At 66.9% G+C, this 82,915-nt stretch carries 77 protein-coding genes and 1 riboswitch (1 of these 78 only partly in view); of the genes, 38 read left to right on the forward strand and 39 right to left on the reverse strand.

Annotation, left to right across the window (positions count from 1 at the left end; translation table 11 throughout):
* Together ASG86_RS04480 and ASG86_RS04485 are read right to left on the reverse strand one after the other, a co-directional pair.
* Positions 1-250, reverse strand: the 5' portion of a protein-coding gene (locus ASG86_RS04480) for a YccF domain-containing protein (RefSeq protein ID WP_056330856.1). 167 nt of this gene lie to the left of the window's left edge; the window shows 250 of its 417 coding nt (coding positions 1-250); it begins with the start codon at positions 248-250; its stop codon lies off the left edge, out of view.
* Between the two features lie 93 nt (positions 251-343).
* Positions 344-955, reverse strand: coding sequence for a phosphoribosylanthranilate isomerase (locus tag ASG86_RS04485; protein WP_056330859.1), 612 nt, complete (start codon positions 953-955; stop codon positions 344-346).
* A gap of 105 nt (positions 956-1,060) precedes the next feature.
* Between ASG86_RS04485 and ASG86_RS04490 the strand changes: the two genes are divergently transcribed.
* Complete coding sequence (locus ASG86_RS04490) at positions 1,061-1,630, forward strand: HutD/Ves family protein (protein ID WP_056330862.1); 570 nt, start codon at positions 1,061-1,063, stop codon at positions 1,628-1,630.
* Here the strand turns inward: ASG86_RS04490 and ASG86_RS04495 are convergent.
* From ASG86_RS04495 to ASG86_RS04520, 6 genes are read right to left on the reverse strand one after another with little or no spacing between them, the layout of a single operon-like run.
* Positions 1,614-2,936: a Gfo/Idh/MocA family protein gene (locus ASG86_RS04495; RefSeq protein ID WP_235565095.1), complete on the reverse strand. Its 1,323-nt coding sequence runs from the start codon at positions 2,934-2,936 to the stop codon at positions 1,614-1,616. The genes ASG86_RS04490 and ASG86_RS04495 overlap by 17 nt on opposite strands.
* Positions 2,933-4,297, reverse strand: coding sequence for a glucosylglycerate hydrolase (gene ggh, locus ASG86_RS04500; RefSeq protein WP_156386122.1), 1,365 nt, complete (start codon positions 4,295-4,297; stop codon positions 2,933-2,935). Before ggh ends, ASG86_RS04495 begins: the two co-directional genes overlap by 4 nt.
* Entirely contained in the window at positions 4,294-5,382 is a 1,089-nt protein-coding gene (locus ASG86_RS04505) for an ABC transporter ATP-binding protein (protein ID WP_056330864.1), read from the reverse strand. Before ASG86_RS04505 ends, ggh begins: the two co-directional genes overlap by 4 nt.
* A 23-nt stretch (positions 5,383-5,405) precedes the next feature.
* Positions 5,406-6,290 (reverse strand): carbohydrate ABC transporter permease, encoded by an 885-nt coding sequence (locus ASG86_RS04510; RefSeq protein ID WP_056330866.1) that lies wholly within the window; start codon positions 6,288-6,290, stop codon positions 5,406-5,408.
* On the reverse strand, positions 6,287-7,201 hold the full coding sequence (locus ASG86_RS04515) for a carbohydrate ABC transporter permease (protein ID WP_082566669.1): 915 nt from the start codon (positions 7,199-7,201) through the stop codon (positions 6,287-6,289). Before ASG86_RS04515 ends, ASG86_RS04510 begins: the two co-directional genes overlap by 4 nt.
* Positions 7,201-8,529: an ABC transporter substrate-binding protein gene (locus tag ASG86_RS04520; protein WP_056330868.1), complete on the reverse strand. Its 1,329-nt coding sequence runs from the start codon at positions 8,527-8,529 to the stop codon at positions 7,201-7,203. The genes ASG86_RS04515 and ASG86_RS04520 overlap by 1 nt, the downstream gene beginning before the upstream one ends.
* Before the next feature lie 146 nt (positions 8,530-8,675).
* Here ASG86_RS04520 and ASG86_RS04525 point away from each other — a divergent pair, with 146 nt between their 5' ends.
* From ASG86_RS04525 to ASG86_RS04555, 7 genes are all read left to right on the forward strand, one after another.
* Positions 8,676-9,857 carry an ROK family transcriptional regulator gene (locus ASG86_RS04525; protein ID WP_056330880.1) on the forward strand — a complete coding sequence of 394 codons (1,182 nt, stop codon included), beginning with the start codon at positions 8,676-8,678 and terminating at the stop codon, positions 9,855-9,857.
* A gap of 97 nt (positions 9,858-9,954) precedes the next feature.
* A riboswitch (guanidine-III (ykkC-III) riboswitch) is annotated at positions 9,955-10,020 on the forward strand.
* A gap of 10 nt (positions 10,021-10,030) precedes the next feature.
* A complete protein-coding gene (locus ASG86_RS04530; RefSeq protein ID WP_056330883.1) occupies positions 10,031-10,354 on the forward strand; it encodes a DMT family transporter in 324 nt (107 codons plus the stop codon).
* Between the two features lie 2 nt (positions 10,355-10,356).
* Complete coding sequence (locus ASG86_RS04535) at positions 10,357-10,716, forward strand: DMT family transporter (protein WP_056330885.1); 360 nt, start codon at positions 10,357-10,359, stop codon at positions 10,714-10,716.
* Positions 10,717-10,725: 9 nt separating this feature from the next.
* Entirely contained in the window at positions 10,726-11,352 is a 627-nt protein-coding gene (locus ASG86_RS04540) for a nucleoside/nucleotide kinase family protein (protein WP_056330886.1), read from the forward strand.
* 40 nt (positions 11,353-11,392) lie between these two features.
* On the forward strand, positions 11,393-12,406 hold the full coding sequence (locus tag ASG86_RS04545) for an aldo/keto reductase (RefSeq protein ID WP_056330892.1): 1,014 nt from the start codon (positions 11,393-11,395) through the stop codon (positions 12,404-12,406).
* A gap of 55 nt (positions 12,407-12,461) precedes the next feature.
* On the forward strand, positions 12,462-12,764 hold the full coding sequence (locus ASG86_RS04550) for a putative quinol monooxygenase (RefSeq protein ID WP_056330895.1): 303 nt from the start codon (positions 12,462-12,464) through the stop codon (positions 12,762-12,764).
* Positions 12,765-12,766: 2 nt separating this feature from the next.
* Positions 12,767-13,417, forward strand: a complete 651-nt coding sequence (locus tag ASG86_RS04555; RefSeq protein WP_056330898.1) for an MBL fold metallo-hydrolase — start codon at positions 12,767-12,769, stop codon at positions 13,415-13,417.
* A 160-nt stretch (positions 13,418-13,577) separates the two neighbouring features.
* Here the strand turns inward: ASG86_RS04555 and ASG86_RS04560 are convergent, their stop codons facing one another.
* Positions 13,578-15,491: a DEAD/DEAH box helicase gene (locus ASG86_RS04560; RefSeq protein WP_056330900.1), complete on the reverse strand. Its 1,914-nt coding sequence runs from the start codon at positions 15,489-15,491 to the stop codon at positions 13,578-13,580.
* Between the two features lie 316 nt (positions 15,492-15,807).
* Here ASG86_RS04560 and ASG86_RS04565 point away from each other — a divergent pair, with 316 nt between their 5' ends.
* Complete coding sequence (locus ASG86_RS04565; RefSeq protein WP_056330902.1) at positions 15,808-16,575, forward strand: class I SAM-dependent methyltransferase; 768 nt, start codon at positions 15,808-15,810, stop codon at positions 16,573-16,575.
* On the opposite strand, the gene ASG86_RS04570 is transcribed toward ASG86_RS04565, so the two are convergent.
* A complete protein-coding gene (locus ASG86_RS04570) occupies positions 16,564-17,979 on the reverse strand; it encodes an MFS transporter (protein ID WP_056330905.1) in 1,416 nt (471 codons plus the stop codon). The genes ASG86_RS04565 and ASG86_RS04570 overlap by 12 nt on opposite strands.
* 8 nt (positions 17,980-17,987) lie before the next feature.
* Complete coding sequence (locus ASG86_RS04575) at positions 17,988-19,331, reverse strand: MFS transporter (RefSeq protein WP_200946148.1); 1,344 nt, start codon at positions 19,329-19,331, stop codon at positions 17,988-17,990.
* A gap of 160 nt (positions 19,332-19,491) precedes the next feature.
* Between ASG86_RS04575 and ASG86_RS04580 the strand changes: the two genes are divergently transcribed.
* Together ASG86_RS04580 and trmB are read left to right on the forward strand one after the other, a co-directional pair.
* Positions 19,492-19,989 (forward strand): hypothetical protein, encoded by a 498-nt coding sequence (locus tag ASG86_RS04580; RefSeq protein WP_156386123.1) that lies wholly within the window; start codon positions 19,492-19,494, stop codon positions 19,987-19,989.
* Between the two features lie 44 nt (positions 19,990-20,033).
* Complete coding sequence (trmB, locus tag ASG86_RS04585) at positions 20,034-20,957, forward strand: tRNA (guanosine(46)-N7)-methyltransferase TrmB (RefSeq protein WP_056330911.1); 924 nt, start codon at positions 20,034-20,036, stop codon at positions 20,955-20,957.
* A 58-nt stretch (positions 20,958-21,015) separates the two neighbouring features.
* Here the strand turns inward: trmB and ASG86_RS04590 are convergent, their stop codons facing one another.
* Positions 21,016-21,462 (reverse strand): hypothetical protein, encoded by a 447-nt coding sequence (locus ASG86_RS04590; protein WP_056330913.1) that lies wholly within the window; start codon positions 21,460-21,462, stop codon positions 21,016-21,018.
* Positions 21,463-21,467: 5 nt separating this feature from the next.
* The gene (locus ASG86_RS04595) at positions 21,468-23,048 is read right to left on the reverse strand and encodes a hypothetical protein (RefSeq protein ID WP_056330915.1); all 1,581 of its coding nucleotides are present in this window, start codon (positions 23,046-23,048) and stop codon (positions 21,468-21,470) included.
* Positions 23,049-23,300: 252 nt separating this feature from the next.
* Between ASG86_RS04595 and ASG86_RS04600 the strand changes: the two genes are divergently transcribed.
* Together ASG86_RS04600 and ASG86_RS04605 are read left to right on the forward strand one after the other, a co-directional pair.
* On the forward strand, positions 23,301-24,119 hold the full coding sequence (locus tag ASG86_RS04600) for a DUF1206 domain-containing protein (RefSeq protein WP_082566670.1): 819 nt from the start codon (positions 23,301-23,303) through the stop codon (positions 24,117-24,119).
* Positions 24,120-24,146: 27 nt separating this feature from the next.
* Entirely contained in the window at positions 24,147-24,626 is a 480-nt protein-coding gene (locus ASG86_RS04605; protein WP_056330921.1) for an SRPBCC family protein, read from the forward strand.
* Here the strand turns inward: ASG86_RS04605 and ASG86_RS04610 are convergent.
* Positions 24,623-25,279 carry an anti-sigma factor family protein gene (locus ASG86_RS04610; RefSeq protein ID WP_056330924.1) on the reverse strand — a complete coding sequence of 219 codons (657 nt, stop codon included), beginning with the start codon at positions 25,277-25,279 and terminating at the stop codon, positions 24,623-24,625. The genes ASG86_RS04605 and ASG86_RS04610 overlap by 4 nt on opposite strands.
* A complete protein-coding gene (locus ASG86_RS04615) occupies positions 25,276-25,776 on the reverse strand; it encodes a sigma-70 family RNA polymerase sigma factor (protein WP_056330928.1) in 501 nt (166 codons plus the stop codon). The genes ASG86_RS04610 and ASG86_RS04615 overlap by 4 nt, the downstream gene beginning before the upstream one ends.
* A gap of 236 nt (positions 25,777-26,012) precedes the next feature.
* On the opposite strand from ASG86_RS04615, the gene ASG86_RS04620 reads away from it, so the two are divergent.
* Positions 26,013-26,570 (forward strand): COG4315 family predicted lipoprotein, encoded by a 558-nt coding sequence (locus ASG86_RS04620; RefSeq protein WP_056330929.1) that lies wholly within the window; start codon positions 26,013-26,015, stop codon positions 26,568-26,570.
* Between the two features lie 16 nt (positions 26,571-26,586).
* Here ASG86_RS04620 and ASG86_RS04625 read toward each other — a convergent pair whose 3' ends face one another.
* From ASG86_RS04625 to ASG86_RS04640, 4 genes are all read right to left on the reverse strand, one after another.
* Entirely contained in the window at positions 26,587-27,330 is a 744-nt protein-coding gene (locus tag ASG86_RS04625) for a hypothetical protein (RefSeq protein WP_056330930.1), read from the reverse strand.
* Positions 27,323-27,901 carry an RNA polymerase sigma factor gene (locus ASG86_RS04630; RefSeq protein WP_082566671.1) on the reverse strand — a complete coding sequence of 193 codons (579 nt, stop codon included), beginning with the start codon at positions 27,899-27,901 and terminating at the stop codon, positions 27,323-27,325. Before ASG86_RS04630 ends, ASG86_RS04625 begins: the two co-directional genes overlap by 8 nt.
* 182 nt (positions 27,902-28,083) lie before the next feature.
* Positions 28,084-28,791, reverse strand: a complete 708-nt coding sequence (locus ASG86_RS04635; protein WP_056330931.1) for a hypothetical protein — start codon at positions 28,789-28,791, stop codon at positions 28,084-28,086.
* 160 nt (positions 28,792-28,951) lie between these two features.
* Positions 28,952-29,572, reverse strand: coding sequence for a DMP19 family protein (locus ASG86_RS04640; protein WP_235565096.1), 621 nt, complete (start codon positions 29,570-29,572; stop codon positions 28,952-28,954).
* A gap of 214 nt (positions 29,573-29,786) precedes the next feature.
* On the opposite strand from ASG86_RS04640, the gene ASG86_RS04645 reads away from it, so the two are divergent.
* Together ASG86_RS04645 and ASG86_RS04650 are read left to right on the forward strand one after the other, a co-directional pair.
* Entirely contained in the window at positions 29,787-33,281 is a 3,495-nt protein-coding gene (locus ASG86_RS04645; RefSeq protein ID WP_056330941.1) for a DEAD/DEAH box helicase, read from the forward strand.
* A gap of 59 nt (positions 33,282-33,340) precedes the next feature.
* Entirely contained in the window at positions 33,341-34,378 is a 1,038-nt protein-coding gene (locus tag ASG86_RS04650; RefSeq protein ID WP_056330944.1) for a glycoside hydrolase, read from the forward strand.
* An 89-nt stretch (positions 34,379-34,467) separates the two neighbouring features.
* On the opposite strand, the gene ASG86_RS04655 is transcribed toward ASG86_RS04650, so the two are convergent.
* Entirely contained in the window at positions 34,468-35,757 is a 1,290-nt protein-coding gene (locus tag ASG86_RS04655) for an ammonium transporter (RefSeq protein WP_056330946.1), read from the reverse strand.
* 428 nt (positions 35,758-36,185) lie between these two features.
* Between ASG86_RS04655 and ASG86_RS04660 the strand changes: the two genes are divergently transcribed.
* The 3 genes from ASG86_RS04660 to ASG86_RS04670 all read left to right on the forward strand — a co-directional run bounded on the left by ASG86_RS04660 (position 36,186) and on the right by ASG86_RS04670 (position 39,206).
* Entirely contained in the window at positions 36,186-37,187 is a 1,002-nt protein-coding gene (locus tag ASG86_RS04660) for a LacI family DNA-binding transcriptional regulator (protein WP_056330948.1), read from the forward strand.
* A 139-nt stretch (positions 37,188-37,326) separates the two neighbouring features.
* The gene (locus ASG86_RS04665) at positions 37,327-38,457 is read left to right on the forward strand and encodes a Gfo/Idh/MocA family protein (protein ID WP_200946150.1); all 1,131 of its coding nucleotides are present in this window, start codon (positions 37,327-37,329) and stop codon (positions 38,455-38,457) included.
* The gene (locus tag ASG86_RS04670; protein ID WP_056330949.1) at positions 38,457-39,206 is read left to right on the forward strand and encodes a ThuA domain-containing protein; all 750 of its coding nucleotides are present in this window, start codon (positions 38,457-38,459) and stop codon (positions 39,204-39,206) included. The genes ASG86_RS04665 and ASG86_RS04670 overlap by 1 nt, the downstream gene beginning before the upstream one ends.
* 2 nt (positions 39,207-39,208) lie before the next feature.
* Here ASG86_RS04670 and ASG86_RS04675 read toward each other — a convergent pair whose 3' ends face one another.
* From ASG86_RS04675 to ASG86_RS04690, 4 genes are read right to left on the reverse strand one after another with little or no spacing between them, the layout of a single operon-like run.
* Positions 39,209-41,143 carry a DUF2264 domain-containing protein gene (locus ASG86_RS04675; RefSeq protein WP_056330951.1) on the reverse strand — a complete coding sequence of 645 codons (1,935 nt, stop codon included), beginning with the start codon at positions 41,141-41,143 and terminating at the stop codon, positions 39,209-39,211.
* A 17-nt stretch (positions 41,144-41,160) separates the two neighbouring features.
* Positions 41,161-41,874 (reverse strand): ThuA domain-containing protein, encoded by a 714-nt coding sequence (locus ASG86_RS04680; protein WP_056330952.1) that lies wholly within the window; start codon positions 41,872-41,874, stop codon positions 41,161-41,163.
* Positions 41,871-43,016 carry a LacI family DNA-binding transcriptional regulator gene (locus ASG86_RS04685; RefSeq protein WP_056330954.1) on the reverse strand — a complete coding sequence of 382 codons (1,146 nt, stop codon included), beginning with the start codon at positions 43,014-43,016 and terminating at the stop codon, positions 41,871-41,873. Before ASG86_RS04685 ends, ASG86_RS04680 begins: the two co-directional genes overlap by 4 nt.
* On the reverse strand, positions 43,013-44,971 hold the full coding sequence (locus tag ASG86_RS04690; protein WP_235565097.1) for a heparinase II/III family protein: 1,959 nt from the start codon (positions 44,969-44,971) through the stop codon (positions 43,013-43,015). Before ASG86_RS04690 ends, ASG86_RS04685 begins: the two co-directional genes overlap by 4 nt.
* A 158-nt stretch (positions 44,972-45,129) precedes the next feature.
* Between ASG86_RS04690 and ASG86_RS04695 the strand changes: the two genes are divergently transcribed.
* From ASG86_RS04695 to ASG86_RS04730, 8 genes are all read left to right on the forward strand, one after another.
* The gene (locus ASG86_RS04695) at positions 45,130-46,143 is read left to right on the forward strand and encodes a hydroxyacid dehydrogenase (protein WP_056330956.1); all 1,014 of its coding nucleotides are present in this window, start codon (positions 45,130-45,132) and stop codon (positions 46,141-46,143) included.
* A 54-nt stretch (positions 46,144-46,197) separates the two neighbouring features.
* Complete coding sequence (locus ASG86_RS04700) at positions 46,198-47,478, forward strand: ABC transporter substrate-binding protein (protein WP_056330959.1); 1,281 nt, start codon at positions 46,198-46,200, stop codon at positions 47,476-47,478.
* 8 nt (positions 47,479-47,486) lie between these two features.
* Positions 47,487-48,413 (forward strand): carbohydrate ABC transporter permease, encoded by a 927-nt coding sequence (locus tag ASG86_RS04705; RefSeq protein ID WP_056330962.1) that lies wholly within the window; start codon positions 47,487-47,489, stop codon positions 48,411-48,413.
* Entirely contained in the window at positions 48,413-49,345 is a 933-nt protein-coding gene (locus ASG86_RS04710) for a carbohydrate ABC transporter permease (protein WP_056330965.1), read from the forward strand. Before ASG86_RS04705 ends, ASG86_RS04710 begins: the two co-directional genes overlap by 1 nt.
* 5 nt (positions 49,346-49,350) lie before the next feature.
* Positions 49,351-50,073 carry a hypothetical protein gene (locus ASG86_RS04715; protein WP_235565098.1) on the forward strand — a complete coding sequence of 241 codons (723 nt, stop codon included), beginning with the start codon at positions 49,351-49,353 and terminating at the stop codon, positions 50,071-50,073.
* Positions 50,070-51,821 carry a glycoside hydrolase family 35 protein gene (locus ASG86_RS04720; RefSeq protein ID WP_056330970.1) on the forward strand — a complete coding sequence of 584 codons (1,752 nt, stop codon included), beginning with the start codon at positions 50,070-50,072 and terminating at the stop codon, positions 51,819-51,821. Before ASG86_RS04715 ends, ASG86_RS04720 begins: the two co-directional genes overlap by 4 nt.
* 173 nt (positions 51,822-51,994) lie before the next feature.
* Positions 51,995-52,369 carry a cupin domain-containing protein gene (locus ASG86_RS04725; RefSeq protein WP_056330974.1) on the forward strand — a complete coding sequence of 125 codons (375 nt, stop codon included), beginning with the start codon at positions 51,995-51,997 and terminating at the stop codon, positions 52,367-52,369.
* Positions 52,370-52,475: 106 nt separating this feature from the next.
* On the forward strand, positions 52,476-53,462 hold the full coding sequence (locus ASG86_RS04730; RefSeq protein ID WP_056330975.1) for an NAD-dependent epimerase/dehydratase family protein: 987 nt from the start codon (positions 52,476-52,478) through the stop codon (positions 53,460-53,462).
* Between the two features lie 6 nt (positions 53,463-53,468).
* Here the strand turns inward: ASG86_RS04730 and ASG86_RS04735 are convergent, their stop codons facing one another.
* Together ASG86_RS04735 and ASG86_RS04740 are read right to left on the reverse strand one after the other, a co-directional pair.
* Positions 53,469-53,936, reverse strand: a complete 468-nt coding sequence (locus ASG86_RS04735; protein WP_056331071.1) for a hypothetical protein — start codon at positions 53,934-53,936, stop codon at positions 53,469-53,471.
* Positions 53,920-55,863 carry a primary-amine oxidase gene (locus ASG86_RS04740; protein WP_056330976.1) on the reverse strand — a complete coding sequence of 648 codons (1,944 nt, stop codon included), beginning with the start codon at positions 55,861-55,863 and terminating at the stop codon, positions 53,920-53,922. Before ASG86_RS04740 ends, ASG86_RS04735 begins: the two co-directional genes overlap by 17 nt.
* A 77-nt stretch (positions 55,864-55,940) precedes the next feature.
* Between ASG86_RS04740 and ASG86_RS04745 the strand changes: the two genes are divergently transcribed.
* Complete coding sequence (locus ASG86_RS04745) at positions 55,941-56,594, forward strand: TetR/AcrR family transcriptional regulator (protein ID WP_442854288.1); 654 nt, start codon at positions 55,941-55,943, stop codon at positions 56,592-56,594.
* An 85-nt stretch (positions 56,595-56,679) separates the two neighbouring features.
* Positions 56,680-56,856 (forward strand): CsbD family protein, encoded by a 177-nt coding sequence (locus ASG86_RS04750; protein ID WP_056330981.1) that lies wholly within the window; start codon positions 56,680-56,682, stop codon positions 56,854-56,856.
* A gap of 54 nt (positions 56,857-56,910) precedes the next feature.
* Here ASG86_RS04750 and ASG86_RS04755 read toward each other — a convergent pair whose 3' ends face one another.
* The gene (locus ASG86_RS04755; protein ID WP_056330982.1) at positions 56,911-57,348 is read right to left on the reverse strand and encodes a DUF1003 domain-containing protein; all 438 of its coding nucleotides are present in this window, start codon (positions 57,346-57,348) and stop codon (positions 56,911-56,913) included.
* Positions 57,349-57,532: 184 nt separating this feature from the next.
* Here ASG86_RS04755 and ASG86_RS04760 point away from each other — a divergent pair, with 184 nt between their 5' ends.
* Positions 57,533-58,504, forward strand: coding sequence for a helix-turn-helix domain-containing protein (locus tag ASG86_RS04760; RefSeq protein ID WP_056330985.1), 972 nt, complete (start codon positions 57,533-57,535; stop codon positions 58,502-58,504).
* A gap of 25 nt (positions 58,505-58,529) precedes the next feature.
* Here ASG86_RS04760 and gdhA read toward each other — a convergent pair whose 3' ends face one another.
* Positions 58,530-59,867: an NADP-specific glutamate dehydrogenase gene (gene gdhA / locus ASG86_RS04765; protein WP_056330987.1), complete on the reverse strand. Its 1,338-nt coding sequence runs from the start codon at positions 59,865-59,867 to the stop codon at positions 58,530-58,532.
* 201 nt (positions 59,868-60,068) lie between these two features.
* Here gdhA and ASG86_RS04770 point away from each other — a divergent pair, with 201 nt between their 5' ends.
* Positions 60,069-60,698, forward strand: coding sequence for an AmiS/UreI family transporter (locus tag ASG86_RS04770; protein WP_056330990.1), 630 nt, complete (start codon positions 60,069-60,071; stop codon positions 60,696-60,698).
* Here ASG86_RS04770 and ASG86_RS04775 read toward each other — a convergent pair.
* The 3 genes from ASG86_RS04775 to ASG86_RS04785 all read right to left on the reverse strand — a co-directional run bounded on the left by ASG86_RS04775 (position 60,691) and on the right by ASG86_RS04785 (position 63,960).
* Entirely contained in the window at positions 60,691-62,166 is a 1,476-nt protein-coding gene (locus tag ASG86_RS04775; protein ID WP_056330993.1) for an APC family permease, read from the reverse strand. The two genes, ASG86_RS04770 and ASG86_RS04775, sit on opposite strands and share 8 nt — an antisense overlap.
* Before the next feature lie 89 nt (positions 62,167-62,255).
* A complete protein-coding gene (locus tag ASG86_RS04780) occupies positions 62,256-63,605 on the reverse strand; it encodes a flavin monoamine oxidase family protein (RefSeq protein WP_056330996.1) in 1,350 nt (449 codons plus the stop codon).
* Positions 63,606-63,615: 10 nt separating this feature from the next.
* Positions 63,616-63,960, reverse strand: a complete 345-nt coding sequence (locus ASG86_RS04785; protein WP_056330999.1) for a cupin domain-containing protein — start codon at positions 63,958-63,960, stop codon at positions 63,616-63,618.
* Between the two features lie 156 nt (positions 63,961-64,116).
* On the opposite strand from ASG86_RS04785, the gene ASG86_RS04790 reads away from it, so the two are divergent.
* Complete coding sequence (locus tag ASG86_RS04790) at positions 64,117-64,701, forward strand: TetR/AcrR family transcriptional regulator (protein WP_056331001.1); 585 nt, start codon at positions 64,117-64,119, stop codon at positions 64,699-64,701.
* Positions 64,702-64,790: 89 nt separating this feature from the next.
* Here the strand turns inward: ASG86_RS04790 and purU are convergent, their stop codons facing one another.
* The 7 genes from purU to glyA are packed head-to-tail and all read right to left on the reverse strand — an operon-like array spanning position 64,791 to position 73,679.
* The gene (gene purU, locus ASG86_RS04795) at positions 64,791-65,687 is read right to left on the reverse strand and encodes a formyltetrahydrofolate deformylase (protein WP_056331004.1); all 897 of its coding nucleotides are present in this window, start codon (positions 65,685-65,687) and stop codon (positions 64,791-64,793) included.
* Between the two features lie 3 nt (positions 65,688-65,690).
* Entirely contained in the window at positions 65,691-67,106 is a 1,416-nt protein-coding gene (locus tag ASG86_RS04800; RefSeq protein WP_056331007.1) for an L-serine ammonia-lyase, read from the reverse strand.
* Complete coding sequence (locus ASG86_RS04805) at positions 67,106-67,756, reverse strand: sarcosine oxidase subunit gamma (protein ID WP_056331009.1); 651 nt, start codon at positions 67,754-67,756, stop codon at positions 67,106-67,108. Before ASG86_RS04805 ends, ASG86_RS04800 begins: the two co-directional genes overlap by 1 nt.
* Positions 67,749-70,691, reverse strand: coding sequence for a sarcosine oxidase subunit alpha family protein (locus tag ASG86_RS04810; protein ID WP_056331012.1), 2,943 nt, complete (start codon positions 70,689-70,691; stop codon positions 67,749-67,751). The genes ASG86_RS04805 and ASG86_RS04810 overlap by 8 nt, the downstream gene beginning before the upstream one ends.
* Positions 70,688-71,092 carry a sarcosine oxidase subunit delta gene (locus ASG86_RS04815; protein ID WP_056331015.1) on the reverse strand — a complete coding sequence of 135 codons (405 nt, stop codon included), beginning with the start codon at positions 71,090-71,092 and terminating at the stop codon, positions 70,688-70,690. The genes ASG86_RS04810 and ASG86_RS04815 overlap by 4 nt, the downstream gene beginning before the upstream one ends.
* Positions 71,093-71,121: 29 nt before the next feature.
* Entirely contained in the window at positions 71,122-72,342 is a 1,221-nt protein-coding gene (locus ASG86_RS04820; RefSeq protein ID WP_056331017.1) for a sarcosine oxidase subunit beta family protein, read from the reverse strand.
* Positions 72,339-73,679 carry a serine hydroxymethyltransferase gene (gene glyA, locus ASG86_RS04825; protein WP_056331020.1) on the reverse strand — a complete coding sequence of 447 codons (1,341 nt, stop codon included), beginning with the start codon at positions 73,677-73,679 and terminating at the stop codon, positions 72,339-72,341. The genes ASG86_RS04820 and glyA overlap by 4 nt, the downstream gene beginning before the upstream one ends.
* Before the next feature lie 134 nt (positions 73,680-73,813).
* On the opposite strand from glyA, the gene ASG86_RS04830 reads away from it, so the two are divergent.
* On the forward strand, positions 73,814-74,473 hold the full coding sequence (locus ASG86_RS04830; protein ID WP_082566672.1) for a GntR family transcriptional regulator: 660 nt from the start codon (positions 73,814-73,816) through the stop codon (positions 74,471-74,473).
* Between the two features lie 20 nt (positions 74,474-74,493).
* Here ASG86_RS04830 and ASG86_RS04835 read toward each other — a convergent pair whose 3' ends face one another.
* On the reverse strand, positions 74,494-75,594 hold the full coding sequence (locus tag ASG86_RS04835) for an ROK family protein (protein WP_235565099.1): 1,101 nt from the start codon (positions 75,592-75,594) through the stop codon (positions 74,494-74,496).
* 197 nt (positions 75,595-75,791) lie between these two features.
* On the opposite strand from ASG86_RS04835, the gene ASG86_RS04840 reads away from it, so the two are divergent.
* The 5 genes from ASG86_RS04840 (at position 75,792) to ASG86_RS04860 (ending at position 82,795) form a co-directional block, all read left to right on the forward strand.
* The gene (locus ASG86_RS04840) at positions 75,792-77,066 is read left to right on the forward strand and encodes an ABC transporter substrate-binding protein (protein ID WP_235565100.1); all 1,275 of its coding nucleotides are present in this window, start codon (positions 75,792-75,794) and stop codon (positions 77,064-77,066) included.
* A 39-nt stretch (positions 77,067-77,105) separates the two neighbouring features.
* Positions 77,106-78,044, forward strand: a complete 939-nt coding sequence (locus ASG86_RS04845; RefSeq protein ID WP_056331033.1) for a carbohydrate ABC transporter permease — start codon at positions 77,106-77,108, stop codon at positions 78,042-78,044.
* Positions 78,041-78,931, forward strand: a complete 891-nt coding sequence (locus ASG86_RS04850; RefSeq protein WP_056331035.1) for a carbohydrate ABC transporter permease — start codon at positions 78,041-78,043, stop codon at positions 78,929-78,931. The genes ASG86_RS04845 and ASG86_RS04850 overlap by 4 nt, the downstream gene beginning before the upstream one ends.
* A 47-nt stretch (positions 78,932-78,978) precedes the next feature.
* Positions 78,979-80,697 (forward strand): glycoside hydrolase family 13 protein, encoded by a 1,719-nt coding sequence (locus ASG86_RS04855; protein ID WP_056331077.1) that lies wholly within the window; start codon positions 78,979-78,981, stop codon positions 80,695-80,697.
* A 190-nt stretch (positions 80,698-80,887) separates the two neighbouring features.
* Positions 80,888-82,795, forward strand: coding sequence for an amylosucrase (locus ASG86_RS04860; protein ID WP_056331038.1), 1,908 nt, complete (start codon positions 80,888-80,890; stop codon positions 82,793-82,795).
* Positions 82,796-82,915 lie beyond the last annotated feature (120 nt).

Below are 82,915 nucleotides of genomic sequence, written 5' to 3' on the forward strand. Positions count from 1 at the left end.
TGGCGATCCAGATCCCCGCCACGAGCAGCCAGATCACATTGCCCAGCAGCGAGAAGACGCCGGTGCCGCCTGGCTTGTCCACCACCATCCGGCCGAACGGCCACAGGGTGTAGGCGGCAATCCGGAATGAGGCAATGCCCCAGGGAATGGTGACGATCAGCAGGCAGCAGACCACGCCCGCCAGGAAATAGCCCAGGGCCAGCCACAAGCCGCCGAAAACCAGCCAGATGATGTTCAGAAGTGTCTTCATGCACCTATTGTGCCCCCGCCCCTCTGACAAAAGGCTGGGGGACTCCCCTGATCCTGCCCTGATCCCGGCCTCGGCACGGGTCAGGCGCAGCGCCTAAACCGTGGCCGCTGCCTTTGCCGCGTGGACAAAGGCCCGGACCTTGGCCAGGTCCTTCACGCCCCGTGATGCCTCCACGCCGGAGGAAACATCCACTCCCCAGGCATGCGCGGCCGCCGATGCCTGGCCTACGTTGGCGGCATCGAGGCCGCCGGCGAGCAGCCAGTTCCGTCCCTGCAGCGCCGGCAGGGCCGCCACGGAGGCGTAGTCCCAGGATTCCCCTGAACCCGGCACGGCGGCATCGATCAGGAGCAGGTCCTCACCCCAGTCTTCGAACTCATCCTGGCCGGCACCCATGGTGATGGCCCTGATCAGCTTCATGCCGGCGTCGTGCACTGTTGCCACGTCCGTGCGTGACCGCGTGCCGTGCAGCTGGATCCATTCCAGGCCCGCGGCCCGGGCAATGGCGATGGCGTCCGCCACCGGCTCGTCCCGGAAGACCCCGATCGGGGAAACGCCACTTGGGACTGCTGCCAGCAGGGAGGCCGCCTGCGACGGCGAGACAACCCGGGGGCTTGCGGTGAGGACAAATCCCACGGCATCCGCGCCGGCGTCCACTGCTTCCCGCACCGATTCGGGCGTGCTGAGACCACACACTTTGACGAACATTCCCGGCTCCTTCAGGCTGTTTTCGCGATGACCCCCCGCAGGAGAGTAGCAGGCACAGGGCACGTGCTGCGACGCGTGACCACCGCGGGCAACTAGGCTGGGCTGATGCAGATCATCCGCTTCGCTGACCTCAAGGCCGAACCATGGCGCAACGGCGGCGGCGTGACCAGGGAAATCGCACGCAAGGGCACTGACGACGGCGGCTGGGACTGGCGGGTGAGTATCGCTGACGTCGCCAAGGCAGGGGACTTTTCCACCTTCCCCGGCATGGAGCGGGTCCTGACGGTCATTGAAGGGGAACTGCTGCTGCTTTCGGTGGACGGCGCGGAACAGCCGCTGGAAAAGTACCGGCCCTTCAGGTTCGACGGCGGCGCGGCCACCGCGGCCAAGCTGCCTACCGGCGATATCCGGGACCTCAACGTCATCACGCGCACGTCCGCCTGCAAGGGCTACACGTCCATCATCGAGCTGTCCAAAAAGCGCGCCCACCCCGTCTTTGAGGGGCAGCTTGGCGTGCTGCTGCAGGGACAGGCGAAGGTCAGCGAAGGCGGGTCCGAGCCGCTGGAACTGGGCCGGTACGACGCCGTGGTGGGTTCCGACGCCGACTCCCCCGAAGTCCTGGGCCGCGGCTTCCTGGCCGTGGTGTCGATCGACCCGGTCACCGCGCAGGGCTGAACTCCTCCACCGCGACCACGCTGCCACGCCGGCGCGCCTCCTCAGCCGCGAAAACCACCGCATGGCTGACCAGCGATTCCGCCAGGCCCGACACCACACCCGACCAGTCACCGGCGGCGAGCGCGTTGACCCAGGCCTGAACCAGTCCCCGGTCGCCGCCTTCATGCTTTTCACCTGCCACCGTGGAAACAGCAGCGGGGACCGCATAGGCGGTGCTGGTGCCGGTCAGGAAGTCGTGGACCGAGACAGTGCCTGCTTCGACCGAGATTTCGCCGTGGCTCCCGAAAATCCTGGTGCGCCGCGGGCCTGCTGCGGTGAAGGCGGTGGCGGTGAAGGCGGCCGTTGTGCCGTCGTCGTACTCAATGTTCACCACCTGGTGGTCCACCACGTCGTTGCCTCCCCCGTAAACGCAGCGCCCGTACGGCCCGGTTTCCAGTGCCTGCCACAGCGATTCCCGGGTACCGCCCGGGTCCACGACGTCGGCAAAGTAGGCCCGTGCCGGGTCCGCCGCGGCACCGTCCGGAGGGCGGCCCGGCCCGTAGATCCGCAGGGCGGAATAGGGGCAGCGGGGCTCGGCCGGACAGTCGGTGCACCGCCCTGATGCGCCTTCGGGTGCCTCCTCCGGCCGGAAATGCGAGAGCCGGCCAAAGGAGGACACCCGCACGGGCCGGCTTCCGATGATGAAGGAAAGCCAGTCCACGTCGTGGGTGCACTTGGCCAGCAGGAAGGGGCTGGATCCCGCCTCCCGCCGCCAGTTCCCGCGGACGTACGAGTGCGCGAAATGCCAGAAACCCACGGGCTCCAGGTGCTGGACGGAGATGATCCGGCCTACGGCACCTGCAGAGAGGAGCTGCCGCAGCAGCCCCGTCAGCGGGGTGTAGCGCAGGACATGGCAGACTGTGGCCCTGATTCCCGATTCCTGCTGGAGGCGCGCCAGCTCCGCGCAGCCGGCGGGGTCGGGGGCGATGGGCTTCTCCAGTAGTACGGGATAGCCGTGGGCCGCCGCGGCGGCGAACGGCCTTCCGTGTTCACGGTCGGGGGTGGCAATGATGATGCCGTCCGCCGGCAGCCGGGTGCGGAGCATGGCCTGCCAATCCTCGAAAACACCCGCGGCCGGCACGCCAAGCTCCGCCGCGAGGGTTTCGCGCAGCGGCCCGCGGGGCTCCGCGATGCCCACCACCACGGCGAGGCCGGTATCCGCGGCAAGCCGGGCGTAGGCGGAGCCCCGTGCACCGGCGCCGGCAATGAGGAGGCGCACGGGTGCTTTGGGCATGGGGGCGGACGACGGCGGCGCCTCCATGGTCATGCGGCGTCTGCGGCGTCTGGGTCGGCGAGCCATTCCAGCGCAACGGCCGCCGTCCAGGACTGGTCCATGCTGCCCAGCGGCTCGCCCGTGAACGGCTCGTAGTACTCGGCGAAATGGCCTTCCATCAGCTGGGCAAGGGAAGCTTCACGCAGCCGCCGGTACCGTTCCTCGTCACCGCGCCGGCGCAGGCAGCCCGCCAGGTACCAGTTCATCACCGGCCAGACCGGTCCCCGCCAGTATTGCCGCGGTTTGAGGCCCTCATAGGTGGTGGAGGTTGATGCCGGGAGCGGGAAGGCCAGTCGCGGGTCTCCCATCCAGTCCGGCCCCTCGAAAATCTCCAGCTGCCGCCGCAGCAGGGCGTTGTCAGCCGTGGAGATCAGCGGGGCGAAGCCGGCCATGGTGGGAAGCCCGATCCAAACATCTGCCAGCACATCCCGGTCCCGCGCCAGCCCTGTGTGTTCATCAACGGTGGCGTCCACGCCCTCCCGGAACTCCTGGGCCCACTCCCGCAAGCGGGGCGCGTCCCCGCGCAGGCCGATATGTTCCGCCAGCGCGGCCAGGTCCTCATTGGCCGCCGCGAAGATCGCCGACATGAAGACGTCCTTGACCTGGAAATCCATCACGCCTGGCAGCCGGGCGTCGTCGAACCGGACGTCGGCCATCTGCTGCACCAGCCAGAGGTAGCGGCTGTATTCCTCGTCGCTGGGCCGCTGGCTCAGGTCGGTGACCTTCAGCGTGTCAGTCCGGACAAAGGGCTCCATTTTCCCGGGCCGGACCCTGGAATAGGGTCCGTCGAACCGTGGCGAGTTGTCCATCCCGGACTCCCAGCCATGGTAGATCGTGAGCAGGCCCGAGCCGTCGCCGCCGCGGCTGGTGCGGAGCCAGGCGTGCCAGTGGATCCACTGCGGCAGCGTCCGCCGGGTGAACTCTTCGGCGAGCCTGGCATCCTCACCGCCGGCCGCCGTCGCGCGTTCCACGATGCGGCGCAGCAGCGTCGCATGCACGGGCGGCTGGCAAATACCGCTGGACTTCACTCCCTCGGGTGATGCTCCGCGGGTTCCCCACCGCTCCACGTCAGGGAAATAGCCGGGGACGTCGGAGAAGACAATGTGCGGAATCATCCCGCTCTCCCACTGCGCCGCGAGGAGGTGGTCCAGCTCCTGCAGGGCGCGGGCAACGCTCATGGTGGACAGGCCGGTGGCCACAAAGGCCGCGTCCCAGCTCCACATGTGCGGGTAGAGGTTCGGTGCGGCTGTGACCATGGTGCCCAGGTCATTCCCTGCCAGGACATCCCTGGCCCGCCGCCGCATCTCCTCAAGGTCCCGAAGCGGAAACCCGGGCGCGTCCGCTTCCGCGCTCACGCCGTCAGTCCCAACTGGGTTTCGGTGTCGAAGAAGCGGAGGGCGCTTTGCTCGAAGCGCAGCCCCACCGTCTCCCCTGCGGAAACCTTGGCCGTGGCGGGGACCTGGACCTTGACGGTCTGGCCACCCAGGTCCACCGTCAGCAAGGTGGCGTGCCCCAGCGGCTCCACCACTTCCACCGCCGCGTCCAAGGAACCCTCCGAGCCCCGCTGCTCCAGGGAAATATTCTCTGCCCGGATGCCCACCATGACCGGCGTGCCGCCGGTGCGCGCCGCTGCCCGGGCCAGGAATTCGGGCGCCGCGATGCTCTGGCCGCCCACTTCCAGGGCACCCTGCTGGGTGATCCGGCCGTCCAGGAAATTCATGGGCGGCGATCCGATGAAGCCGCCCACGAAACGGTCCGCCGGCTCCTCGTACACCGTGATCGGGTGCCCCAGCTGGGCGATCTGGCCCTTCTTCATCACCGCAACCCGGTCCGAGAGGCTCATCGCCTCCACCTGGTCGTGGGTGACGTACAGCGTGGTGGAACCAAGCTGCTGGACGATCTTCTTCAGCTCGGCGCGGAAGTCGAGGCGAAGGAGGGCGTCGAGGTTGGACAGCGGCTCATCCATCAGCAGCACATCGGCGTCCATGACGATGGCCCGGGCAACGGCCACCCGTTGCCGCTGGCCGCCGGAGAGGTTGGCCGGATAACGGTCCAGGTACGGGCTCAGTTGCAGCAGGTCCGCCGCCCATTTCACCTTCCGCTCCAGCTCTTCCCGCGAAACCTTCTTCATCATCAGCCCGAACGCAATGTTGGTGCGGACATTCCGGTGCGGGAAGACGGCATAGGACTGGAAGACCATGGAAAGGTTGCGGTCCTGCGGGGGAAGGTAGGTCACGTCCCTCCCGCCGATGGAGATGCTGCCCTTGTCCGGGAAGTCCAGGCCCGCCACCATGCGCAGCAGGGTGGTCTTCCCGCAGCCGGAAGGTCCCAGCAGCACCATGAACTCGCCCTCCGCCACCTCGAGGGAGACGTTGTTCGTGGCCAGCTCCGTGCTGCCGGGGTAGGTCTTGTGCAGACCCTTGATGGAGATGTCAGCCATGGGACGGCCTCTCTGGGACGCAATCAGCGGATGGTGGAGCCCCACATGTTGGTGAGGTAGCGGCGCATGAAGAAGATGAAGACCAGGGCCGGGACCACCAGCAGGAAGCCGCCGGCGAAGCGGTAGGCAAGTGGCGATTCGGCGAGGGAGCTGAGGACCTGGGCGGGGAGGGTGCGCTGGTTCAGCGTCAGGATCGACGCGCCCAGGACTTCGTTCCAGGACATGACGAACGTGAAGATGGAGGCCGCGGCGATGCCGGGTATGGCCATGGGCAGCACCACTTTGAGGAAGGCCTGCACCGGGCTGCAGCCGAAGATCCTGGCCGCTTCCTCCACGTCGCGCGGAACACCGAGGAACACCGAGGCGGTAATCAGGATGGTGGTGGGCAGGGCCAGTGCGCTGTGGAGCAGGACGACGGCGAGGACGCTGTCGTAGAGCCCCGTCTGCAGGAAGAGCTGGGCCAGCGGAACCGACAGCACGACGATGGGCAGGGCGCGGGTGAACAGCAGGAACAACTGGTAGGGCTCCCTGCCGCGGAAGGCGAAACGGGCCACGGCGTACCCTGCGGGAACACCGATAAGCAGCGACAGCACAAGGGTGAACACGCCCACCTGGACGGAGTTGATCAGGCCGCCCAAAATGCCGGTGGACTGCAGGAAGGTCTGCATGGTCTCGGTGGAGAAGTTGTCCGGTATGAAGCTGAGCGGAAACTTCTGCAGCGACTGCCGGCTGGACATTGCCGCCAGGGCAATCAGGTAGATGGGCAATGCCATGAAGAGGGTGATCAGGATGCAGGCCACCTGGAGGAGCACCCGGTTGCGGCGCCGCCGGGCCAGCGGCCTGCGGTCCACGCCGGGTTCAGGCCGGGTGGTCCCGGCATCGGTCCTGGATGTTGTCGCGTGGCTCATCGTGCCGCCTCCGTCTGGTCCCTCAGGAGTTTCAGGTAGCCCACGGCCGTGACCATGGACACGGCCATGACCACCAGGGCCAGCGCGGATGCCACGTTGGGATCCTGCAGACCCGTGTACCAGCGGTAGGTTTCGCCCACCACCAGCGGAAAGTTCTGGCCGGTGAGGGCGAGGGCCACGGCGAAGGTCTGGAAGGCCAGGATGGTCCTCAGGATCAGGGCTGTCTGGAGGCTGGGGCGCAGCAGCGGCAGGGTCACGTGCCACAGCCGGTTCCAGAAGCTGGCCCCGAAGACGCCGGCGGCTTCCTCGTAATCCTTGGGGATGGACTGCAGGCCGGCCACGACGATCACGAACACCAGCGACGTGGCCCGCCAGACCTCCGCGATCAGCACGGCACCGAACATGGACGGGTAGTTGTCATACGCGAGCCAGGAGACAGGCTGCATGCCCAGGGACGCCAGGAGGGAGTTGAGGTAGCCGCGGTCCGTGAAGACGGTCAGCCACACCAGGCCGGCAGCGAGGTCGCTGACTGCCAGCGGGATGGCCCAGATGTAGAAGTAGGCAGACGCCCCCCGCGGCTTGGCCCGGATCAGCAGGGCCATCGCCAGCGCCAGGACAAACTGGATGGGGATCATCACCACGATGAGCAGGAGGGTGTTGCCCACGGAGGACCAGAAGTACGGGTCCTGGGACATCCTGGTGAAGTTCGCCGTTGTCAGGCCTTCGGGGCCGCCGAATGCCTGCAGGACACCGCTGACCATCGGCCAGCCAAAGAGCAGGGTCATGAACACGATCGACGGCGCAATCAGCAGCAGCGCCGCGGAGCTTCCCTTCCTCCTGGGTGCACGGACTTTCGGGCCCGGAGGGGGAACATGCGGCCTGGCTGCCGCAGGCGCATCCGGGGCGGCCATCACGCGACCTTGCAGGGGGACGTCTTGGGATCCGGCGCCCAGCACGGGACGTTGAGGGTGTCCATGATCTTGGCCAGTTCCGCGCCCTGCTTGTCCAGCGTGGCCTTGACGTCCGCGTTGTTCAGGCAGATCTCCTGGAAGCAGTTCTTGAACAGCTGGGAGACCTGGGGGTCCTTGTCGCCCAGGCCCACCGGCGGCAGGGCGAGCAGGGCGTCGGAGGCCTCCTGCTGCGCCTTGACGGCCTTCGCTTCGAGGGCCACGCCGCCGGGGAGGTCGCCGCCGACGTCCGTCTTCACCACGGGGAAGAAGGAGTTGGATTTCAGTGTCTCGATCTGCGCCTCGGGCTTGGACAGCGCCTTGATGAGCTCGAAGGCTTTGTCCTTCTCGGGCGAGCCCTTCGGCACCGCCATGCCGCCCACGATCAGGAGGTAGCCCCTGCCCTTGGGCCCGGAGGGCGCCGGGACCATCTGCCAGTCGTCCGGCTTGTCCTTGACGGCCGTAATGAGCCGCGCCACGTGGTCCCAGGCCACCATGACCTCGCCGTTGGCAAGTGGCTCCTGCATGAAGTCGTAATTGGTGGAGGCCGGATTGGTGTTGGCCCACAGCTCCCGCATGTACGTCCAGGCGCTGACGGCATCCTGGTTGCGGAAGGTGGTGATTTGCCCGCCCGTGAAGCTGGGCAGCAGGAAGCCCTGGTAGAAGCGGTGGTGCAGCCCTTTGGGGCCGGCCGGAAGGCCGAAGACGGGCCGGCCGCTGGCATCCTTGGCCGCCTTGGCCCAGGCCAGGTACTGGTCGTACGTGAGCTTGTTGACGTCGGCTCCCGACGGCAGCCACTGCAGGGCCTTCTTGTTGACCGCCAGCACGTACGTGGCCTGGATCCAGGGGATGTAGCGGGGAACATCGGTGCCGAGCTTGGCCAGTTCAGCCACATCCTTGGAGTAGCCGGCCGAGGACAGGTCATTCATCAGCGAGCTGAGGTCCTCCAGCTGGGAGGCGAAGGGGGCGAGGTCGCCGTGGAGCCCCCCGGCGATGCCCACCTCGACCTTCCCCGCGGCGAGCTGGGACTTCAGCGTGGTGTTGAAAACGCCGGTATCAACGGGGTTGTAGGCAACGCTGATGTCCCCCGCGAATTTCTTGAGGGTGGCCTCGTACTTCTGGCGTTCCTCCACCGGAGAGAACTGCGTGGAGAGGAAGCTGACGGATCCCTTGCCGCCGCTTCCGCTGGTATTCACCCCGCAGGCTGCAAGCACCGGGCCGGCCGCCAAGACCGTAAGGCCCCCCTTCAACAATGCTCGCCGGCTGACGTCGTGGTGGGCGGTAACGGACATTAGAGCCTCCTGGGGGTGAAGGACTGCTAGGTTTTTTGTCTGATGATCGATCATAATTGTGTGATACAGATCACGTCAATGATGGGCGGGCAACCCGCGCGCCCACAACGGAGTGAAAGAACCCAGCAGGAAAGGAAGCCGGCCGCATGACGGACCAGAGGACGTTGGTGGGAGAGGTTGCCCAGCCGCCGGCGGGCCCAGCCACCAGCGCCGGGCACCTGCTCCAGCTCCTGCGCTCCAACGCCGCTGGGTACAGCCGGGCGGACCTGCTGGAGATCACCGGAATGGCGCGTTCCACCCTTTACGAGCGGCTCGATGCGCTTTTCGCGGCCGGACTTGTCTACGAGTCCACTCCCCTGCGCGCACAGCGTGGCAGGCCGCCCCGCTCGCTCCGTTTCGATGACCGCAACAAGTTGGTGCTGTGCCTGGAAATCGGCCATACGCATGCCGGCATCCATCTCCTGTCCCTGGGCAGGGAGGTGGTGGCTTCCGCCCGTATCCCCGTGGAGATCGGGAACGCCCAGGAGGTGGTGGTGGGACAGGTGGTGGCGGAGGCGCTGCGGCTGCTCGACGGCCGGCAGCCGGTAGGGGCAGGAGTAGGACTGCCGGCTCCCGTGGACCCGCTCCACCGCCTGGGGCTGGAGCGGACCGTCCTTGCCCACTGGGACCTGCAGCTGTTGCAGGAGGCAATGGAATCCATGCTTGACTGCCCGGTCCTGCTGGAAAATGACGCCCGGTCCATGGCGGTGGGTGAGGTCCGGGGCCCCCTCGACTCCCTGGTCGCGGTGAAGGTCAGCACCGGGATCGGGTCGGGGATCATTGTCCGGGGTTCGCTGGTGCGCGGTGCCCACGGCGCCGCCGGGGACATTGGGCACGTACGCATCCCGGAGGCCGCCGGCTGCCGGTGCCGCTGCGGCAGGGACGGCTGCCTGGCGGCGGTGGCTTCCGGGCGGGCACTGCTGGCCGCCCCGCAATTTGCGCATTACGGGACGCTGCGCCGGTTCGTTGACGCCGCCGACGACGATCCGGACGTCCGGGCCGCGATCACGGCGGCCGGAAGGGTGCTCGGACGCGCCCTCGCCGCCATGGTGGGCACGCTGAACCCCGGCCGGGTAGCGGTGGGCGGGCTGGTGGGAGTGCTCCCAGGCTTCCTGCAGGCCTGCCGGCAGCAAATTCTTGCCGACGCCTTCGAGCCTTCCCTGGTGGACCTGGAGATCGTCCCTGCGGACAGCCGCAAGGCCACGGCGGTGGGCCTTTGCCGGCTGGTGGAGGAAAGCCTTTACGCGCCGGAGCGGGTGGAACAGCTGCTGTCCCAGCATGGCGGCTGAGGGGTCAGCCCACCGGGCGGCCAGCTGAGCCGCCCACTGCAGCTGGTGAGGTTGGGCACCAAGGTGGCCCCCGCCGTCGCGCCTTGCTACCTTGGAATCCAAGGCTCCATCCCGAGCCTCCGGACGACGGTTCAGTACCCGGCACGCGACAAGACTGGCCAAAGGATCTGGTCATGTCCTGGTTAATCCTCATTCTTTCCGGCGCGCTGGAGGCCGTCTGGGCAGCCGCCCTGCACCGTGCTTCCAAGGCTTCCGGGCGCCGGCGCCTGGCTCCTGCAGCCCTGTTCCTTGTGGCCGTTGCCGCGAGCACAGGTGGCCTGGCGGTGGCCATGCAGTCCATTCCCACCGGCACGGCGTACGCGGTGTGGGTCGGGGTGGGCGTGGTCCTGACCTCCGCCTACGCGATGGCCACCAGGGTGGAGCGTCCGACGGCGGCGCGCCTGCTGCTGCTGTCCGGCATCGCCGCGTGCGTGGTTGGCCTCAAGGTGGTGGCGTGACGATGAAGCGTTCTGTTCCCTGGCTGGTGCTCCTGGCCTCCGCTGTCCTGGAGGCAGTCTGGGCCACGGCTCTGGGCCTGTCGGACGGTTTCAGCAGGCCGCTGCCTACGATTGTCTTCGCCGCCACCGCAACCCTGAGCATGCTCGGCCTGGGGATGTCCATCCGGAGCATTCCACTGGGCACCGCCTACGCCGTCTGGGTGGGCATTGGCGCCGCGTTAACGGTGGGCTGGGCCATGGCCACCGGCGTGGAACCGTTCAGCGTGGTGAAGCTGCTCTTCATTGCCGGCATCGTGGGCTGCGCCGCCGGCCTCAAGGCGCTGCCTGCGAAGGACGCGGCGCCTGCCCTCACCAGTGACTAGGCTTTTGCCATGGACTCCCCCGAGATCACCAGCGCCCTGGACGCGCTGCGGCGCAGGATAGCCCCCGGAACGCGCACCATCCTGGGCATCGCCGGGGCGCCAGGGTCCGGGAAGTCCACCTTTGCGGCGTGGTTGCAGGAGCAGTTCAGCCCAGGATCGTCGGTGGTTGTCCCCATGGACGGCTTCCACCTGGGCAACGCAATCATTGAGGGAACCCCGCTGCGGAAGCGGAAAGGGGCCATGGATACGTTCGACGCCGGCGGCTACCTTTCGCTGCTGCGGCGCCTGGTGCGCCGGGACGAGGCCGTGGTCTACGCACCGGAGTTCCGCCGCGTCATTGACGAGCCTGTGGCCGCCTCCATCGCCGTCCCGGCTGACGTCCCGCTGGTGATCACGGAAGGCAACTACCTGCTAGCGGACCAGGAACCGTGGAAAGAGATACGGGCGCAACTGGACGAGGTGTGGTTCCTGGAAACACCGCCCACGCTGCGGCTGCAGCGGTTAGTGGACCGCCACGTGTCCTTCGGGATGGACCGGGAGGCCGCGGTGGCATGGGCCAACGGACCCGATGAAGCAAATGCCCGCCTGATCCAGGCCACCCGCCCGGCCGCGGACCGCATCATCCCCTGGCTTTGATCACACTTTTTGGAAATAAGGAAAACGAACAGGAGCATCCATGGCAAACACGCCCACTAATCCCGGCAACAGCGTGCAGCTCGGCGACGGCCTGGCCGTCAGCCCCCTGGGTTTCGGGGGTATGGCCCTCACCCCGGTGTACGGCGAGGTTGACCCCGCCGAGGCACTGCGGACCCTGCACCATGCCGTCGATGCAGGCGTCAGTTTCATCGACACCGCGGACATCTACGGCGGTGGCAGCAACGAGGAACTGATTTCCCAGCTGCTCAGGGACCGGCGGGATGAGGTCCAGCTGGCCACCAAGTTCGCTCTTGTGGGCACGCCCACTGATGGCTACACGGACATCCGCGGGGACGCTGAGTATGTCCGGCAGGCCGTGGACCGGAGCCTCCAACGTCTGGGCACCGACGTCATCGACCTCTACTACATGCACCGGCGCGACGTCCGGGTCCCCATCGAGGAAACCGTGGGCGCCATGGCCGAGTTGGTGAAGCAGGGCAAGGTCAAGCACCTGGGCCTTTCCGAAGTGACGGCGCAGGAGCTGCAGGACGCGGCAGCGGTGCACCCGATCGCCGCGGTCCAGAGCGAATGGTCCATCTGGAGCCGCGATGTGGAACGCCACGTTGTTCCCGCCGCCGCAGCCCTGGGCGTGGGCTTTGTCCCCTACTCCCCGCTGGGCCGCGGCTTCCTCACCGGAACCGTTGACACCGCAAGCCTGGGCGAGAAGGACTTCCGGCGGAACATTCCCCGCTTTGCCCCTGATGCCGCAAGCGCCAACCAGGCAGTGGTGGACGCTGTCCGGTCCGTGGCGGACCAACTCGGCGCCACTCCCGCGCAGGTGGCACTGGCCTGGCTGCCCGCCCAGGGAAGGCGCCTGGGCCTGCCGGTCGTTCCCATCCCCGGCACCCGCAAAGCCGCACGGATCGACGAAAACCTTGGCGCACTTGCCCTGGACCTCACCCCGGTGCACCTGGAGGCCCTCGACGCAGCCTCGGACGCCGTCGTCGGCTCCCGTTCCGCGGACCCCGCCTGGGTGTCCGAAGGGCGGGAATAAGCGCATTCTTCCAGAGCCAACACCCCCTCACCTGACCACCACCCGAAGGAGCCTCATGCCTGCCATCGTCCACTTCGAAGTACAGATTGACCCCGCCCGGCGCGACGACGCCGCGAAGTACCTGTCCGAAACGCTTGCGGCCACCCGCGCCTGGCCCGGCAACCAGGGCATTGAGGCGCTGGTGGACGACGCAGACCCCTGCCACATCCTGGTGGTGGAAACCTGGGCCACCACCCAGGACCACGACGACTACGCGGCCTGGCGGAGCACGCCGGAAGGCAAGAGCGGGCTGCACGAGATCCTGGCCGCGCCGCCGTCCAAGCAGGTCTACTCAACCACCATGCCGCTGGACCTGTAGCCGTGGACTCTCTTCGCTATGACCTGCCGGCCCTGACCATCCGCAGCATTTCCGTCAGCGAGATGGACAACAACGTGTACCTGCTGACGGCCAAGGAGAGCGGTGCGCAGCTGCTGATCGATGCCGCTGACGACCTGCCCGCCATCCGGCAGCTGCTGGCGGACGGGGCAGCGGACACGTCGGCGGCTCCGCGCCTGGCGCTGATCGCCACGACCCACCAGCACTGGGACCACGTCCGCGCGCTTAAGGAGCTGGTGGAAGCCACGGGGGCGCGGACGGCAGCAGGCGCGGACGACGCGGATGCGCTGCCGGTCCCTGTGGACCGTCGGCTTGGGCATGGGGACAAGGTAGCCTTGCCCGGCTTTGAGCTGGCCGCGGTGCACCTGCGCGGACACACCCCCGGCTCAATCGCCTTCGTCTACGAGGACCCGGAAGGGCCTGCGCACATCTTTTCCGGTGACTCGCTGTTCCCGGGCGGGGTGGGCAACACGCAGAACGATCCAGCGCGCTTCGACCAGCTCCTGTCCGACGTCACGGAGCGGCTGTTCGATGCCTACCCGGACACCGCCGTCGTCCATCCCGGCCACGGCAAGCCCACCACCCTGGGTGCCGAGCGGCCGCACCTGGAGGAGTGGCGCGCCCGCGGCTGGTAGCCGTTTAAACGCATCGAGTGCTCCGTAGTTGTCGTTATGACGCGTCTAAACGACAACTACGGAGCACTCGATGTTGGGGTTGGGAGCCGGGTGGGCCCACGCCGGCAGGGTTCCCTGGCCGAGCTTGCGAGGCGAGGGAGCCGGGTGGGCCCCTTATTGACTAGCGGCTGCGGCGTTCGTTCGACGCCGGGGCGGACGCGCGGCGCGGGCCGCTGCGGGCGGGACGGCCGGAGCCGCCGTTGCCGGAGGCGCCGCTGCCCGAGCCGTAGGAGCCGCCGGAGGTTCCGCCGGTGTTGGAGGACCAGACGGCCTTGCTGCCGCCGGTTGCGCCTGCACCCGCAGAGCGCTGGCCCGAGACTCCTGCTGCTGCGCGCTGGCCCGTTGCGGGGCGTCCACTGCGCTGGCCGCCGCCGGAGGCCGGGCGTCCGCCCGAGGCGGGACGGCCGGTGCCGCCGCGGGGGGCGGCACTGCGGGTGATGCGGGAGTCACCGCGGCCCTCAGCTGCACGTCCGTCCGAACCGCGGCCGGCCGATGAGCGGCCACCTGCTGCGGGGACGTCGTTGCGGTGGGTGCCGGCAGCGGTGCCGCGGCCACGGGCGTTGCGGCGGGCAGCGGCTGCTGCCACGGCGCGGTCCTCGTTCTGCTCTGCATTGCGGTCGAAGGCTGCGCGGGCTTCCGTGCGTCCTTCGAAGGCGACAGCCCGGCGCTCGGCGCGGGGAACATCGGTGCGGACGGGCTCGGCCGAAACCTTGCCGCGTCCACCACGGCCGCCGCGGCCACCGGCCGACGGTGCAGCCTGGCGGCGTGCCCGCTTGCGCTCAGCGTTGGCACCCGTGGAGGTGCCGCCGCCCTGCCTGGGAGCCTTGGCGGCCATCAGTGCGGCGCGGGTGCGCGGGTCCACCTTGTCGGCGATTTCGCCCACCAGGTCGGCCACGATCGGGGAGTTGGCGGAGACGCGCTCAAAGTTCACGTCAACACCGGCAGCCTTCATGAGCTTCTTCACGTCGGCCTGCTGCTCGGGCAGCGTCAGGGTGACAACGGTGCCGTCCGAACCGGCACGGGCGGTGCGGCCGGAGCGGTGCAGGTACGCCTTGTGCTCGGTGGGCGGGTCAACGTGGATGACCAGTTCGACGTCGTCGACGTGCACACCGCGGGCGGCGACGTCGGTGGCCACCAGGACGCGGACGTCACCGTTGGAGAACTCGGCGAGGTTGCGGTCACGGGCGTTCTGCGACAGGTTGCCGTGGAGGTCCACGGCGGGGATCCCGGCGTCGGTCAGGGTCTTGGCCAGTTTGCGGGCGTGGTGTTTGGTCCGCATGAACAGGACGCGGCGGCCGGCGCCGGAGGCGAGCTCCACGATCAGCTGCTTCTTGACGGTCTGGTCGTTGACCACCAGCACGTGGTGCTCCATGGTGGTCACCGCGGCCTGCGGATCGTCCACGGAGTGGGTGAGCGGGTTGGACAGGTAGCGCTGGACGATCTTGTCCACGCCGTTGTCCAGGGTGGCGGAGAAGAGCAGGCGCTGGCCCTGGCTGGGGGTCATGTCCATGAGCTTCTTTACCACGGGGAGGAAGCCGAGGTCGGCCATGTGGTCGGCCTCGTCCAGGACGGTGATCTCCACGGCCTCGAGGGTGAGGATGCGCTGGCGGATCAGGTCCTCCAGGCGGCCGGGGCAGGCGATGACGATGTCTACGCCGGCGCGCAGCGCCTTCTCCTGGCGCGCCTGGGAGATGCCGCCGTAGATCACGGTGGTGTTCAGGCCGGCGGCCTTGGCCAGCGGCTCGATGGTGGCGTTGATCTGGGTTGCCAGTTCACGGGTGGGTGCCAGGACCAGGCCCATGGGGCGGCCGGGCTTGCGGAAGTACTTGGCTTCCCGCTCAGCGAGTCGTGCTACAAGCGGGATGGCGAAAGCAATGGTCTTACCGGATCCGGTCCGGCCGCGGCCCAGGACGTCACGGCCGGACAGCGTGTCCGGAAGGGTCTTGACCTGGATGGGGAACGGTTCAACGATTCCCTGGGCGGAAAGGGTGTCTGCAAGGGCCTTGGGAGTACCGAGGGCAGCAAAAGTAGTCATGTAGTTTTTTACGGTCTTTCTGGCGGTATCCGGGCGGATATCGGCCCCCGATGCCGGTTGGACCAGGGGTTTCGCCGAAGAAAAGTCAGGTGATCAAACCGGGCGCTGTAAATAGGACAGCCAGCCGGGACCAAATGGAACGCGTTCATCGACGCAGGATGTGCCTCTCACATGAAGAAAGCCCACTCCCTGGAAAGGATCTCCAGTCAGGAGCAGGCGGCATCACTGCACATCAAGTTCCTCCAGTCTAGCATCCCGCGGCCCAACTCCCGTCCCGGCCGTTGCCTTCGGGGCCATGGCGGGGCAGTGTTGAGGCATGAGCGAACAGCCGGGGCAGCGCCAGGACAGGCACCGAAGTGGGGCGCACCAACACCACGCGGACGACGGCGGCCATGGGCCGGCGGCGGCAGGCGGCGGCATCGACCCTGCCGCAGTTTGGGACGAACGGTACAGCAGCAGGGCCCGGCTTTGGAGCGGGAAGCCGAACCCCCAACTGGTCCGCGAGGCCGGCGGCCTGCGCCCGGGAAAGGCGCTGGAACTGGGATGCGGCGAAGGCGCCGACGCCATCTGGCTTGCCCAGCAAGGCTGGTCCGTGACCGCCGTCGACGTTTCCGCTGTTGCCCTGGAACGGGCGCACTCCCACGAGCTGGCGGAGCTGGCCCGGGAAAGCGTGCGCGCCTCCAGTGGGGACATCGGCAGCCGGATCGCATGGCAACAGGCGGACCTCACACAGTGGAAACCGGATACTTCCTATGATTTGGTGACCTCCCAGTTCCTGCACTCCCAGGAACTGGACTGGCGGGTCCCGCTGCGCACGGCCGCCGCAGCCGTCAAGCCCGGCGGAACCCTGCTGGTGGTGGGGCACCACCCGGACCGGCTGCCGCCCTGGGGCGACGACCACCACAACCACATGGAGATGTTCTACACCGGTGACGACCTGGTCCGTGAGCTGGGGCTTGACGAGCCCGGGTGGCAGATCGAGGTCCTCACCAGCCGGGAGCGGCCGGCCACCGGGCCGGACGGGCAGGAAGCGACCATCGCGGACGTCGTCCTGCGCGCCACCCGCCTGCCCCTAGTCCGCTGAGGCCTTCCTGGCGGTGACCCGCGGCGCCACCAGCGCCGCGGCAACGCCGATGGCCGCGGTGAAGGCGAAGACGCCCGCGAAGGACTGGACCGCCGTCGTAAAGGCAGCGAAGACAATCCCTGTGGCGGCCAGCGACAACGCCCCGCCGAGGGAGTCCGAGATGGACATGGCGGAGCTGTTGAACCCTTCGTTCTCCTTGCTGGACAGCGCCAGTGTCATCACGCTCAGGCGCGGGTAGAGCAGGCCCATGCCGCCGCCGGCAAGGACCCAGCCGGCGAGGGCAACGGCGGCCGGCCAGTGCAGCGCCGCGGTGGCCAGGGCCAGGAGAACAGCCGCGAGGACCATGAGCGACCCCACCTGGACGGCGCGCAGGTCCGGCAGCCTTGAGCCCAGCCGGCCCTGGACTGCGGCGGCACCGGCCCAGGCCAGGGCACCACCGGTGAGGGTCAGGCCTGCCAGGGTGGGCGGGAACCCGGACTGGTCGATCAGGAGGTACGGCAGGTAGACCTCCGCGCCGAAGAATGATGCCGACGCCAGCCCCCGCGCCAGGATCACGCTGGGCAGCCCGCGGCGGGCGGTGAGGGTTCCGGCGGGTACCAGTGGCCGGACAGCCACCAGGGCCAGGACGACGGCGGCGCACGCCACGAGTGCCATGGCCGCGGGAAAGGCGGGGATGCGGACGTCCGCGGAAAGGTTCAGGCCCAGCACGGCGAGCGCCGCCAGCGCCGCCCACCCCAGGCGGCCAAGGGCCCACGGCGGGACTTTTCCTTTCGGGCGGCCTGCCGCCTCCAGACCGTCCGGCTCACTAACTCCCCGCAGTACCGGCGCGATCATCGCCAGCGCCGGAATGACCAGGCCCACCACGCCCAGGAACACCCAGTGCCAGCTGAAGACCTGGGCCACGACGCCCGCTGCGAAGGGCCCCACCAGGGACGGGATCACCCAGGCGGCGGAGAACGCAGCGAAGATTTTCGGGTGCAGCGGCCCGGGGAAGAACCGCGCCACCAGCACGTACAGCGCCACGGTGAGGGCGCCGCCGCCAAGCCCCTGGACCAGCCGGCCGGCCACCAGCATGGGCATGGAAACCGAGGTGCCCGCGATCAGCAGGCCCGCCACGAACAGCGCCACGGAGGTGTACAGCGGCATGGCCGGGCCGCGGCGGTCAGACCAGTTCCCGGCCCCCACCATGCCGATCACGCCGGTGGCCAGCGGCCCCGCGAAGGCCAGGGCGTAGAGGCTTGCGCCGTTCAGCTCCCGGCTGACCAGGGGCATGATGGTGGTCACGGCAAGGGATTCGAACGCGGCCAGGAACACCAGGGCGCAGGTGCCCAGGGTTACCCAGAAATACGGGGGCCGGAAGATCCCGGTGGCGGGGTGCGCGGCCGGAAGGGTGGAGTCCCGCACAGCGGCGCCTAGCCCACGTACCGGTTCCGGCCGGACCGGTAGCCGAAGACCGCCGCGAGCAGGCCCACCACCATGAACAGGATTCCGGCGGGAATGAAGGACCCGGTGGCCTGGTGCAGCTGGCCCACCATGAGCGTCCCGGTGGAGCCCACCCCGTAGCCAACACCCTGCATCATCCCGGAAAGGTGGGCGGCGGTGTGCCCGTCGCGGGTACGCAGCATGATCAGGGTCAGCGCGCAGGCAGTGAGGCTTCCCTGCCCCAGTCCCAGCAGCCCGGCCCACACCCAGATCAGGTCCAGCGGGCCCAGGATGCTCAGCACGAATCCGCTGCCGGTCATCAGGGCCACCACCGTGTTGATGGCGCGCTGGTCACCGAACCGCGCCGCCAGGGCCGGGGCGAACAGGGAACCCAGCATCTGGAGCACGATGCAGACGGCAACGATCAGGCCCGCCGCCGCGCCGTCAACACCCCGCTCGCGAAGGATGGGCGCCAGCCAGGCGAAACCGCTGAAGGACATCATGGCCTGCAGCACCATGAAAATGGTTACCTGCCAGGCAACCGATGAACGCCACACATTGACCCCGTCCCGGACCGCCTGGTGCCGGACAGTCCCCTGCCGGACAGCCACGGGAAGGAACAGGAGAAGGACGACGGCGGCGGGCACCGCCCAGACCCACAGCGCCTTGGTCCACTCCCCCGTCGCCGTGTAGACCGGGTAGGTAAAGCCGGCACCGAGCGCGGCGGAGGCGCAGATGGCGGTGGTGTAGAGGCCGCCCATGAGTCCCAGCCGGTGCGGGAAATCGCGCTTCACCAGGCCCGGAAGAAGCACGTTGCACAGTGCGATGGCAGCGCCGCAGGCTGCGGTGCCAACCAGGAGGGCAGGCAGGTGGCCGGCACTCTGGCCGGAACCGGTGTCCACCGGGCGCAGCAGCAGCCCCGCGGTCAGCAGCGCCATGGCGCCCAGCAGCACCCGCTCCGCACCGAACCGGCGGGCCAGGACCGGGGCGAGCGGCGCGAACACACCCAGCAGCGTGACGGGGACGGTGGTCAGTACCACCACGGACCAGCCGGGCAGCGCTGCCTGGGAGGTGACCTCCGGGAGGACTGCGGAAAGGCTGGAAAAGACGCTGCGCAGGTTCAGCCCGATCAGGACAAGGCACACGCCCAGGTAGGCAAGGGCGCGGCGGCTGCCCACCCCGGTGGGTTCCGCCGGCGGCAGCTCATCGATTTCGGCATCCACCAGGGTGCCTGGTTCCACCAGGCTGCTGCCCGTCCGGGACCGTCCCTGCCCGTCCCCGGAGGCAGCTCCCCGCCGCCGCTTCTCTGCTTCGGCATTCGTTGCGTCCGTCATGCGCCCATTCTTGCAGGACAGCGCGGCCGGCCTTGTGGGAGGGCACGACGGGGAAGTTTTCCACATGCGGGACGAAGAACCTTCCGGGGCCCCGCTGCAGCCTCCTAGGTTGGAAGCAGCCGCGGCCCGGCAGAGGGCCTCACCAACCAACGGGAGCATCATGGAAACCACACCGCCGCCGGACTCACGCCCCGCGCCGCCGCAAACCGATTCCAGGAGCGCACCCCCGGCCGGGACCAGCCCGCCTTCGGCCCTGCAGGGGCACCGTGACCAACCGCCCCCGGGTGCGCCCGGCAACAACCTGCCCGGCAACAATCTGCCTGACAACGATGGGCCCGGGAACAAAGGAACAAACAGCCTGGTCCTGGCGATCCTTGCCCCGGCAAGCATGATCCTCACCGCACCTGCTTCCATGTTCGCCATGTTGATGACGTACTCAGATGACGGCTCCTCGAGCCGGCAATGGGTGACTCCCCTGGTGCTGTTCAGCCTGCCTCTTCTCTTCGCGTCGCTCTCCCTGCGGCAGGCAATCCCTGCACTGAAGCTCTCACCGCGGAGATCTGGCAACTGGACGGCGGCAGCGGTCGCCCTCTGTATCTGCGGCCTGGTCTTCGCCCTGGCGCTGGGTCCGGCGCTCGACAACGTGGGGGTGTTCTGACCCTTCCGGTCCCGGACCAGCGCCGCGGCGCTATTCTGGAATGGATGAGCGAATCCCCTGAAAACACCCAGCAGCCGCATGTTCCCAGGCCTGTCACGCCCGGCACCCAGGCGTCCTTCGGCACCTACGGCGGCCGTCCTGTCAGCTTCGTGCGCCGCGGCACCCGGCTGCAGGGCCGGCGGCAGGCCGCCTGGGCCGAGCACGCCGAACGGTGGGCGGTCAACGTGCCACGGCACGTGGCCAACACCTCGGTCCACCCCGACTACACCTTCGACGCCGCCGCGGAGTTCGGCCGTGAGGCCCCGCTCATCGTCGAGATCGGCTCGGGCCTTGGCGACGCCATCTGCCATGCGGCCGAACAAAATCCGGACACCAACTTCCTCGCAGTGGAGGTCTACACCCCGGGACTGGCCAACACCATCATCAAGATCAACAGCCGGGGCCTGAACAACGTCCGCGTGGTGGAGGCAAATGCCCCGGAAGTGCTGGCCACCATGCTGCCCGAAGGCTCGGTCAGCGAACTGTGGGTCTTTTTCCCCGATCCCTGGCACAAATCGCGGCACCATAAGCGGCGCCTCATCCAGCCGGAGTTCGCCGGCCTGGCGGCGCGCGCCCTGAAGCCGGGCGGCTTGTTCCGGATCGCCACCGACTGGTCCAACTATGCGGTCCACGTCCGGGACGTCATGGCGGGCTCACCCGACTTCGAAAACCTCCACACCGGCGAGCGCCGCGGGCCCGAAAGCCCGTTGACCCAGGTGTGGCAGTCCGGCGTCGAATCGGTGGTAGGCGGCGCCCCCGTCCGCGAGGGTCGTGCACCGGTGAGCACGGAGCATACCGGCCCCAACGAAGGCGTGGACGAAACGGGCGGCTGGGCTCCCCGCTTCGAGGGCAGGATCCGGACCAGCTTCGAGGCCAAGGCCCACGAGGCGGGCCGGTTCATCTTCGATCTCTGCTACCGCCGCCTCTGACCGCCGCCCCTGATGGGCCCCGCTGACCGGTGCCGCTCACCGGCGCCGGGCGGTGGGGTCAGGCCACGCTGATCGAGGCGACAATCTCCTTGAGCATCTCCAGCCGGGGTTCCGCTTCGGGGTCCAGGTAGGGCCAGATGACCACTACGCCAATGAACCGCCCGCTTTCCCACACGCCCACTGTGGCTGCCACCTTGGCTGCACCACCGTCGTCGCCATATCCCACCACCACCGCGTAGGCGGCCTTGCCGGGCAGGTTCAGCTCACCCTCCGCCAGGAGGGTGCCGCCGCGTTCCTCGAGGTAGAAGCCTGACATCAGGTGGGCCCAGCCATTGGCCTGCGGCGCATCCTGCACGGACGTGTCGTCCTTGATCACGGTCACCAGGACCCCGCCCAGCAGGCCGTACTGCTCGCTGTTGGGCCCGGCCGTGGAGTCATCCAGGACCTGGGTGTGCTCGGGGAAGTCTGCAGTGAAGCCCAGCGGGGATTCGATGTGCACTGACATGGGTTTCAGAGCCTCTCGAGCTTGGTGTCGTTGGGGACTTTATAGTACGTGGACACATTGGTGGTGGCCTGGTTCTCAGTCTTGACCTCCACCTCACCCACCTTGACGTCGAACCCTGCCTCGTTCGTTGCGGTCATCACGGAGTTGACCTGGATGGTGGCGGAGCCGGCCTCGTACAGCCGGGCCGCATCGCGGGCAGCGCCGGCCTCATTGCCCAGGGCAACATTGCGCAGGTAGCTGTCGATGACGGGCCGGTTTTCCGGTGAGTAGTCCACGTCGATTTTCACGGTGCCCTGGGTTCCGGCCGTTACGGTGGAATCGAACTTGGCGGCCTCAGATTTCACCCCCGAGGTCACGCCCTGGGCCACGGAGCCGTCCATGGATACGGAGACGGAATCGATGTTGTTGCCCTTGTCCAGGTTGACCTGCAGACCGCCCTTGCCGGAGGCTTCGAACACTCGGCCGTCCAGGTTGAGCTTGCCCTGCGCCGAGACCTCGCCGCTGGCTGTGGAGGTACCGTCCGTGAGGTTCCGCTCGTAGGCAAGGTCAAGCTTGGCCCCGCCGGATGCTGTCCCGGACTCGGCCGAGGCATCGAGCGAGAACGTTCCCTTGGCTTTGTCCGCCTGCCCGGTGGCGCCGTTGTCCTTCGCGGCATCGTTGATGGTGTCCAGGATGTACCCGGGCGGGTTGCCGGCCACGTCCTTGATCTCGCCGATGCTGTCCGGCGGAAGGTCGCGGTACATCTGTTTGCGCGCTGCCATGGCTTCCTCCACGCTGGCGAATGTGTACTCACGGGAGACCTCGCCCGTCAGCGTGGCCCCCGCCGTTCCGGTGGTGTCGTTGACGCCCAGGCCCATGTTTCCGTACACCTTCATGGTCGCGGAGCCGTCGGCGTTCTCCACCACTTCGGTCCCCACCTCGGCGCCGCCGTGGACCCAGGCCACCCGCGCCTCGATGGAGGCCTTGCCCGTCTCCGAATAAACCGGAATGTCAGCCCTGGCCAGTTCCTGCAGGTGCTGCTTGGCCAGTTGCTGCGCGGCCGCGGGAATGCCGCCATCCATGCGCATCAGGTCCTCGGCGAACGGGCCGTCGCTGCCTTCGCCTTCAATCAGGTATTCCCGGTCGGCATCGGACAGGCCGGCCCACCATTTTGCCTGCTCTTCCGGGGTAGCGCTAAGCATACGGTCCAACCCGGACTCCAGCTCCCGGCGGTGTTCGGCGGCTGCCCTGGCTGCTTCGGCTTTTTCCGCGAACCACTCCCTGGCCTGGCCGGCCAGCGAGGTCAGCCGGTCCCAGGTGCTGCTGCCGGAAGCGCCGGAACCGGCAGTGGACGCCTTTTCCTGTTCGTCGGCGTGCTTCAGCAGGATTTTTGAGTTCTCCCGCAGGCTGGCCACCACTTTGTCCAGGCTGGGCCGGTGGCTGGCGCTCCACTCCTGGCGGAAGCGTTCCCCGTCCCGGCCCTTCCACGGCGCCGACTGGATCTGGCTGTGCAGGGAGCCTGCCCGGCTGCTCAGCAGGGACGCTGCCTGGTCCGCCGCTTTGGCCAACGCCCGCAACTGGCTGACGTCTGCGCCGTAAAAAGTCATGATTTCCCCCGGGAAAGAGTGCGATGCCTGTCAATCGCTGGTGCTTATGGTTGCACAGCTGATGGAACCCGGCGATGGGGATCCCTCCCCATCGCCGGCGTCCGGTACCACCGCGGCTTTCGTGCCAGTTCCTCGAAGCACCGCCGGCCCCGCTGCGCGGGACCCGTCCGACGTGCGACGATTGCGCTGTAAGAAGGGCACGCACAGCAGCGCACAACGCGCCTGTCCGAAGGAACAACAATTAAAGAAGAACTGAAACAGGCCGTTGACAAGGCCGAGGACGTCACCAATTCACGCGTCCTTGAGGTCTTTGCCCGGTCCGGATTCGCCGCCAGCGGCATCCTGCACCTGCTGCTGGGTGCCATTTCCATCCGCCTTGCCATGGGCGGCACGGGCCATGCCGATTTCAGTGGCGCGGTGGCGGAACTGGCCACCATGCCAGTTGGGCCGTTCCTGCTTTGGGGAAGCTTCGCGGCCTGCGCCGCGCTGTCGCTCTGGCAGGCAGGCGATGCCATCTTCGACTTCAACCACCAGGCCACAAAGAAGAAGATCAAGAACAAGGCCAAGGCCGCGCTGCAGGCGATCGTCTACGCCGTCCTGGCCCTGACCCTGTGGCATTTCGCCATGGGCACCGGCTCGGGTGACGACAACCGGAAGGCCGCCAGCGACTTCACCATTTCCATGATGGAGGCCCCGGGCGGGGTGGCGCTGCTCGTCCTGATCGGAGTGGCAGTGGCAGTCACGGGCGTGGTGTACGGCATCCGGGGACCGAAGAAATCGTTCGAGAAGCAGTTGCGGATGCCTGCCCCCGGCCCGGCCCGGACAGCGGTAACGGCCCTGGGCGTAGCGGGCTATCTTGCCAAGGGAACAGTGCTGCTGCTGGCCGGGCTGCTCATCGCCATCGCCACACTCAAGGAACACCCGGAGGATTCCACCGGTCTGGACGGCGGTCTGCGGGCGCTTCGCGACCAGCCGCTGGGGCCCTGGCTCCTGGCTGCGGTGGGCGCAGGCCTCATCTGCTACGGCGCCTACATGATCATGCGCGCGCGGCTGGCCAAAATGACCAGGTAACCCGCGGCAGCGTGGTTAGGTTGAACCATGCCCCAGGTACGTGCCGAACGTGTGATCCGCATCGACCCGGAGACGGCCTTTGCCTTCTCCCAGACCACCGGGAACTTCCGGCTCAAGTGGGACCCCTTCATTTCCGCCCAGGGCTTCCTTGACGGGGCGCAGGCGCCGGGAAAAGGCGTCCGCACCCGCACCAGGTCGCGGCTTGGCCTGGGCATGGTGAGCCAGTACGTCTCCTACGCACCGCCCCGCAACGTGGGCATGACCATGGTGTCCGGGCCGTGGTTCTTCACCACCTTCGGCGGCGGCTGGCGTTTCAGCGCGGACGACGCCGGCACCCGGGCAGTCTGGAAATACACCTTTTCATGCCGCCCGGCCGTGCTGCGCCCACTCATGGAGCGGATCGGCAGCCGGCTGCTGGGCTACGAGATCGAACGGCGGATTGAGGCCTTCGCCCGCGCCTGTGAGGACGAGGCCCTGGTGGCGGAGTTCAGGGCACTCAAACCCTAGGGAACCGTAATGACCGCTACGGAGCGCTGGGCGCCGTCGCGCAGTTCCACGCTGGAGATGCTGCCCAGCTGGAGGGGCGTCGCCCCGGTCACCTTGACCTTTCCGCTGGGTGTGGCCGTCCAGGCGCAGGCCCGGTCCTCTCCGCCGGCACGGTCGCGCACCCACAGGGAGAGGGTCCCTTCCGCGGGCAGGCTGCTACCGCTCACCGCAAGCTCGGTTCCCCACGTCTTCCGGGCCATGTCGATGTTGACCTGCAGCCCTCCTCCGGACGCTACCGAGTAGGTGGCGTCCGGCTGGGGCGGCCTGGCGAGCAGGGGGCCGGCGGCCAGTCCCACGGCAAGGCACGCAGCGGCAAGGGCGCCTGCCAGCGCCGCCCACCGCCGTCGCAACGTCCTGCGCCGGCGGGCCAGTTGGTCAAAAAGACGGGCGGGGACGCTGGTGTCCGGGGCGTCGCTGCCGCCGGGAACGGCTGTGAGCGCCACGGCGTCAGGGACGGGAAGGGCGTCCAACAGCATGGGTATTTTCTCCAGCTCCGCCAGCTCCTTCCGGCAGGCGCCGCAGTCCTGGAGGTGCGCCTCGAACAGGGTGAGGTCGGCAGGATCCAGGCCGCCCAGGACGTATGCCCCCAGCAGGTGGTGCGGGTTGGTGTTCACCGTTCCACCCCCATTTCATCGAGGATGGTGCGCAGTGCCCTCAGCGCGTAGAAGGCGCGGGACTTGACCGTTCCGCTGGGGATGTTGAGCTGGACGGCTGCCTCGTTGACCGTGAACCGGCGGTAATGCAGGGCCACCAGGACGTCCCGGTGTTCCTTGCTCAGCCGCAGCAGCGCCTCCTCCATCAGGACCCGGTTGAGCATCCCGTCAACGCGGCCCATCACCTCTACGGGATCGGTCAGGCTGCTCTCCAGCGCCTCGGGCGGGCGGCGCTGGCTCCGGCGGTAGTTGTCGATCATGATGTTCCTGGCGGTGCGGTACAGATAACTGCGGAAGCTGCCGTTGATGTCAGGGGCATGCTGCCAGACGCGGAGCACGGTTTCCTGCACCACGTCCTCTGCCAGCTGCGGATCCCTGATGGCGCTGAGCACGAACCGCCGCAAGGCGCTCCCGTGGTCACGATAGATGGCCTCCACCACGTCGTCGTCGAGCGGCATGCCACTCCTCCCGTCCTGGCCCTGCGCACAGCGTGGAACGCCACGGCCTCCTGCGCTCCCGGCTGTTACGACGTCCGGAAGCAGGAAACGGTTCAACCGGCAGCTCCACAGCGCACCTTTGAACCATTCTTTCCCGGGAAGCGTCGTAGGGGTTAGCGTCCGGTGATTCGACGCCGGGTGCCCGCTCAAAGCATCAGCAATACACCAACCGGGAAAGTTCAGCCAAGGAGCACACCATGAAACACCATGTCGGGCCAGGCCTTGCCATCCTGGCCCTCGCGGCAGCCCTCTCCGCCTGCGGCACCAGCACCGGCACAACCCCGGCGGCCACCAGTCCGGCCCCGGGTACCACAAGCAGCGCGTCCACCGCGCCTGCCTCCTCCAGCACCGCTTCAGCCTCCGCGTCAGCAATGCAGCCAAGCGCCGCCGTCGACCTCAAAACAGCATCCTCATCAGCAGGCAACATTGTGGTGGACGCGAAGGGCATGAGCCTCTACTTCTTCACCAAGGACACCAAGGACTCCGGCACCAGCGCCTGCACCGGCTCCTGCCTGGTCCAATGGCCGCCGCTGACCACCACGTCGGGGTCACCTGCAGCAGAGGGCGTCACCGGGAAGCTGGGAACCATCACCACCCCTGACGGGAAGAAGCAGGTGACCTTGAACGGCATGCCCCTCTACTACTACGTCAAGGACACCAAGCCCGGAGACGTCCTGGGCCAGGGCGTCGGCGGCGTCTGGTACCTGTCGGATCCGTCCGGCGCGATGATCAAGCCGGCCGGCCAGGGCTATTAAGCCTGCCAGCCGCTGGCTACTTCAGGGGAACGTCCGGCACCTTGCCGGGAAGCGGGACTTCCGTGGGCACGGGAACGGGCAGCTTGGAGCCTTGTTCCAAGCCCTTCCTGACGTCCTCCGGAACATTGGCGGGCAGTGACTGTTCGGCATGTTCTTCCGCCGGTTTCCGGGCGGCGGCACCATGGCTGGGAGTGTTGCTCGGCAGGGCAGGAGTGTTCGACGGCGCCACCCCGGCGGGTGCCGAAGCCGGGGCAGGTACCGGCGGGACGGCGTCCGGGCCGCTCGTTGCCGGCGGCTGCGGCGCCGCGGGCCGGGGCGCGGGAACCTGCCCAGCGTCATGGCTGGTGGGTGCCATGGTGGATCCTGTCACGAACGAGGTGACGGCGTGGTTCAGCTGGCTGAAGGATTCGCGGAATCCCTGGTCGGAAGCGGCGGCAACAGCGCCGCCGGCCGCGAGCGACGCGGCTAGCGATAACGTGGTAAGCGTGACGCGGCGCTTGGCCTTGCGGCGTGCCGCAAGCTCATCGGCGGGCCGGCCGGCGGGAAGCACGGTGGTGGCAGCGGATTCTGCGGCAGGAAACACCGCGGTGGACGTCCCTGCCATCAACGCCGCGACTTCGGCGGAGGGCTCAGGGGTCTTTGCTGCCAGGGCACCCAGGTTGGCCAGGACGTGACGGAGCTGGCCGTCGTCGTCCATGCCTGCCTCCAGCAGGAGCTGGTCGATGGCCCCGTGGTTGCGGGATCCTGCGGTGTCACCCATGATTCGCCTGGTTTCTTTTGAGTGTTTGGACCTTGAGGTTCTGCAGGGCGCGGCGCTGGAGCTGCTTGATGGCTCCGGCGCTCTTGCCCATGATGGCGGCCACCTGGTCGATGGACAGGTCCGCCACGACGCGCAGGGCCAGGACCTCCTGGTGTTCCTCGCTGAGGCCTTCGAGCATCGCCGCGGCTCCGCCGGTCAGTTCCACGGCGTGATCCTCCGCGGACGGGGAGGTGCGGCCGTCCTGCTGGGGTTCGTACGGTGTCAGCTGCGGCCTGCGCTCCAGCCGGCGGTAGTGGTCCACCATCCGGGCGTGCGCGATGGAAAAGATCAGGGACTTCGCACCCGCCAGGCCTCCGGTGAGGGTGCCGATCCTGGGGTAGAAGGCCAGGAAGACATCCTGGGTGACGGCTTCGGGGTCATCCAGTCCCCGTGCCCGGAGGTAGCCCTGCACGGGGCCCGCGAAGGTTCGATAGGCAGCGGCGAACAACGCGGCCGGATCCGTTCCGGCTGCGTTGTCGAATATGTCGATCTCTTCTTGGGTCAAAGTGTCTAGCACCAGCGGCTCCTCCATCCCGGGATCCGGCCTGCGCCTTGTCCCGGTTTCCGGTGCGGACTGTCAGTCCCCGCGGTCTTCCAGCTGCCTCGTTGCATGCCTGGCAGGGGTGCACGTCCACTGGCGTGCGACCCCGGCCGGCTGCCTGGACTGCGGCCGCAGCCATAGCGGCGGCCGCAGTCCAGACTAGCCAATGTGCTTTAGCGGGTGGAAACCGACGGCGCGTGCACGGTGTTGCCGCCCGCGGCGGGAACGGCAGGAACGGCAGGAACGGTGGTTTCACCGTCGACGCCCGGGACCGCCGGGACGGCAGGAACGGCGGGAGCGGACGGAACCTCAGGCTTTTCAACCTCAACGGCAGCCGAACCCTTGGTTTCCGTGCTGGCCTTGGCAGCGGCGTCGGCCTTGGCCACGACGTCGGCGCAGTAGCTCTCGATGTTCGCGTCACCCTGGGCTGCGATCGACAGCGAGGAGAACGCCTTGGAGGACGCGTTCACGCCGCCGTGGGTGTAGGCGGTGCAGAGGCCCAGGGCTGCCGGACCGGCGGCGTCAACAGCGGTGTTGGCTGCCGCGGAGGCCGTTGCGTCGGCGGTGACCTTTTCGTCGGAGTCGTCAGCGGCGGCGGAAGCGGAGCCGGAGGCCTTGGCGGCGGCATCGGCGTCAGCGGTCTGCAGGGCGCCGGTCACGGCTTCGGTAGCGGTGGGAGCCGGGGTGGCCTGGGCGTCAGCGGCTGCTTCTGCTGCAAGCTTGGGGGCGGGAGCGCCGAAGAGTTCGTGGGCGGTCTGCTGGGCCTGGGTAGGAAGGACGCCCGACACGGCGGCGGCGCCGGTTCCTCCTACGGCCAGGGTTCCGGCGGCCAGGACTCCGGCGGCGACTTTGCTGGTGGCGAGAACGGTGAACATGGACATCTAACTTCTCCAAACCTAGACAACACATCAGAGTGGGTCCGCCGTGCGGACCCATCACGGACTACATCGCCTGCGGTTGCGGAAAGGTTACGGGCGCCTGGAATTTTCTTTTTCTGCGCCCAAATCGCCGGAAATGTTCCGGATCGCCGGTACGTTCCGGCTATTTCGCAGCGCTCCCGCGATCCGCGGAAGCAGCGGCGCCGGCGCGGGCCACCCGCCTGCCGGCCACGTCAGGAGCCAGTGCCGCCAGGCGCTGGATGTACGGCCCCACCTCCTCATCGTCCAGCACCAGCAGGTCCGGCTGGCCGCGCAGCCAGCGGGCGTTGAGGGCGGTGATGTTCTCGTGTTCCAGCAGCTCCTCGAACTCGCCGTCAAGCTCCTCCATCCGGAGGACGCCGTCGGGAACGGCTCCGCTGCCGACGGGCCCGTCCAGGTAGGCAGCAGCCGTTTCGGCGGTCAGTGCGTGGTAGGCGTCCACGGCGCGGTTGAACAGATCGAGGTGTGCGCTGGCGCCCATCCCTGCCATGCCCTCGCGGACCAGCGCGTCCGTGGCGGTCCGGGCTGCGGCCATGACGGCATACTGAGCGAACCCGCCCTCCAGCGCCTGGCAAAGGTAAAAATCCACGAAGTAGCTGCGGACGGCCACCGGCGACATGTACTCGGCTCCCACCAGGGCGTTGTGCATGGCGTCGATGATGGCCACATTGGCCTCCACCACCTCCTCATCCCTGCCGTCGATGCTGCTGCTGGTCAGGACAACGGGCTGCTGGCTGGTGGTCATGGCACTCCTTGCTGGGGGTGGCGGTACGCCGGACGGTTTCACGCTACGGCGGCCTGGTCACGGCAGCATGGGGCAGGAAATGAACGTCGCGCGAAGTTTTCGGGGCCAGCTGGGAGGGCACCCGGCATGGGCCTGCCGCCGAGCGAACTAAGATGGATCAGATAACCACCCACCGGACCCGGCCCCGCCGTGACCTGCCGAAAGTAGCGCGTACATGCCATCCCAACCGGACGAAAGTGCGGAACTGGCAATACAGACACCCGCCATCAATGACCGCTCGCTGGCGGCGGGCTTGGCGTATGCCATGGCCAGCAGGGTCTCAGGCATATCGTTCGACGGCGGCACCGGACTCATGCTGGGAAAGGTCCGGGGCGGCGCCGAGGCACCGTATTCCACCACGGCCAAGCTGGTCCGGAAGGGCGGCGGCTGGAGCTGCACGGTGGGTGTGTGCAGCTGCCCGGTCCGCAAGGACTGCAAGCACGTGGCGGCCCTGCTCTTCGCGGCCGAGGACAACCCGGCCATCCGGGTGCAGTTGCTGGCACCGTCCACCTCCACTCAGGTGTCCCGCGCCCCCTCGGCGGCACTCTCCGACTGGGAGCAGGCCCTCAGCCCGCTGATCTCCCAGCCAGGTTCCGCCCCGTCCACCAGCGGGGTTCCCCTGGCCCTGCAGTTCGAGGTGGAGGAACCGCCGCCGCATTTCTCCTACACCGGCCGCCGGGACCCGGTGCGCGGCGTGCGGCAGCTCAAGGTGCGGCCCGTGATCATGGGGGCTAAAGGCAAATGGATCCGCGGCGACGTTTCCTGGAACACCCTGAGCTACCTGAACTTCCGGCGCGAATCAAACCAGGCGCACGTGGAATGGCTGCAGGAGTTCCTGGCCGGCCACTCCTCCTCCGCCAGCCGGATGCACAACTCAGCGGGCCTGTGGCTGAGCCTGAACTCCTATGCAGGCAAGAACCTGTGGGGCCTGCTGTCCGACGCCCGGAAGATCGGGCTCGCCCTGGTCCACTCGCGCGGCACCGAACCGGTCCGGCTCGCCGAAGCCCCTGCCGCCGTCGGGCTTTCCCTGAGCCGGTACGGCACTCCGGTGGCCGGGGCTCCCGCTGCCGATGCCGGCACCCCCGCCAAGGAAGAGGCGTCCGACGGCGGCCTGGAGCTTTCGCCCACCATCACCGTGGAGGGGGCTGAGGTTGATCCGGCGTCCGTGGGCACCATCGGCAGGCCAGCGCACGGGCTGTTCTTTACCTCCGGCGAGGCCGCGCTGCCCGGTGTTCCCGACCCCAACGGCACCATCACCCTGGCACCGCTGGAAAACGGGCTGAGCGAGGAACTGCTGGCGTTCGTCACGGCAGCCAGCACCCTGCACATTCCGGCCAGGGACGAGTCCCGGTTCCTCACCGGCTTCTACCCGAAGCTGAAGCAGACGGCCCGGGTCACGGCGCGCGACGAATCCGTGGAACTGCCCGAACTGGCCGTCCCCACCCTGTCGCTGCTGGCCAACTACGGGGCGGACCACCGGGTGCGGCTGCACTGGGAGTGGCACTACAAGACCGGCAAGCTGGTCACCGCGCAGCCGTTGTGGCGGCACCCCGGCGATGCCGGCTACCGCGACGACACCGCGGAATCCCGCATCCTTGAGGGCATCGGCCGCCCGTGGGACGTGGTGCCGGCCCTGGGCGAGTCCGCCACCGGCGGCTGGGGAACCCCCCGGCTGACCGCCTCTGCCGAACTGACGGGCCTGGACACCCTGGCGTTCACGGAGGAAGTGCTCCCCCGGCTGCGCGAAGCCCCGGACGTGGACGTGGAGACGGTGGGCGACATTGCCGACTACCGCGAGGCCGAGGAGGCACCGGTGGTGTCCATCTCCACCAAGGCCACCGAACAGCGCGACTGGTTCGACCTGGGCATCCAGATTTCCCTGGAAGGCCAGCCCGTTTCCTTCGCCGCCGTGTTCTCGGCCCTCGCCGCCGGACAGACCAAGATGCTGCTGCCCAGCGGCGCCTACTTCTCCCTGGACCTGCCGGAGCTGCACCAGCTGCGGGCACTGATCGAGGAAGCCAGGTCGCTGCAGGACAACAAGGATGCACCGCTGCAGATCAGCCGGTTCCAGGCCGGGCTGTGGGATGAGCTGGCGCAGCTGGGGATTGTGGACGAACAGGCTGCGGCCTGGCGGTCCGCGGTGGGTGGCCTCCTAGAGGGCGGCACGGACGGGCTGCCGCTGCCCGCTTCGCTCAACGCAGAGCTGCGTCCCTACCAGCTGGAGGGCTACAACTGGCTCAGCTTCCTGTACAAGCACGGGCTGGGCGGGATCCTGGCCGATGACATGGGCCTGGGCAAGACCGTGCAGGCACTGGCGCTGATGTGTGCGGCGAAGGAGCTGGCTGTTGAGGCCGCTGCGGCACTGGACAGGTCCGACGACGGTGCTGCCGCCGCCAGTGTTGTGGACGGCGCAAACCAGCCCGCCGCCGTCGCGCCTTTCCTGGTGGTGGCGCCCACCAGCGTGGTGGGAAACTGGGCCGCCGAAGCCGCGCGCTTTGCTCCTGGCCTTACCGTCAGGACGGTCGGCGAAACCTTTGCCAAGAGCGGCCAGGCGGTGGCGGCGGCGCTCGGCGGGGCCGACATCGTCATCACCTCGTACGCCTTGTTCCGCATCGATTACGAGTCCTATGCCTCCCGCATCTGGTCCGGGCTGGTGCTGGATGAGGCGCAGTTCGTGAAGAACCACCAGTCCAAGGCGTACCAGTGCGCGCGGAAGCTGCCGGCAGCGTTCAAGCTGGCCATCACGGGTACTCCCCTGGAGAACAACCTCATGGAATTCTGGGCCCTGACGTCCATCGTGGCGCCGGGCCTGTTTTCCAGCCCCAAGCGCTTCGCCGAGTACTACCAGAAGCCGGTGGAGAAGAACGGCGACAAGGGGCAGCTGGAGAAGCTCCGCCGCCGGGTGCGGCCGCTGATGATGCGGCGCACCAAGGACCAGGTGATCAAGGACCTGCCGCCCAAGCAGGAGCAGGTCCTGGAAGTGGTGCTGAACCCGCGGCACCAGAAGGTGTACCAGACGCACCTTCAGCGCGAGCGGCAAAAGATCCTGGGGCTGATCGAGGACGTCAACAAGAACAGGTTCACCATCTTCCAGTCGCTGACGCTGCTGCGGCAGCTGAGCCTGGACGTGTCCCTGGTGGATCCGGCCCTGTCCGCGGTGCGGTCCAGCAAGCTGGACGTGCTGTTCGAACAGCTCGAGGACCTGGTGGCCGAGGGGCACCGTGCCCTGATCTTCAGCCAGTTCACCGGATTCCTGGGCAAGGTCCGGGAGCGGCTCGACGAGGAGGACATCGAGTACTGCTACCTCGACGGCAGCACCCGCAACCGGGCCGACGTGGTCAGCGAATTCAAGAACGGCAGCGCACCGGTGTTCCTGATCTCGCTGAAGGCCGGCGGCTTCGGGCTCAACCTCACGGAGGCCGACTACGTGTTCCTGCTTGATCCCTGGTGGAACCCGGCGTCCGAGGCGCAGGCCGTGGACCGCACGCACCGGATCGGCCAGGCCCGGAATGTCATGGTGTACCGGCTGGTGGCCAAGGACACCATCGAGGAGAAGGTCATGGCGCTGAAGACCCGGAAGTCGCAGCTCTTCGCGGACGTCATGGAAGGCGACGCCCTGGCCGGTGGTGCCATCACGGCCGAGGACCTGGCAGGGCTGTTCAAGGAGTAGGCTCACCCCGTTTGGACCTATGCTGGTCTCCAACACAAAACTACAACGTTGGAGAAGAGATGACGCGACAGGCCGCCGATGCGGTTTTTGCAACTTCAGCCCCGCCCGCACTGGCTCTCCTGCGCCCGGACGCCTTCACTGTTCCCTACCGGGATCCCGTGTGGGACGGCCCCACCGATCCCGTCCTCGTCGCCGACCACCTCAAGGGCGAGTGGGTCCTGTTCTACACCCAGCGCCGCGCCACCGCACCGGGACTGACGGGGGTCGAATGGGTGCACGGAACCGGCATCGGCGTCGCCAGGTCTTCCGACGGCGGCGCCACCTGGCGCTACCAAGGCACGGTGGATGGACTCATCCCGCCGGGAACGGAACTGCCCGCAACCCTCTGGGCGCCCGACGTCGTACGCATTGGAGACCGTTGGATCATGTACCTCACGGTCCTGGGTGGCCGGCGGACGGACTGGACCGGCACGGCGGAAATCGTCCAGTTCGCCAGCCGTGACCTTGAGGCGTGGGAGTACCTGGGCCGCATCAACCTGGACTCGCCGCGGGTGATCGATGCCGCCGTGGCCAGCTGCGGGGACGGCCGGTACCGGCTCTGGTACAAGGACGAAGCCCGCGGATCGAACACCTGCAGCGCGGTCAGCGACAGGCCGGACGATCCGTCGTCGTGGCTGCTGGAAGGCGTTGCCATCCCGGGCCGGCCGCACGAAGGACCCAAGGTCTTCCGGCTCGGCGGCAGCTTCTGGATGATCGTGGACGAGTGGCGCGGCCAGGCCGTCTACCGCTCCCCCGACGCAACGGGCAACTGGGTCCGGCAGGAGCAGCGTGGCGGGCTGATCCTCACGGCGCCGGAATCCGTGAACGGAAGGCCCGTCGTCGGGCGCCATGCTGACGTGGTGCCCCTTCCGGACACGGGGGCCGGTGAAATGTCCGACGGCGGCACGCAGCGTGCGCTGCTGGTCTACTTCACGCATCCGTACTGGGGCGGCGAGGACATCGACACGATGGCGCCGGACCCGCGCACCCGCCTCAGTCATGTGCGCGCCGCGGTACTGGAAGTGCGCGATGGGAATCTGGTCTGCACGGAACATTAGCCCGTCACAACGAAGGGCCAAACCCCGGAACTATAAGCCGGCTGATGCCGGCACCGGTCCGAGGTTTGGCCCTGATTCGTGCGCTGCAGCTAGACCCGCTGCGGCGAGCCCAGTTCCACCGGATCCTCGTCCGTCAGGTAGGCCAGCTCGGAGTGGGCGGCGAGGTCGATGCCGCGCAGTTCGTCCTCGGGCTTGATGCGCAGGCCGATGGTCTTGTCCAGGATCTTCGCCAGGACCCAGGTGATGCCGAAGGAGTAGACCAGTACCGTAATGGTGGCCAGCGCCTGGACGCCCAGCAGTTCGAAGCCGCCCCCGTAGAAGAGGCCGGTGACGGCGTTGGGTGCTGCGTCCGTGGCGAAGAGGCCGATGAGCAGGGTGCCCAGGATGCCGCCCACGAGGTGGACACCGACGACGTCGAGGGAATCGTCGAAGCCCAGCCGGAACTTCAGTTCAATGGCCAGAGAGCAGACGGCCCCAGCGATGGCGCCGATGGCCACGGCGCCCAGCGGGCTGACGGCACCGCAGGCGGGCGTGATGGCCACGAGTGCGGAGATCAGGCCGGATGCGGCGCCCATGCTGGTGGCAGCGCCGTGGCGGACCCGCTCCACCAGGGCCCAGGCGAGCAGGCCGGCGGATGCGGCTACGGCGGTGTTGAGGAACACCACCGACGCCGACTGGCCGGCGGAGAGTGCGGAACCGGCGTTGAAGCCGAACCAGCCGACCCACAGCAGGCCTGCGCCCACCAGGACCAGCGGCCGGCTGTGCGGCTTGGCATGTTCCACCTTGGGCCAGCCGGAGCTCTTGCCCAGGACCAAAGCCAGGGCCAGGGCGGCCGCGCCGGCATTCATGTGGACCGCGGTGCCGCCGGCGAAGTCGATGGCCTTGATCCCGTTGGCGATCCAGCCGCCAACCGCGCTGCCGTCAGCGGAGTCGAACGCGAACACCCAGTGCGCGATGGGGAAGTACACGACCGTGGCCCAAATGCCGGCGAACAGCATCCAGGCGCCGAACTTCATCCGCCCGGCCGCTGCACCGGCCACCAGTGCCGTGGTGACGCAGGCGAAGAACAGCTGGAACGCGGCGAACAGGATGACCGGGATGGACGCCGAATCGTCGGCGGCGAGCAGCTGGCCCATGCCGGGGAACTCGGTCACGTCACCAATCAGCCCCAGCCCCCCAACCGAGTTGCCGAACGCCATCGAGTACCCGAACAGTGCCCACAGGACAGCCACCAGGCTGGCGCCGCCGAAGCACATCATCATCATGTTCAGAATCCGCCGCGACCCCACCATGCCCCCGTAAAACAGGGCCAGGGCGGGGATCATCATGCAAACCAGCGCCGAGCTGGCCAAAATCCAAGCGACATTTCCCGAATCCATGGGAAACCCCTTTCAAGATGCGAAGAGAGAACGGTGGGTTGCCGTTAGAGCCGCTCCGTGGGAGGGACGTGGACGGAGGGGCCACGTTCAGCGGAGAGGCGGCCGGCGCCCTCTGGTTCCAACTGTATGGCCGCTGTTTTGGGGTGGGTTTCCGCTGTGTTAAATGATCGTTTCGGTCATCCGCCACCGAGTTTCAGGCGTCCCACTGCAACCAGATACAGGAGCGCGTCACGCCCAGCATGCTTTCAGGGAACGGCCGACGGCGGGAGGCCGGGTTTCCGCGGCACACGGACCAAAGGTGGGTCGAAAGCGTGCCCTGCGTGACGCCGTCGAGCGGTTGTTCCGCCTTGCAGCACCTATCTGGAGGCTAAGCTGAAAAGCCGGGTGGAGGGGAGCTTTGGCCAGTGGCAGCGGAAGGACAAACGAAAATGGCTCGAGCAACCGTGCAGGACGTCGCCAAAACGGCGGGAGTGTCCGTCGGCACGGTGTCGCGTGTCCTGAACGGCAGCCCGGCGGTGAGCGCGTCGAGCAGGGAAAAGGTGGCGGGCGCCATCCGGCAACTCAACTACCGGCCACTCGCGTCCGCCCGCGATCTTCGCCGTGACCGCACCATGCGCGTCCTGGCCCTCTCCAAGAACCTTGACTCCCCCGTCATCAGCGAGGCCTTCCGGGGCTTCGGGGATGCCGCCGCAGAAGCCGGCTATGTCAGCCTCATCGCCCCCACATCCGGAGACCTTGAGCGTGAACAGCAACTGGTGGACATGCTGCGCAACGGATCGGTGGACGGGCTGATCCTGTTTTCGCCCACCATGCCCGATGAAGATGTTGAAGCGCTGGCGGAGCAGCTGAGCGTTGTCCAGGTCTGCGAAATCGTCGATTCCGAAGCAGCATTCGGCGTATCCATCGACGACCGGCAGGCCGCGTACGACATCACGCGGCACCTCATCCGGACCGGCGCCCGGCGGCTGGCCATGATCGGCAACCAGGCCGCCCGCTCCGGCCGCCTGCGCGAACAGGGGTTCCGCGAGGCCCTGTCCCAGGCCGGCCTCACCGCGGAACAGACCCTGTTCGCCACCGGCACTTTCGACTTCCACGCAGGCCGGCGCCTCGCCCGGGAACTGCTCGCCATGGACCGGCTGCCCGATGCCGTGTTCTGCGGCAGCGACACGGTGGCGGCGGGGTGCGTCCGGGAAATCACCGACGCAGGCTTGCGCGTGCCGGACGATCTTGCCGTTGCCGGTTTTGACGATTCCATCCAGGCGGAGATGTGCGTCCCGGAACTCACCACCATCCGGCAGCCCGCCTACGACATGGGCCGGGTGGCCTTTCAGGCACTCCTGGAACGGATGACCGGACCGGGGGCGCACCGCCGCGGCCGGACCTTCCTCCCTCACGAGCTCGTCATCCGGGATTCCACAAAGATCCAATAAGGGGTTGACGTTCCGCAGGCATGCCTGAAATGATTTTGGAATCGATTCCAAAGCCCCGAGCACATTGTCTCCCGCCGTCAATGGAATCGATTCCAGCAGACCTCTACCCGGACCCGCACATGGAAAAGGAAGCACCCCTTTGAACAACGAGCAGCCCATCGCCCGGCAGGCACTCACGCCCGCAGACAAGCCCCAGGAACTGCGGGTGGGCGTGGTCGGCATCGGCTGGGCAGGCCAGCAGCACCTGAAAGCCTATTCCGAGCTGGATGGCGTCCGCATCGTGTCGGTGGCCGGAATGGAACAGGAACTCCGTGACTCCCTGCAGCTCGAGTACTCCATTCCGAACGCCTTCGCCGGCTGGAACGACATGCTGGACCACGGCGGCCTGGATGCCATCAGCGTGGCAGTGCCCACCTTCCTCCACGCCCCCATCGCCATCGCCGCTTTAGAGCGGGGAATCCACGTGCTGAGCGAGAAGCCCATCGCGCGCAACGCTGTCGAGGGCCTGGCCATGGTGGACGCAGCCCGGAAGGCCGGACGCGTCCTGGACGTCGCCTTCAACCACCGGCGCCGCGGCGACATCCAGGCCCTAAAGGAAGTGATCGACGACGGCGGGCTGGGCCGGCCCTACTATGCCAAGGCGTCCTGGCTGCGCCGCTCCGGCATCCCCACCCTGGGCAGCTGGTTCACCAACCCGGAACTCGCCGGCGGCGGACCGCTGGCGGACATTGGCGTGCACGCGCTGGACTACGCCCTGCACCTCCTCGGCGAACCCAAGGTGGTGGCGGTCTCCGCCGCGACGCACTCGGAGCTGGGCCCGCAGGGCAGGGGCGGCGGAAGCCGGTACTCGGCGCAGGCCACCAGCCACGCGTTCGAGGTGGAGGACTTTGCCTCAGCGTTCCTCCGGCTTGAAGGCGGCGGGACACTGCTCATCGAGGCAGGCTGGGCCACCTACCGGGAGACGGATGACCTGCTCGATTTCACCGTTTACGGCACCGACGGCGGCGCAGAACTCAAGGTGCACGGTGCACCCTTCCCGCCGGTAGGCCAGCTAAGGGTCTTCACCGACAAGGAGGGCGAATCCGCCGATTACGTGCCGACCGTGCTGCCGGGCCGCGCCCATGACGCAGTGGTGGAAGACTTCGTAACGGCGGTGCGCGGCGGCGAAACAGTGTGGGCCGGGCACGACGGTTCCCTGGCCCTGTACCGTGCACAGATCATTGACGCGTGCTACCAGTCCGCGCTGGAGCAGAGGGAGGTCCGACTCTAATGAACGGCAAACTGAGGATCCGGGTGTGGAACGAAGGCGTCCACGAGGCCAACAGCGAGCCCTCCCACATCGGGGAGATCTATCCTGACGGAATCCACGGCGCCATCGCCGCAGGCCTTCGTTCCTACTTGCCCGACGCAGACATTACGACGGCGGTCCTGGCCACCGACGACGAACACGGCCTTAATGAGGAGGTGCTCGCTGAGACGGACGTCCTGCTCTGGTGGGGCCACATGGCCCATGGCGAGGTAGGCGACGCCGTCGTCGAACGCGTCCACCGGCATGTGCTCGGCGGCATGGGGCTGATCGTGCTCCATTCCGGACACTTCGCGAAGATCTTCACCAAACTCCTGGGCACCAGCTGCTCCCTCGCCTGGCGCAATGACGGCGAGCGCGAGCTGGTGTGGACCGTCAAGCCATCGCACCCCATCGCCGAGGGCGTGGACAGCCCCATCGTCATCCCCGAGCAGGAGATGTATGGGGAACTGTTCGACATCCCGGATCCGGACGACCTGATCTTCATCAGCTCCTTTGCCGGCGGCGAGGTGTTCCGCTCCGGCGTCACCTTCACCCGCGGCAAGGGCCGCATTTTTTACTTCAGCCCGGGTGACCAGGAGTACCCCGTGTACCACCACCCGCAGATCCAGCGGGTGCTGGCCAACGGGGTGAAGTGGGCGGCACAGCCGGGTCTGGACCGTTCAGCCCCCGAAGTGACCAACCCTGCCCGGGGGTGGTTCGGCCAGGGCTAGGGTTACCTGGCCAGGAACTCCAATGCTGCGGCGAGGGTGAGCCCTTGGCCGTCGGGGAATTCGAAGCGGGCACGGCTGGCCTCATGGTCATCCGGGACGAATCGGACTGTGGCCGGGCTCGCGCCCGCCTCGCCGGAGAGGATCACGACGGCGGCGTAGTCGCCGTCGTTTGCCGTACCTGAGGTGCCAATCCAGGGAATCCTGAGCTGCTCCCCCATGGGGTGTGGTTCGTCCCGGCGCCAGGTGCCGGCGTCTTCCAGGGGTGAGCCGAAGCCGGCCACGGGGTGAATGCCGCTGACCATCCCGGAGCCGGCATCCACTGGCCAGCCGCCGATCCGCAGCCTGGCTTCCGGCGCCGAAGCTGTGCCGCGCACGCGGACCAGTCTCAGCTCCATGGCACCGCGCGTTACCGACACCACGGTCACCTGCGGCCCCTGGATGGCGGTGCCCCTGGCGCCGCTGCCGTGGTCCGGTCCGGCGTCGGGATCAATGGCAATCCAGTTGACCGTGCCGCGGGAAACGCCCACCTGCACGCCGCCCAGGTCCTGCTGCCCCAGGTACTCAAAGCCTGTCCGGTGGGTCAGCCGGCCGTCGGCATCTTCGAAAACTACGGCGTTGTCCAGGGACTCCGATTCCAGGTCCGGGAAGGTGGCGGTGGAGTAGCCGAGCCGTGCGTAGAGAGGCGAGTCGGCTACCTGGACGCCCGTGTTGGCGTGGTCGGTTCCGTGGTTCCGGACCCGGACGATGCCGTCTGCCACCGTGCCGTCCACCTGCCAGCCCGGAGCAACAATGAAGCGCTGCGTGTCTCCGACCTCCACCGGCAACGGCTCCTCCACCGCGGTCCACACGGGATGCTCTGCCGGCAGGGCCAGGCCCATCATCCCTTTGGCCGCCCAGTAGGGCGAGCCTGCCCCGGAGTACGCCTGCTTCATGCCGGGGAACTCGCCGTGGAACCCGATACTCAGCAAACCGTCACGGTTCACCGCCCCGCATTCCAGGAAATAGCCCAGGATCCCGGACGCGGCCCGCCGGGAGACGCCCGGGCTGAGCCGGGTATGGCCCAAAAGCTGGCCGGACCAGAACGGCGCCGCCGCCGCAAACCGGTAGATCAGGCTCCGGCCCTGGACCAGCGGAGCGCCGTTGGCCCCCACCAGGTGCACGGCGTCGTCGAGGAAATCGGCAAGGCGTCCGCCGTCAAGCGCACTTCTGGCCTGGACGCGGGGATCCTCCGGGGCCATGAGCTGCAGCAGTTGGGGATAGACCTGGAAGGCCCAGCCCACATAGTGGTCGTAGGCCCGCTCCGGGCCGTCGGCGAACCAGCCATGGCCCCGGTACAGCGAGTCGTGGATGGCCAGGCCCGCGTCGATGTCGACGTCGGAGAACCGGCCTCCCACGCTGGCCAGGAACATCTCCACAACGATCTGGAACCATACCCAGTTGATGGGCGGGTACTCCTCGCCGATCACGGTTTCGAACCAGGCAATCAGCTGCTCCTGGACCCGCTGCGGCAGCTTGTCCCACAGCAGCTCCCGGGTAAGCGCCAGGCCCACGGCGAGCGAGGCGGCTTCCACCTTCGCCTGGCCCAGCTCCCCCGGCGTGGGCCAGCGGTCGGGGTTGGCAGGGTTCGTTCCGGCGTCAAGCCCCTGGGCGTACCAATCCACGAGCCATCCGGTGTCCTCCGGGCTGCCGGCGATCCGGAAGGACGCCAGCAGGAATGTCCTGGCGAAGGCCTCCAGGGAATCGCTGCGGGGGCCGTAATTGCTGGTGGCCCCGGGCAGGTACAGGTTGGCGTGATCATCGGTGGCGTAACGGTGGGCGGCGCGCAGCAGGTGGTCGGCGCAGGCGCACCAGTGCTCACGGGTCAGGCCGGTGAACGGGGAGAGCTCGCGGTCCAGCGGCGGAAGGACCAGGGCAGCGGGAAGTGCGGAGGTGGTCATGGGTTCCTTGGGGTGTCTCAGTTGCCGCCGAGCCAGGCGATGGCCCGCAGCAGGATGGCGCGGTGTTCCGGGGACCGGTACGAGGCGGCGTCGTGGCCGAGGGCGTCATAGAACGTCCGGCCGGCCCTGGCGCCCGTGCCAATCCCCCGCTGAAGGGACCACATCAGCGGATGGTCGCGTCCGTCGTGGCGATGGGTGGCGTGAACGGCGATGTTCGGGCCAGTGCGGAGGTAGCTGTATCGCTCGTCCGGCAGCACGAAATCCGGGATTCCGGAAACCACCGGCCCGGAGCCCTGGAGGAGATGGACGGCAGCGGGGCCGTAATCCGGGTGCATGGACGTACCCCTGACCCAGCGTCCGCCCATCCCGTCCTCCCAGGCGGGTAGGTCAACAAAGCTGGTGGAGCTTGAATGGGCAACCAGCAGCGGCCGGTCCGAGCCAAGCCACCGCGCCAGCCCTGCCGACGCCTCCGGCGTTCCCGGCGACGGGCGGCCGTCACGTGGCAGGCCCACATTCACGGCCAGCAGCGAAGGAAGGCCAGCGGCGTCCGCATGGCCAAGGTCAGCGAGGGCTTCGTCAACATCGCCGGAAATGCCGACGTCGAACCCCGCCTCCCGCAGCAGGCCCGCCAGCGCATGGGAGGTGTCAGCGAACGGGTGCCACGGATCCGCATAGCGTCCCTCACCGGTGAGGAGCAGGGCGGTGGGTCCACCGCCCAGTGGGGCGGTCACAGCGAATCCTGGAGCACGCCCGTGGCAGGCAGCCGCGGAGCGCCGATTGAGGAGTCCCGCAGGATCAGTTCGGGGTTGAGCTCCACGCGGTGAACCGGACGCATGCGCCCTTCGGCCAGCCGGGCTGCCATGAGCTGCACGGCCACCTTGCCCACGTACTGCTTGGGCGGACGGACGGCGGAGATGGCCGGCTCCGCCAGGTAGGCCACCTCGTCGTCGTAGCCCACCACGGCGATGTCACCGGGAACTGACAACCCCCGGTCCACACAATGCTGCACAAAGGCCACTGCCTGGGTGTCCGAATGCACCAGCATGGCCGTGGTGCCGGTTTTGCGGCAGAGCTCCAGGACATGGTCGAAGTGGGCGCTGCGCCCGCCGTCCACCTGCTTGACCGAATCCTCGTGGACAGTTTCCTGGAGCGGAATCTTCAGCGCCGCCAGGGCCTGCTGCCAGCCGCGCACCACGTGCGGGCTGGTGGGGCTCGACGAGTCCGTAAGGCAGCCGATCCGCCGGTGCCCCTCCTGCCACAGGTGGCGCACGGCCATGCCGGCACCGAACGCGTGGTCCGTGGCCGCCCATTCCAGGCGGTGCGCGGGAACCTCTGCGGGTGCACGCCGTTCGGCCAGGACCACGGGAATGGGAAGCGCGTTCAGCCACCGCAGCAGTTCCTGGCCGTGCCCCCCGCCCATGTCAGGTGCCACGATCAGCCCGTCGATGTTCTGGGTGTCCAGCAGGGCCTGTACCTGGCGGCGGTTGTCCGCGGCGTCATAGGTGGAACCGCGGACCATGATCCGCAGGTTCTGCTCTTCCGCTTCGGCACGGGCGCCGCTGATGACCTGTGGCCAGTAGTAATCCAGCGACGGAACCACCATGCCGATTGAGTAGCTGTGGGCTGCTGCGCGGCCAGCCGCGGTCCGGTCCAGCGGGCTGGGAAGGGTGGCCCCGCCGTGCACACGGGACACCAGGCCCTCGTCTGCCAGGAGGTTGACGTCGCGGCGGATGGTGAGTTCACTGACGCCCAGCTTGCCGGCGATGTCCCGGACGGTGATGGCTCCGTGGGCCCGCAGCTCCTCCATGAGCCGCTCCCTGCGCTGAAGCGAGAAGAGGGATTTTCCTGCGGGCTCGGGTTGGTCAGGACTCATGATGCTGCCTCCACGGTGAGGGTGAATGCGCCGTTGGCGCGGCTTGTTGCGGGCATGCGGAAGCGAAGCCGGGTCAGGGACGGTCCCCAGATGTCCGCCAGCAGCGGATCGTCCAGGTGCCATTCATCCACCAGCACGACGGCGGTGGCCGGGTCCCAGCGCAGTACGGCTCCGCGGCCCACCGGTTCCCCCGGGGTTGCGGCGGTGGGGATCCCGGCTGGATCCACGGTGGCCGTCCCGTCCGGTCCACGGCGAAGGGTGCCGGCCGTGAGGTAGGTGATGTCGACGTCGGGCGTCCCTGGTGCCGCGGACGCCGGAAGCTCCCAGCTGTCTCCGATAGTGACGCGGCCGGTGTTCCTGTCCAGGTCGGAGCTGCGCACCCACTGCCCCGGTTCGAGGCCATAGGCTGCGCCGAGGGCAAGCTCCAGGCGGGGCTGGTGGGCCGTGGGCTGCCGCAGGACGTGGGCGCTGAATTCGCTGCCGGTGCCCTGCTCCAGGCCCCATGGCGCCGGGACACTGTGCCAGGCGCTCTGCATGGCGCGGATGTCGTAGCGGTCCGGGCCGAAGGTCTTGGCCGTGTAGGTGGGCTGGCCGGCGTCCACCAGGAGGGGTACGCCATCCACGGCCACCACTACCGAACCGACGTCCCGGTGGTTATGGTGCTCACCGTTGTGGCCGCCCTTCGCCGCGAGGAGCAGCCCCTCCGTGGACCCCGCCTCCTGGCGGGCAACCATGATCTGCACGGACGGAAGATAGCTGAAGGAAACCAAAGGCGCTGCCCCGGCGGGTCCCGGCGAGGCGGCGAGGAGCGAGTGCAGGACGCGGCCCAGCCCGGCGGCGGCCGCCGGCTCCCGGGCGAGCATGGACGCGGCATGGCCCGCCGCATCCTGGTCCCCCAGCCGCTCCGCCCAGCCGTGCAGCATGTCCCAGGGGAGGGCATCCGCTGCCCGTGCCGGCCCGTCTGCCACATTCAGGAACCAGGAGCCGCCGATGTGCATGCGGTGCGGGAAGGCCACCAGTTCACGGACCACTGGCACGCCGGCGTCGAGGGTTCCTCCGGTGGCCTCCTCCAGGAGCTTGAGCCCCTCCAGCGCCCGCCCCGCGCCGTTCCACCAGTAGGCGAATCCTTCATCGATGGCACCGTCAGCCGGGATTGAGGCCAGGAAGCGGTCCAGGCCTTCGACGCACCGTTCCATGATCCGTGCCTGGAGGTGGCGATCCTCCACCAGGAACAGTGCGGCGGCTACCAGGTTCGAGTGGATCCACGGGTTCCAGTTGTGGACGTCCCCGTCCAGGCCCAGCCAGTGCCAGTCCAGTCGCTCAAGGAACGGCTGGAAAACACGTGCGGCCGCCTCATCGCGCAGGCGCCGCCGCAGGCCAGGGGCCCGCGCGTCGAGTGCACTGCCCAGGACGTGGTCCAGCCAGCCCAGCTGGGCAGCCACTTCGCCGGCGCCGAGGTCCAGGAAGGGCCTGGCCAGGTCCGGGACAACTTCTCCGGAGCGGCTGTAGACATCATCGTGGGCAGCCCAACTCCAGGAACTCTGTTCGCACAGGAGATAGGCGCCGTCGATCACTTCGTCGAGCCAGAGGTCGGTGGCTTCACGGTCCGCTGCCGTCAGGGCCATGACCACCGCGCGGGTGAGCCTCTGCTGCCGCCCGCCCACCAGCTTTTCGTAGGCCGTGCGGTTCCCGTCGCGGAAGAAGCGGGCGTAGTGGGACACCAGGGGCTGCGGCCACGGGGTTCCCCGTTCGCTGCCGGCCTGCTCCCGGATCATGGCAAGGGCGCCAGCCGGAACTCCATGCCACGCGGAAGCCCCAGCGGGCGGCACTGCCAGGCGTGCAGTCGCCCCCTGAAGTGAGGTGCCCAGTTCCGGGGTGGTAGCGGCCTGGCCCCACGCGGAGGTGAGCGGGGCCGAACGCTCCAGGGCAAGGGAGTGGCCCGGGGTGGTTGTCATGAAAACCCGTCTTCTTGTTCGATTACGATCGTTTTAGAACGATCAAGAACAGCTTGGATGTTCTGTCTTGTTCATGAGTATCTACTGATTGTTAGATGTGATGCAAGACATGGAACGCGGATTCCCGCATTCCGCTTCACCCAAGAAAGGAGGCCCCGATGGCGCGGAAACCCAAGGCCCTGCTGGTCATGAACCAGGAAACATTTGCTGACCAGTTCGATTCCACGCGGCTTGAACGTTTGGCGGGCCTGGTGGACCTCGGCCCCGAGCCCTGGACCGGGTCCCTTGACGGGCATGGGCTTGCCGAACGCCTGGCCGATATTGAAATCCTGCTGACAAGCTGGGGCGTGCCGCGGCTCGACCATGCCGCTCTCGCACGCATGCCAAAGCTTCGTGCCATTTTCCATTGCGCCGGCACGGTGCGCAGCTTTGTCACTCCGGAACTGTGGGACCGGGGCATCCTGGTAACCAACGGGGCAGACGCCAATGCCATCCCGGTAGCCGAGTTCACCTTTGCGTCCATCGTGCTGGCCGGAAAGAAGGCGCATGTGCTGGCCAACGATGCCCGCGCCTACCGGGAGGACTGGAGCTACAGCACGCGACGCGGTGAGCTGGGCAATATTGGACGGGTCATTGGCGTCATCGGGTTCTCCCGCATTGGACGCCGCGTAGTGCACCTGGTCCAGCAACTGCAGGATGTCCGGTGCCTGGTCAGCGATCCTTACGCGGATCCCGCCGCCGTGGCCGCGGCCGGAGGGCAGCTGGTATCCCTTCCGGAGCTGATGGCGGAATCGGACGTGGTGACCGTGCATGCACCTGCCCTCCCCGAGACGAAACACATGATCGGCGCGGCCGAACTGCGCGCCATGAAGGACAACGCGACGCTGATCAACACGGCCAGGGGCTCACTCGTGGACACGAAGGCCCTCGAAGCCGAGTGTGTTGCCGGACGCATCCAAGCACTGCTGGACGTGACCGAGCCCGAACCGCTGCCGGCGGATTCGGTGCTGTACGACCTCCCCAACGTCCAGATCACCCCGCATATCGCAGGCTCGCTGGGCACCGAAACCCGCCGCATGTCCGACGCCGCCCTGAACGACCTGGAACGGTACCTCACCGGACAGCAGCTGGCTGCACAAGTGGTGTCCGCGGACCTTTCCCTCAGCGCCTGACAACGTAACCGCCGCAGCCCGCGGCACATTTGAAACCCTAGTAAGGAGACCGCAATGAAGCGCACAACCCTCGCCGCCATCGCCCTGGCAGTGACTGCCGGCCTTGGACTCACCGGCTGCGCCGGGGCAGCCGGGCCGGCCGAACCCCAAGGCCAGGACGGAAAGACCCGCCTCACCGTATCCGTGTGGAACTACGAAGGCACCCCGGAATTCAAGGCACTGTTCGACAGCTACGAGGCCGCCAACCCCAAGGTGGACATTGAACCCGTGGACATCCTGGCGGACGACTACCCCCAGAAGGTCACCACAATGCTGGCTGGCGGCGACACCACGGACGTCCTGACCATGAAAAACGTCATCGATTACGCGCGCTACGCCAACAACGGCCAGCTGCAGGAAATCAACACGGTGGTGGACAAAGTGGGCAAGGACAACCTGGCCGGCATCGACGCGTTCGACATCAATGGCAAGTACTTCGCAGCGCCGCACCGGCAGGACTTCTGGCTGCTGTACTACAACAAGGACCTGCTCAAGGCCGCCGGCGTGGAGAACCCGGCGGACCTGACCTGGGACGAGTACACGGCGCTGGCCAAGAAACTCACCAGCGAAGCGGGCGGCAAGAAGGTGTACGGCACCTACCACCACATCTGGCGTTCCGTGGTGCAGGCCATCGCCGCCGCACAAAACAACGCCGACCAGAACAGCGGCGACTACAGCTTCTTCAAGGACCAGTACAACACCGCCCTGGACCTCCAGAAGAGCGGCGCCACCCTGGATTTCGGAACGGCCAAGAGCCAGAAAACCAGCTACCGCACTATGTTCGAAAGTGGGCAGGCTGCGATGATGCCCATGGGCACCTGGTACATCGCAGGAATTTTGCAGGCCAAGAAGGACGGAAAAACGAACGTCAACTGGGGCCTGGCACCCATGCCGCAGAAGAGCGACGACGGTAAGGTCACCACGTTCGGCTCCCCGACGGCTTTCGCCGTGAACAAGAACGCTGCGCATTCGGACGAGGCCAAAAAGTTCATTGAATGGGCAGCCGGTGAGGAGGGCGCCAAGGCGATCTCCAAGATCGGCGTTGTTCCGGCCCTGCAGAACGATGCGGTCAAGGACGCGTACTTCAAGCTCGATGGCATGCCCACCGACGACCTCTCCAAGAAGGCCTTCACCCCGGACCAGATTGCCCTGGAAATGCCGGTCAGCGACAAGTCCGCGGCAACCGACAAGGTCCTGAACCAGGAGCACGACCTCATCATGGTGGGTGAACGCTCAGTGGACGACGGTATTGCCGAGATGGGCAAGCGCGTCAAGAGCGAAGTCCTCGGTCAGTAACAGCAGTCATGACTACTGAAACCATTCCTTCGAAGGTTGCCCCGGCCGTTGGCCGGGGCAACCGGAAGCAGGCCAGGCGCAACACCCTGATCGGCTGGACGTTCATCCTGCCAAACTTCCTGGGGTTCCTGGCCTTCACCCTCATTCCGGTGCTGGCAGCCTTCGCCCTCTCCTTCATGGAGTGGACCTCCTTCACCGCCCCAAAGTGGGTGGGGCTTGCCAACTTCCAGCGGATGATCGCCAGCGATTCCTTCTGGGTCGCCCTGCGGAACACCGTGGTCTACGCCATCGGGCACGTTCCGCTCACCATGGCCCTGGCCCTCCTGCTGGCCATGCTGCTGAACCGCAAACTCAAGGGCATTGGCTTCTTCCGGGTGGCCATCTTCTTCCCCTACATCACCTCCCTGGTGGCAGTGGCAGTGGTCTGGAACATGCTGTTCAGCCCGGACAACGGCCCCATCAACCAGTTCCTGCACACTATCGGCATCGCCAACGCACCGGGCTGGACCTCCAGTTCCGACTGGGCACTGCCCGCGGTCATCATCACCAGCGTGTGGCGGGACATGGGCTATTACATGGTCCTGTACCTTGCCGGCCTGCAGGCTATCCCTACCGAACTGTATGAAGCGGCAGAGGTGGACGGTGCCAGTGCGTGGCAGCGCTTCTGGAACGTCACCATCCCGTCCCTGCGGCCCACCACCTTCTTCGTGGTGGTCATGCTGACAGTCTCCAGTTTCAAGGTCTTCGACCTGATCGTGGTCATGACCAACGGCGGACCGGGACGCTCCACCACCGTGCTGTCCCAGCTCATCTACCAGGAAGGAATCGGTGAAGGGAAGTTTGGCTACTCGTCCGCCATCTCCCTGGTGCTGTTCCTCATCGTCCTGACGGTCACCGTCCTGCAGTTCAAGATCCAACAGCGGAGGGAACGCTGATGACCAACATGGCCGAAGACCTCAAGGCAGAAGCACCCCTCGCCGGCGCCGTCCTGGCACCTGCCACGGAAGACCGCCGTCGTACGGACCGCAGGCGCTCCACCCGGGAGCGGAAGAAGCGCGCCAGTGACCTGGTCATCTACTCCATGCTCGCCGTCCTGGTGGTGGCACTCATGGTGCCGTTCATCTGGATGGTGTCCTCGTCGCTGAAGGAGAACAACCAGGTCCTCACGGTCCCCATCCAGTGGATCCCGTCCGAGTTCGTGTGGAGCAACTACACGGACATCTGGACCCGGATCCCCATGATGGGATACCTGCAGAACTCCCTGTACTTGGCCGTGATCATCACGTGCCTGCAGGTGCTCACCGGGTCCCTGGCCGCCTACGGGTTCTCAAAAGTCCGATTCCCGGGCCGGGACGTCCTGTTCCTGGCTTACATCGGCACTATCGCCGTGCCGTGGCAGGCCTACATGGTTCCGCAATACATCATGATGCAGAACCTGGGCCTCACCAACAGCTTCAACGCCCTGATCCTGCTGCAGGCATTCGGCGCGTTCGGGGTGTTCCTGATGCGCCAGTACTACATGACCATCCCGGATGAACTGTGCGAGGCCGCACGGATCGACGGGCTGAGCGAATACGGCATCTGGGCGCGGGTGATCCTCCCGCTGTCCAAGCCCGCGTTGGCCAGCCTGGCCCTGCTGACGTTCGTGAACACCTGGAACGACTACATGGGGCCGTTCATCTACCTGACGTCCAACCGGCTCTGGACAGTGCAGCTGGGACTGCGTTCCTTCGTGGGCCAGTTCGACGCGGAGTACGCCATGATCATGACCGGCTCGGTCATCTCGGTGATCCCCATCCTGGCGATCTTCCTGGTGGGCCAGCGGTACTTCATCCAGGGCATCGCAACGAGCGGCATGAAGGGTTGAGAACAGTGCGGGAGCAGGCAGCAGCGCCCCGGCGCGGACTGGCAAGCCGGATTCCAAGCCCCGGGTTTGACACCTTCGGGAGCATCTTCGGGTTCGTGTATACGTTCCTGGCAGGGAACGTGCTGCTGGCGGCGGCCAACGCCCCGCTGGTGCTGTGCCTCGCCCTGGTGGCGGACCCTATTGCCGCCTGGCCGTTCTTCCTGGCGCTGTCGGCCACCGTCCCGCCGTCTCTCGCCGGACTGTTCGCCGCCTTCCAGGCATTGAACGACGACGGGGCCGCGGTTAAGCCCGTTGCCTCCTTCCTGCGGGGCTACCGGCACGGCTTCCGGCGATCGGCCCTGCTGGGCCTTGCCGCCGTGGCGGTACTGCTGTTCCTCGGCGTGGACCTGGCCATCGTCCAGTCCATGCCGGGCACGGCGCTGCTGGTACCGGTAATCTCCGTGGCCGCAGCCCTGACGGTGGCCGTTGCCGTGATGGCAATTGCCGGCGTCGTACTCCTTCCGGCCGCCGGCCTCAAGGGCCTGGCCAAGGCAGCCCTATACCTGTCCGTGCAGCGCTGGTACCTGAGCCTGGCCATGCTGGCGCTGCTGGGAATCATCGCCGCCGCCGCCCTGCTCCAGCCGGTCCTCGGCGTGGCGCTGGCCCCGGCACCGCTGCTGTTCGTGGTGTGGAGCAACTCCGCTTACGCCTTCTCCGCAGCCCTTCGCACTCCCCAGGACACCCCTTGACCTCTTTTGCCATCGGCGAGCGCGACTTCCTCCTGGACGGCGAGCCGTTTCGCATCCTCTCCGGCGCCATCCACTACTTCCGGGTACACCCTGATTCATGGGCGGACCGGATCCGCAAGGCACGGCTGATGGGGCTCAACACCATCGAAACGTACGTGGCCTGGAACGAACACGCCCCCAGCCCAGGCGTTTTCCGGACTGATGGCGGCCTTGACCTGGGCCGCTTCCTGGACCTCGTGGCGGCCGAGGGGATGCGTGCCATCGTCCGGCCCGGCCCTTACATCTGTGCAGAGTGGGACAACGGCGGGCTGCCGGCGTGGCTGTTCACAGACCCCACCATCGGTGTTCGCAGCAGCGAGCCCGGCTACCTGGCCGCTGTGGATGCCTTCATGGACCAGCTGCTGCCCATCGTGGTGCAACGCCAGGCCACCCGCGGCGGTCCTGTCATCCTGCTTCAGATCGAGAACGAGTACGGAGCGTTCGGGTCGGACAAGGCATACCTGCAGCACCTCGTGGACGTGGCCAAGCGGGCGGGCGTGGACGTGCCGTTGTTCACCTGCGACCAGCCCTTCGGCACCATGATCGAGGATGGTTCACTGCCAGGGCTGCACAAAACCGGCACCTTTGGCTCGAGGGCCAATGAACGGCTGGCCTTCCTGCGGGACCGGCAGCCCACCGGGCCATTGATGTGCGCCGAGTTCTGGAACGGCTGGTTCGACAACTGGGGAACCCACCACCACACCACCGATGCTGCCGGTGCCGCAGCGGAACTGGACGCCCTGCTGTCCGCCGGGGCATCGGTAAACATCTACATGTTCCATGGCGGCACAAACTTCGGTTTCACCAACGGCGCCAATGACAAGGGCATCTACGAGCCCACCATTACGTCCTACGACTACGATGCCCCGCTGGCCGAAGACGGCTTCCCGACGGACAAGTACTTCGCGTTCCGCGATGTGATCGCCAAGCACTTCCCGGTTCCGGCGGAAGTACCGGAGCGCCGGCCTGTCGCCCCTCAAGACGCGGTGGAACTGACGGAAAGCGTGCCGCTGCTGGATGTTGCATGGCTGGGCAGTTCGGCGCGGGTGGTGGCCGGGGAAGTCCCCGCCGCCGAAGTCACGGAACAATACCGAGGGTTCTTCCTTTACGAAAAGGCCCTTACCCATGGCGGTGTCCTCTCCTTTGCCGAAGTACGGGACCGGGCCCAGTTCTTCCTGGACGGCTTTCCGTTGGGAACGCTGAGCCGTGAGCTCGGCGAGCGCTCCATCGCCATCCCCCGGGAAGGGCTGTTGCAGGTGCTTGTGGAGGACCAGGGCAGGGTCAACTACGGGCCCAGGATCGGCGAATCGAAGGGCCTGGCCGGCCCGGCACTGCTGGATGGGGCGGAGGTGCTTGACTGGAGCATCCGCCCGGTGGACCTTTCCCCGCTGGGTCAATTCCGTCAGGCCGCCAGTAAGCTGCACGGTTCCGGCGGCGTCGCAGGCCCATCCATGTCCTTCGGGTCCTTTACTGCAGACGGCCCCGGCGACCGTTACCTGCGGCTCGAAGGCTGGACAAAAGGCAACGCCTTCATCAACGGGTTCAACCTGGGACGATATTGGAGCCGGGGCCCGCAGCGCACCCTTTACGTGCCCGGCCCGCTGATCCGCCAAGGTGTCAACGAGCTGGCCATCCTGGAACTGCATGGCAGCGCCACACGGCTGGTGAATTTCATTGCCGCCCCGGACCTGGGACCGGACGAAAAGTAGGCCGAACCCCGCAAATGCAGCATTGACATCGGGTCCGGCCGGGAGCACATTGAGAGCGTCGCGCACGCGGTTCGGCAGGTTCTGGACGGGCACACCCTCCCTGGCGGACTACCTCCCGGCGCCGCCCCGGCCCGCCGGATGAATTAACAACCACTCCTTACCGGGAGCCAGAAATGCCTGCAGTAACGGTCACGAACCTCGAATCCAAATCCTTCAATGAACCCGACGAGAAGCGCCGCCCGCCCATGACCCAGGTGGATGTGGTCAACATTGGCGGCGCCACCTTGGGCCGCTTCACCTTTGAGCCCGGCTGGCGCTGGTCTGAAACCGTCAAGACCGTGGTCAAGACGGACAGTTGCCAGAACAACCACCTGGGCTTCTGCACCTCCGGCACCCTGACGGTGCAGCTGGATGACGGAACGCAGAAGACCATCCATGCCGGTGACGCCTACTCCATCCCGGCCGGGCATGACGCCTGGGTGGAAAACGACGAGACGTTCGTTGGTTACGAAGTCATGAGTGCAGCCGAATACGCCAAGCCCGCCTGATCACGTAGAAGACCAAGGCGAACCAGCAGGAAAGGGAGGCCCGCCAGGACCTCCCTTTCCTCTGCCGGCGGCCCTACGGTTGAGGGAACACAACGATCGGAGAGCAATGAAAGTCACCGTCATCGGCGGCAGCGGCCACATCGGTTCGTTCCTGGTCCCGAGGCTGGTCCGGGCAGGCCACGAGGTCACCTCCATCAGCCGCGGCACCAGCAAGCCCTACATCGACTCGCCCGAATGGCAGCAGGTCCACCAGGTCACCGCGGACCGGCAGGCGGAAGACCGGGACGGAACGTTCGGGGACCGTGTGGTTGGGCTGAAGCCGGACGCGGTGGTGGACCTGGTCTGCTTCACCCTCGAATCTGCGGCGTCACTGGTGCACCGGCTGCGCGGGGAGGTGGGGCACCTGCTGCACTGCGGCTCCATCTGGCGCTACGGGCAAAGCCTGAAGCTGCCCATCCGGGAAGGCTCTGATTCAGCGGCCGAGCCCTTTGGTGAGTACGGCGTCCAGAAGAACCGCATCGCGGTGATGCTGCAGGAGGAGACGGCAAGCGGCGGCCTGGCAACCACCTCGCTGCATCCCGGCCACATTGTCGGACCGGGCTGGCACCCCGTCGGCCCGCTCGGAAACCTGGACCCCGCCGTCTGGCAGGCACTCTCCGCCGGCCAACCCCTTCGGATCCCCGGCAGCGGCGCGGAACTGATGCACCACGTGCACGCCGACGACGTCGCCCAGGCTTTCGAAAAGGCCATCGCACACCGCGAGGCAGCCGCCGGCGAGGACTTCAACATCGTTGCCCCCACGGCGCTGACCGTCCGCGGGTACGCCGACATCGCGGCCGCCTGGTTCGGGCACGCCGCCGTCCTGGAAACGGTGACCTGGGACCGCTTCCGCGAAAACACCTCCCGCGAGTATGCCGACTCCAGCTGGGAACACCTCTACCGCAGCCACTGCTTCAGCATTGAGAAGGCCGCGTCCGTGCTGGGTTACGCGCCGCGGTACCAACCGGAGCAGGCCGTCTTCGAATCCATCCAGTGGCTCGTGGAGCATGAACGCCTGCACGTCGCGCGGCCCCTGGGAGTCTCCGCGGGGTGAGGCCGCCTAGGCAGTCACCCGCCGGAGCCGTGAAACCAGCGAGGCGGCCAGCAGGGCAGTAACCAGTTCCAGCGCGATCACCAGCAGCAGTTCCGGGGCGCCGGAGGCAGCAACAGCGGACGACGGCGGCTGCGCACCATGCGCGTGTCCGGCACCGCCGGCGCCGAGCAGCAGGGCGGCATGCACGACAGCCATGCCCACGGCAGCAACCGTGACCTGGTGCAGCGCGCCCACGCGGCTGTGCCGCCAGATGTGCACCGCGCAGGGCAGGCAGACGGCGGCAAGCGCCAGCATCAGCACGCTCAGCCAAACCCCGTGGCGGCCGGCCGCGGCCAGCCACAGGTGCGCAGCGCAGCCCGCGGCGGTGACCACGGCGACCAGCCGGGAATGCAGGACCGGCCCCTTGGCACCGGGCCGTCCTGCCGCCGTCGTACTCCCTGCCCTGTCCCGGGCGAGGCTAGTGGCAGGAGCCACCGCTGCCACCCTCGGTATGGCAGGCCGCGGCCTGCTTGTTGGGATTGGCCGGAACATCCAGGACCGGGCTGCGGTCGAAGAAGCCCTCGGGGCGGAGCTTGAAGCCCACGGTGTCCACCGGCATGATGGGCCAGTCCTCCACCCGCGGGAAGTGGGTCAGGCCAAAGGTGTGCCACACCACGATGTCCTGCCCGTCGATGTCCCGGTCCTGCGCCACGTAGGCCGGCAGCCCCGCTCCCCCGGCATGCTGGTTCACGAAGTCGCCCGTGGGGTAGCGCTCGTCCTCGGCGTAGCGGGTCACCCAGAGATCCTTGGTGGCGAACGCGGCCCGGCGCGCAATGGACGAGTCCGGGTCCGCCAGCAGGGTGGGCTGGTTGTGGGAGTGCAGCTTGTAGCCCACCGGCTCGCCCAGCCGGTTGCGGGATTCGGGGTTGGAGATGATCCACGTCCGGCCGCTGCGGGCATCAGCCTCGCGGACTGCCCCGGATTCACGGGCCAGGACGGTGCGCTTGCGGGAGAAGGCGTTGCCGCGCTCATTGCCGGGGCCCATCGCCTGGCGGACCACGTCCTCTTCCTCCACCCGGTTGGTGAACCCGTCGATGGCCATGTCCAGCCGGGCGCTGAAGAGGTGCTGGTGGAAGGGCGCGCCCAGGCCGGGGGCCAGTTGGGAGATGTTGTCCGAGCCGTCTTCCGGGAAGGCGGACGTAAAGACGATTCCCGTGGCTTTGGCCTCGAATTCGATGGTGCCGTCCAGGTACAGGTACCAGTAGAAGCCGTAATCGTAGTTGCCGATGGTGGTGAAGAAGGAGATGACCAGGCGACGGTTGCGGCGGGTGTAGGTGACGCCGCTCCACAGGTCCGAGTGCTTGGACAGGATGCTCCAGTCCTCCTCGTGCATGCAGATCCCGTTGCGGATTTCCCGGGGGTTGCCGAACGCGTCGGAGATGACGGGGCTCAGGTACGTGATGTCGCCAAGGCAGTCGCAGCCCAGTTCCAGTGAGTTGGCGTACTGGCCCACCAGGTATTCGCCGGTGTCGAAGTAGTTCTGCCAGGACCGGATGGGTGAAGGGTCACCGTACGGGACCACCATCTCGGCGATGGAGGCGCGGTTGATGATGGGCCGCACCCGGTCCCCGTCACGGAAGCCGAGGTTGTGGAGGACCACGCCTTCACGGACATCGAAGCCGACGTCGACACTCCACTTTTCCCACTCCACGTGGTTGCCGCCGGTGACGGTGAAGCTGGGACCTTCGGGCTGGGTGATGCTGATGGGCTTTTGGGTGGTGCGCAGCGGCCCGGTCAGTTCCGGGTCCGTGTAGTTGCCGTGTTCGGCAGGGATGGGCATCACGCCCAGGTCGATCACCTGCGTGACCTCTTTGCTGACCACATCCACGTAGGCCACCAGCCCGTCCACGGGGTGCGCCCACGCGCTGTCCTGGGGGAACTCCTGGACGAATGCCAGCCCGCGCAGGATCCGCCGGCCCTTCTCTTCGGCATATTCGAAGACACCGGCGGAGAGCGGGGCCACGCGAACTTTTTCGACGGCGAGTCCACGGTCCGCGAGCGCCTTGAGCCAGCGGTCATCGGCGGCCAGGAGGGTTTCCACCACCTCGAATTCCTCCTCCAGGACCGGCAGTTCTCCGGTCACCGCTGTGTCCAGTTCGACGGCGGAGTCCACCCTTTGGTGCGTGACGGAGACAAGGACATCGTGTGGGGCAGCACCGGAGACATCGTGGATGAACACCCGAAAGCGGCGGTCCGCCGCCCCGGGGTCCGAGCCGCGGGGCGGGTCCTGCAGGCCCAGGTAGGCGATACGGTGCTGCGGACCCAGGTGGCCTTCTTCCTGCAGGATGGACCGCACCTCCAGGATTTCAGCGGCGGTTGCCAGCGCGTATGCGGAGGCAGTTTCAGTTGGAGCAAGCGTCACGGGTTCAACCTTTGTCCGGGCCGTTTTTGGCCGCTGGCGTTTATTTTCTATAGTTGTAGAGAATAAACGTACGTAACATGGCTCACAAGAGTCGGGACCAAAATATTTTCCGGGGAGTGGCCACGGTGCCCAAGATTGTTGACCATGACGAGCGGCGCCTGGAACTGGTGGATGCCACCTGGCGGATCATTGCCCGACAGGGGCTGGAAGGCGCCACCATGCGAGAGATCGCCATGGAGGCCGGCTTTGCCAACGGCGCCCTGAAGCCCTATTTCCCCACCAAGGACACTCTGCTGGAGTTCGCCTTCAGCCACGTCTTCAACCGCACCAACCAGCGGATTGCCGAGGTCACTGAAGGCAAATCCGGCCTGGCTGCCCTGCGGGCCTTTTGCCTTGAAGTACTGCCCCTCGATGAGGAACGCATCAACGAGGCGCGGATCGTCATCCCGTTCTGGCAAAGGGCCGTGAATGACGCCCAGAAGGCCGGGGTCCACCAACGTTCCATGGACGAATGGCTGGCCGCCATCCGCCGGTGCCTGCAGGAGGCGAGGGACAGCGGGGACGTGACTGCCGCCGTCGACAACCATGTCCTGGCAGGCCAACTGCTGAACATGCTGCTGGGCGCGCAGATCGAAGCGGCGCTTGCGCCGGAAGGCCGGACGGACTTCGGCCACGCGGCGCAACTGGAGGGCTACCTCGCCCTTCTGGGCAAAATTCCCGGCGGTAAATAGGCACCAAACTCGAAAGTATGCTTACTATTGAGGGGTCAGGTTCTGGTTCACGCCGGAGCGAGCACGAACTGTAAGGAGCATCTCCATGGGTTTGGATGACAAGATCGGTAACGCAGCAGAGAAGCTCGGCGGCAAGGGCAAGGAAGCTGCCGGCAACGCCACGGGCGATGAGAGCCTGAAGGCCGAAGGCCAGACGGACCAGTCGAAGTCGGACCTCAAGCAGGCCGGCGAGCACGTCAAGGATGCCTTCAAGAAGGACTAGTCGACGCTCGCATAATGGGTGCAGCTCCAGCCGGAGTTGCACCCATTGTCGCGTTCAGGGCCGCTGCTCCCCCACAGTGCCGGCCTGGACCTGGCCGCGCATGTCCCGCAGTTCCTGCAGCAGCTTCAGTTGTTCAGCGTTGATGTTCATGAGCATCTCGATGTGCGCCGCGGCGCGCACATCCGTCTCGTAGTCATGCTGAGCCATGGCCGAGGCGATTGCGTCCTGGCGCTTGGCCGCGATCAAAAGGATGGCCCCCTGCAGGCCGGCCAGCATGGACAGGAAGAGATTCAGGAGGATGTAGGGATAGGGATCCCACGCGTTGGCTGCGAGGACATAGCTGTTCAGCGCAGCCCACGCCGCCATGAACGCCAGGAAGATGCCCACGAAGGGCCAGCTGCCCATCCCGTTCCGGAGGGTATCCGCGGCCCTCTCACCGGCGGTGAGGCCTTCCTTGTGCCGCCGGTGCCAGTTGCTTCTGATGTCCGTCATGGCCCCAGACTATGTCCTGGCTCAGGGGCGGCGGGGCTAGTGGATCAGCCCGGAAAGAAGTTGGCCCCGGTTTTATTTTCGCCAACCGTTGAAAAAAGACGGTAGTGGCACTAACCTGAACTCACTGTGCTGCAGGACACAGTGCGGGGGAACGTCGAGTTGCATTCCGTTACGAGGAAGATCCATGCCACCAACAACTCCAACCCGGACGTCGTCCCGGCAGGCGCCCCAGGACCTCACCTCCAGGGTGGCCGGCTCCTTCGACCACTGGAAGCACCTGGTGGCCGAATCCTTCGTGCCCCTCACGGCACGGACCGATGACGTGGAGGGCTTCCGCGGACAGATGCGTTCGCGCGTGCTGGACCGGATGTCCATCGTTGAAGTCACCGCCACCTCCCACGAGGTGCACCGCACCCCGGCACTGATCGCCCAGGCCCACGAGCGCTACTTCAAGCTGAACCTGCAGCTGGAAGGAACCGGCCTGCTGATCCAGGACAACCGGGAAGCCGTGCTTCAGCCCGGGGACCTGGCCATCTACGACACCAACCGCCCCTACACCCTGGCTTTCGAGGACCAGACCCGGATCATGGTGCTCATGTTCCCCTGCGACGCCCTGTCGCTGCCCGCGGACTACGTGGGCCAGCTTGCGGCCGTGCGGATGGGCAGTGGGGGCCTCAGCGGGATCGTGGGCCAGTTCATCCGGGAGCTGTCGGCAAACCTGGATGTCCTGAACGGCCCCAGCGGATCAAGGCTCGCCACGAACGCGCTGGACCTGGTGTCCACCATGCTGCATGCGGAAATGGACATTTCGCCGGACAGGATGAAGCCCCAGGCACTCCTGGCCGTATCGATCCGCGAGTATATCGAGGCCAACCTCTCCGATCCGCTGCTGTCGCCGGCCGGCATCGCCGCTGCGCACTTCATCTCCACCCGGCACCTGCACAATGTCTTTCACGAGTCGGGCAGCACCGTTGCCGGCTTCATCCGGAGCCAACGGCTGGACGGGGCCCGCCGCGACCTGCGCGATCCGCTGCATGCCGGAAAGTCCGTAGGTGCCGTGGCCGCCGCCTGGGGATTCCTGGACGCCGCCCACTTCAGCCGGACGTTCCGGGACGCCTTTGGCGTCTCCCCCACCCAGTGGCGCCGCGGCAGCTAGATCAGAGCCTCCGCAGAAGCCGCCGCTAGATCAGACCCTGGGCCAGCATGGCATCTGCCACCTTGACGAAACCGCCGATGTTGGCGCCGAGTACGTAGTTGCCCGGCTCGCCGTATTCCGCGGCCGTTGCCGCGCACCGGTCGTGGATGCCCACCATGATGTCGGTCAGCCGCGCCTCGGTGTGTTCGAAGGTCCAGGAGTCCCGGCTGGCGTTTTGCTGCATTTCCAGGGCGGAGGTGGCCACGCCTCCCGCGTTCGCCGCCTTGCCCGGGCCGAACAGCACCCCCGCCTCCTGGAACACCGAGACCGCGTCGCGCGTGCAGGGCATGTTGGCACCTTCCCCGACGGCCACCAGACCGCCCCGGACCAGCCGGGCGGCAGCACCGCCGTCGAGCTCATTCTGGGTGGCGCACGGCAGCGCCACGGAAGCATCCACGTCCCAGACCGAGCCGCCGTCCACATAGGCAACGCCGCCCCGCCGTTCGGCGTAGTCCTTGAGCCGCGCCCGCTGCACCTCCTTCACCTCGCGGAGCAGGGCAACGTCGATGCCCGCCTCATCCACCACATAACCGGAGGAATCCGAGCAGGCCACCACGGTGGCGCCGAGTGCTTGCGCCTTGGCGATGGCGTTGATGGCCACGTTGCCGGAGCCGGACACCACCACGCGCTGGCCGTCAAAGGACGTGCCCCGGGTCCGCAGCATCTGCTCGGTGAAGATCACGGTGCCGAATCCTGTCGCTTCGGGCCGCACCAGTGAGCCGCCCCAGGAGATGCCCTTGCCGGTGAGGACCCCGGATTCGTAACGGTTGGTGATCCGCTTGTACTGGCCAAAGAGGTAACCGATCTCGCGCCCGCCCACGCCAATGTCGCCGGCGGGAACATCGGTGTATTCGCCGATGTGGCGGTACAGCTCGGTCATGAAGGACTGGCAGAACCGCATGACTTCGGCGTCACTGCGGCCGCGGGGATCGAAGTCGGAACCGCCCTTGCCGCCGCCAATCGGCATGCCGGTCAGGGCATTCTTAAAGATCTGCTCGAAACCGAGGAACTTGACGATGCCGAGGTACACGGACGGGTGGAAGCGGAGGCCGCCCTTGTAGGGCCCCAGGGCGGAGTTGAACTCCACCCGGAAGCCGCGGTTGATCCGCACGCGGCCGGAGTCGTCCGTCCACGGGACCCGGAAGATGATCTGGCGCTCCGGCTCGCAGAGGCGCTCCAGGATGGCGGCTTCGAGGAATTCTGGGTGGCGGTCATGCACGGGGCCCAGGCTTTCGAAGACCTCCACCACCGCCTGGTGGAATTCCGCTTCGCCGGGGTTCCGTGCCAGGACCGTGTCCCTGATGGCTTCCAGCCGTGCATCCATAAATATATTCCTTACGTGGAGCCGGGATGGGAGCGGCCGCCAGCAGGCAACGTCGCCCCGATAGGTTTACACTTCAACCTATCGGATTGCGACTGGGCACCGTTAGCCGGGCACTCGCATCTGCACTAATCTCCGTATTGTGACAGCACGATTCCGCTTTATGAGATTTTTTCCCTCGGCCCGCGCAGTGGGGACACCCTGATGCCGTATATCTGCCTCCTCCTCTCCGGCGCCGCGCTGCTGGTCAACGGCCTCGCCACCCTGGGGCACTTTCCCCGCCGCGACGCCGCGGTGTTCAGCCTGGTGGTCGGAGGCACCCAGCTGGCGCTCGGCGTCGTCCATGTCTCCACAGCCGGGAACGCCCCGGCGGCGCTCCTGACGGCGGCCGGCATGTTCCTCTTCGGGGTGACGTACCTGTACTCAGGCCTGGACCAACTGCTGGCACTCGGGGGCCGCGGCCTGGGCTGGTTCTGCGGGATGGTGGCCTTCTGCGGGCTGCTGCTGGCGGCCGCCTGGCTGGGCCCGGACCCGCTGCTGGCGGTGCTCTGGCTGTGCTGGTCAGTGCTGTGGGCACTGCTGTTCGCCGGCATGGCCCTCGGCGCAGCGCGGCTGGGACCTTTCACCGGCTGGGCGCTGGTGCTCACCAGCCAGGCGTCCGCCACAGTTCCGGCGGTTCTCGGCCTGGCCGGACTCTGGCCCCGTTCGGCTGCCGCCATCTGGCTGGCTGCGCTGCTCCTGGCCGGCCTGTTCATGGCGGCACGCACACTGGCCCGGCGCGGACCGCAGGTTCCACGCCGGGCCAGTACCGGAGATACCCTGCCGGCTAAGTAAGCGCGTGGCCCAATGCGGCGACGTGGAGCCGGCGCTGGATTACCGACTCCACGAGCACACCGGCCAGGAAGACCACCGGGACAGCCACCAGGAGGGCCACGGCGATCTCCGCGCTGCCGCCAATGAGGGCCGTGAAGTTGCTGACCACCAGGTACAGGACCCAGGCCAACAGGATCACCGCCAGGATGGGAGCCACGCGGGTTTGCCAGAGGAGCGCACCCGCACGTTCCCGCCGGAAGAACGCCACGACGGCCGCCGAGCACAGCATGTACAGCACCAGCAGCGCCGCCACTGCCAGGCCGCTGAACCAGGAGAACAGGGTCAGCACGGGGTCCAGCGCCAGGATGGCGAAGGGCACCACCAGCACGACGGCGGTGGCGGACTGGACCCAGGCTGCAACGGCAGGTGCCCGGTGCCGGTTGGTCCGGGCCAGGACGGCGGGCATGGAACCGCGCAGGGCCAGGGAGTGCAGGTAGCGGTTGATGCCGTTGTGGAACGCGATGATTCCGGCGAGCAGCGAGGTGACCAGGAGGATTCCGGCCACGATGCCTGCCCAAGGGCCGAAGAGTTCCACCAGCGGACCCATGACAAAGGAGGTGGCGTCCCCTGATTCGAGCGCGGCGCCGGCGGCACCCATCACCTGCGAGGGCCCGTAGTAGCTGACCAGCATCCAGGAGATGAAGGCGAAGAACACCGAGATCACGCCGACGGAGAGGTAGGTTGCCCGGGCCACGGTCCGGTGCGGATCCTTGGCCTCCGCGGAGTAGATGGCGGTCGATTCGAACCCGAACATGGAAGCCACCGCGAACATGATGGCAACACCGGGAGCTCCTGCGCCGATTGCTTCCGGGGAGAAGGAAGCGGCAACGCTGATGCCTTCCGGGCCGCCACCGTGGAACAGCACGGTGAACCCGAACATCAGGAGGATGGCCACCTCGAGTCCCACCAGCACAGCCAGGACGCGGGCGCCGAGTTCGATATTAAGGGAGCCCAGCACCTGGACGCCGGCCATGGTGGCGAGAGACAAAAGCCACCAGGGAAGCTCGAGTCCGGCAGACGCCAGGAGCCCGGAGAAGGCTGCACCGTAGAGGCCGTACATGGCAGCCTGGACAGTGCTGTAGGCCAGCAGGGCCAACCAGGCCGCGCCGGCTCCGGTCCGCCTGCCGAATGCTGCCGTCACGTAGGCGTAAAACGCACCGTTGGCCTGGATTTTGCGGCTCATGGCCACAAAGCCCACGGCGAAGACCACGATGACGACGCCGACGATCAGGTAGGCGCCCGGGGCGCCGGCACCGTTGCCCAGCGCTGCCGCGAGCGGTGCCGCGCCCACGATCCCCGTCAGGGGCGCCTGGGCGGACAGGACGAAGAACAGGACGCCCAGCACGCCGATGCTGCCGGCGCGGAGGGCCGTGGAATGCTCCTTTGCCGGAGCGCCAGTGGTCCGGGTCTCGGAATTCGAAATACTCATTGGATCCTTCTTAACGGTCATGAGCTCGAGAAAATTGCTGTGGGATCCAGCTTGGCAGCGGCCCGCGCTGCCCCTTTGTCCACCAGCGATCAGTTGTTGTCCGTCAGCGCAGTGCCGGTGCGGCCCGCAATATTCGACGCCGCCGCCGATGCGGCTTCCATGCCGCTCTCGATGGCGCCGTCAATGAAGCCGCCCCATCCGTTGGCGATGTCGGAGCCGGCAAAGAGCACGTTTCCGTGCCCTGCCTGGAGTGCTGCCAGATGGTTGGCCAGGAAGCCTGTCCGGTGCATCGGCCATGTTTCCCCCGCCAACGGATCGGCCACCCAGTCATGTGTGGCCACGTTCCGCACCTCGGCGTCAGGCACCAGCCGGGCCAGCTGCGCCTGCACTGCCGCGGCATCCGCGGCGTCGATCTTCGAAGCGTCCGGGCCGAAGCCAACGACGATCGTGTCGCCGTCGAGCACGTATTCCGCCTGGAAGAAATTCAGCGGCCAGTCCGCGTTCCCCAAGGCTACGAAGGGTGCATGTTCTCCCCGGAGCCGGATCCACACCTTAACACCCTTGGATACCTGCCCGTCGTTTGCTCCTTCTGCCTGGGCCGGGGTCAACGGTGGCTCGAAGTCGACGGCGCCCAGGACATGGAGCGGGACGGTGACGATTGCAGTCCTGGCGGTAATGGTCCGGCCGCCAGCGCTGCGGACGGTGACCGTGCCGCCGTCGTCACTGATCCCTGACACAACGAAACCGAAGTCGACGGCGGTCCGCGCGTCCCGGAGGATGGCCTCGGCCAGTGCCGCGGTGCCGCCCTGGATCTTGTACGTGGCGCAGGCTTCGAAGTTGACCGCCCAGTCACCGTTGGTCAGGGCCACCCAGCGCAGGGCCTGGGTCAGCGCCGCGTCTTCCAGCGGCCCGTTGAAGTTCAGGGCCCAGAAGGACTCGAGGATGTCCCGTGCGGCACCGGCGGGGAACTGCTCCCGGATGCGGTCCTGGACGGACACGTGGTCGATGCCTTTGAAGTCATCGACGGCCAGGGGGGTGAAGGGTTGGGGGAAGTAGCGGCGTGACTCCTTGACCAACTCGCCGTTGTAGATGCCAACCAGGTCCAGAAGCTCGCCGGGGGCACCTTCCCGGCGGCCGCCGTCGGCCCACCAAAAGGCACGCTGCGGCTCCGGGCTTGCTACAGTGCCGATGCCGTACCGTTTCAGCTCGGCCCAGACGTACGGCTGGGTCCAGTGCACCCACGTGCCGCCGATCTCCAGGTCGCGGCCCAGCCGGTGGTCCAACCAGGTCCTGCCGCCGATGCGGTCCCGGGCCTCGACGACGCGAACCTTCAAACCCTGCCGGGTGAGCTCCCTGGCGGCGGTAAGGCCGGCGAATCCCGCACCCACGACGACGACGTCGAGGGTGGCGTTGACTGAGGTGCTGTGTTCCTGATCCATGGGGCCGCACCTAGCTGTAGACGAAGAATTCGACGGTGGGTGCCAGCACGGCCCAACGGGTGCGGGCGCCTTTGTTGAAGGACGCCGCACCCCCGGCCGTGAGTTCATACACGTCGCCGCCTTCCACCTCGATGCGGAGGTGGCCGTCGATGATGTGGATGGTTTCGTCGGCTTCGATGACCAGGTCGAAGGGCTCGGGGGCCTCCGTGGGATTGACGTGCCAGTAACCGCAGGCGAGGGCCGGCCGGCCGCCCTCGCCAAAGCGGCGGATCCATTGGACCTGGCCCAGCTCGAAGGGCTCGTTCTTGCCGGGATCGAGGAACGAGGACGTAGTGAAGGCGGGAGTTGTTGCCATGGTTTGCTCCAGGGGGAAGGGCCGGCGGCTGCCGGAAATCAGTGATAGCGACGCCGATGCTGTGACTGGCATCACGGCGTGGAAGCAATCTAAGCAATTGCTTAGTTCTAAGTCAAGGGGCAGCTCTGGGTCTTGAAGCTGGCTAGAATCGTCGTCATGACGCCTTCCGCCACCCGCAGTGCTGCCTCCTCCAAATACGGCACAGGCCGCGAAGCTTTGCTGCGGGCCGTCGTGGACGTGGTGGCGCAGAAGGGCCTGCGCGGGATGACGTACCGGGCCGTCGCCGAGGCAGCGGGCGTGAACAACAGCCTGGTGGCTCATCATTTCGGGTCCAGGGATGCACTCATTGCCGCGGCACTGCAGTGGGCTTCCGAGCAATCCATCGCCGCGTCCCGGCTGCGCGAAGCGGCGGAGCAGGAAGGCTCATTCACCGAGGCGCTGTTGGGACTCCTGCTTGAAGATCCGGGACTGCAGGCGTTCCAATACGAGATGATCCTGGAAGCACGGCGTCGGCCGGAACTGGCCGGACCCGTGGCCCAGCTGTACGAGAGCTACGTCGCCGCCTTGACCGAAGGGCTTCAGGCTTTTGGCATACAGGGCGAGGTGCGCGTGGTTGCCCGCTCGCTCTTCGCCGCTCTGGATGGACTTGTACTGCAGTACCTTGCTGGTGTCGGACGGGACGAGATTGCTGCAGCCCTTGAGGAGGTGCACCAGGTGGTGCTCCTCCGGCGCGGAACCTAGCGCCACCCACCGGGCGGGCACAGCAAAGCGCGGCCGGCCGCCCCCGGAAGGGGCAGCCAGCCGCGCTGGCAGTATTCAGTTGGTTCGGGTTACCGGAGCACCACGGTGCGGTTGCCCTGCAGGATGACCCGGCCCTCGCAGTGCCATTTCACGGCGTTGGAGAGGGCCTTGCATTCGGTGTCGCGGCCGGCGGCCACCAGGTCCTCCGGTCCGTACGTGTGGTCCACCTCCACCACCTGCTGGGCGATGATGGGTCCCTCGTCCAGCTCTGCGTTGACGTAGTGTGCCGTGGCGCCCACGGTCTTGACGCCGCGCGCGTACGCCTGGTGGTAGGGCTTGGCACCCTTGAAGCTGGGCAGGAACGAGTGGTGGATGTTGATGGCCCGGCCGTCCAGCTGCCGGGTCAGCTCGTCGCTGAGTACCTGCATGTAGCGGGCCAGGACCACCAGTTCCACGTCCAGCCCGTCCACCAGCTCCATGAGTTTCGCCTCGGCCTCGGGCTTGGTTCCGGCCGTGACCGGGATGTGGTGGAACGGGATCCCGTGCCACTCCACCAGCGCCTGGTGGTCCCGGTGGTTGGACACCACCGCCACCACGTCAATGGGCAGCTCGCCGATGCGGGCCCGGAACAGCAGGTCGTTGAGGCAGTGCCCGAATTTGGACACCATGATCAGCACCTTGCGCTTGGAACCCTGGCGTTCCAGCTGCCACCGCATGCCGAACTTCCCGGCAACGGGGGCAAAAGAGGACCGCAGGAGCTCCAGCGTGGATTCGTCCCCTTCGGAGACGAAGTGCACGCGCATGAAGAAGTGGCCCTCGGAGCGTTCACCGAACTGCTTGTTGTCGATGATGTCGCAGCCGTGCTCCAGCAGGAAACCGGAGACGGCATGCACAATGCCGGGCCCTTCCGGGCAGTCAAGGGTCAGGACGTGCTCCACGGTGGTGGGCGCCTTCAGTGCGGGGATATGGGTTTCAGTAACAGTCATGGCTCAGCACTCGATCACATTCACGGCGAGGCCTCCTCGGGAGGTTTCCTTGTACTTGGTTTTCATGTCGGCTCCGGTGTCGCGCATGGTCTTGATCGCCTTGTCCAGCGAGACCTTGTGGCTGCCGTCCCCGTGCAGGGCCAGCCGGGCCGCGTTGATCGCCTTCACGCTGGCGATCGCGTTCCGCTCGATGCACGGGATCTGTACCAGGCCGCCCACCGGATCACAGGTGAGGCCCAGATTGTGCTCGATCCCCACCTCTGCGGCGTTTTCCACCTGCGCGGGCGTTCCGCCGAGCACTTCGCAGAGCCCGGCCGCCGCCATCGAGCAGGCGGAGCCCACCTCACCCTGGCAGCCCACTTCGGCGCCGGAGATGGAGGCGTTCGTCTTGAAGAGGATTCCGACGGCGGCCGCCGCCAGCAGGAAGCGGACCACACCATCGTCGTCGGCTCCCGGAACAAACTTGATGTAGTAGTGCAGCACGGCCGGCACGATTCCGGCCGCCCCGTTGGTGGGCGCGGTGACGATCCGGCCGCCGGCCGCGTTCTCCTCGTTCACGGCGAGAGCGAACAGGTTGACCCATTCCATCGCCAGCAGCGGGTCCGCCGGCGCCTGGACGGGCGACGGCGTTGCTGCCGCGGCTTCGGCGCTTGCCGCGGAGGCGGTCAGGGTGCGGAACAGTGACGGCGCCCGCCGGGTAACCTTCAGGCCGCCCGGCAGGATGCCTTCGGCGTTGCAGCCGTTCTCCACGCATTCGCGCATGACGGCCCACAGGCCCATGAGTTTCTCCCGCAGTTCCGCTTCGCTGTGCCAGATGAGCTCGTTGGCCAACATGACGTCGGAGATGGACATGCCTTCCCGGCTGCAGATCTGCAGCAGCTCATCGGCGGTGGAGAACGGATAGGGCAGGACGGTGTCATCCGGCACCACTTTGTCCGCGCCCGCCGCGTCCCCGTCCACCACGAAGCCGCCCCCAATGGAATAGAAGCTCCGTTCGCTCAGAACGGCTCCGGTGTGGTCCAGCGCGCGGAAGGTCATCCCGTTCGGGTGCGCCGGAAGGGACTTGCGCCGGTGGAGCACCACGTCCTCTTCCCAGTTGAAGTCCACCCGGTGGGAGCCGGCAACGTGCAGCTCGGCGTTCAGCGCGGCAGCCGCCACCTGGTCATCCGCCGTGAAGGTGTTCACCGTTTCGGGTTCCAGGCCCTGCAGCCCCAGGACCACCGCCTTGTCCGAGCCGTGGCCCCGCCCCGTGGCGCCCAGGGAACCGAAAAGTTCCGACTGGACGCGCACCGTGGAGGCCAGCTGGCCGTCGCCCTTCAACCCGTCCGCGAAGAGCTTGGCCGCCCGCATCGGGCCCACCGTGTGTGACGACGAGGGCCCGATGCCAACAGAGAACAGGTCAAGGACGCTGAGCGCCATCAGGGGACCTCTGGCGAGGCGTACTCCCGCATGGCGTCCAGCAGCCACCGGCCCAGGAACTCGGCGAAGGATGCCCGGGGGAAGATCCGGAAGGACTCCTCCCCCGTCTTCCACAGGATGGCCGGGATGTTGGCGATCTCCGTGGAGAAGGCGGTGCCGGCCTTGAACACCCGGGGGTGCAGGTCCAGCGAGTTGCCCTTTTCCAGGACGTCGCGGGCCCTGGGGCCGGTCAGTTCGAACGTGGTCCGGTTGGCGGAGAGGTCCACCACCTGGCCCGCGTTGCCGCCCAGTGCGTCCCGCAGCGCGGGGATCAGGCCGCCGCCCAGGGATTCGTGTGCTTCAGTGGGTGCCACCACCAGGAATTCGCCCGGGCCCAGCCAGAGAACGGAGGTGTCGCCGCTGCCTGCCACGGCACCGGATGCGGCGGGAAGGCCGCCGGTGACAGCGGCGAGGCGCTGTGCCGTGTCCGATCCGGCCGAGGCCCGGAGCCCCACCATGGTGAGGAAGGGCAGCTCGGAAAGCTCAACGGTGCCGGCCAGGGAGCCGGCCGCGAACGCTTCGGCGAGCTGTTTGGCGGGGCTGACTCGGGCGGCGAGGTTCTTGTCTGCGGCGGTCTTGGCGGAGATCGGGGATGCTGCTGTTTCAGCCATCTTTACGGGTCCCTTCAGGGTCAAAAAGCACTGTTTCTGCAACAACCACGTCAACCAGCTGGTCGCCGGCGGCGGCCACCAGGGTTTCGCCGATGCGGTTGCGGCCGTTCTTGATCAGGGCCAGGCCGAAGGACCTGCCCAGGGCTGCGCTGTGGTAGCTGGAGGTGACAAAGCCTTCCATCGGCACCGGCCCGTAGGCCGGGTTCGTGGAGCGGCCCTTTTCCACCAGCTGGGTGCCTTCGGGGAGCCGGAGCGACCCGTCAACGGGAAGGACGCTCACCAGGTGCTTGCGGTCCTCGCGCTGGGCGTCGGCCCTGGAGTAGGAGCGCTTGCCGATGAAGTCCTTGGCCTTGGAGACGATCCACTCCATGCCCGCGTCCTGAGGGGTGACGGTGCCGTCCGTGTCCTGGCCGACGATCGGGTAGCCCTTCTCGGCGCGGAGGACGTGCATGGTTTCCGTGCCGTAGGGGGTGATGTTGAACTCGGCACCCGCGGCAGCAACGGCTTCCCAGGTGTTCAGTCCGTACCAGGCCGGAATGTTGATTTCGTAGGCCAGCTCACCGGAGAACGAGATCCGGCAGATCCGGGCGCGCACGCCGGAGGCGAGAGTGGTTTCGCGGAAGGTCATGAACGGGAACGCTTCGGCATCCAGCCCACCGTTGGCTGCCAGTTCCGGGGCTACCTTGGCGATGACCTCGCGGGACTTGGGGCCGACGACGGCGATGGTGCTCCACTGCTCCGTCACCGAGGTGCACTGCACGTCCAGCTCCGGCCACTCGGTCTGCAGCCATTCCTCCAGCCAGTCCAGGACCTTCGCGGCGCCGCCGGTGGTGGTGGTCATGAAGTAGGTGTCATCGTCCACGCGGAGGGTCACGCCGTCGTCGAAAATCATCCCGTCCGGCGTGCACATGACGCCGTAGCGTGCCGAACCGGGGGCGAGCTTCTTGAACGCGTTGGTGTAGACGCGGTTCAGGAACTCCCCCGCGTCCTTGCCGCGGATTTCGATCTTGCCCAGGGTGGTGGCGTCCATGAAGCCAACGGACTCGCGCACGGCGGCGCATTCGCGCAGCACGGCGGCGTCCATGTCCTCCCCGTCCTGCGGGTAGAACCAGGGCCGCTTCCACTGTCCAACGTCCTCGAACAGGGCGCCTTTGGCCACGTGCCAGGGGTGGATGGATGTGATGCGGGCGGGGTCGAACAGTTCGCCGCGCTGGCGTCCGGCCAGTGCCGCGAAGGCCACGGGGGTGAACGGTGCACGGTACGTGGTGGTGCCGATGTCGCCGATGCCGCGGGATGCCTCCCCGGCCGTACGGAGGGCCGCCGCGATCACGCCGATGGCGTTGACGCCGGAGGTCTTGCCCTGATCGTTGGCGGTGCTGATGGAGGTGTACCGCTTGATGTGCTCCACGGAACGCATGCCTGCCCCGGTGGAGCGCAGCACGTCGGCTACGGACTGGTCGCGCTGGAAGTCCACGAAGTGGTGGTGCCAGTCGTCCGGGGTGCCGTTCTCCCCCGGCACCAGCCAGAGCTGGCGGGTGGGGGCGGCTGCCTTCGGTTCGGCGAGCGGGGAGGGTTCGATGGCGGACGCGAAGCCCGCGGCGATGGCCGCCTTTGCGCCGGCGGAGATGCCCTCGGCAAGGCAGTCGGCGGTGGCGAAGGAACCGCGGCCGGAGCCGATGGTCTGCTGGCTGGGAACTTCGGTGCTGGGCACGAAGGCGGCCAGTTCGTCGTCCCAGCGCAGCTTGCCCTGCCGCTGCGAGTGAAGGTGGACCAGCGGGCTCCACCCGCCGGACACAGCCAGCAGGTCGCAGGCGATCTGCTCGACGCCCGAGGTGAGTTCGCCGTCGTCGTTAATACTGCGGACGGTGACGCCGGCCAACCGGCCTGTGGAATCGGCGGAGGTGTTGGCCACCGCGCTGCCGATCAGCACCCGGATCCCGGATTCGACGGCCGCAGTTGCCGCGGCGGTCAGGGCGGGACGGGCGTCCACCACGGCGGCAACCTTGACGCCTGCGGCGGCGAGGTCAGCTGCCACGGAGTAGGCGCTGTCGTTGGTGGTGCTGATGACCACGTGCTTTCCGGCGGCCACCGCGTACCGGTTGAGGTAGGTGCGGACGGCCGAGGCGAGCATGATGCCGGGACGGTCGTTGTTCTCGAACACCAGGGGTCGTTCGTGCGCGCCGGGGGCCAGGACCACCTGGTTGGCACGGATGTGCCAAATCCGCTGGCGGGACACACCCGGCGCAGCAGGGCTGGTGAGGTGGTCGGTGCGGTTCTGGACGGCGATGACGTAGTTGGCGTCGTAGGCGCCGAACGCGGTGGTGCGGTTCAGGACAGTCGATTCCGCGCCGGACACGAGCTCCGCCTCGACATCGGCAACCCATTCCAGGGCCGGCTTGCCCTCGATGGTCTCGGCCAGGCCGGGAGCCGTGGAACCGGAGAGCAGCGAGCCGCCGAGTTCGGGCTGGTCATCGAGCAGCATGACCCGGGCGCCGGTGCGGACGGCTTCGCGGGCCGCGGCGAGGCCGGCGGGGCCGCCGCCGATCACCAGGACGTCGGTGTGGACATACTTCTTGTCGTACTCCGCGCGGTCATCCTCCGGATCCAGCTTGCCCAGCCCGTTCAGCAGGGTGGCCTGCAGCCCGTCCACCAGTGAGACGGTGGTGGCGGGGAGCATGGATTCGGCCACGTGGCCGGGGAACCGGGCCTCCACGCGGACCAGGGCGTTGGCTTCCTCCACCCCGGCGGACATGATGCCGCGGGCACGGTCTTCGTAGAGGGAGTTGCCGGCGGCGATGCGGCCGTTGGCCAGCAGGGCCGAGGCCAGGGTGTCGCCGGGGTGGCCGGTGAACTCCTCGCCGTCGAGCGTGAAGCGCCAGGAGATGGTGCGGTCGATGCGGCCGCCGGTTGCCAGGCGGGCGTTCTGCGAAGTCACTTGGTCGCTCCTTCCGGGGCGGTGGTGCTCTGGATGCTCGTGGTGGAAATGCTGGGTCCGGCGCTTCCCGTGGTGGTGCTGTCAGGGGCGGTGCTGGCGGTCCCGGTTTCGGGTGCTCCGTCCCGGGAGCTGTCCGGCCGCGGCACTCCCATCGGATAGACGGCCTGGATGTCATAGGTCACGGTGTCGCGGAGCATGTTGAACCACTGGCGGCAGCCGGTGCTGTGGACCCAGCGCTCGGCGAAGATGCCCTTGGGGTTCTCGCGGTAGAAGAGGTAGCGGGACCATTCGGTGTCGCTCAGCTCGTACGGGTTCTCCGGGTACGGGACATGGGCCTGGCCACCGTAGTGGAATTCGGTTTCGTCCCGCGGGCCGCAGTTGGGGCATGGGATCAGCAGCATGTGCGTTAGTCCTTTTCTGGTGGCGGCGGCTAGTGGGCCACGGCGGCGGCGCCGTGTTCGTCGATCAGGGCGCCGGTTTCGAAGCGTTCCAGCGAGAACGGCTTGTTCAGCGCGTGCGGGGCGCCGGTGGCGATGGTGTGCGCGAAGGTGAGGCCGGCGGCGGGGGTGCCCTTGAACCCGCCGGTTCCCCAGCCGCAGTTCACGAACATGTTCTCCACCGGGGTCAGGCCCACGATCGGGGACGCGTCCAGGGTGGTGTCCACGATCCCGCCCCAGGTCCGGAGCACGTGGGCCCGGGCAAAGATGGGGAAGAGCTCGACGGCGGCCGCCATCTGCTGCTCGATCACGTGGAAGGAGCCGCGCTGGCCGTAGCCGTTGTAGGAGTCAACGCCGGCGCCCATGACCAGTTCGCCCTTGTGGGCCTGGGAGACGTAGACGTGGACGTGGTTGGACATGACCACGGTGGGGTGGACGGGCTCGTGCAGTTCGGACACCAGGGCCTGCAGCGGGTGGGACTGGATGGGCAGCTGGAAACCTGCCATCTCGGCCAGGACCGAGCTGTGGCCGGCGGCGGCCAGGCCCACCTTCTCGGTGTTGATGGTGCCGCGGTTGGTCTTGACGCCCACCACGCGGTTGCCGTCCTTGAGGAAGCCGGTGACCTCGCAGTTCTGGATGATGTCCACGCCCATTTCGTCGCACTTGCGGGCGAAGGCCCAGGCCACGTGGTCGTGCTTGGCGATGCCGGCGCGCGGCTGGTAGGTGGCGCCCATGACGGGGTAGCGGATGTTGTCGCGGATGTTCAGGATGGGGCAGAGTTCCTTGACCTGCTGCGGGTCCAGCCATTCGGCGTCCACGCCGTTGAGTTTGTTGGCGCCCACGCGACGGATGCTTTCGCGGACATCGCCCAGGGTGTGGGCCAGGTTCATCACGCCGCGCTGGCTGAAGAGGAAGTCGTATTCGAGTTCCTCGGGCAGGATCTCCCAGAGTTTGAGGGCGTGCTCGTAGATGGCCGCGCTCTCGTCCCAGAGGTAGTTGGAGCGGATGATGGTGGTGTTGCGGGCCATGTTGCCGCCGGCCAGCCAGCCCTTTTCCAGGACGGCGATGTTGGTCATGCCGTGGTTCTTGGCCAGGAAGTAGGCGGTGGCCAGGCCGTGCCCACCGCCGCCCACGATCACGGCGTCGTAGGAGGACTTGGGTTCCGGGTTCCGCCAGAGGAAGTCCGGGTGCTCGGGGAGGAGGTCTGCGCTCACTGGGCTGCTCCAATCAGGTCTGCTTCAGCTTCGGCCAGGCCGGCGTCGGCTGAGAGGTGCGGGTAAAGGGGGAACTTGTCAGCCAGGGCCGTCACACGGTTGCGGAGTTCCACGGCGGTGTCCCCGGGCAGGGTGCCCGTGCCGGCCGATGCGATCAGTGCGGTGGCAATGATGTCAGCAACCTCGGTGAATTCGGCGGCGCCGAAGCCGCGGGCGGCCAGGGCGGGGGTGCCGATCCGGAGGCCGGAGGAGACCATCGGCGGGCGGGGGTCGAACGGTACGGCGTTCCGGTTGACGGTGATGCCGATCCGGTGGAGGGCGTCCTCGCCCTGCTGGCCGTCGAGTTCGGAGTTCCGCAGGTCCACCAGGACCAGATGGACATCCGTGCCGCCGTTCACTACGGAGATGCCGGCGGCCTGGACGTCGTCCTGGAGGAGGCGTTCGGCCAGCAGCTTGGCGCCCTGCAGGACCCGTTCCTGGCGTTCCTTGAATTCAGGGGCTGCGGCGAGCTTGAAGGCCACGGCCTTGGCGGCGATGACGTGCTCCAGCGGACCGCCCTGCTGGCCGGGGAACACGGCGCTGTTGATCTTCTTGGCGTATTCCTCCTTGGCCAGGATCACACCGCCGCGGGGTCCGCCCAGGGTCTTGTGGGTGGTGGTGGTGACCACGTCCGCGTACGGGACGGGGTTGGGGTGCAGGCCTGCGGCAACGAGACCGGCGAAGTGGGCCATGTCCACCATGAGGTAGGCGCCCACGAGATCGGCGATGCGCCGGAATTCGGCGAAGTCCAGCTGGCGGGAGTAGGCGGACCAGCCGGCCACGATCAGCTTGGGCTTGTGTTCCAGGGCCAGGGCTTCCACCTCGGCCATGTCCACGCGGAGGTCGGATTCGCGGACGTGGTAGGGCACCACGTTGTAGAGCTTGCCGGAGAAGTTGATCTTCATGCCGTGGGTGAGGTGGCCGCCGTGGGCCAGCGAGAGGCCCAGGATGGTGTCGCCGGGGTTCAGCAGCGCGAACATGGCGGCGGCGTTGGCCTGGGCGCCGGAGTGCGGCTGCACGTTGGCGAATTCGGCGCCGAACAGTGCCTTCACGCGGTCGATGGCGAGCTGCTCGATCACATCGACGTGCTCGCAGCCGCCGTAGTAGCGCTTGCCCGGGTAGCCCTCGGCGTACTTGTTGGTGAGCACCGAGCCCTGGGCTTCCATCACGGATGACGGAGCGAAGTTCTCTGAGGCAATCATTTCCAGGGTGGACTGCTGGCGGTGCAGTTCCTGTGCCACAGCGGCGGCGACGTCGGCGTCTACCGTGGCGAGCGAGGCGTTGAGTACGTCCTGCATTGTTCTCCTTTTGAGCCCTTGGGAGTTACTGATCCATAACTGATCTGTAACTGATATACTAGAACTGACGCAATAGTATGTTGTAGATCACGCGGCAGTCAATAGCTACCTTGGGAGAGCTGGCAATGAGCGTAATGACAGAGAACCAATTGGCCGGAGAAGGCGAGCTCTCGCTTGCGGAGCAGGCCTACCGGCACCTTCGCGATCGCCTGATCATGCTGGACATCCGGCCGGGTGAGGCGATCAACGACGGCAAGCTCGCCGCCGAGCTGGGGATCGGCCGCACGCCGGTCCGGGAAGCGCTCAAGCGCCTGGAAGGCGACCACCTCGTGGTGTCATACCCACGCCGCGGAACGTTCGCCACCGTCGTTGACATCACCGAGCTTGCGGACGTCTCGGAACTGCGCGAGTCGCTGGAACCCCTGGCCGCCCGCCGGGCCGCCAAGCTCGCCACTCCTGCCCTGCGCAAGGAGATCAGGGAAACCGCGGCGGCCATTGCGGACATGGGTGATGAGGACGACCCCTATGACCTCATGCGGTACGACATCAAAGTCCACCGCCTGATCTACCGGGCGGCCGCCAATACGCATCTCGAGGACGTCCTGATCCGGTACGACAACCTGGCCACCCGCATCTGGTGCATGGTGCTGGAGAAGGTGCCGTCCGTGGCGGCGCACATCGCCGAGCACGTGGAACTGCTGGAAGCAGTGGCCGACGGCGATTCGGACCGGGCGGGCAAGCTCGCCCTTGAGCACGTGACCAGTTTCGAACAGGCCATCCGCAGCGTCCTGTAGGTTCCAGGGCCGTCCTGGGGTCAGGAACCGACGGGCCGGGGGATGAACCCCGAAGGTTCGCGCCTGATCCTTAGCAGTGCCGACTCGATAGCACCCTTGACGACGGCTTCCGCCCCGAGGGTGCTCGCCACGAGTTCCGGCAGCGGTAGGCCGGAATTCCTGGGCAGCAGGCTGCGGGCGTGTTCCAGGACAGGTTCGATCGCGCGTGAAATCGCACCCGCGATGACGACGCGCTCGATGTCGAGAAGGCTGGAGAGCACTTCCGCGATCCGCGCCAGCCGCACGCCGAGCCGGGCAATAATTTCCCGCGCCAGCGGATCTCCCCCGCCGGCGGCCCGAAAGACATCTTCAGCGCTGATGTCCCCTTCGGGTATATTGCGCAGAACCGTTGTTCCATCAAAGGAATGGATGCCCGCGCGTGCCCACTTCCGCGCAAGGGCGCCAAACCCGTCCGAGCCTCCCTCGTCCGGCACGAACTTGCTGTCAAGCGCATCCAGGAACCGCATCTCGCCGGCGCCGCCCTGCCGGCCGCGAAGCAGAGACCCATCGACAATCAGGCCGGCACCAAACCGCTCTCCCGACAGCAAGGTGGCCACGTTGGCTGACGGCTCCTGTGCCTGCTCAGCTATTGCGGCGAGATTCGCGTCGTTTTCGACGATGACATCGCCCCAAAGATGCCCGGCGAATCCCGAATTCATTAACTGCCAGAATTCCCCTCCCACGGGGGACTGGCCGTTGGCGTCGATCGGCGCCGGGACTCCGACGGCTGTCAGCAGGACATCTTCCGGGGTGCGTGAAACATCCTCGAGAGTCAGGCGGATCAGCTCCCGTGCGCTCGCGACGCGGCCGGAGCGTCCGAGTGCATGCGAATCAATTCCCTGGCGGCGCTTGCCCAGTTCGCGGCCGCGCAGGTCGGCGACGATGGTCGTGTAGTAGCCCTCCCCGGCGTCCAGACCCACCACCACACCGGCAGCTTCGCGCAGCTGATACCGCCGCGCCGGCCTGCCCTTGAGCCTGCCGGCGTCCGCGCGCGTGTCATTGAATTCCTCCAGCCAGCCGGCGTCAACCAGACCGTCACAAACCCCAAGCACCGTGGCACGTGTCAGTCCGGTCGCAGCCATGGCCTCTCCTGCCGTGAATACCTGTTCCTGCAGGGCAAAGCGCAACAGTGCCTCTGAGTTGATCTGCCGTAACAGTTGGGTCGAGCTCGCCGTAATTCCGTCCACCCCTTGACGATAGACCCTGCGTCCCCCATCCTCGTATAGGACCTAAATATAAGATCCATATAAATTCTCAGAGAGCCCATGAGGAGCCGACGTTGCCACCTTTGCCGCCCGCCGGGAGACCACTCTCCCGACGCACCTTCCTCGCTGCTGCCGGAGGTGCGCTCACCGCTTTCGGATTGGCCGGCTGCGCCCCGTCCGGTACTGCGCCGACCATCACGTTCCACCAGTCAAAACCGGAGGCAGTTCCCTACTTTCGGGACCTGGCTGCCAAGTTCACCGCCTCACAGGACCGCGTCCGTGTCCTGCATGACATGGCCACGAATCTCTCTGCCAGCTTCGTCCGCAGCAGTCCCCCTGATCTCGGATGCCTCAACTACAACCTGGAAATGGCCCGGTTCATGGAGCGCGGGGCGCTCTCGGATCTTTCAGACCTCCCGGCCGCGGCTTCCATCCGTGACGATGTCCTCGACCTCACCAACTGGTACCCAACTTATGAGGGCCGCACCAGCGTGATCCCCTACTCGGTCATGGCGGCTTCGGTGATCTACAACCGCCGCATCTTCGAAAAGAACGGACTCGCCGTCCCTACGACCTGGGATGAGCTGATCGAGGTATGCGAGCGGCTCAAGGCAGCCGGCATCACCCCGATCTACGGCACCTTCCGTGATCCCTGGACGGTGGCACAGGGTTTGTTCGACTACACGGTGGGCGGAATGATCAACGTGCGTGGCTTCTATAAGTCAATGCACGCCGCTGGCGCGAACGTGGGACCGGACTCGGAAGTGTCGTTCCAGAAGACGCTGCTTGAGCCGGTGAAGCGCATGGTCGAGCTGACCAAGTACGTCAATCCCGATGCCGCGAGCCGCGGCTACGGAGACGGCAATACCGCCATGGCGCAGGGCCAGGCAGCCATGTACTTCCAGGGACCGTGGGCCTTCGGGGAGATCGAGAAGGCCGGCAAGGACCTGGATCTGGGAACCTTCCCGCTGCCCATGACCGGTGATCCCGCCGATCTGAAGGTCCGGGTCAACATCGACCTCTCGCTTTGGGTACCCGAGGTGGCCAACGGGCAGCAGGGAGCCCGCGACTTTCTTCAGTACCTCATGCAGCCGGAGATCCAGAACCCTTACAACGCCAAATTCCTGGGTTTCGGCACCACCAAAGATGCACCGCCGGTAACCGACCCCCGCATCGTTGAGATGCAGAAGTACTACGACGAAGGCCGCTTCTACATGGGTGCCTCGCAGTTCATTCCGAACTCCATCCCGGCGGCGAACTACATCCAGTCGATCATCGGCGGTGCCGATGCCGAGGGCACGCTGCGCAGGATGGACGCCGACTGGGCGCGCCTGGCGTTCCGCGCATAACCACACTTTTCGATTCACAGCATGAAACGAGGACCATCCATGTCATCAATGACGAGACCTTCCATCAGGGCGGAGGTGACGCCACCACCCGCAACCGCAGCGGCAAGGGCAGGCAGGAGCCGCGTCGATCCGCTCTACTACGTCTTCCTGTTGCCCTCCCTGGTGATCTTCACGCTCGCCGTCACGCTGCCTGCCGTGCTCGGGTTCATCTACAGCTTCACGAACTCCGTGGGCTTCGGTGACTTCGATTTCATCGGCGTCCGGAACTTCATCGCGGTGTTCCGCGATGAAGGCGTCCTGGGCGCTTACGGCTTCACACTCACCTTTTCGCTCGTCACGGTCATCGTCGTGAACGCCGCGGCCTTCCTCCTGGCCCTGGGCCTGACGTCCCGCGTGCGGTTCCGTGCTGCGCTGCGCACGGTATTCGTCATCCCGATGGTGATCTCCGGCATCGTCATCGCCTTCGTTTTCCAGTACCTCTTCTCGAACTCGCTGCCCCTGTTCGGCCAAAGCACCGGCATAGAGCCGCTGGCCACCAGCCTCCTGGCCAACCCCAACCTCGCGTGGCTTGCGATCGTCTTCGTCACGGCCTGGCAGTCCATTCCGAGTGCCATGCTGATCTACATCGCGGGGCTCCTCACGGTCCCTCCCGAGGTTTACGAGGCGAGTTCCATCGACGGGGCATCGCCCTGGCAGAACCTGCGGCACATCACCCTGCCCCTCATTGCCGGATATGCCGTGATCAATACGGTCCTTGGCTTCAAGAACTACCTCAACGCCTACGACATCATCATCGGCCTTACCGACGGCGGTCCAGGCGTCGCCACACGGAGCGTCGCCATGTCGATCTTCCGCGGCTTCGAGGGCGGCGACTATGCCTACCAGATGGCCAATGCAGTGATCTTCTTCCTCATCAGCATCGTCATCGCACTCATCCAGCTTCGCTTCACCCGTGGCAAAGGAGGGATCGCAGCATGAGCAGCGCACCCAGCACCATCCCCGTAAAACCCGTCGCGGCAGGAAAGGGACAGCGGATCCCCGCCGGCCCGGAACGTACCCAGTGGCCCGCCACCATCATCCTCATCGTTTGCACGCTCAGTGTGCTCGTCCCGCTGTATGTCACCATCAGCATGGCATTCAAAACCACTGGCCAGGCCGTGGACGGCAACGCCTTCTCACTGCCAAGCCCGCTGACCTTCGACAGCTTTGCCCAGGCGTGGACGCTCACGAACTTCCCCCGGGGCTTCGGGATTTCCGTGTTCGTGTCAGTGATCGCCGTTGCAGGCGAAATCATCGTTTCGGCACTGGCGGCCTACGCCATCGTCCGCAACTGGGACCGGCGGCTCTTCCGCTGGTCCTTCTTCTACCTGCTGGCGGCGATGTTCATCCCGTTCCCGGTGGTGGCGCTGCCGCAGATCCAGCTCACCGGCCTCGTCGGGCTCGATAACCCACTGGGCGTGGCCATCCTGCACATCGTTTTTGCCCTGGCATTCAACACCATGCTGTTCACTGCTTTCCTGCGCTCGATCCCCCTGGAGTTGGAGGAAAGCATGCGCATGGACGGCGCCGGAACCTGGCAGGTGTTTTGGAAGCTCATCTTCCCCCTGCTCGGACCAATGAGCGCAACCGTGGGCATCTTCGCCTTCATCGCATCATGGAACGACTTCATGATGCCCTCACTGATCATTTCCGACCCGGAACTGCAGACCATCCCGGTGCTGCAGAAGATCTTCCAGACTCAGTTCAGCAATAGCTACAACGTTGCCTTCGCCTCCTACCTGATGGCCATGGCCCCCGCCATCATCGTTTACCTGTTTACCCAGCGTTGGGTGATGTCCGGCCTTACCCAGGGCGCCGTCAAGTAACTCCTGACCAAAACACCGAACTCCAGATGAAACTGAAGGAACCGATCTTGCCCACCATCACCACCCAGGCAACCCACAGCAATGCCAGCATCATGGCCGACCCCAACTGGTGGCGGCAGGCCGCGGTCTACCAGATCTACCCCCGCAGTTTTGCGGACTCCAACGGGGATGGCATCGGCGACCTGAAGGGTGTCACCGCCAGGATTCCGTACCTGAAGGATCTGGGCATCGACGCCGTCTGGCTGAGCCCGTTCTACCCCTCCGCCCTCGCCGACGGCGGCTATGACGTGGACGACTACCGCAACGTGGATCCCAAGCTGGGCACCCTGGACGACTTCGACGAAATGGCCAACGCCTTAAAGACAGCCGGCATCAAGCTGATCGTGGACATTGTCCCCAACCACTCCTCCAACCGGCACCAGTGGTTCCAGGAAGCCCTCGCCTCGCCCAAAGGCTCCGCAGCGCGCAACCGGTACATCTTCCGTGACGGGCTGGGCGACAATGGCGAGCTGCCGCCGTCGGACTGGGACTCGGTGTTCGGCGGTCCCGCGTGGGAGCGCATCACCGAGCCCGACGGCACCCCGGGGCAGTGGTACATGCACATCTTTGCCAGGGAACAGCCCGACTTCAACTGGGACAACCCCGAAGTCCGCGCAGACTTCCTGAAGACTCTGCGCTTCTGGGCGGACCGGGGCGTGGACGGATTCCGCATCGACGTAGCCCACGCACTGACAAAGAACCTCGAAGAAACCCTGCCCACCAAGGCGGACCTCGAAGCCCAGGGCGAGGCGCTGTATCTTGCAGGACAGCATCCGTATTGGGACCGCGATGACGTTCATGGGATCTACGCCGAATGGCGCCGGCTGTTCAACGAATACAACCCGCCGCGCACCGCCGTCGCCGAAGCCTGGGTGCACGCTGACCGCCGTGCGCGCTACGCCAGCCCGGAGGGTCTTGGCCAGGCCTTCAACTTTGACCTGCTGCAGGCGGACTTCGACGCCGGGCAGTTCCGGACGACCATCGTCAAGAACCTGGCAGAAGCCCAAGCATCAGGCGCTTCGTCCACTTGGGTGTTCTCAAACCACGATGTAGTCCGGCATGCCACGCGCTATGGCCTCCCCGCGTCCGACCCTTCGGCCGGCGGCGAGATCATGGCCGGGCAGGCGGGCAAGCGGTGGCTGCTGGCCGGCGGCAGGCAGGATGACGTCGACGTGGAGCTCGGCCTGCGCCGCGCCCGCGCTGCATCGTTGTTGATGTTCGCCCTTCCAGGTTCGGCATACCTGTACCAGGGCGAGGAACTGGGACTGCAGGAAGTCGGCAGCGAAATCCCCGACTCTGCCCGGCAGGACCCTGCGTTCTTCCGGAACAAGGGCGTGGACATCGGCCGCGACGGCTGCCGGGTCCCCCTGCCATGGACCTCCGGGGGCAGCTCGTTCGGTTTCGGCCCCGGCGGCTCGCACTTGCCGCAGCCGGAATGGTTTGCCGGCAACTCAGTGGAAGCCCAGGAAGGCCAGGAAGATTCAACCCTGTCCCTCTACCGCCGCGCGTTGGCCCTGCGGCGGCAACTCCAAACCGCCGAGACGCTGGAATTGCTGGAAACCGGCAGGGACGATGTCCTTGCTTTCCGTCGCCCCAACGGCTGGACCTCCGTGACGAACTTCGGCACGGAATCCTTCGAACTGCCCTCCGGCAGGCTGTTGGTCTCCAGTTCCCCGTTCAAGGGAGACCTCCTGCCGGGCGCGACCACTGCCTGGATTCAGGCGTAGCACTATCAGGTTGGGGAACCATACCCACCACAGGGCCGGTTGGCCGGGACGATATTCCGCGGAAATGGTCCCGGCCGGCCGTGCCATCCACAACGTATTCCCTCCGTCCCCACCCCTTCGAGTGTGGCGTGGGATACTTCCGTAAAATATCGCCGGAGGAGCCGGCGGGCGTTGGAAAGGGCCGGTCAACATGCAGGGATCCGTTAATGAGGACGAAGAGGCGCGCCGGTCAGTGCTCGCAACACTGGCGCGGGAGCGGGACCTCGGCCTCCATACGGATCCGGACTTCGACCGGCGGCTTGAGGAGCACTTCCCCACGCTTCGCAGTCTCTTCCACTCGCTCTACGGCGCCCGGCAGGACTGGCTGGAACAGTTGTCCGCGCTGGTGGTCCAGAGCGCACGGTCGTGGCAGGAGCGCTCCCCGGAGCTGAAGGCGCTGGACGCCGAACGCGAGGAGACGCCGGAGTGGTTTCAGTCCAACGGGATGCTGGGCGGTGTCTGCTACGTGGACCGCTACGCTGAAAGCCTGGAAGGGGTGCGCAGCCGCATTCCCTACTTCAAGGAACTGGGCCTGACCTACCTGCATCTGATGCCGCTGTTCCTGGCGCCCGAACCGCACTCGGACGGCGGCTACGCGGTGTCCAGCTACCGTGAGGTCAACCCGAAACTGGGCACCATGGACCAGCTCCGGGATCTGGCGGCGGAACTGCGCGCCAACGGGATCAGCCTGGTGGTGGACTTCATCTTCAACCACACCTCGGACGAACATGGGTGGGCGCGGAAGGCTGCCGCGGGCGACCCGGAGTACAGCGATTACTACTGGATATTCCCTGACCGGACCATGCCGGACGCCTTCGAGGCGGACGTGCGCGAAATCTTCCCCGAGAACCACGCCGGATCCTTCATCCAGATGGACGACGGCCGGTGGGTCTGGGCCACGTTCCACACCTACCAGTGGGACCTGAACTACTCCAAGCCGGAGGTCTTCCGGGCCATGGCTGCCGAGATGCTGTTCCTGGCCAACCAGGGCGTGGACATCCTGCGCATGGATGCAGTGGCCTTCATCTGGAAGCAGCTGGGCACCCCCTGCGAAAACCTTCCCCAGGCCCACACGCTGCTCCGGGCCTTCAACGCGGTCTGCCGGCTGGCGGCACCGTCACTGCTGTTCAAGTCCGAGGCCATCGTGCACCCGGACGAGGTGGCGCTGTACATCGACCCCGCAGAATGCCAGCTTTCCTACAACCCCCTGCAGATGGCCCTGATCTGGGAGTCCCTGGCCACCCGGGACGTTTCCCTCCTGTCCCAGGCGCTGGAACGCAGGCACAACATCCCCGACGGCACCGCCTGGGTGAACTACGTCCGCAGCCACGACGACATCGGCTGGACCTTCGCCGATGAGGACGCGGCAGAACTGGGCATCAACGGCTTTGACCACCGCCGCTTCCTGAACTCCTTCTACGTCAACCGGTTCCCGGGCAGCTTCGCGCGCGGCGTCCCGTTCCAGGACAACCCCAAGACGGGTGACTGCCGGATTTCCGGCACGACGGCGTCCCTGTGCGGCATGGAGGTTGACCCGGCTGAGGCGGTGGAACGGATCCTCCTGGCCCATTCGGTGCCGTTCAGCACCGGCGGCATCCCGCTGCTGTACCTGGGCGACGAAGTGGGCCAGGTCAACGACTACTCCTACGCGTCCGAGCCGGGCCACGAGGCGGACAGCCGCTGGGTGCACCGGCCGCACTTCCCCGCCGAACAGTACGCCCGCCGCGACGATCCCACCACCCCGGAAGGCGCCGTGTACGCGGGATTGAAGCGGATGATCGAAGTCCGGGCCGGCACCCCCGAACTGGCAGGAACCGAAATGGTCGATTTCCGCACGAATAACCGCTCGGTGCTGGCCTACCAGCGCCCGGGCGAGGAAGAAAGCATCGTCCTTGCCCTCGCCAACTTCGGCGACTCAGCCCAGACCCTTCCTGCGGAAAACTTTGCCGGTTTCGCTGCCGCCGCCGTCGACCTTCTCTCCGAAGCCACCCTGCAGCTGGACGACGGGGTCACCCTCCTCCCCCGGCAGTACCTCTGGCTGCGCGTCACCCCCGCCTAACCCGCGCTTCCCTGGGGTTAACCTCTGTTGGTGGACACCTGAAGTAGCGGGATCCTTGGATTCTGCGGGAAGGTGTTCTTGTGAGCACGACACGACGTAAATTCACTCCGGAGTATCGGC

It is taken from the genome of Arthrobacter sp. Soil764 (genome assembly GCF_001428075.1).
In the GTDB taxonomy this organism is placed as follows: Bacteria; Actinomycetota; Actinomycetes; order Actinomycetales; family Micrococcaceae; genus Arthrobacter.

Bases quoted from the DNA above. Each gene is read 5' to 3' on its own strand.
- ASG86_RS04675 (WP_056330951.1), bottom strand. From the start codon at position 41,143: ATGACCACCTCCGCACTTCCCGCTGCCCTGGTCCTTCCGCCGCTGGAC.
- ASG86_RS04530 (WP_056330883.1), top strand. From the start codon at position 10,031: ATGTCCTGGTTAATCCTCATTCTTTCCGGCGCGCTGGAGGCCGTCTGG.
- ASG86_RS04835 (WP_235565099.1), bottom strand. From the start codon at position 75,594: ATGGCTGCGACCGGACTGACACGTGCCACGGTGCTTGGGGTTTGTGAC.
- ASG86_RS04860 (WP_056331038.1), top strand. From the start codon at position 80,888: ATGCAGGGATCCGTTAATGAGGACGAAGAGGCGCGCCGGTCAGTGCTC.
- ASG86_RS04620 (WP_056330929.1), top strand. From the start codon at position 26,013: ATGAAACACCATGTCGGGCCAGGCCTTGCCATCCTGGCCCTCGCGGCA.
- ASG86_RS04805 (WP_056331009.1), bottom strand. From the start codon at position 67,756: ATGGCTGAAACAGCAGCATCCCCGATCTCCGCCAAGACCGCCGCAGAC.
- glyA (WP_056331020.1), bottom strand. From the start codon at position 73,679: ATGCAGGACGTACTCAACGCCTCGCTCGCCACGGTAGACGCCGACGTC.
- ASG86_RS04745 (WP_442854288.1), top strand. From the start codon at position 55,941: ATGGCTCACAAGAGTCGGGACCAAAATATTTTCCGGGGAGTGGCCACG.
- ASG86_RS04560 (WP_056330900.1), bottom strand. From the start codon at position 15,491: ATGACTACTTTTGCTGCCCTCGGTACTCCCAAGGCCCTTGCAGACACC.
- ASG86_RS04650 (WP_056330944.1), top strand. From the start codon at position 33,341: ATGACGCGACAGGCCGCCGATGCGGTTTTTGCAACTTCAGCCCCGCCC.
- ASG86_RS04815 (WP_056331015.1), bottom strand. From the start codon at position 71,092: ATGCTGCTGATCCCATGCCCCAACTGCGGCCCGCGGGACGAAACCGAA.
- ASG86_RS04495 (WP_235565095.1), bottom strand. From the start codon at position 2,936: ATGACCATGGAGGCGCCGCCGTCGTCCGCCCCCATGCCCAAAGCACCC.
- ASG86_RS04670 (WP_056330949.1), top strand. From the start codon at position 38,457: ATGAACGGCAAACTGAGGATCCGGGTGTGGAACGAAGGCGTCCACGAG.
- ASG86_RS04630 (WP_082566671.1), bottom strand. From the start codon at position 27,901: ATGGAGGAGCCGCTGGTGCTAGACACTTTGACCCAAGAAGAGATCGAC.
- ASG86_RS04710 (WP_056330965.1), top strand. From the start codon at position 48,413: ATGACCAACATGGCCGAAGACCTCAAGGCAGAAGCACCCCTCGCCGGC.
- ASG86_RS04755 (WP_056330982.1), bottom strand. From the start codon at position 57,348: ATGACGGACATCAGAAGCAACTGGCACCGGCGGCACAAGGAAGGCCTC.
- ASG86_RS04540 (WP_056330886.1), top strand. From the start codon at position 10,726: ATGGACTCCCCCGAGATCACCAGCGCCCTGGACGCGCTGCGGCGCAGG.
- ASG86_RS04830 (WP_082566672.1), top strand. From the start codon at position 73,814: ATGACAGAGAACCAATTGGCCGGAGAAGGCGAGCTCTCGCTTGCGGAG.
- ASG86_RS04510 (WP_056330866.1), bottom strand. From the start codon at position 6,290: ATGAGCCACGCGACAACATCCAGGACCGATGCCGGGACCACCCGGCCT.
- ASG86_RS04590 (WP_056330913.1), bottom strand. From the start codon at position 21,462: ATGTCAGTGCACATCGAATCCCCGCTGGGCTTCACTGCAGACTTCCCC.
- ASG86_RS04645 (WP_056330941.1), top strand. From the start codon at position 29,787: ATGCCATCCCAACCGGACGAAAGTGCGGAACTGGCAATACAGACACCC.
- ASG86_RS04485 (WP_056330859.1), bottom strand. From the start codon at position 955: ATGTTCGTCAAAGTGTGTGGTCTCAGCACGCCCGAATCGGTGCGGGAA.
- ASG86_RS04515 (WP_082566669.1), bottom strand. From the start codon at position 7,201: ATGGCCGCCCCGGATGCGCCTGCGGCAGCCAGGCCGCATGTTCCCCCT.
- ASG86_RS04640 (WP_235565096.1), bottom strand. From the start codon at position 29,572: ATGACCACCAGCCAGCAGCCCGTTGTCCTGACCAGCAGCAGCATCGAC.
- ASG86_RS04730 (WP_056330975.1), top strand. From the start codon at position 52,476: ATGAAAGTCACCGTCATCGGCGGCAGCGGCCACATCGGTTCGTTCCTG.
- ASG86_RS04520 (WP_056330868.1), bottom strand. From the start codon at position 8,529: ATGTCCGTTACCGCCCACCACGACGTCAGCCGGCGAGCATTGTTGAAG.
- ASG86_RS04660 (WP_056330948.1), top strand. From the start codon at position 36,186: ATGGCTCGAGCAACCGTGCAGGACGTCGCCAAAACGGCGGGAGTGTCC.
- ASG86_RS04505 (WP_056330864.1), bottom strand. From the start codon at position 5,382: ATGGCTGACATCTCCATCAAGGGTCTGCACAAGACCTACCCCGGCAGC.
- ASG86_RS04575 (WP_200946148.1), bottom strand. From the start codon at position 19,331: ATGACGGACGCAACGAATGCCGAAGCAGAGAAGCGGCGGCGGGGAGCT.
- ASG86_RS04525 (WP_056330880.1), top strand. From the start codon at position 8,676: ATGACGGACCAGAGGACGTTGGTGGGAGAGGTTGCCCAGCCGCCGGCG.
- ASG86_RS04790 (WP_056331001.1), top strand. From the start codon at position 64,117: ATGACGCCTTCCGCCACCCGCAGTGCTGCCTCCTCCAAATACGGCACA.
- ASG86_RS04850 (WP_056331035.1), top strand. From the start codon at position 78,041: ATGAGCAGCGCACCCAGCACCATCCCCGTAAAACCCGTCGCGGCAGGA.
- ASG86_RS04785 (WP_056330999.1), bottom strand. From the start codon at position 63,960: ATGGCAACAACTCCCGCCTTCACTACGTCCTCGTTCCTCGATCCCGGC.
- ASG86_RS04685 (WP_056330954.1), bottom strand. From the start codon at position 43,016: ATGAGTCCTGACCAACCCGAGCCCGCAGGAAAATCCCTCTTCTCGCTT.
- purU (WP_056331004.1), bottom strand. From the start codon at position 65,687: ATGACTGTTACTGAAACCCATATCCCCGCACTGAAGGCGCCCACCACC.
- ASG86_RS04705 (WP_056330962.1), top strand. From the start codon at position 47,487: ATGACTACTGAAACCATTCCTTCGAAGGTTGCCCCGGCCGTTGGCCGG.
- ASG86_RS04565 (WP_056330902.1), top strand. From the start codon at position 15,808: ATGAGCGAACAGCCGGGGCAGCGCCAGGACAGGCACCGAAGTGGGGCG.
- ASG86_RS04775 (WP_056330993.1), bottom strand. From the start codon at position 62,166: ATGAGTATTTCGAATTCCGAGACCCGGACCACTGGCGCTCCGGCAAAG.
- ASG86_RS04635 (WP_056330931.1), bottom strand. From the start codon at position 28,791: ATGTCCATGTTCACCGTTCTCGCCACCAGCAAAGTCGCCGCCGGAGTC.
- ASG86_RS04625 (WP_056330930.1), bottom strand. From the start codon at position 27,330: ATGGGTGACACCGCAGGATCCCGCAACCACGGGGCCATCGACCAGCTC.
- ASG86_RS04535 (WP_056330885.1), top strand. From the start codon at position 10,357: ATGAAGCGTTCTGTTCCCTGGCTGGTGCTCCTGGCCTCCGCTGTCCTG.
- ASG86_RS04750 (WP_056330981.1), top strand. From the start codon at position 56,680: ATGGGTTTGGATGACAAGATCGGTAACGCAGCAGAGAAGCTCGGCGGC.
- ASG86_RS04845 (WP_056331033.1), top strand. From the start codon at position 77,106: ATGTCATCAATGACGAGACCTTCCATCAGGGCGGAGGTGACGCCACCA.
- ASG86_RS04725 (WP_056330974.1), top strand. From the start codon at position 51,995: ATGCCTGCAGTAACGGTCACGAACCTCGAATCCAAATCCTTCAATGAA.
- ASG86_RS04490 (WP_056330862.1), top strand. From the start codon at position 1,061: ATGCAGATCATCCGCTTCGCTGACCTCAAGGCCGAACCATGGCGCAAC.
- ASG86_RS04605 (WP_056330921.1), top strand. From the start codon at position 24,147: ATGCCCCAGGTACGTGCCGAACGTGTGATCCGCATCGACCCGGAGACG.
- trmB (WP_056330911.1), top strand. From the start codon at position 20,034: ATGAGCGAATCCCCTGAAAACACCCAGCAGCCGCATGTTCCCAGGCCT.
- ASG86_RS04690 (WP_235565097.1), bottom strand. From the start codon at position 44,971: ATGACAACCACCCCGGGCCACTCCCTTGCCCTGGAGCGTTCGGCCCCG.
- ASG86_RS04615 (WP_056330928.1), bottom strand. From the start codon at position 25,776: ATGCCGCTCGACGACGACGTGGTGGAGGCCATCTATCGTGACCACGGG.
- ASG86_RS04550 (WP_056330895.1), top strand. From the start codon at position 12,462: ATGCCTGCCATCGTCCACTTCGAAGTACAGATTGACCCCGCCCGGCGC.
- ASG86_RS04695 (WP_056330956.1), top strand. From the start codon at position 45,130: ATGGCGCGGAAACCCAAGGCCCTGCTGGTCATGAACCAGGAAACATTT.
- gdhA (WP_056330987.1), bottom strand. From the start codon at position 59,867: ATGGATGCACGGCTGGAAGCCATCAGGGACACGGTCCTGGCACGGAAC.
- ASG86_RS04700 (WP_056330959.1), top strand. From the start codon at position 46,198: ATGAAGCGCACAACCCTCGCCGCCATCGCCCTGGCAGTGACTGCCGGC.
- ASG86_RS04770 (WP_056330990.1), top strand. From the start codon at position 60,069: ATGCCGTATATCTGCCTCCTCCTCTCCGGCGCCGCGCTGCTGGTCAAC.
- ASG86_RS04780 (WP_056330996.1), bottom strand. From the start codon at position 63,605: ATGGATCAGGAACACAGCACCTCAGTCAACGCCACCCTCGACGTCGTC.
- ASG86_RS04655 (WP_056330946.1), bottom strand. From the start codon at position 35,757: ATGGATTCGGGAAATGTCGCTTGGATTTTGGCCAGCTCGGCGCTGGTT.
- ASG86_RS04595 (WP_056330915.1), bottom strand. From the start codon at position 23,048: ATGACTTTTTACGGCGCAGACGTCAGCCAGTTGCGGGCGTTGGCCAAA.
- ASG86_RS04580 (WP_156386123.1), top strand. From the start codon at position 19,492: ATGGAAACCACACCGCCGCCGGACTCACGCCCCGCGCCGCCGCAAACC.
- ASG86_RS04545 (WP_056330892.1), top strand. From the start codon at position 11,393: ATGGCAAACACGCCCACTAATCCCGGCAACAGCGTGCAGCTCGGCGAC.
- ASG86_RS04800 (WP_056331007.1), bottom strand. From the start codon at position 67,106: ATGGCGCTCAGCGTCCTTGACCTGTTCTCTGTTGGCATCGGGCCCTCG.
- ASG86_RS04760 (WP_056330985.1), top strand. From the start codon at position 57,533: ATGCCACCAACAACTCCAACCCGGACGTCGTCCCGGCAGGCGCCCCAG.